The organism is Bradyrhizobium cedriense, from assembly GCF_054602315.1.
Genome location: NZ_JBTSWB010000002.1, coordinates 852588 through 963046 on the forward strand (window position 1 = coordinate 852588; position 110459 = coordinate 963046).

Below are 110459 nucleotides of genomic sequence, written 5' to 3' on the forward strand. Positions count from 1 at the left end.
TAGTCGAGCTTCCAGGAGGCATCCTCGCTCCAGCGCAGCGGCGACTGCATCGTCGTCTGCGGACCGCTTGCAGTCTCCAGCAGCCGCAGCGCCAGCTCCAGCGTCTGCGCCTGCGAGGCGACGTCGTGCGGTCTGCCGGCGGAATTGCCGAGCGGGAAGTCGCTGAACAAAAGGCGCGGCACGGCCGCGTGCTCGATGATGTCCTTGGCGCAGCCCATGATCACGGTCGGAATCCCGTTGCGCTCCAGATGCCGCGCCACCAGCGCCGTGGTCTGGTGGCAGACCGGGCAGTTCGGCACCAGCACGGCGACATCGACCGCATCAGTGCGGCAGCGCGCCAGGATCTCAGGCGCGTCGGTGTCGAGCGTGACACGATGGCTGCGGTTGGTCGGCGCGCCGAAGAAGCGCGGAGCGACCTCGCCGATGCGCCCGGCGGCGCTGGCCTTCAAGAGCTGCTGCAGCGGAAACCAGGTGCCGCTGTCGGTGGCGCTGGTGTGCTTGCGGTCGTAGCCGATGTGGGAGATGCGGAGGTCGTGCTCTTTCGACGTGTCGCCGTCATAGACCTCGTAGAATTTCGCGCTGCCATTATACGCCGCGCCCGGCCCCTGGTCCCCCTTGGCCGGATCGTAAGGCGCAGCCGTCGTGATGATGGTGACGCGCGCCTGCGACAGCGGCTTCTTCAGCGGCTGGAACGGCGCCTCGGTGTAGTGCGCCCAGCGATACGGCGTGGTGTAGCCGATCGCCGCGTAATAGTCGCGGGTGCGTTGCATGTAGGGGACGGGGGAGTCGTAGTCGGGCGCAAAGCCGAATTCGTCGTCGCGCGGAGCGGTCATGGGGCGCGTCTCCTGGTTCTTGGTTGGGGCCAGACTAGAGATAGTTTTCGCCATGCTCAACGGGGGGAGGGAGGACGCAGGTCAGAATTGCAGATGAGAATGGAGCGGCACGGACGGTGCCAACCCTCTCCCCTTGTGGGAGAGGGTGGCTTCGCGATAGCGAAGCCGGGTGAGGGGTCTCTATCCTCGCGAGCGGTCTCTCAAGTGGAGAGAACCCCTCATCCGGCGCCACAGCCGAAGCTTCGCTTCGGCGTTCTTAAGAACGGCGGCCGAAGGCCGCCTATGCCACCTTCTCCCACAAGGGGAGAAGGATTCGCACCGTACGCGCGGATAGATTCACCTACCTGAACAGATGCAGCGCCGCGTATTGCAGCAGCATGATCGCCTTGGCGTCGATGATGCGGCCGTCGGCGATCATCGCCAGCGCCTCGTCGATGGACAGCTCCAGCACCTCGATGTCCTCGCCCTCATGTTCGAGGCCGCCGCCGTCGCTGACGCGCATCTCGGGCTCGTACTCGGCGACGAAGAAATGCAGCTTCTCGGTGATCGCGCCCGGGCTCATGAAGGCCTCGAACACCTTGTGCACGTCGTGCAGGCGATAGCCGGTTTCCTCCTCGGCCTCGGCGCGGATGCGCGCCTCGGGCTCGGCATTGTCCAGCACGCCGGCGGCTGCCTCGATCAGGAGATCGTCGTGGCCGCGAATGAACGCCGGCAGGCGGAACTGGCGCACCAGGATCACGGTGCGCCGTGCGCGATTGTAGGGCAGCACGGCTGCGGCATTGTCGCGCTCATAGGTCTCGCGGTGCTGGGTCTGCCACTCGCCATTGGCGCGCCGGTATTCGAGGGTCGTGTTCTTCAGCGGCGTCCAATTGTCCGAGAGCAGGCGAACGTCCTTGATGCGGACGCGATCGGAAATGGTCATGGCTCGATCTCAATTGCTTGGCGTGGTGGTGCGGCCGTCGAGCCACTTCTGGAACATCACGGAAGTGGATAGCTCGAAGCCCAGCGAGTCGTAGAACGCATTGGCCTGCAGGTTCTCGCGGCGGACCAGGAGCTGCAGTTTTGGAATTCCGGCCGCGCGCAGCCAGTCCTCCGCGGCCGCCATGATGAGACGGCCATGGCCGCGCTTCTGGCAGTCAGGATCGACCGCGACGTAGTAGACCCAGCCCCGATGGCCGTCATGGCCGACCATGATCGTGGCGACGATCGCAGCGTTGTCGCGGCCGACCAGCACCGTGGAATTGTCGCGCCGCCGCGCCAGGGCAATGTCGGCATGCGGATCGTTCCAGGGCCGCGTCAGGCCGCAGCGCTGCCAGAGCGCGACGACCATCTCGACGTCGGTGTCCGCGATCGCGCTGATTTCGAGCGGAGCAGGGGGCACGCTCACAGCACCTTCCCCGGATTCATGATGCCGTGCGGATCGAGCATCGCCTTGATTGAGCGCATCAGCTCGATCGCGGTCTTGTCCTTCACCTCCGGCAGTTCGTCGCGCTTGAGCACGCCGATGCCGTGCTCGGCCGAGATCGAGCCGCCCATGCGCAGCACGATCTCGAACACCACCGCGTTCACATCGTGCCAGCGCGCCAGATAGTCGGCGGTGTCGGCCCCGATCGGCTGGCTGACATTGTAATGCAGATTGCCGTCGCCGAGATGGCCGAACGGCACCGGCCGCGCGCCGGGGATCAGCTTCACCACGGCGGCGTCGGCCTCGGCGATGAAGGCGGGCACGGCCGCGACGGGCACGGAGATGTCGTGCTTGATCGAGCCGCCCTCAGGCTTCTGCGCCGCCGACATCTCGTCGCGCAGCTTCCAGAAGCCGGCGCGCTGGGTGAGGTTGGCCGCGATCACCGCGTCGTCGACGATCTCCTCCTCCATGGCGCGGGCGAGGATCGTCTCCAGCGGCGTGCGGGCATCCTCGCCGGGCGAGGACAATTCCATCAGCACGTACCAGGGATGCTTCGCTTGAAGCGGATCGCGCACGTCGATGCCGTGCCGCACCGAGAAATCCACCGCCATCTCCGACAGCAGCTCGAAGCTCGTCAGCGCATTGGCGGCTTCGCCTTGCGCGATCGTCAGCAGCTCGAGCGCCGCCGCCGGCGATTTCAGCCCCACGAAGGCCGTCTCGATCGCCCGCGGCCTCGGAAACAGCTTCAGCGTCGCCGCCGTGATGATGCCGAGCGTGCCTTCGGCGCCGATGAAGAGATTGTGCAGATTGTAGCCGGTGTTGTCCTTCTTCAGCTTCGACAGCAAATTGAGCACGCGCCCGTCGGCCAGCACCACCTCGAGCCCCAGCGCCATCTCGCGTGCGACGCCATAGGCGAGCGCGGCGGTGCCGCCGGCATTGGTCGAGAGATTGCCGCCGATGGTGCAGCTGCCCTCGGCGCCGAGCGACAGCGGAAACAGCCGGTCCACCTCCGCCGCCTTCGCTTGCGCGATCTGCAGCACTACGCCGGCCTCGCAGGTCATGGTGTTGGAGGCGGTGTCGACCTCGCGGATCTTGTCGAGCCGGCGCAGCGACACCACCACCTCGCCATTGTGCGGCGTCTGCCCGCCGACGAGCCCGGTATTGCCGCCCTGCGGCACCAGCGCGATTCTGTGCGCGGAGGCGAGCTTGCAGATTTCCGAGACCTCCGCGGTCGAGCCCGGGCGCAGCACCAGCGGCGAGCGGCCGTGGAACAGGTTGCGCTCCTCGGTGACGTAAGGCTCGATGTCGGTCGCATCGGTGATGGCGTGGCGGTCGCCGACGATCTTGCGGAATTGCTCGATAAGCTCGAGCGCAAGCGGAGCGGGCGCGGATGTGTTGACGTTCATTCTGGTGTCTCTTCTCAAGCTTCTTATCGGGCAACCGCAGCCCGGCGCAGCCGGTCATTGATCGCTTCGCCCAGGCCTTGTTCGGGCACCGTCATCACCGCGATCGCCCGCGGGCTCTTCGCATCGAGGGCGCGCAGATGGCCGAACAGGTTGGCGGCGGCTTCATCGAGATCGCCGGTGGGGGACAAATTCATGACGGCGGCGGCGGCGTCAAGGCCGGGCAGGCGGGCCGGGCCGAACGCGAGCAACGCTTCGCCCGGTGCGACGTCACGCGCATTGAGCCGCACATGGGCGCGCGGCGCGTAATGCGAGGCCAGCATGCCCGGGGCCAGCGGCTGGCTATCGTCGCTTTCGGCCTCCGCGGGCGGCCGGGCCAGGGCCATGCCGAGCACCGCCTCGATCCGCTCGCGTGACAGCCCCCCGGGACGAAGCAGTATCGGCGCGTCAAGGCAGCCGACGATGGTCGATTCCACGCCGACCGAAACAGGTCCGCCGTCGACGATCAGGTCGATCCGCCCGGCAAGGTCGCCCTCGACATGGGCGGCGAGCGTCGGCGAGACGTGGCCGGAGATGTTGGCGGACGGCGCCACCACGGCGCCGCCGAAGGCGCGCAGAATCGCCTGCGCCACCGGATGGGCGGGGATGCGGATCGCCACGGTGTCGAGGCCGGCGGTGGCGAGATCCGCCACCGGGCAGCCCTCCGTCTTCGGCACGACCAGCGTCAGCGGCCCCGGCCAGAACGCCTCTGCGAGGTCCAGAGCGCGCGCGTCGAAGCGCCCGATCCGCCGCGCGGCCTTGAGGTCCGCGACATGGGCGATCAACGGATTAAACGCCGGCCGCCCCTTGGCGGCGTAGAGATGGGCGATCGCGGTGGCATTGGCGGCGTCGGCGCCGAGCCCGTAGACCGTCTCGGTCGGAAACGCGACCAGCCCGCCGGCGGCCAGGGTCCGGGCGGCGGCTTCCGCGCCGGCCGCGCCGGCCGGTAAAATCAGCGTCTCAACACCCGTTTTCACAGGGACAAAATTCCTCATCTCGGCCGCTTGCGGTGCGTCAAACCCGACGCTATAAGCCGCCTTCTTGTCGGAGTGTGGCTCAGCCCGGTAGAGCACTGCGTTCGGGACGCAGGGGTCGCAGGTTCGAATCCTGCCACTCCGACCATTATTTCAAAATCGACGTTGTGAGAGGCTTGGTTAAGCACACCTCGCCCTGCGGGGCCTTTTGGCACGGATACTGAAGTCCGGTCCACGGCGGATTTGGGGTGAGCAGAGCGGGCTGCTGGGGCGGCATGGCTGCGATGCCTGACGCCGGGGGTTGCTGAGATCGCCGGATTGCGCGGCATCCGAATTCCCTGGCCCTGATCGGTGTTCATTCTACGCAAACAGCGGCCGCGCTGCTCTGCCTTTTCGGGGAATGGGTATCGGCACTCGTGTGGCGAGTAGGCCGATGCGCCCCTGCCAGGCTCGTTATATCCGTGACTGGGGCTGGCCGTAGGTGTTGGTGTGGTGCCAACGCCGGTGCGAACGCATTGGCCGCCGCGCGTTCAACTGACCGCCGCTCATTGCCAGCCGCGGCGCCGACAGTCGATCAGTGCAGCCGCGCTCACGAGTTTCATACGTGTCATGGCTCTCCATGTCTCGGCTTCGCAGCGGACCAATCCCTGCTGCCGCCAAGGTTTCACGACCAACGAGGGCTTCTTCGGTTTCGCTGAACCACGATTCGCTCATGCGAGCTGGCGGATCTTTGAACAGGGCGGTGATCCATCGGTCGCGAGGCTTCGTTTCATTCAGGTCGATCGTAACTGATCGCACGATGGATGCGCCATGTCGGGTGCATCCATCGCGTCGACATGGATTGAATCACATTTTGGAGAATCTGATGACGCCCGCAATTCGTTCGTTCGTGGCCGGAGCGGCCATGGTCGCTGCCCTGCTTGGTCCATCCGTGGCGCGCGCTGCGGACATCGTCGACACCGCCGTTTCCGCGGGGTCGTTCACCACGCTGGTGACGGCCGTGAAAGCCGCCGGTCTGGTGAAGACGCTCAAGGGCAAGGGCCCGTTCACGGTGTTTGCGCCCAACGACGCGGCCTTTGCCAAGCTGCCGCCCGGCACGGTCGAATCGCTGTTGAAGAACAAGGCAAAGCTCGCGGCGGTCCTGAAGTATCACGTCATTCCGGGCCGCGTAAATGCTGCCGACGTCGCCGGCAAGTCGCTGCAGGTGGCAACTGTTCAGGGGCAGCCCATCAGCGTCGACGGACGCTTCGGGGTCCGCGTCAACGACGCCCATGTCGTCCAGCCGGACATCCAGGCGTCGAATGGCGTCATCCACGTCATCGATACGGTGCTGCTGCCGCCGGCCCGCGCAAAGAAGATGCACCACTGACACGGCAAGCTATCGAGTACCCGGCCGTTGCGACGGCCAGGTATTTTTTGGGATGGACTGGCTGCACTGAGAGAGCTTCGCTGGAGTTCGAAGAGGACTACCGCCGCGTCACCAATACGCCCACCAGAAACGCCACAATCAGCGACGGCAGCGGTGCTTCGCGCACCATGCCGCGCACGATGTCCGGCCAGCGCTGCTCCGGGACCAGTCTCGGCGATCGCACGTTGGGTGCCGGCTCGATGCCCCAGCTCGAGGCGAGCTCGGCGATCTCGCTCTGCGCCAAACGCACGCCGTCGCGGACGCGGAAGACGGCCGTCTCGGATCGCTCGCGCGGCGCAAGTCGCACCAGCGTCTCGATGGCAGTGCGCAGCGTCATCTCGCCGTAGCCTTGCAGCCTCACCGATTCCTCCGGATCGGTCGTCATGCGAAATCCCTCACGGGGCGAAGTGGCGGGTAGGCGACTTCCGCCGCAAACGGGACCTGCGGGGATACCGCGCTCGCCGCGCAGCGCGCGAGATGGGCCCGCGTCAGGTGTCTGCTCATGTTTGTGCTCCATGCTCTGCATGGAAATTGCGGCGGCGGAACTTGGTTCCTTGCGTGCGCTGCAAATCGGCGCGCCCGGCTACTTTCGCAGCAGCTCGCTCAAGGCCGCCGTCGCCTCGGCGCAGCGGATATCGTCGATCTCGCGCGACAGGCTGAGCGCGATCGCTCTCAGCTCTTCCAGAGTCCCGCTATCCGATTGCTGATTTTCAAGCTGCCCGAGACGCTTGTTCAGATCGTCCAGTCTCGATTGAAGCTGCCCGATGCTGGCGGCCCCGTTCACTTTCCAAACGCGTTGTGCACGCATCGTCTTCCCCTGATAGTCTCACGACCTTGTGAGAGAGGTTCGTGGCCGGAATGGGAGTTTGTTTTGACGGCCCTCAGACCACGGGGAACCGTTGCATATCGGCAACGAAATTCCCTGAGTCGCGCGCGCTCTTCCGCGCCCTCACGATGTTACCCGCTAATTAGGCACGGAACTTGATTGTGGCATTTGGACGGGGCCGAGGCGTCCTGTGCGCGTGGTCCATCGCTGGATAGGCTTCGGGCCCGGCGCATCAAAACGTGAGGAATGAGCGTGGCGAGATTTGTGACCATCGCGGCCGGCCAGCTCGGGCCGATTGCGAGGAGCGAGACCAGGACGGCCGTCGTTGCGCGGCTGATGGCGTTGATGCGCCAGGCTCGGGATTGCGGCTGCGACCTGATCGTCTATCCCGAGCTGGCGCTGACAACTTTCTTTCCGCGCTGGTACTTCGAGGACCAGGCCGAGATCGACAGCTTCTTCGAGCGCGAGATGCCGGGTCCTGAAACGCAGCCGCTGTTCGATCTGGCGCGCGAGCTCGGCATCGGCTTTTGCCTCGGCTATGCCGAGCTGACGGCCGAGGCGGGAATCGTCAGGCGCTACAACACCTCCATTCTGGTCGACAAGAGCGGCGCGATCGTCCTGAAGTACCGCAAGGTCCATCTGCCCGGCCATGCCGAGCACGAGCCGTGGCGCGAATTCCAGCATCTGGAAAAGCGCTATTTCGAGCCGGGCAGCGGCTTCGGCGTCGTCGATGCCTTCGGCGGCGTGATGGGCATGGCGATCTGCAACGACCGCCGCTGGAGCGAGACCTATCGCGTGATGGGCCTGCAGGGCGTCGAGATGGTCATGATCGGCTACAACACGCCGGTGCACAATCCGCCGGCGCCCGAGCACGACGATCTCTCGCTGTTCCACAATCGACTGGTGATGCAGGCCGGCGCCTATCAGAACGGCACCTTCGTGGTCGGCGTCGCCAAGGCCGGCGTCGAGGAAGGCGTCGACCACATCGGCGGCAGCTGCATCATCGGGCCCTCGGGCGAGATCGTGGCGGCCTGCACCAGCAAGGGCGACGAGATCGCGCTGGCGCGTTGCGATCTCGACCTCTGCAACTCCTACAAGCGCACCACCTTCAATTTCGACGTTCACCGCCAGCCGCGGGCCTACGGGATGATCGTGGAGCGGAAGGGCGTGACGACGATGGCGGATGGGACGCCGGTGCGCACGAAGGGGTGATCACTCTTCGTAGCCCGGGTGAGCGCAGCGATACCCGGGACGTCCCGCGCAGGGATCCCGGATGTCGCTTCGCTCATCCGGGCTACGGGACCGGGCTGTGTCGCCCCCTGTCAATCCGATATCGTGAAAATATTCCACTTTACCGAAATTCGGTTTTGCCGTATGTGTCGCCCATCCCGGCTCATCCTTGAGGGGCGATCGTGTGGTCGTCATGTTCGCGAGCCGGGCTTGCGGTGGACGCGGCAGCGTCGGGCGCGAAAGGCCGGGGCAGGGCGGATTGCTCTCCGTGAGCCCTGGGCATCGCGCGGACGAACGGCGCTGTCAGGCTTCGTCTCGCCTGCAAGTTTCCGGCTCCGTCGACAGGGCTGGAAAAACTGCGGCGAAATGGCGGGCCGTGCGTACGGCAAAACCGTGTGGTCCTGGCCGTCGTTGCTACGGTCAAGCCCTTGCGAATGCGGCAGTCGCGCCAACCGGCGCGGTGCCGGTGACTTTCGCGGGGTGAGGGAGGCCAGAGGGAACTCGGCTCCCGGGAGAGCGCGGCATAAGCCGTCCGACCATCGCGCAGGGAAGGCCGTGTGTTGGGCTTCACCTGTATGCCGCTGTGCAGTTCTTCTGCGTGTGCATTTCGCACAGCGGACCGTGGGTGCCAGCCGGCACCCGGCCTTCCCTGCGCCCTCTCGTCCGGAGAGGGTGGAGCGACGAAGCAAAAGCTCGGGCGAAACAAGCCGCGAGAGCGCGAAGGTGTGTCTGCAGCCAAACTCGGTGTCATAGATCGTCGATTTCCCTTCCTCGACCCGCTCACAACCACGTGTCTTTATTTGGAAACGAGCATTCCCTATTAACGTCCCATGCAAAAGACCGCCCGCCGCTCCCGGCCTGCCGCCCGTCCGCCCGGCCGCCCCCGTGAGTTCGACATGGACACCGCCCTCGACCGCGCCGTGCGCGTGTTTCGCGAGCGCGGTTATCATGCCACTTCGATCGGCGAGCTCACCGCCGCGATGCGGCTTGCCACCGGAAGCGTATACAAGGCGTTTCGCGACAAGCATGCGGTTTTCCTCGCCGCCTTCGAGCGCTACACGGCGCAGCGCCAGGAGCAGACCCGCAACGCGGCGGCGCGGGGCGCAAACGGCCGCGAGCAAATCCGCAACGTGCTGCTGTCCTATGTCGAGCACTCCCAGGGCATCGAGGGACGGCGCGGCTGCCTCGTAGTCGGCAGTGCGGTGGAACTGTCCGCGCGCGACCCCGTCGTCGGCTCCCGCGTCAGCGCGCAGCTTGCGGCCAACGAAAGCTTCATCGCCGGCCTCATTCGCGCCGGACAGGCCGACGGCTCGATTCCCCGCCATGTCGCCGTCGAAGACACCGCGCGGCTGATGATCTGCATCACGCAGGGCATGCGTGTCGTCGGCAAGGCGCGCCTGCGGCTCGACGGCGAGCGCCTGGCCGACGTCGCGATGAAGCTGCTCGCCTGAATTTTTTGTCATAATAGGGAATAGTCATTCCCTATACCTATCTGGAGTCCATGCGAATGACGATGAATGCCACCATCGAGACCGCGCCCGCACCGGATGCGGTGTCGCAGCGCCTGACCTTCGTGCTTGCCGCGGCCTGTGGCATGGTCGCCGCCAACATCTACTATGCGCAGCCCCTGATCGCCCCGATCAGCACCGCGCTCGGGCTCTCGCATGCAGCGAGCGGGCTGATCGTCACCATGACGCAGATCGGCTACGGCGTCGGGCTTCTCTTCATCGTGCCGCTCGGCGATCTCGTCGAGAACCGCACCCTGATCTGCTCGGTGATCACGCTCGGCGCCGCCGCACTGCTCGCCGCCGCGTTCGCCACGCATGCGCTGCCGTTCCTGATTGCCGCGCTGTTCATCGGGCTCGGCTCGGTCGCAGTGCAGATCATCATTCCCTATGCCGCGCATCTGGCACCCGAGGCCATCCGCGGCCGGGTCGTCGGCAACGTCTCGACCGGCCTGATGCTCGGCATCATGCTGGCGCGTCCGGTGTCGAGCTTCGTCACCGCAGCGCTGTCATGGCACGCGGTGTTCTTCTGCTCCGCCGCGCTGATGATCGTGCTCGCAGCCGTGCTCTGGATGACGCTGCCGAAGCGCAAGCCGGTCACGCGGATGCACTACGGCGAACTGTTGTTGTCGATGCCGCATCTGGTGCGAACCACGCCGCTGCTGCGGCGCCGCGCGCTCTATCAGGCGAGCCTGTTCGGCGCCTTCACCCTGTTCTGGACGGTGGCGCCGCTCCAGCTTGCCGGCGAATTCGGGTTCTCCCAGCGCGGCATCGCGCTGTTTGCGCTGGCCGGCGTCGCCGGCGTGTTCGCCGCGCCCATCGCGGGACGGCTCGCCGATCGCGGCCATAGCCGCAGTGCGACGCTGGTCGCCATGCTGCTCGCGGCCGCAGGCTTCCTCGTGACCTATCTCGGCACGCCCGGCTCGATGCTGAACCTCGCCTGTCTGGTGGCGGCCGCGATCGCCATCGACATCGGCGTTCAGGGCAACGTCGTGCTCGGCTTCCGCGCCATCTTCGCGCTGGGGCACGAGCACCGCAGCCGCCTCAATGGCCTCTACATGGCGACGTTCTTCGCAGCCGGCGCGGCCGGCTCCGCGGTTGGCGCCTTCGCCTTTGCGCAGGGCGGCTGGGCGCTCGCATCGGCCATTGGCCTCGCGCTGCCCGTCGCCGGCCTGCTCTATGCGGCGACCGAGTAGCCGGCGGCGTAGACGGAATCTTGCGACGCGTCCTGTTTACCCAACCTCGCCTGGATGCAATTTCCGCCTCGCGGTTTCCCTGCCGGTGTTGTACTTTGGTCGCAAGCGGACCCGGTTAACGGGCGGCAGGGGGAGGCTGATGAGGCGTACGGGGCTGTTTGGCGTACCGCGGGTACGGCCATGGTCGTGGCAGGCGTTTTTGCTCGGGCTGGGCGTCGTCGCAATGTCGGCCGTGCTGGAGGGCATCTGCGTCGCCCTCGGCGCAAAGCTCTATTTCGTGGCGTTCCTGCCCGGTCTGTTCGTGCTTGCGTACGTCGCGGGCGCACCGGCGGCGGCGTTCGCTGCGCTGCTCACCGTCCCGCTGGTGTGGTGGGCGTTCATGTCGCCCTTCTTCCAGTTCACTCCGCTGACCAGCGCGAATGCCGATTCCATCAACCTGTTCTGCCTCCTGGCCGTCCTCCTGATCGGCCTTGCCGATCTCTGCCGCGAGACGATGACGATCATCAGCCGTGGCGGGCTGAATCCGTCGGGCGAGAGCGCGGCAACGAATCCGCAATAATTCGGCCCGGCAAGACCGCGGGCGTTGCGCGCGTGCAACGGTCCGGCAACCATTCGCGAACGTGCCGCGCGCCGCTAACTTTTCGAAAAAGATTTGGCCGCAGTTTCTCCCGCGGGAATGACGAGGGAGTTTTCGGACATGAACGGTCACGCCATCTTGGAGAACGTGCGCCGCTACCGCAGCATCGCATCGCTCTATCGCCAGACCGCCGCATTCCGCCCGGGCCAGAGCTGGTCGCTGCTGGAGCAGGCGAGGGATTGGGAAGCGCGGGCGCTGTCGGAGCTGGAAGCCTATTTCGCGGCGCGCGCGGACTGCGCCGCCCCGCTCGCAGCCTGATCGCCAGCCATCGGTGCGGCCCTGAACCGGCTCGCCGAAGGCGCGATCGCCCACGGGGAAATTACGGAATTGTCTCGGCATCCTGCTGTGCTAGCAACGGGCCGATCTCCTTCACCTCGGCCGGGGCACGCAATGACCACCTTCAATCGGATCTTCACGACGGAGCGTCTGATCCAGATCATCGTGGTGCTGGCGGCGACCATCGCCATGAAGCTGATGAGCTGAGCGCCGGCCGGCTATCGCCCGCCGAGCTCGGGCAAATCAGGCAGATAATTCGACCCTTCCGAGCCCAGGAAATCGAACATCGCCTGTGCGGGCGGCAGCAGCACCTTGTCGCTGCGGCGGATCACGTACCATTGGCGGACGATCGGCAGGCCCGCGACGTCGAGCACGACGAGCCGGCCTTCGGCGAGCTCATGCGCCACGGTGTGGGCCGAGATGAAGGCGATGCCCAGCCCGGCGATCACGGCCTGCTTGATGGTTTCGTTGCTGCTCATTTCCATGCCGATGATGGGCTCAAGATCCGACTTCTGGAACAGACCCTCCATCAGAGTCCGCGTGCCTGAGCCCGGCTCGCGGGTGAGGAAGGTCTCGTGCACGAGATCCGTCAGGTTGAGGCCGGAATCCTTCTCCAGCCAGTGGCCCTTGCGCGCGACGATCACGTGCGGATTGCGCCCGAGCTGGCGGACGTCGACGGTGACGTCGGCCGGTGGCCGACCCATCACCGCGAAGTCGAGGTCGTAGCCGTGCATGGCTTCGCGGATCTCCTCGCGATTGCCGATGGTGAGCTTGATCTCGATCTTGGGATACCGCCTGGAGAATGCCGCGATCGCGTGCGGCACGAAATATTTCGCGGTCGAGACCGCGCCGAGACGCACCGTGCCGCCGGTGCGCCCCGCGAGCAAATCCAGCGCGCCCTGGCAATCCGTGATGGCGGCCTCGACCCGCTCCGCCAGCGCCAGCACCTCCTTGCCGGCCTCCGTCAGCAGCATGCCGTCGCCGGTCCGCTGCACCAGCGGCAGGCCGGCGAGGTCCTGCAACTGCCGCAGCTGCTGGGTCACGGCCGGCTGCGTCAGCCCGAGATGGCCGGATGCCGCCGTCACGCTGCCCTTGGCCGCGAGCGCCGCAAGCGAGCGCAGCTGCCGGATCGTCAGATGCCGGAGCTGGGCCGCAGCATGGCCGGGACCATTATAAGAAAATTCTTTGAGGCTCATTATGAATAGAAATTTTCCTTATTAAGCCGGCCCTGTCAATCTCCTGATGCCGGGACCGACCGCACCGACCTCCAGCCGGGAGGGAAACTGGATGCGGCGCCGATAGAGGGGATGGACGCAGATGACGGGGCAACTCAGGCTGGATGACCACCTTCAACGGTATTCCGAGACCGCGCCTCATGCGCTGGCGGTGGCCGGCGCCGTCGATGCCATCGCGGCCGCGGCGATCGAGATCGCCGATCTCATCGCCTCCGGCGATCTCGCCGACGCCTCGGGCCTGACCACGGGCCGCAACAGCGACGGCGATCTCCAGCGCGATCTCGACGTCCAGGCCGATGCGATCCTGCGCCGCTGCCTCAGCCGGCTGCCGATCGCGGCGCTGGCGTCGGAGGAGATGCGCGAGGCCCAGATCATCGACCGCGAAGGCCGCGTCTGCATCGCGATCGACCCGCTCGATGGCTCCTCCAATATCGACATCAACATGACCGTCGGCACGATCTTCTCGATCTTGCCGGCGCCCGACGATCTCTCGCTCGCCTTCCATCAGCGCGGCTCGGCGCAGCTCGCGGCGGGCTTTGTCACCTACGGTCCGCAGACCTCGCTGGTGCTGACGCTCGGCGAGGGCGTCGAGATCTTCACGCTCGACCGCAAGGCGGGCTGTTTCCGTCTCGCGCGCAGCGGCGTGCAGATCTCAGAGGCTTGCGACGAGTTCGCCATCAACGGATCGAATCGCCGGCACTGGGACCCGCCGATGCGTGCCTTCGTGGACGAATGCCTCGCCGGCGTCGAAGGACCCGCCAATCACGATTTCAACATGCGCTGGATCGGCTCGCTGGTCGCGGAGGCCTATCGCATTCTCACCCGCGGCGGCGTGTTCCTCTATCCCTCGGACGCGCGCCCGGGCTATGGCGATGGCCGACTGCGCCTCACCTACGAGGCGCATCCGATGGCGATGATCATCGAGCAGGCCGGCGGCTCGGCCTCGACAGGGCGCGAGCGCATCCTCGAACTGTCTGCGCAGAGCCTGCACCAGCGCGTGCCGCTGATCATGGGCTCGAGCAACGAGGTCCGGCGCGTCGAGGAGCTGCATTGCGATCCGCTGCTGGTTGCCAGCGTCGCAGCGCCGCTGTTCGCACGGCGCGGATTCTTCCGACTCTGAGCGAGGCGCGCCATGTCCAGGAAACACCCGATCATCTCCATCACCGGCTCATCCGGCGCCGGCACCACCTCGGTCAAGAAGACGTTCGAGCAGATATTTTTCCGCGAGAAGGTCAACGCCGCCTATATCGAAGGCGACGCCTTTCATCGCTACGATCGCGCCGAGATGCGTGCGCAAATGGCCAAGGAGGCCGAGCGCGGCAACAAGCATTTCAGCCATTTCAGCCCCGAGACGAACCTGTTCGAGGAGCTGGAGCGCGCATTCCGGGATTATGGCGAGACCGGCACCGCGACGACTCGGCACTACGTGCACGACGCGGAAGAATCGGCGCTGCACGGCGCGGCCCCCGGCACCTTCACCGAATGGAAGCGACTGCCGGAGAATTCGGACCTGCTGTTCTACGAGGGCCTGCACGGCGCCGTCGTCACCGATAAGGTGAATGTCGCGCGATACGCGGATCTCAAGATCGGCGTCGTGCCGGTGATCAACCTCGAATGGATCCAGAAGCTGCACCGCGACCGCAGCGCGCGCGGCTATTCGACCGAGGCCGTCACCGACACCGTCCTGCGGCGGATGCCTGACTACATCCATTACATCTGCCCGCAATTCAGCGAGACCGACATCAACTTCCAGCGCGTGCCGACGGTGGATACCTCCAATCCGTTCATCGCGCGCTGGATCCCCACGCCGGACGAATCGATGGTCGTGATCCGCTTCAAGAATCCCCGCGGTATCGACTTCCCCTATCTGCTCTCGATGCTGCCGCAGAGCTGGATGTCCCGCGCGAATTCGATCGTGTGTCCCGGCGCCAAGCTCGATCTCGCCATGCAGCTGATACTGACGCCGCTGATCATGCAGCTCATCGAACGCAAGCGGAACCTGAAGTGACGCACACCAACGACAACAACGAGAGGATCCGATGAACATCTCGGTTCATGCCGAAGCCGACCTCACGGCGGTCACGCACCACGATCTCGCCAACGCCGTCCGCTTCCTCGCGGTGGACGCCATCGAGACCTCGCAATCCGGACATCCCGGCCTGCCTATGGGCATGGCCGATGTCGCGACCGTGCTGTTCTCACGCTTCCTCAAATTCGACTCGGCGCATCCGAACTGGCCCGACCGCGACCGCTTCGTGCTGTCGGCGGGCCACGGATCGATGCTGCTCTATGCGCTGCTGCATCTGACCGGCGGCGATGTCAGCCTCGACGATGTCAAGGCCTTCAGGCAGTGGGGCTCGAAGACGCCGGGGCACCCGGAATATGGCCATACGCCTGGCGTCGAGACCACGACGGGACCGTTGGGGCAGGGCATCGCGACCGCTGTCGGCATGGCGCTCGCCGAGCGCATGGCCAACGCGCGGCATGGCGACGGCCTCGTCGACCACTTCACCTATGTCATCGCGGGCGACGGCTGCCTGATGGAGGGCATCAGCCAGGAGGCGATCTCGCTTGCCGGCCATCTCGGGCTCGGCCGCCTGATCGTGCTGTTCGACGACAACGGCATCTCCATCGACGGCCCGACCTCGCTTGCGACGTCCGATGACCAGCTCGCGCGCTTCGCCGCCTCCGGCTGGTCGGTGCGCCGCATCGACGGCCACGATCCCGAAGCCGTTGCGCAGGCAATCTCAGAAGAGCGTGAGACGACGAAACCGTCGCTGATCGCCTGCCGCACCATCATCGGCTATGGCGCGCCGGACCGGCAGGGCACCGAGAAGGCGCACGGTGCGCCGCTCGGCACCGACCAGACAGCAGCCGCGCGGCGGGCGCTCGGTTGGGACTATCAGCCCTTCGTCGTGCCGATCCCGATTCAGAAGGCTTGGCGGATGATCGGGCAGCGCGGACAGCTCGATCGTCTCGCCTGGCTCGATCGCTATGAAAGCGCAACGCCCGAGCAGCGCGATCTGTTCGTCGAGGGCAAGGCCGTGGCTCTGCCCGCCGCCTACGCGCTGGCCGCCGCGAAATTGCGCGAGCGTTTTGCCAGCGAGCGGCCCAAGCTCGCGACGCGGCAGGCTTCGCAGCAGGTGCTCGACGGCATCGCCGGGACGATCCCGGGCCTGATCGGCGGCTCGGCCGACTTGACGCATTCGAACCTCACACACGCCAAGGCGCAAACTGCCGTCACGCGAGAAACGTTCGCCGGCGACTACATTCATTACGGCATTCGCGAGCACGGCATGGCGGCCGCGATGAACGGTCTCGCGCTGCATGGCGGCTTCATCCCGTATGGCGGCACGTTCCTCGCGTTCTCCGACTACAGCAGGCCGGCGATCCGACTTTCGGCCTTGATGCGGCTGCGCGTGATCCATGTGATGACGCACGACTCGATCGGACTCGGAGAGGATGGCCCGACGCACCAGCCGGTCGAGCATCTCGCCGCGCTGCGCGTGATTCCGAACCTGCTCGTGTTCCGGCCGGCTGATGCCGTGGAGACGCTGGAGGCCTGGGACTGTGCGCTGGCGGCGGAGCATCGTCCGTCCGTGCTGTGCCTGTCGCGGCAAGCTTTACCGACGTTCCGCAGCGACGCGCGCGGCAAAAGCCGCGTTGCACGCGGCGCCTACCTGGTCGTCTCGCCGGACGGCGGCCGCGACTTGACATTGATGGCCACCGGCTCGGAAGTCTCAATTGCGCTGGAAGCTGCCCGCCTGCTCGCGACCGAGCACATCCGCGCGGCCGTTGTCTCTGCACCCTGTTTTGCGCTGTTCGAGGAACAGCCGGACGATTACCGCGCCTCCGTGCTCGGCACCGCGCCGCGTGTCGGAATCGAGGCGGCGGTGCTGGGCGATTGGCCGCGCTGGATCGGTGCTGATGGCGAGTTCGTCGGCATGCGCGGCTTCGGCGCCTCGGCGCCTGCGCCCGTGCTGTATCGCGAGTTCGGCATCACCCCGCAAAGCATTGCGGAAGCAGCGCGGCGAGCAATCGCCCGCAAGAGACAATAGGAGGACTTGTCGTGGCCCGTATCACCCTTCGCCAACTGCTCGATCATGCCGCCAACCACGGCTATGCCGTGCCGGCGTTCAACATCAACAACATGGAGCAGGGCATCGCGATCATGCAGGCAGCGGCCGAGGTCGACGCGCCCGTCATTATCCAGGCCTCGCGTGGCGCGCGCAGCTATGCCGGCGATCTCATGCTGTCGCACATGATCGACGCGCTGGAGCGGACCTATCCCGACATCCCGCTCTGCATGCACCAGGACCACGGCAATGACGAGGCGACCTGCGCCTCCGCCATCGCCCATGGCTTCACGTCCGTCATGATGGACGGCTCGCTCAAGGCGGATGCCAAGACGGCCGCCGACTATGACTACAACGTCGCGATCACCCGGCGCGTCGTCGATCTCGCCCACTGGGTCGGCGCCTCCGTCGAAGGCGAGCTCGGCGTGCTCGGCTCGTTGGAACATGGCGGCGGCGAGCAGGAGGACGGTCACGGCGTCGAGGGCAAGGTCAGCCACGATCAGCTCTTGACGGATCCCGACCAGGCCGTCGATTTCGTCCGCGCAACGAAGGTCGATGCCCTGGCGATCGCGATGGGCACCTCCCACGGCGCCTACAAGTTCAGCCGCAAGCCCGATGGTGACATCCTGGCGATGCGCGTGGTCGAGGAGATCCATCGCCGGCTGCCGAACACCCACCTGGTTATGCACGGCTCATCCTCGGTGCCGCAGTCGCTCCAGGACATGTTCAATCAGTTCGGTGGCGAGATGCCGCAGACCTGGGGCGTGCCGGTGGACGAGATCGTCCGCGGTATCAAGAGCGGCGTGCGCAAGGTCAATATCGACACTGATTGTCGGCTGGCGATGACTGCCGTGTTTCGCAAGGTGGCGGCTCAAAGCCGCAGTGAGTTCGACCCGCGCAAGTTCCTCAAGCCCGCGATGGACGCGATGCGCGAGCTTTGCCGCGAGCGCTTCGAGCAGTTCGGCACGGCGGGCCACGCCAGCAAGATCAAGGTCATTCCCTTGGGCGAGATGGCGCGGCGTTACCGCGCCGGCGAGCTCGATCCACGCGTCGACGCCCGCGAGCCGGTCGCGGCCTGATCAATCGGAAAGAGCAGAAAAGACAGCAGGAGAGAGACATGAACGCACATGCAGGCACGGTCCGCGGCAAAGAGCGCTATCGTTCGGGTGTGATGGAATACGCGCGCATGGGCTATTGGGAGCCCGACTACGTGCCAAAGGACACCGACGTCATCGCGCTGTTTCGCGTGACGCCCCAGGAAGGCGTCGATCCGATCGAGGCCTCTGCTGCGGTGGCCGGTGAATCCTCGACCGCGACCTGGACCGTGGTGTGGACCGATCGCCTCACGGCCGCGGAGAAATATCGTGCGAAATGCTACCGCGTCGATCCGGTGCCGGGCACGCCGGGCTCTTATTTCGCCTACATCGCCTATGACCTCGACCTGTTCGAGCCGGGCTCGATTGCAAACCTCTCGGCCTCGATCATCGGCAACGTGTTCGGCTTCAAGCCGCTCAAGGCCCTTCGCCTGGAGGACATGCGCTTCCCGGTCGCCTATGTGAAGACGTTCCAGGGGCCGGCGACCGGCATCGTGGTCGAGCGCGAGAGGCTGGACAAGTTCGGCCGACCGTTGCTCGGCGCGACGGTGAAGCCGAAGCTCGGGCTGTCGGGGCGCAACTATGGCCGCGTGGTCTACGAGGCGCTGAAGGGCGGACTCGACTTCACCAAGGATGACGAGAACATCAACTCGCAGCCCTTCATGCACTGGCGCGATCGCTTCCTCTACTGCATGGAGGCGGTGAACCGCGCGCAGGCCGCCTCGGGTGAGGCGAAAGGCACGTACCTGAACATCACCGCAGGCACGATGGAGGACATGTACGAGCGTGCCGAATTCGCCAAGGAACTCGGGTCCTGCATCGTGATGATCGACCTCGTGATCGGCTACACCGCGATCCAATCAATGGCCAAATGGGCGCGGCGCAACGACATGATCCTGCATCTGCATCGCGCCGGTCACTCGACCTATACGCGGCAGAAGAGCCACGGCGTGTCGTTCCGCGTCATTGCCAAGTGGATGCGGCTCGCGGGTGTCGACCACATCCACGCCGGCACGGTGGTCGGCAAGCTCGAAGGCGATCCCAACACCACGCGCGGCTATTACGATGTCTGCCGCGAGGATTTCAACCCGACCAAGCTCGAGCACGGCCTGTTCTTCGACCAGCACTGGGCGAGCCTGAACAAGATGATGCCGGTCGCCTCCGGCGGCATCCATGCCGGGCAGATGCACCAGCTGCTCGATCTGCTCGGCGAAGACGTCGTGCTGCAGTTCGGCGGCGGCACCATCGGCCATCCCATGGGCATTGCGGCCGGCGCGATCGCCAACCGCGTGGCGCTGGAAGCGATGATCCTCGCCCGTAACGAAGGGCGCGACTACGTCCACGAAGGTCCGGAGATCCTGGCCAGGGCGGCCGAGACCTGCACGCCGCTGAAGGCGGCGCTCGAGGTCTGGAAGGACGTGACGTTCAATTATCAATCCACCGACACGCCGGACTTCGTTCCGACCGTGCTCGAGACAGTTTGAGGAGATCAGCATGAAACTCACTCAGGGTTGCTTTTCGTTCCTACCCGATCTCACCGACGACCAGATCTATAAGCAGGTGCAGTATTGCCTTGGCAACGGCTGGGCGGTGAATATCGAGTTCACCGACGATCCCCATCCCCGCAACACTTATTGGGAGATGTGGGGCCTGCCGATGTTCGATCTGCAGGACGCCGCCGGCGTGATGATGGAGCTCGCCGAGTGCCGCAGGGTGTACGGCGACAGCTACATCCGCATCAGCGGCTTCGATTCCAGCCATGGCTGGGAGTCGGTGCGCATCTCCTTCCTCGTCAACCGGCCGAAGCAGGAGGCTGAGTTCGAGCTGGTGCGGCAGGAAGTGGGCGGCCGCGCGATCCGCTACACTACGGTACGAAAGCCCGCTGCCCACGTCTTTCAATAGCCATTCTCCTCCGCGCGGAGCTCTCCCTGCTCCGCATCCTTGGCGGACCAACTGCTTCGCCGCGTGCCTCGCGGCGAAGCCCTTTTCTTCGAGGTGCCGATGCTTGATGTGCCCCGCGCAACCACGACTGACAGTGAGACCCATTTCGATCTCCGAAGGGAGGCCGAAGCGGCCGGGATCACCGATACGCTGCAACAACTCGAGCAGGAGCTGATCGGGCTCAAGCCGGTGAAGAACCGCGTGCGCCAGATCGCCTCGCTGCTGCTCATCGAACGCATCCGGCAGCGGGCGGGACTCGCCTCAGCACCGCCTACACTGCACATGTCGTTCACCGGCAATCCCGGCACCGGAAAGACCACCGTGGCGCTCCGCATGGCCAGGATCCTGCATGGGCTCGGTTTCGTGCGGCGCGGGCAAGTGATCTCGGTGACGCGCGACGATCTGGTCGGCCAGTATATCGGCCACACCGCGCCGAAGACCAAGGAGATATTGAAGAAGGCGATGGGCGGCGTGCTGTTCATCGACGAGGCCTACTATCTGCATCGCCCCGACAACGAACGCGACTACGGCCAGGAGGCGATCGAGATCCTGCTCCAGGTGATGGAGAACCAGCGCGAAGACCTCGTCGTGATCCTCGCCGGCTATGGCGATCGCATGACGAGCTTCTTCGCATCCAATCCCGGCTTCCGCTCGCGCATCGCCCACCACATCGAGTTTCCGGACTATGCGGAGGACGAGCTGCTCGTGATCGCCGAGCTGATGCTGAAGGAACGCGGCTATCGGCTCTCGGCGGCGGCGCGCGAGGCGTTCGAGAAATACATCGCGCTGCGCCGGACCCAGCCGTTCTTCTCCAACGCGCGCTCGATCCGCAACGCCGTCGATCGCATCCGCCTGCGGCAGGCCGATCGCCTGGTATCCGATCTCAACCGCATGCTCGACATCGCCGACCTCGAAACGATCGATCCCATGGACGTCCTGGCGAGCCGCGTCTTCAGTGGCGGCGTAGACGTGCGGAGTGCGAAGCCATGACCAGAGAGATCATCATCGCTCCCTCGATCCTGGCGGCGGATTTTGCGCGCCTCGGCGAGGAGGTTGCGGCGATCGACGCGGCCGGCGCGGACTGGATCCATTGCGACGTGATGGACGGGCATTTCGTGCCGAACATCAGTTTTGGCGCCGATGTCATCAAGGCAATCCGGCCGGTGACGACGAAGGTCCTCGACGTGCATCTCATGATCGCGCCGGCCGATCCCTACCTCGAGACGTTCGCGAAGGCCGGGGCCGATGTCATTACCGTCCATGCGGAGGCCGGCCCGCATCTCGACCGTTCGCTCCAGGCGATCCGCGCGCTCGGCAAGAAGGCGGGCGTAAGCCTGTGTCCCGCGACGCCGGAGAGCGCGATCGAATATGTGCTCGATCGTCTCGATCTCGTGCTGGTAATGACGGTCAATCCCGGCTTCGGTGGCCAGTCCTTCATCGGGGCACAACTCGGGAAGATCAGACGAATTCGGGCCATGATCGGCGATCGGCCGATCCGGCTCGAGGTCGATGGCGGCGTCACGCGCGACAATGCGGCGGCCATTGCCGCGGCGGGTGCCGATACACTGGTGGCTGGCTCTGCGGTATTTCGCGGCAAGGGCGGAGCGGAATACGCGGCCAATATTGCGGCTATTCGCGCCGCCGGAGATGCCGGCCGGGTCGCAGAACTGCAAGATAATGCCGCGGAGCCGCAGCGCGGGGAAAGCGCGCGCGTCCGGTAGGCTACGGACGGATCAGCAGTCGATCCTTCAAGCGCGTCTGATCAACGGCGACCCAATCTCCAGATTGGAACTTTAACGTTCCGACGCGTTTCCTAGACTGGACAGACGTCTGGTACGGCGCGCAGCGAATTTTTTGCACAATCGCCATCGGCCTGACGTAAATCGGGGCAATAATCCCGGGGAATGCGAGGGAGGGTCTCATGGAGAACGTACGTCGCTACCGGGCGCTGGCGTCCCTCTGTCGTCAGCAGGCGGCCTACCGGCCGCTCCAGACCTGGGAACTTCTCGGCCAGGCCGAACATTTCGAACATCTCGCCGAAATCGAACTCGAGGCGCATTTCGACGCGTGCAATGTGCAACGCAACGAGGACGCCACCAAACCTCCGACATGGGAAGCTCCCGTCGCGGCGTGATGGCGCCAAGCCGGCTCGGCTCAATGCGACATCAGGGTCGGAACCGTCATGGCTTCCAGCATGGCGCGGGTGACGCCCCCGAGGACGCGCTCTTGCAACCGCGAATGGCCGTAGCCGCCCATCACCAGGAGATCGAGGCTCTCGTCCGCCGCCAGCGACAGGATGGTCGGTTGAATGTCGGCGCGCGTCGCCGACAGCCCGACCGTGCGCGTCGACAGTCCGCGCCGGCCGAGATGCCTTGCCAGACTGCTCGCTGAGGCTTCGCCGCGCGCGGCCTCTGCCTCGTTGATGGTGATGATCACGATCTCTGCGGCGCGCGCCAGGAACGTTGTTGCGTCGCGCACGGCGCGGGCAGCGAGTCGGCTGCCGTCCCAGCAGATGCCGATCCGGTTCGCCTTGAAGGCTCCACGGAAGGTGTAGGGCAGGAACAGCACTGGGCCGCCCGCCTGGAACAGGATATCGCCTGGTACGTCGTTGTCGAACGAGCCCTGCGCCGGATCCGGCTGGAGCACGATGCTGAGGTCGTGCAGTCGCGCCATCTCGCCGAGCGAGCCGGCCGCATCCGCCGGGATCGCGCCGAGTGCGTGGCAGGCGTAGGAGATGCCGGCGTTCGCCGCTTCGCTCTTGAACACCGCGAGCGCGGCCTCGGCCCGTTCCACCGCGCGCTCGCGTTCAAGTTCGAACACGGCTGCCACCGCGGCGCCGCCCTCCATCACGTAAGCTGTACTGGTTGCGACATAGCCGACCGCGACCGCATCGAGATGTGCGTTGAGATGCGCCGCGAGCGAGATCGAGCCCTCGATCGCGGAGCGCATGGGACGTTCGGTGGGAATGTGGACGAGAATGTCTTTGTACATGGCGCGCCTCCGCTGGACGTGGATATCATCCGATGGCCGCAGTTTTTCACTGCGCCAAGGACCCGTGTTGAGCTGCATCAAACGGGCGGCGACGATTTGCCGGCTGCGCCCGCTCGGCCATTCTTTGCCGAGATTTAATCGGATGGACGGGACGCCGTAAGGTGGCAGCGACCATGTTGATGGCAAGGCGACATCAGCTCAACATGGACATTTCGACATGAACGATCCCGTCAAATCCGACACCGCCACCTCTCGCAAGATCTTGCGTCCGCGCCGGCTCGCGCTGCTCGGCACCGTGGCCGCGCTGGGCGTGGCCGCCCTGTCAATTGCGCCAGGCTCGTTGCCGTTCGGCATGAACTCCTTCGTTGCGCCGGCTCAGGCCGCGGAAGCCGCCGCGACGCCGCCGGGCTTCGGCGATCTGGTCAGCAAGGTCAAACCCGCGGTGATCTCGGTGCGGGTGAAGATCGACCGGGACAACGACAAGAGCGCCATGTTGCAGCAGAACCGGATGGATTCGGACGAGGACACGCCGTTCGACCAGTTCTCGCGACAGTTCGGCTTCCGCTTCCCGGGCGGCATGAACGGCACGCCGCGCCAGCGCCATCAGATGATCACGGGCGAAGGCTCCGGCTTCTTCATTTCCGCCGACGGCTATGCCGTGACCAACAACCACGTCGTCGACCACGCCGAGTCCGTCCAGGTTACGATGGATGACGGTACGACCTACACTGCGAAGGTCGTGGGCACCGATCCGAAGACCGATCTCGCGCTGATCAAGGTCGATGGCAAGAGGGACTTTCCATTCGTCAAATTCTCCGACCAGAAGCCGCGCATCGGCGACTGGGTGGTCGCGGTCGGCAATCCCTTCGGTCTCGGCGGCACCGTGACCGCCGGCATCGTCTCGGCCAGCGGCCGGGACATCGGCAATGGCCCCTATGACGACTTCATCCAGATCGATGCGCCAATCAACAAGGGCAATTCCGGCGGCCCGGCCTTCGACATGAACGGCAACGTGATTGGCGTGAACACTGCGATCTTCTCGCCTTCGGGCGGCTCGGTCGGCATCGGCTTCGATATTCCGGCCTCGACCGCCAAGCTCGTCGTCGCGCAATTGAAGGACAAGGGCGCGGTCACCCGAGGCTGGCTTGGCGTGCAGGTGCAGCCCGTGACATCGGATATTGCCGACAGCCTCGGCCTCAAGGAGGCGCGCGGCGCGATCGTCGACGATCCGCAAGATGGCAGCCCGGCGGCGAAAGCCGGCATCGAGGCGGGGGACGTCATCACCGCCGTCAACGGCACCACGATCAAGGACTCCCGTGACCTCGCCCGCACCATCGCCACCTTGGCGCCGGGCACGTCCGTGAAGCTCGATGTCTTCCGCAAGGGCGACAGCAAAACGGTGACCCTGGCACTCGGCGAGCTGCCGAACGAGCGGCAAGCCAAAGGAAGCGGCAATGCCGAAGAGGGCAGGGGGCAGCCGAATGCCGGCACGCCGCGCCTCGGTCTGAGCCTGGCGCCGGCAGGTGACGTCCAGGGCGCGGGCCAGAAGGGCGTCGTCGTCACCGAAGTGGATCCGCAGGGGCCGGCGGCACAGCGCGGCATTCAGACCGGGGACGTCATCCTCAATGTCGGCGGCAAGGCGGTCGGCAATGTCGGCGACGTTCGTTCGGAGCTGGCGCAGGCCAAATCTTCGGGCAAGCGCACCGTGCTGTTGCAGGTCAGAAGCGCGGAGGCGACGCGTTTCGTCGCGGTGCCACTCGCCTGACGCGATCCTCGACCGAAACGATCTGAAAAGGCGGCTCATGGGCCGCCTTTTTTGTTTGCTCGAGATTCCCACAGGCGCCGATAACATTCTCGTTAACGGCAGTCATGATGACCCGGTGCGTCCGAAAAAGCCGTGTTCGTCGATCACGATCCTGACGTGCCTCCGTGCTCTGCGGCAACGTGGCCGTGGACTCGGGTTGCAAGCGTGGAACCCGAACTTCCCCGGCGCTTTGTGGAACTGGCCGGTGGTTCGCATTTGATCGGTGCCGCCATGGATCGATTGAAGCTCTCGCTGAGGTGCGCGCTGCTCGTGGCGCCATTGGTGCTCTGGGGCGCAAACGCGCTTGGGCGCGACGACGGCCGCTACGCGGATTCTCCCCTGAAGCCATGGTTCGACAGCTTGCGCAGCCACCTCGGTCCGTGCTGCTCGGACGCGGATGGTTTTGCCGTTGCCGATCCCGACTGGGAGTCTCACAACGGCCGTTACCGCGTGCGCATTGACGGGCAGTGGATCGAGGTGCCGGACGAAGCCGTCATCACTGAGCCGAACCGGGCCGGCCGCACCATGGTGTGGCCGGTGAAGACTGCGTTCGGGATTTCGATCCGCTGCTTCATGCCGGGGAGCATGATCTGAGACGGGTCAGCGCGACCGTGTGGAGGACTTGCGCTTCGATGATTTCTTGGACGTTTTCTTGGACGTCTTCTTGGCGCTCTTCCGCTTCGATGCCTTCTTCGGGACCTTCTTGCCCTTCTTGCGGGCCTTCGACAGTCCGATCGCGATCGCCTGCTTGCGGCTCTTCACGCGGCCGCCGCGTCCCCCGCGGCCGCTCTTGGCGGTCCCCTTCTTGTAGCGCCGCATCTCGCCTGCGACTTCGCTGCCGGAGCTGCGCGAGTAGCGGCGCTTCTTTGCCTTGCGTGCCATGCATGTTCTCCCTTGGCGTGGAGAACCATTCGGCACCGCCATGGTTCCGGCAGCGCGTATTCAACGTTTCCAGTGGCGCAATGCAGCCTAGAACGAATTCGCCAGCTCGATTTCCGCTTCCAGCGCCTGAATGCGCCGTGCGGCCTCGCCGAACGACAGATCGCGCGCGTATTGGGCGGGTTGATAGGCCTCGTCGCTCAATCGTTTCAGCCTAAGGCCCTGCGCCCGTGTCATCTGCTCACCAAGAAAAACCCTGGCGTCGAACTTACTTTGCATCTGCATCCGGCTTCTCCGTTCTGAAAATCGTGACTTGACTATATGTTCTTATTTTGTTCTAACAAGCCATGGACAACAGAATTAATGAAATTCGACGTAAAATCAGGGTCTTGAGGCTCGAAATGGCCGACGTCGAGGCGTCGGTGCGCGACCTCGTCGAGCGCGACTGCGACTGCACACAAAGGGCCCTGGCGCAGATGGATTTGCGCCGGAAAATCAACCTCCTGATCGGCGAATGGAAGGCGGCTGGCGGCAGCGACGTGCTGCCCGATGTCCGCGACCGGGTGCGCCTTCGTATGAAGGCAGTCGGCAATCCCGTGAGCGGGATCAGGCGCTGAGATCTTCGGGAGCGCGCGTGGAGAGGTTCTACCGGATCTCGAAGTTCCGCGCCGAGCTGCTCAGCTGAATGTGCGCGCGCCGCGAGCGCCGGAGCTCCTGGATGCCGCGTGCTGACAGGAAGCGCCGGGCACTAAGGTAGAGGGCTCCGCGGTGGCGGAGCCCTCCATGGATTCCAGGGAGTGCCTATTTGGTGTTGGTCATGCCGCCTTTGTTCGTCATGGTGCCGCCCTGATCGGAGCCGGGACCAGAGCCGCCTTGGCCGGACGGATCAGCGCCCCTGGAAGACTTGGTATTGGCGCCGGTCGTCTGCGACGATGACATCGAAGATCCATGCTTGGCCTTATGCGATTTGGCCTGGGCTGCGAACGGCGCGGCGGCAAGGCCGGTTGCCAACATTACGGCGAGAGCAAGCTTGGTCGTCTGCATGCGGGAAACTCCCTGAGTCAAAGTGACGCAGGCGGCCAACCGAGATTCGCCGCAGGAGTTCCCAACAACGCACCGCCTCGCGGTCACCAACGCTTCAAGATTGCTTGTCTTCTTCAAGGATGAACACGACGCCGGTGAGCGTCGCGCCGATCGCGAAAGTCGTCACCAAGGTGAGGGTGAAGATCAAAGCGGCCTGGCTTCCGCCGTTGTTCAGCAGGTTGGCCACGGCTGGATTGGATAGGACGAGCGTGAGGCTGAAGACGAGGCCGAGGGCTGCACCCATCATCGCATGCGTCATCAGCTTGATGAGGCCGCTGGCGGAGATCAGCTCGGACGATTTCTTGGTGCGCATGGGCTGCATCCCGAACTGGCATGCAAACGCGCGCGTGATTTCCTGGTTCCCGTGAATGGCAGGAATTGTCATTGCCCGGCTTCATCCGGCGTTCATGCCGGGCTTGCGACAATGAACGCCATCAAAACGGGAACATCGATATGGGTAAGGTAGTCTTTCTTTACCGCTCGCTGGCCTATCGCAATGCGGCCGCGGACATCCTGCGCAAGGCGCGCAAGCTCCCGTGCGGTGCGGAACGGAGCGCGGCTCGTCGCTACGCCAGGGCACTGCGCGATCTCGCCCGAACGGAAGCCTGGCTGGAAGGACGGATCGCTCGCGAACCGCGGATGGCCGAACGCATGACGAGCGCAGCGTCCGGCTAACCGGAAGCGCGTTGCAATTCGGTGGCGGCGGCGGTGTCGAACTTGCCAAGTGCGGCCGTCTTGCGCGTCAACGGCACCTCCAGACGGCACAACAAGCCCTCCGCGCGCCAATCGAATTGCGCCTGTCCGCCAAGCTGGGACTCGACGCTCGCAAGCAGGCTTCGCGTGCCGAACCCGCGAGATTTCGGTGCCATGACCAGCGGCCCGCCGGATTCTTCCCACCTCAGCGTGAGCACCTCGTCCTCGACCTGCCAATCGATGGCGAGCCGTCCCGACCGTGTCGAAAGCGCGCCATACTTTGCCGAGTTGGTGAAGAGCTCGTGCAGCGCGAGTGCCAGCGTCTGGGCCGTTGCCGGCAGCAACTGAACTTCGGGACCTGCCAATCGGATCTGGCCGCCGAGCGAATAGGGCGCGAGTTCCTCCTCGATCAACCTGGAGAGTTCGGCGCCCTGCCAGCTCGACAGCGAGAGGATGGTGTGCACGCGCGCCAGTGCGTTGATGCGTCCCTCGACGGCGTTGACATAGGCCTTGACCTCATCAGCCCGGGTCAGGCGCACGATCGACTGCGCCAGCGCCAGCGCGTTCTTTGCGCGATGATCGACTTCCCGGGCCAGGAGATTCTGCCGCTCCTCGGCGCGCTTTCGCTCGGTGATATCGACGGTGACGCCGCTCACTCGAACCACGCGCCCGCTCTCGTCGACCGTCGCGGCCGCCGTGCCGACGCACCAGCGCACCTCGCCGTCGGGCCGCACGATGCGGAACTCGGTCTCGTAGGAGCGCGTGCCCTTGTTGAACTCGGCGATCGCCTTGCGCAACTGATCGACATCATCGGGGTGCAACAGCGCCTGAACGTTGGCGGGATTGACCGCGAAGATCTCCGCGCTGACGCCGAAGATGCGGTATTGCCCCTCGTCCCACATCCAATCGCCGCTGATCCAGTCCCAGTCCCATGATCCCATCTTGCCCGCGGCGATCGCCATGCTGCGGCGTTGCTCGCTCTCGCGCAGCTTCGCGGTGGAGCTTTCCAGTTCCGCGGTGCGTGCGCGGACGCGGTCCTCGAGTTCGTGGTTCAGCCGTTCGAGTTCGCGCGTCTTGCGGTAAAGCTCGGCAAACACCTTGATCTTGGCGCGCAGCACCTCCGGCACAACCGGCACAGGCACGTAGTCGACCGCGCCCATCTCGTAGCCGCGCAGCCGGTCGATGTCGCTGACCTGGATGGCCGAGATGAAGATCATCGCGGTCTTCTGGAAGCGCGGATGCTCGCGGATCATCGCGGCGAGCTCGAAACCGTCGAGTTCGGGCATGCAGACGTCGACCAGGATCACCGCGATCTCGGTCTTGAGCAGCACCTCCAGCGCCTCGCGCCCCGAGGAGGCGATCACGAGGTTCTCGCCGAGATCCTTCAAGATCACCTCATAGGCGAGCAGCTTGGCCGGCTGGTCGTCGACGAGGAGGATGTTGACCTTTTCGTGGTCCATTCGCGGATCCAACTCAGCGGTGCAGCCACATGCGGATCGCAAGCAGCAATTGGTCGGTATTGACGGGCTTGGCGAGGTAATCGGACGCGCCGGCTTCGAGGCATTTCTCACGATCGCCCTTCATCGCCTTGGCGGTCAGCGCGATGATCGGAAGACGGGCGAAGGCCGGGTTCTCGCGGATCACGCCGATGGTCTGATAGCCATCCATCTGCGGCATCATGATGTCCATCAGCACGATGGCGATTTCCGGATTGGATTCGACCAGTGTCACCGCCTCGCTGCCGGTCGTGGCCGTCAGCACTTTCATGCCGCGCCGTTCCAGCACGCTAGACAGTGCGAAGATGTTGCGGGCATCGTCGTCGACGAGCAGGGCGGTCTTGCCGATCAGGTCTTCGTCGGAACTGTTCAGCTTCTCAAGCATGCGCTGCTTCTCGACCGGAAGTTCCGTGATCACGCGATGCAGGAACAGCGCCGTCTCGTCGAGCAGGCGCTCCGGCGACTCCACGCCCTTGACCACGATGCTGCGCGCCATGGTGTGAAGCTCGGCATCCTCCTCCGCTGAAAGCTCGCGGCCGGTGAATACGACGACCGGGATGTTCGACAGGGTCTCGTCGTTGCGGATCTGGTCGAGCACCTCGAAGCCGCTCATGTCGGGCAGCCGCAAGTCGAGCACCACGCAATCGCAGGGCTGCTCACGCAAGGTCGAGAGCGCCCCGGCGCCGGTGTCCGTCGCCAAGATCTCGATGTCGTCGTGGTGCAGCAGCTCGCGGATCGACAGCCGCTCGGCCTCGTCGTCCTCGACGATCAGAAGTCGCTTGCGCCGTGGCCGCGCATATTCCTTTATCTGCGTCAGCGCGGCCGATACGCCCTCGGTCGTCGTCGGCTTGTTGACGAACGAGAACGCGCCGCGCGCCAGCGCATGCTGGCGGTCCTCGTCGAGGGTGATGATCTGAACCGGGATGTGGCGGGTCAGCGGATTGTGCTTGAGCTGGCTCAGCACCGCCCAGCCCAGCATGTCCGGAAGGAATACGTCGAGGGAGACCGCCGTCGGCTGGTACTGTTTGGCGAGCTCCAGCGCTTCGGCGCCGCGGGCGGCAACCAGCACCTTGAAACCCTTGTCGCGGGCCAGATCGATGAGCACGCGCGCATAATGCGGATCATCCTCGACGATCAGGAGGATGGTGTCGCCAGGCTCGAGGTTGAGCCGGTCGTCGGGAAGCTGCTCGATGGCCCGCTGCTCCGGGGCGCTCGGTTGTAGCGCCGGCGGCTGGCTGAACTGCTGCGGCGCGGGCGCGCGCGGCGCGAGGGTGGGGCCGGAATATTTCAAGGGCAGATAGAGCGTGAAGGACGAGCCCTTGCCCGGCAAGCTGCGCAGGTGGATCTCGCCGCCGAGCAGGCTAGCGAGCTCGCGGCTGATCGCAAGCCCGAGGCCGGTGCCGCCGTATTTGCGGCTGGTGCCGGCATCCGCCTGCTGGAACGCCTCGAAGATCAGTTTCTGCTTCTCCAGGGGAATGCCGATGCCGGTATCGGATACTTCGAACGCGATCACGGCCGGCGCCGAATTCAGCACCGGGTGATCGGTGCCCCAGCCGCCGATCGCGCCCGCGACCTTGAGGCGCACTTCGCCTTCCGCTGTGAACTTGAAGGCGTTGGAGAGCAGGTTCTTCAGGACCTGTTGCAGCCGCTTGGAGTCGGTGACGATGCTGCGAGGCAGGTTCGGATCGACGTCGATCTTGAACGACAAATTGCGGTTGTCCGCCTCGTGCCGGAACGGCCGGCCCACGGTCTCGAGCAGGTTCGCGGTCAGTATCTCCTCAGCATCGACCGTCACCGTGCCCGACTCGATCTTGGAGAGATCGAGAATGTCGCTGATGAGGTTGAGCAGGTCGGTGCCGGCGCCGTGGATGGTGCGGGCGAACTCGACCTGCTTGGCGGAGAGGTTGCCATCCGGGTTGTCGCTGAGCTGTTGTCCGAGGATCAGGATCGAATTCAGCGGCGTGCGCAGCTCGTGGCTCATGTTGGCGAGGAACTCGGACTTGTATTTCGAGGTCAGCGCAAGCTCGGTCGCCTTTTCCTCCAGTGCGCGGCGGGCCTGCTCGATCTCCTGGTTCTTGCGCTCGACCTCGACGTTGCGTTCGGCGAGTTGCTGCGCCTTCTGCTCGAGCTGATCGTTGGTCTGTTGCAATTCGCGCTGCTGGGTCTGGAGCTCGCCCGCGAGCTGCTGAGATTGCTTGAGCAGGCCTTCGGTCTGCATCGTCGCCTCGATTGAGTTGAGCACGATGCCGATGGAGTCGGTGAGCTGCTCCAGGAATGTCATCTGCGAGGTCGTGAACGAGACCAGCGAGGCGAGCTCGATCACGGCCTTGACCTCGCCCTCGAACAGGACCGGCAGCACCACGAGGTTCTTCGGCGCGACGCGGAACAGCGCTGAGTTGATCGGCACCACGTCCGACGGAATGTCGGAGACCATGCGCGGACGCTTGTCGAAGGCGCACTGGCCGATCAGGCCTTCGCCGAACTGCAGCACGCGCTGATAGGGATAGATCCCGTCGCTGGCATAGGACGCCAGCAGCAGCAGCTGGGAATTGTCCTCGTTCTCGACCTGGTAGATCACGCCAGTATGGGCATTCACCAGTGGCGACAGCTCGGTGAGCAGCAGCCGGCCGACGGTGGTGAGATCACGCTGCCCCTGGAGCATGTTGGTGAATTTGGCGAGGTTGGTCTTCAGCCAGTCCTGCTCGGTGTTCACGTCCGTCGTCAGACGGAGATTCGTGATCATCGTATTGATATTGTCCTTCAGCTCCGCGACTTCACCGCGGGCGTCGACCTGGATCGACCGCGTCAGGTCACCCTTGGTCACGGCGGTCGCGACTTCCGCGATCGCGCGCACCTGCGAGGTGAGGTTGGCAGCCAGAAGGTTCACGTTGCCGGTGAGATCTTTCCAGGTGCCGGCAGCACCCGGGACGTTGGCCTGGCCACCGAGCCGGCCTTCAACGCCGACCTCACGTGCCACCGACGTCACCTGATCGGCGAAGGTCGCGAGCGTCTCGGTCATGTTGTTGATGGTGTCGGCGAGAGCGGCGACCTCGCCACGCGATTTCATCGTCAGGTTCTGCTTGAGATCGCCGTTGGCGACCGCCGTCACCACCTTGACAATGCCGCGCACCTGCTCGGTCAGATTCGCCGCCATCAGGTTCACGGTGTCGGTGAGGTCCTTCCATGTGCCGGCAACGCCGGGCACCTGCGCCTGGCCGCCGAGCTTGCCTTCGGTGCCGACCTCGCGCGCCACGCGCGTGACTTCGCCGGCGAAGGCGTTGAGCTGGTCCACCATGGTGTTGATGGTGTTCTTGAGCTCGAGGATTTCGCCCTTCACGTCGACCGTGATCTTGCGCGACAAGTCGCCGCGCGCCACGGCGGTGGTGACTTCGGCGATGTTGCGGACCTGCGTGGTGAGGTTCGCGGCGAGCAGGTTGACGTTATCGGTGAGATCCTTCCAGGTGCCGCCGACGCCGGGCACGACGGCCTGACCGCCGAGCCGACCTTCGGTGCCAACCTCGCGCGCCACGCGCGTCACTTCGGCGGCGAAGGAACGCAGCTGCTCGACCATGGTGTTCAGCGTGTCCTTCAAGAGAAGGATCTCGCCGCGCACGTCCACCGTGATCTTCTTGGAGAGGTCGCCGCCGGCGATCGCGGTCGCGACCTCGGCGATGTTGCGGACCTGGGCCGTCAGGTTCGAGGCCATGAAGTTGACGTTGTCGGTGAGGTCTTTCCAGGTGCCTGCGACGCCGGGCACTTCGGCCTGGCCGCCGAGCTTGCCTTCGGTGCCGACCTCGCGCGCGACGCGCGTGACTTCGCCGGCGAAGGCGTTGAGCTGGTCCACCATGGTGTTGATGGTGTTCTTGAGCTCGAGGATCTCGCCCTTCACGTCGACCGTGATCTTGCGCGACAGGTCGCCGCGCGCCACGGCGGTCGTCACTTCGGCGATGTTGCGCACCTGGGCCGTGAGGTTGCCCGCCATCGAGTTCACGGAGTCCGTCAAGTCCTTCCAGGTGCCGGCGACGCCGGGCACGTTGGCTTGGCCGCCCAGCCTGCCTTCGGTGCCGACCTCGCGCGCGACGCGCGTCACCTCGCCCGCGAAGCGGTTGAGCTGGTCGACCATCGTGTTCAGCGTGTCCTTGAGCTGAAGGATCTCGCCGCGCACGTCCACGGTGATTTTGCGCGACAAGTCGCCCCCGGCGATCGCAGTCGCGACCTCCGCGATGTTGCGGACCTGGGCGGTCAGATTGCCCGCCATCGAGTTCACCGAGTCTGTCAAATCCTTCCAGGTGCCGGCGACGCCGGGCACGTCGGCCTGTCCGCCGAGCTTGCCGTCGGTGCCGACCTCGCGCGCGACGCGCGTCACCTCGCCGGCAAAGGCGTTGAGCTGGTCGACCATGGTGTTGAGCGTTTCCTTCAGCTGAAGGATCTCGCCCGACACGTTCACGGTGATTTTCTTGGACAGGTCGCCCTTCGCCACCGCGGTCGCGACTTCGGCGATGTTGCGGACCTGGCCGGTGAGGTTCGAGGCCATCGAGTTGACGCTGTCGGTGAGGTCCTTCCAGGTGCCGCCGACGCCGCGCACGACGGCCTGGCCGCCGAGCTTGCCTTCAGTGCCGACCTCGCGCGCAACGCGCGTGACTTCGCCGGCGAAGGCGTTGAGCTGGTCAACCATCGTATTGATGGTGTCCTTCAGCTCCAAGATCTCGCCGCGCACGTCCACGGTAATCTTCTTCGACAGGTCGCCGCCCGCGACGGCCGTCGTCACCTCCGCGATGTTGCGGACCTGCGCCGTCAGGTTCGAGGCCATGGAGTTGACGCTCTCGGTCAGGTCCTTCCAGGTGCCGGCGACGCCGAGCACGTTGGCCTGGCCGCCGAGCCGTCCTTCGGTACCAACCTCGCGCGCGACGCGCGTGACCTCGCCGGCGAAGGCGTTGAGCTGGTCGACCATGGTGTTGAGCGTTTCCTTCAGCTGAAGGATCTCGCCCGACACGTTCACCGTGATCTTCTTCGACAGGTCGCCGCTCGCGATCGCGGTTGCGACGTCGGCGATGTTGCGGACCTGAGCGGTGAGGTTCGAGGCCATGAAGTTGACGTTGTCGGTGAGGTCCTTCCAGGTGCCGGCCACGCCCGGCACCTGCGCCTGGCCGCCGAGCTTTCCTTCGGTGCCGACCTCGCGCGCGACGCGCGTTACTTCCGAGGCGAACGAGTTGAGCTGGTCCACCATGGTGTTGATGGTGTCCTTCAGCTCCAGGATCTCGCCGCGCACGTCCACCGTGATCTTGCGCGACAAGTCGCCGCGCGCCACGGCGGTCGTCACGTTGGCGATGTTGCGCACCTGTGCGGTCAGGTTGCCGCACATCGCGTTGACGCTATCAGTGAGGTCCTTCCAGGTGCCGGCGACGCCGGGCACGATCGCCTGGCCGCCGAGCTTGCCGTCGGTGCCGACCTCGCGCGCGACGCGCGTTACTTCGGAGGCGAAGGAGCGAAGCTGGTCCACCATCGTGTTGATGGCTTCCTTGAGCTGAAGGATCTCGCCGCGGACGTCGACCGTAATCTTCTTCGACAAGTCGCCATTGGCGACCGCGATCGTCACCTCGGCGATGTTGCGAACCTGGTTGGTCAGGTTGTTCGCCATCGAGTTGACGCTCTCGGTCAGGTCCTTCCAGACCCCGGTCACCTCGGGCACCTGGGCCTGGCCGCCGAGCTTGCCCTCGGTGCCGACTTCGCGCGCGACGCGCGTCACCTCGGAGGTGAACACGCCGAGCTGCTTGATCATTGTGTTGACGATGTTAGCCGATTGCAGGAATTCGCCCCGCAGCGGCCGGCCGTCGACGTCGAGCTTGACGGTCTGGAGCAGATCGCCTTGCGCCACCGCCGCGACCGCGCGGGTCACCTCGCGGGTCGGCCAGAGGAGGTCGTCGATCAGCGTGTTGACGGACCCTTCCATGTCGGCCCAGGAGCCCGAGGCGAGGCCGAACTTCACGCGTTGCCGGGTCTTGCCCTCGCGTCCCACCACCTGGCCAACCAGCTCGAGCTGCTGCGCCATGCGCTGGTTGGCCGCGATGATCTCGTTGAAGGTGTCGGCGATCTTTCCGTCGATGCCGAGATAGTCAGCGCTCATCCGCACCGAGAAGTCGCCGCTGCGCATCGCCTGCAGGGCGAGCAGCAATTCCGCTCGGGAATCCTGGTCCGACATATCGTTGGATTTTGGTTTTGGAACGCGACGACCGGAGCGTGATGCAGTTCCGGGATCGAGGTCGCTCATACTGATTCCCCCGAAGGCGTCGGCCGAATCCAAGGCGTGACGCGTTTGGTCAAAATAGAGCGTCAGCGAAATTCGAAATCAAGCGCCAAGGGGCGGCGCACCGAAATGGAACCTGCTTTGCTCAGCCCGGCTCAACCAACGATTATTGGCCGATTTGGTTCCACGCAATTTAGAAAGAAATGCCATGGGGTTCCCCAGGCTTTGCTCCTCCGTCCGGGGCCAATCTTCGGAACGGGGGACGATCCCGACGGTTAGCCCGCAAACAGGAGAACGAACATGAAGGCAGGATTTGCCGCAATGGTTGTCATGGTGTTCGCCGTCGGATCGGCCTTGGCGGAGGGCGGTGCACCCAGTGGCCGCGGTGCTGTGACCGGAGACCCGGCCGCGAGCTCAGCCACGCCGCGGGCGGATACACCGACCACTGGCGCGGCGCCCCGCTCGAATCCGAGCGGTAGTGGGACCTCCTCTTCAGGCGGCAAGGACGACAACGGCGATGCGGGCCGGGACAAGATGCTGCCGGACGATCCCACGGGGCGATCGCAGAGTGGACAACGTCATCCGTACGGGAAGTAGAGGCGGCTATTTGTCCGCCATGGTGCGCTCAGCGTCCCTGACCTGCGCGCGCAGCATCGGGAGTTGCTCGCGCGCGAACGCCGCGAGGGCGACGTTGTCGGGCCTCTTCAGATAGCGCTCAAGCAGGCCGATGATCGCTTCATACTCGGGGATCTGCGCGGCATAGAAGCTTCGGACATAGGCCGGACCATCCGACATCTCGGGCTCGACGAGGCTTGCGGTGGATGAGGGCTTGCCGACGCGCAGTTCCGCGCCGATTGCTTCCTGGACCTCCTTCAGACTCTTGTCGCGCTTGGCCGCTTCCTCGGCCCGCAGGGCGGCGAGATTCCTGACCTCCGCATTGCCCTTGAGGTCGGTGTTCTCAAGAAGATTCTGTTGAAAGCGGCTGAAATCGTAGACGCCACCGATGACCTCGGTCGCGGTCGGCGGCCGCTCGCCAGGCGTTCTCTCGCCGCGGCTATCGGCAAGCGCCTCCGTGCCGATGAACAATGCCAAGATGATCGCGGCAAGAACTCGCATCGATATTCAATGCCGGTCGATTTGTGAAGTTCCCCGAATATTACGATCCGGTAAGCGGGTTGCGACGGGAGAGTTCCGGCCCCACGTCTTCTTCATGAAACAGTCCGACATCTTCAGGGATAACGCCGACAACTGTCTTCAACTCGCCGAGCGAGCCGATGGACAACCCGCCCACAAGCGCTATTCGCGCATGGCCGACGCCTGGACGGCGCTCGCCAACGAGCAGGATTGGCTCGATGGCGAAATCCCGCCCGTTCCGGCCCACGCTGCCGCTCGGAAGCGGAACGCGTGAGACCGCTCACGGAAAGGCAAGCAACTGATCTGGGATCATCCGGGAATCTCGATCACGTCGATTTCCGTTTTCAGAAGGAGATTTTGGCCATGGCTCCACGTCTGGCTCTTCTTTCCCTCATTCTCGCCTTTGGCGCCTCGGTGGCGTTCGCGACGGTGACGACGGTGCGGCAGGTGCATCTCGAAAGCGCGTCCGCCTCCGGACACGCCGCGCGCAGTTAGGCCTCGGGAACATTCGTCGCCGCGGTGCGTAAGCGCTCCAGACATCAGGAGAGCGAGCGTCCATCATGGCCCATTCCGACCAAGGCATCGTCAAGGACAAGCGCGCCGAAGAACAGCCGCGCGACAAGGAGCGTGCACAGTCCGTGCACACGACGGACAAGCAAGGCTCGCCATCGCGTGAAGCGACGCGCGATCCCAAGCTGAGCGACAACAGCAAGACGCCAGGCTCCGGCGCGATGCCGGACGGCTCCAGCGACGCGACGGGCTAAAGCATGATCCGGCGAACTGCGCAGCGGTTCTCCGAGACGACCATGCTTGGATAAGACCTCGAGCGCGATGACGCTTCATCCTGACCGCATCGCGCTTTCTCACGAGGAACGAATTCCCGCGGGAAGAGTCGACGGATTGCTTCCGGTTGTCATGCCCCCGGTGCGCCGGAAGCAATCTCCAAGGGCGGCCCCGGCACCCACCGTGCCGGGGCCGTTCTGCTTATGGATGAGTCTTTGCGTCAGCGGCCGGTGCCGCTCTCTGGATCCCCCTGAGCATGTCCGTCGGAATCTCGGCCCAACACGCCAAAGCTGCTTGACTTCACGCCAGCGGTGGCATCGACGCCCACGGCGGTCAGTCCGAACCTGAGGAGTTCGCGAACTGCTGCCGCTCGTGTCGGCATTCGGTGTTTGAACCGGAAATCGTCGATGGCGGCCAACTCTTCCGGCGAGAGCATGACCTGTAAGCGCTCGGCGCGAAGGTCGTTCATGGCAATCACGCAAATTGAGTAGGTTGAGTAGTTTACTCAACGAGCTGACCGGCCGAGAGTTCCGCCGGAATTGACGTGATCGCTGGGTTGAAGAGAGAACGCGTACTTTCAGTACGTTTGGCGCCCATGGCGCCCCTGGGCTGGGCGAAAAACGAGCTAAGGCTTCGCGAAGCGAGAGCCTCTTGCGGGTGACGAATGAGCCGATCGGCGCGATGCGTGCGTGACGATGCGCAGCTTGCGGCGGAGCCACCAGGCCGACACGGAAACGATGGCCCAGACCGTCAACGCGGCGATGAAAGCGAACGCGATGCCTGACTCGACGGTGGCATGGAAAATGGCGGCGAACGCCGCCAAGCCGATGCTGCCGAGGGCTGCACCTGCGGCGTCGAGCGCCGCAGCCTTCTGTCCGCGGCGGCGTCCGCTCAGGCCGGCCTTCTCCTTGGCGTGACGCTCATGGCTCTCGATCAGCGTCGCGCTCGCACAGAAGACGGCTGGAAGTGCAAGAAAGAGCCCGCCGGCGGAAGCGCCGAAATGCGAGCCGATGACTCCGGCCAGCACCGTCGCGCAACCGCCGAGCACGAAGCGAACGGCGTATTCGTACCAACGCGTCTGCCTCAGCGCCGAGGGTGACAGCTTCACCAGCATCAGGCAGCACCTCCCAAACCCGCGAACAGACCGAAGGCGACCACGAGCCATACGGCAAAGGCGAGGATCGTGGCGGCGAGCGCGCCGAGACGGAACCTCATCAGGAGCTGGCAGACGACGAGGCTGTAGCAGGCGAGCGCGATGGCGCCATAGATCATCGTCCAGCTTGAGGCCGCAGCATATTGCGGGCCGTGCTGGATCACAGCGATGCCGAGAGTAGCCAGTGCGACCGATGGCGCCGCTGCGAGAAGTCCGGCAAAGCTCTTTGGCCGCAGCATGTCACCGAAGATCGCGAACACGGATACGATCAAGCCCCCGGCGACGAAGCGGACGAGATATTCCGTCATGGCCGTATCCGCGAGGCTTCGGGCTGCCGCCGCCGCGACGTCCCAAGCGTGAACGGCCTGAACAGTCGCTCGACGGCGATGCCCAGCGTGAAGCCTGCCGCCACGTCGCTGGCCCAGTGCGCCAGCAGCGCCACCCGCGTCAGCGACAACGCCACTGCAAGCGAGCGCGCCAGACGGCGCGAGGCCGGCCGCAACAGGCCGGCGGCCGACGCAAGGGCGCCCATATGCACGGCGTGACCTGAGGGGAATGCGTCGCGGGGGCGCCCTGAATAAGGAATGCCGCGCCGGTGGCCGCCAGCCGTCAGCCGATCCGGTCTCGTCTGATCAAACATGGATTTGAGGACATGCGGCAATACGGCCGTGGCCAGCGATACAATCAGGACGTGATCGGCAAGGGGACGCCGCTCCGGATGCCGGAGGCGAGTGTCGAGCCATCCCGCGGCAGCGAGCGCGAGCAGCACATGCTCGTCGGCACCCCAGGTGATTGCCTGGGCGGCATGCTCGAACCCGGAGTTGGCGTCGTGGGCGATCTCGTTCGCGATCGCCGTATCGATCCGGGTTGGTTTGATTGTTGCGAGCGCCATCGGTCCGCCGGCGAAAGTTCCTCCATGACGGTTTTGTAAAGCCCGGAGACAAAGAAGGTTCCTGAGTTCTCCCAAGCGTCCGGGCGGCGGGCGCCCGGCTACGGCTGACCAGACCCGCCAGCCGAGCCATAGACCTGGCCCGTCGCATAGCTCGCGTCGGCGGCGGCAAGCTGCACGTAGATCGAGGCGAGCTCGACGGGCTGGCCGGGGCGGCCGAGCGGCGTCATGCCACCGAATTTTTCGAGCTTGTCCATCGTCGCGCCGCCGGAGACCTGGAGCGGCGTCCAGATCGGTCCCGGCGCCACGCCATTGACACGGATACCCTTGGGGGCGAGCTGCTTGGCCAGCGACTTCACATAGTTCATCGTCGCTGCCTTGGTCTGCGCATAGTCATAGAGATCCGGCGATGGATCGTAAGCCTGCTCGGACGTCGTGCCGATAATGCAGGCGCCGGGCTTGAGATGCGGCAGCGCCGCCTTGATGGTCCAGAACGGCGCGTAGATGTTGGTCTTCATCGTTGCATCGAAATCCTCTGACGAAACGTCGAGGATGGACGCGCGCGCTTGTTGTCGTGCGGCGTTGCAGACCAGGATGTCGAGCCCGCCGAGGCCCTGCACCGCCTGTTCAACCAATTGCTTGCAGAAGGCTTCGTCCTTGAGATCGCCGGGGACCGCGAGTCCGGTGCGTCCCTCCTTCTTGATCAGCGCGATCACCTCCTGCGCATCGGGCTCTTCCGCCGGCAGGTAGTTGATGGCGACGTCGGCGCCTTCGCGCGCATAGGCGATAGCGGCGGCGCGGCCCATGCCGGAATCGCCGCCGGTGATCAACGCCTTGCGGCCGGCGAGACGGCCGGAGCCCTTGTAGCTGGTCTCGCCATGGTCGGGCCGCGGCTCCATCTTGCCAGCCAGGCCCGGCCAGGGTTGAGATTGTTTCTTGAAAGGCGGCTTCGGATAGTGGCTGACCGGATCGATCAAGGCCATGGACGTATCTCCCTTCGCTGTAGATGCCAGCGAAGCCGCCGCGAGCGTCGCGCTCGCGGCGTGGACGACGTGCCGGCGGGACAGTGAGGTTTTGCTGGTATTCGACATCATGCTCTCCGCGATAGTCGAGGCTCAACACGCGGAGACGGCTGACGTTGCTATGCGAAGGACGCCGGCTGGGCCGGCGTCCTTCAGCAATGCGCCTACTTGGTCTGGCCCACGCTCGGAGCCTTGCCGAGCTCCTTGGCCATGTCGAGGTGGTGCTTCAGTGCCGGCAGCGTCTTGCCGGCCCAGTCCTTCAGCGCGGCATTGTCGCCGCCCTTGGCGTAGCGGTCGAACAGCGAGACCGCGTCCTCATGGGCGCTGACCTGGTAGGAATTGTAGTCCGAGCTGAAATCCTTGCCGGTCGCGTTCTTGAGCTTGTCGAGCTTGCTCTGGTGCGAGCTGTCGAGCGCCGTCGGTAGCGTCGCCTGCACCTTGCCGTCGCTGACCAGCCCCTTGAGCTCGGTGCTGGTCTTGGTGTGATCGGTCACCATCTGCTGGGCGAAGCTCTTCTCCTGCGCATTGCCCTTCTGCTGGGCGAGCTTGCTCGATTCGATCTCGAACATGTCGCTGATGGCCACCTGCTTGACGAAGTCGGCCGTCGACGGCGCGACGCCGAGTGCCGAATTGACGCCGGTCTTTTCGCCCAAGGATTGTGCCAATGCGGGGCCTGCGAGAAGCATGCAAGCGATGGCGATGATGGTTCGTTTCATGGTCCGGTCCCTCAAATTGATCGCGCGGCCGTTTGCCGCGCCATGTTGCGCCGATCAACCCTCTGCAAAGGCCGAGGTTCCTAACGACTAATCCGTGGGATTGCGCCCCGTTCGCGGATTGATAGGATCGGTCGGCTTGCGTCGCAGTCGCTCGGGCAGGAACGGCTCGGCCGGCGTAGCGGTGGCGTCGGCGCGCACGTCTGCATGATGCTGCGCCCGTTCGTGCGGCGTGCGGTTGTCGTTGATCTGACGTTTGACGTCGAGGCCTCCGACCGGATCGTTCACGCCGTGCTGGATATCGCGGAAGTCACTCATGGTTCACCTCATTGTTTTCCGGGCATGATCGATTCGAGCACCTGGCGCGCTGCTCCCTTGATCATCCCGCTTTCGCTCGGATCACCCTTCATCAGGGCAAGCGAGAAGTTCTTCGCCTGCTGGAGTGTGATATGCGGCGGCAGAGGCGGCACCTCGGGATCGGTCTTCACTTCCAAGACGACAGGCGACTTGCTTGCCAGAGCCTGCTCCCAGGCTGGGCCGAGCTGCTGTGGGCTGTCGACGAATATGCCTGTGAGGCCGATCAACTCGGCGAAGCGCGAATACGAGACGTCGGGTATGCTCTGCGAGGCTTCGAATTTGGGATCGCCGTTGACGACGCGCTGCTCCCAGGTGACCTGGTTGAGGTCTTCATTGTTGAAGACGCAGACGATGAAGCGCGGATCCTGCCAGGAGCGCCAGTACTTCGCGGCCGTGATCAGCTCGGCCATGTTGTTCATCTGCATGGCACCGTCGCCGACCAGCGCGATCACCGGCCGATCCGGATGGGCATATTTGGCGGCGAGGGCGTAAGGCACTGCAGCCCCCATCGAGGCGAGGCCGCCGGAGAGCGAGGCCGTCATCCCGCGGCGCATCTTCAGGTCGCGCGCGAACCAGTTGGCGCAGGAGCCGGAATCGCTGGTGATGATGGCGCGGTCCGGCAGGCGCGGCGACAGTTCCCAGGCAACGAGCTGCGGATTGACGGGCGCGGCGGGCTGATGCGCGCGGTCGTCCAGCGTCTTCCACCATGTCGCGACGTCGTCTTCGATGCCCTTGCGCCAGGCGCCGTCGCTCTTCGGCGCAAGTCGCGGCAAGAGCGCGCGCAGCGTCTCGGCGGCGTCGCCGACGAGGCCGACCTCCATGGGAAAGCGGATCGACATCATGCTGGCATCAATGTCGATCTGCACTCCGCGGGCCGCTCCTTCCTTGGGCAGGAATTCGGCGTACGGAAACGCCGAGCCGACCATCAGCAGCGTGTCGCATTCCATCATCATGTTGTAGCTGGGTTCGGTGCCGAGCAGGCCGATCGAGCCGGTCACCCAGGGCAGGTCGTCGGGCAGCGCGGCCTTGCCGAGCAGCGCCTTGGCGCAGCCGGCCGACAGCCGGTCGGCGACGGCTATGACCTCGTCGGTGGCGCCAAGTGCGCCGGCGCCGACGAGCACCGCAACCTTCTTGCCGGCATTGAGCACCTCCGCGGCGCGGTCGAGATCGGCGTCGTGCGGCATGATCCGTGGAGCGCTATAGCCGATGCCGGAGTGCAGCGTGCCGTGAGCGCGCGGCGGGTCCTCGTAAGTCTCCTCCTGGATGTCGTTGGGCAGGATGATCGCGGTCGGAACCCGTCTTGCCAGTGCGATCCGCACCGAACGGTCGATCAGATGGCGCACTTGCGCAGGCGAGGTGGCCTGCATGACGTAAGCGCCAGCGACGTCCTTGAACATCGAGACCAGATCGACTTCCTGCTGGTAATGTCCGCCCAACGCACTACGCGCCTGCTGGCCGACGATGGCGAGCACCGGCTGGTGGTCCAGCAGCGCGTCGTACAACCCGGTGATGAGGTGGGAGGCGCCGGGGCCAGAGGTTGCGATGCAGACGCCGAGCTGTCCCGAGAACTTTGCGTAAGCGGTCGCCATGAAAGCCGCCATCTCCTCATGGCGAGCCTGCACAAAGCCGATCTTTCCATCGGCACGGTTGAGCGCACCGAATACGCCGTTGATGCCATCGCCGGGATAGCCGAACAGGTGGCGCACGCCCCATTGATGCAGGCGATGCACGATGAAGTCGGAGACGGTCTGGGACATCAAGTTCGCTCTCGAGCTGAGTTCGTCAGCCTCAGAGAACCTCTCGTTTTCGGCGATGTTCCTCGGCCCAAGCGCCGGAACGATCGCTTGCCCCTTGCAGTTGACTCACAAATGGCTGAGCGGAGAACGAAGATGTTGAACCAGGGCGAACTGGACCGGAACGAGATGGGCAGGCTGATCGGAAGCGACAAGGTAGAGGGAACATCGGTCTACGGGGCCGATCGGAACAGGATTGGCTCCATCGAGCGTGTGATGATCGACAAGATCAGTGGCAAGGTCTCTTATGCAGTGCTCGGCTTCGGCGGGTTTCTCGGCATCGGCAACGATCACTATCCGCTGCCCTGGCAGTCGCTGAAATACGACACCGAGCTTGGCGGCTATGTGACCGCGATTACCGCGAAGGATCTGGAAGGCGCTCCAAAATACGGCGAGAAGACCGAGTGGAACTGGGGCGACGACGCGGCCGTGCGCGGCATCAACGCCCATTACGGCGTCCCCTTCGCGTAGCGAAGGGACGATGCGATGAGGCAGGAGCGGCCCACCGACAATTCCCAGGGATGAGAGTGACTGCGACCCGCAAGGGCTCTTGGGAATGCAAGGACTTTTGGGAATGACGGTGTCGGGGCGTGCCCGCCTACTCACACCACCGCCTCCTCCCGGCCCGGCCCGGCATGCACATGCACCTGCTTGGCGTGCAGCGGCTCGCCGCATTCCGAGCACACCATCACGGGATCGAACAGCTTGCCGCAGATCTTGTGCTCGTGCAGCAGCGGGCGGCCGCGCTCGTCGCCCATATGGGTGTCGCCCCAATGCACCATCGCCATGATGATCGGATAGAGGTCGAGCCCCTTCTGAGTGAGGATGTATTCGTAGCGCTTCGGTGCATCGGAATAGGGGACGCGGCGCAAGATGCCGAAGCGAACCAGCTTTTTCAGCCGCTCGGACAGCAGATGACGCGTGATCTGGAGTGAGGACTGGAACGCCTCGAACCGGCGCACCCGCAAGAAGCACTCGCGCAGGATCAGCAGCGTCCAGCGGTCGCCGACAACGGCGATGGTGCGGGAGAGCGAGCAGGGCTCTTCGTCCAGCGTGTCCCATTTCATGATACGGTCTCCAGCGACAGTCAGTCTGTAAAAGGAACTAATATGAATAGTCTGCGCAATTTCGCAGCAAAGCTAGCATTCGTCTCTTGAGTTTGACAGTTCTATTTTGGAACTATAGTCTCCGGCGCACTGCCGTCGCACGCCTATAGCGGCTCACCGGAGGAGGCGATCTTGCCCAAGCGAAACGCGACCGCGGCCGTCATCGGGGCCGGGGATTTCATCGGCTCCGAGATCGCGAAGAAGTTTGCCGCCGAGGGGTTCTCGATCTTCGCCGGCCGCCGCAATGGCGATAAGCTCGCGCCGTTGGTGCAAGATATCGAAGCTGCCGGCGGCGACATCCATGCGCGCTCGCTCGATGCGCGGAAGGAGGATGAAATCCTCGCCTTCCTCAATGACGCCGACAAGCACGCGCCGCTGGAAGTCTGCATCTTCAATGTCGGCGCCAACGTCAATTTCCCGATCCTCGACACTACCGAGCGCGTGTTCCGGAAAGTGTGGGAGATGGCCTGCTATTCCGGCTTCCTTGCGGGGCGCGAGGCGGCGCGGCTGATGCTGCCGCGTGGCGGCGGCAACATCTTCTTCACCGGCGCAACGGCCTCCTTGCGCGGCGGCAGCGGCTTTGCCGCCTTCGCCAGTGCCAAGTTCGGCCTGCGCGCCGTGGCGCAGGCAATGGCGCGCGAGCTCGGGCCGAAGAACATTCACGTCGCCCATCTCATCATCGATTCCGGGGTCGACACCGAATGGGTGCGGCAGCGCAGGCTCGAAGCGCTTGGGCCGAATGCGCTCGACAATCCCGATCTGCTGATGCCGCCGTCGTCGGTCGCCAACGCCTATTGGCAGCTCTACCAGCAGCCGAAGAGCGCCTGGACCTTCGAGATGGAGATCCGTCCCTTCGGAGAGAAATGGTGACCGCGGCACGCAACTGCGGCTAGACTGATCCCCAAGACGAAACAAATTTCCGGGAGGAGAACCAAGTGAAGACCGCGATCACCGAACTGTTCGGCATCGAGCACCCGATCATTCAGGGCGGAATGCATTTCGTCGGCTTTGCCGAGCTGGCCGCCGCCGTCTCCAATGCCGGCGGGCTCGGCATCATCACGGGTCTCACGCAGAAGACGCCGGAATTGCTCGCCAAGGAGATCGCGCGCTGCCGCGACATGACCGACAAGCCGTTCGGCGTGAACCTCACCTTCCTGCCGACCTTCTCGGCGCCGCCCTATCCCGAATACATTGCGGCCATCGTCGAAGGGGGCATCAAGGCGGTGGAGACCGCGGGCCGCAGTCCGGAAGCCTACATGCCGGCGCTGAAGTCGGCCGGCATCAAGGTCATTCACAAATGCACCTCGGTGCGCCACTCGCTGAAGGCGGAGCGCATCGGCTGCGACGCCGTCAGCGTCGACGGTTTCGAATGCGGCGGTCATCCCGGCGAGGACGACATTCCCAACATGATCCTGCTGCCGCGCGCGGCGGAGGAGTTGAAGATCCCGTTCGTCGCCTCCGGCGGCATGGCCGACGGACGCAGCCTGGTCGCGGCGCTGTCGCTGGGCGCGGCGGGCATGAACATGGGCACGCGCTTCATCGCCACCAAGGAGGCGCCGGTGCATCAGAACGTGAAGAATGCACTCGTTGCTGCGACCGAGCTCGACACCCGCCTGATTATGCGGAGCTTGCGCAACACCGAGCGCGTCCTGAAGAATGCCAATGTCGATCGTCTGCTCGAGATCGAGCGCGAGAAGGGCGCCAAGCTCACGATCGACGACATCCACGACCAGGTCGCTGGCGTCTATCCCAGGATCATGCTGGACGGTCAGATGGATGCCGGCGCCTGGAGCTGCGGCATGGTCGCCGGCCTGATCCACGACATCCCGTCCTGCAAGGAGCTGATCGATCGCATCATGGCAGAGGCGGAGACCATCATCCGCAACCGCCTGATCGGGTTCCTGGACGGAACGGGGGCGACGCGAAAGGTCGCCTGACACCGTCAAACTTCTTAACCACGGCAGCATTTGACCGCTGGAATTGCGCGCGACGCCTCCTAAATAGGGATAAATTGCCCTTTAATAGTTTCAGGAGGCGTCCGTGGTCCTGAAAGACGTTGCCTTCGCAGTTGCCTTTGCCCTCGTGATCGCGGGGGGCGGCATGGCGCGCGCTGACGACTACAAGCCCGGCGAATATCTCGGCCTCGATCTCTCCAAGGCCGTTCTGTCGCCGAAACGTCTTGGGCCGGCGACGCAGTTCGCGCCGGTCGCACTCGAAGCGCGCGGCGGTAACGAGGCGCAGGCTCGTGCTGAGCCCATCGACGTGCCGAAGAAGGTGATCGCCGAGCGCGTCCGTGTGGCCGAGCCGAAGGCCGTGCACACGAAGAGTACTCAGCCGCGTGGCGCAGCACGCACCAGGCTCTCGCATCGCCATGGCAATCCGCTCGATGCACAGGCGATGGATACGCGCATCCAGACCTGGCCGTGTCGCTCCGGCGGCATCTGCAACTGGAAACGCTAGTTCACAGGCGTCATCCCTGCGTCGCAAAACCGTAGGCGCGGGGTCAAGAAACCGTAAGCTGGAAGTCAAGGAGCGCAGGCACCTTCCGTCGCGATTCGACGAAGGTTTCCTGAATGGCATCTCTCCGCGCCCCGCGCGCATGGACCCGGAGGCAGTTCCTGGTCCGCTCCGCCTCCAGCCTCGCCATCGCCTCGCTTGCGAAGCCCTCGATCAGCCGTGCCGCCGATCGCCCGCAGATCGCAGGCGGGATCCAATCCGGCGACGTCTCTCACGGCTCAGCCGTGATCTGGGCCCGCGCCGACCGGCCTGCGCGGATGCGGGTGGAGTGCTCCACCGTCGAGAGCTTCAAGACGATCATCGCGTCGGCTTCCGGCGATGCGGTGCCGGACGCTGATTTCACCTCGAAACTGCTGCTGACGAATCTGCCACCGGGCCAGGATATCTTCTATCGCGTGCGCTTCGACGACATTGCCACCGGCCTCGCCGGCGAAAGCCGCCTCGGTCATTTCCGTACCGCGCCGGCAGCTGGCCAGTCGATCTCGTTCTTGTGGTCCGGCGATACCGCGGGGCAGGGCTGGGGCATCGACGTCTCGCGCGGCGGCTATCGCAGCTATCGGACCATGCTGGACAACCACCCGGATTTCTTCATCCACTCCGGCGATCACATCTACGCCGACTGCACGATTCCCGCCGAGCAGAAGCTGCCGAACGGCGAGATCTGGCGCAACCTGGTGACCGAGGAAAAGTCCGAGGTCGCGCATACGCTTGCGCAGTTCCGCGGCAACTACAAATACAACCATCTCGACGAGCACTTCCGCGCCTTCCACGCGGAGGTGCCGATGTTCGCGCAATGGGACGATCACGAGGTGACCAATGACTGGTCACCGACCGGCAGCTACGACCAGACCGGTCGTGAGGAGGACGGCACGCCCCGCCTGATCGCGCGTGCCCGCCGCGCCTTCTTCGACTTCATGCCGATTCGCGACATCGGCGCGCGGCAGGGCCGGGTCTATCGCAAGATCGCCTACGGCCCGCTGCTCGATGTGTTCATGATCGACATGCGCAGTTTTCGCGATGAGACCTGGAACAGGGGCGACGACCATCGCGGCTGGATCCTCGGCGCCGAGCAGCTCGCCTGGCTCAAACGCGAGTTCGCCGCCTCGCGTGCGACGTGGAAGGTGATCGCGGCCGACTTGCCGATCGGCCTGATCAGCCTGGACGCCGTTGCGCTCGGCAACGGGCCCCCCGACCGGCGCGAGCATGAGATCGCCGATCTGCTCTCCTTCATCAAGCGCACCGGTATCCGCAACGTGGTCTGGCTCACTGCCGACATGCACTACACCGCCGCGCATTACTACAATCCGAACAATGGGCAATTCCAGGATTTCGAGCCGTTCTGGGAGTTCGTCTCCGGTCCGCTGCATGCCGGCAGCTGGGCGCCGGGCGAGCTCGACGACACCTTCGGCCCCGTTGCGATGTACCAGCACGGATGTAGCGCTGCGCAGGGCGACAATCTTGCGCCCTGTTTCGGCTTGCAATTCTTCGGCCGTGTCGACATCGATGGCGCGACCGGCGTGATGACGGTGACCCTGAAGGACGTCGACAATCGCGACCTCTGGTCGGTCAATATCGCGCCGCAGCCGCAGCCGCAGCCGCAGCCGCGACCGGCCGTGGTGGCACAGCATTCGTAGGTGCTAACCCGATCTTGATTGGCAGCCCCGCGCTTCCGGCGCTAAGCTGGTCATCCCCGCCCGCCACCTCTTTTCCCTCACCGAAAAGTCTGCTCACGCGGCGTTGGCGCGCGTCGCTGTCGGAACGACCACGCAAGGAGCCTTTTCATGGATCATCTGAAGACACAGGGCATCAGCATGCCCAAGCTGGGCCTCGGTACCTTCCGCATGCAGGGCGATGCCTGCCGCGCCGCGGTCGAGAGCGCGCTGTCGATCGGCTACCGCCACATCGATACTGCCGAGATGTACGCCAATGAGGAGCCGATCGGCTTGGCCATCGCGTCGTCCGGCGTGCCGCGCGGCGAGCTGCACGTCACCACGAAGGTCTGGCACGAGAACCTCGCCCCGGACGCGATCCGCCGCGCTTTCGACGCCAGCCTGAAGAAGTTGCGGCTCGACCATGTCGACCTCTATCTCGTGCACTGGCCGTCGAAGGCTGCGAACTGGGGCGCGGTATTCGAGACGCTGATGAAGCTCAAGGAGGAGGGGCGCACGCGGGCGATCGGCGTTGCCAATTTCACCACTGCGCTGCTTAAGGTCGCGATCGAGGACATCGAGGCGCCGATCGCCTGCAACCAGGTCGAATATCACGCCATGCTCGATCAATCGAAGGTGCTGGCCTATCTCCGCGCCAAGTCGATCCCGCTGGTTGCCTATTGTCCGCTGGCGCAAGGACGTGTCGCGACCGATCCGGTGCTGGCCGAAATCGGCGCCCGGCACGACGCGACAGCCGCGCAGGTCGCGCTGAAATGGCTGCTCGACCAGGACGGCGTCGCCGCGATCCCGAAGGCCTCGCGCCGTGAGAGCCAACAGGCCAATCTCGACGCGCTGAAGATCACGCTCGACGATGCCGATCGCAAGAAGATCGCCGCGCTGCCGAAGGACAGGCGTTGCGTCAATCCAAGCTTTGCCCCCGCGTGGGATTAGCCTGTCGCGGCGTTTCAGATCCGCAAAAGAAAATGGCCCCCGTGAGGGGCCATTTCCATATCGCGTTGCGCGTTAGTCCCAGTGGTGATGGCGGTGGCTGCGCTTGATCACGACCACTCGGTCCCCGCGATGATGACGATGCCAGCTGCGATCATGATGGTGCATGCGATATTCGGCGCGGGCGCCGTGCGGGCCATGATGATGATGACCGCGCTTGATCACCACAGTCTCGGCGCTCGCCACCGTTGGCGCCGCGATCACGAGCGCACCCAGAGCCGCAACCACAAAACCAAGCTTCTTCATTTCGTACTCCTCCAATCGAATGCACATCTAAACCGCGCATGCATGCGAACGTTCCGGGGGAACGGGAAGAGAATTCTGAACGGCTGTTCAGGTGATCAATCGCAGCGTTGCTGCGCCGGCGTCGGTGCGCCGGTGGTGACGTATTTGCCGTCCCTGATCGTGTACTCGCCACGGTCGCTGCGATTGTAGATCGCGCGCAGACTGCCGTCCTTCTGCAGCACGAGTCCAAATTCGCGCGTCTGATGCAGCGCCGGGAAGAACACCATCACGTCGAGCAGGCCATCGGCATTGACTGTGGCCGATACCACCTCGTTCTCGTCTTTGGCTTCGCCGAAGTTACGCCGGTACATCACCCGGCCGTCCTTCCGGATTTCGTAAGTCAACAGCGCACCCTTGTTGCGGTCGGGCCGAGCGGCGCAGTCGACCGCCCATGAGCCGAGCAGGCCCCATTGCTGGACGGTCGCGGCCAGCGTCTCGGCACCGGCCGTGCAGGTGAACGCAACCCACAGCATCGCAGCCGCGATCCAGTGGCTCGAACAACGCATCATGTCCTGAAAAACCCCGCCTCGAAGACTTCCAAAGTGTAGCATCGCGCTCGCGGCCGTTCCACGCCGGCCGCCGATCGCTCGCGAATTTGATCCGCGTCAATGAGGCAGGCCAATTCGCGGGTAGGATGGCATTCCCGAAGGCGAACGTGGATAGACCAATGCTGAATCAAGTCGTGGATTTTGCGGGCGAAGTGCTGCCGGGGAGCTGTGCCGTACCGCCTTATTCCGAGGCGGCGTTTCTGACCGAGCTGGGCGATCGCTTACGGTCCTCGCGCATGCGCTGCGACCTGTCGCGCCGCGAACTGGCCCGCCGTTCCGGGATTTCCGAGCGCTATATCGCCCAGATCGAGGCCGGCAAGGGCAACGTCTCCATCGTCCTGTTGCTGAGGCTCGCCTCCGCGATCCACAGCAGTCAGCCACAGGCGGCCTGACGCTTCGAGGTGACGGCCATGGGGCAACTCGTACTTGCGGCCAAGGTCACCCATGTTCCATCATTGATGCTGTCGGAGCAGCCCGGCAGCTCGCTCCGTGTCGCGCGCGAGCCGGCGGTCAGCTCCTTGCGGGAGCTCGGCCGGCGGGCGAAAGAGCGTGGCGTCACCAGCTTCGTGGTGTTCGACACCCACTGGCTCTCCAATTTCGGCTACCACGTCAACGCCAATGCGCGGCATCGCGGCTCGTTCACGAGCCACGAAGCGCCGCACATGATCCAGGATCTGCGCTACGACCTGCCGGGTGATACGCCCCTGGCCGAGGCCATCGCTGCCAGGGCCGGGGATGCCGGCCTGAACGTGATCGCCCATCAGGTGGCCAGCCTCGGGCTCGAATACGGCACCGTCGTGCCGATACACTACATGAACCCGGACGGCTTTGCGAAGGTGGTTTCGGTCGCCTCGCCGCTTTTCACCTCGTTCGAGGAGAGCCGCATCCTCGGCGAAGCGACCCGCCGTGCCATCGATGAATCCGGCGAGCGGGTCGCCGTCCTCGCCAGCGGTTCGCTCTCGCATCGGCTCTGGCCGAACAAGAAGCTGGGCCCCGAGGCGTGGACGTCGGTCGCCAGCGAGTTCAACCGTCAGGTCGACTTGCGCGTGCTCGAGCTGTGGCAGAGCCGCCGCTATCGCGAATTCCTCGACATGCTTCCGGACTACGCCACCAAGTGCAACGGCGAAGGGGGCATGGCCGATACGATCATGCTGTTCGCCGCGCTTGGCTGGTACGACTACCGCGGCGCGGCCGAGCAACTGTGCGACTATTTTCCGTCCTCCGGGAGCGGCCAGGTCAACGTGGAGTTTCACGTCGAGGCGTGAGGAAGCGGCTCAGGCTCGCCTCTCCACATTGGCACTCCGGGCCGGCACGCCGAATTCCTTGCGGCACACTTCGGCCAGCACGGCGACGCCCTCGCGGATCTGCTGATGCGTGGGGCTCGCAAAGCACAACCTGAGGCGCGAGCTGGAGTGCTTCTTGTTGGTCGACCATTCCGGCCCCGGATTGATCGAGACGCCGGCCGCGAGCGCGGCCTGATAGAGCTTCAGCGTATCGACCTGGTCGGGCAGCTTCACCCACAGGAAGATGCCGCCCTTGGGCTCCTCGAACTCAGCCGCGGTCCCGAACTGCTCGTTGAGCGCTTCCATCAGCGTGTCGAGCTTGGTGCGCAGCGCCTTCGTCAGGGCCGGCACATGGCTTGCGAAATGCGGCTTGCAATAGGCGGCGAGCACCATCTGCTCCAGCGCGCCGGAGCCGGCATCCGTCTTCAGCGCCAGCATCCGCGACATCACTCCCCAGGGCGCCACGACGAAGCCGACGCGTAGCGCCGGCGCGATCGACTTGGAGAACGAGCCGATGTGGATCACGCCGCCGTTCGGGCTCATCGCATGGATCGCCGGCGGCCGGTGCCCTGACCAGACGAGATCGGCATAGCAATCGTCCTCGAAGATCGGCACGCCGTATTCGGTCGCGAGCCGCACCAGCTCTGCGCGGCGGCTCTCGGGCATGATGCTGCCGGTCGGGTTCTGCACCGTCGGAATGGTGTAGATGTATTTCGGGCGGATGCCGCGGCTCTTCAGGTCCGCCAGCGTCGCGGCCAGCGCGTCCATGCGCATGCCGTCCGCATCGAGCGGAATGCCCGCCACATTGACGCCGAGCCGCGCCAGACGGTTCAGCGAGCCCTGATAGCTCTCCTGCTCGAAAATCACGGTGTCGCCGCGCGCCAGCAGCGTGGCGTTGATGAGATCGAGGGCCTGGAGCGAGCCCGAGACGATCAACAGATCGTCCACCGTGCAGGTGATGCCGGCATCGCGCTTGAGTTTCGTCACTAGGAATTCGCGCAAGGGCAGGTAGCCCTGCGGCCCATGGGCCAGACTGTAAGTGGCGAGCGAGCGGCCCTCGCGCCGCAGCACCGCGTTGGTCGCTTCGATCAGCTCGTCGAGCGGTACCTGTTCGGAATCATTGTTGCCGCCGACAAAGCTGTACTTGGCAAGTCCCGTCCAGCGCGCAGACGGGGCCGGCAACCCTGCGGGAAACAGGGGCGCGAAATCGAAGCTGGATGTCATGGGAGCGTTCCTCGTTTTGTTCTTGTTGAGCGGCGGCTTTGCACCGGCCGCGTTACTTATTGCCAGCCATGCGGGTCGGACGGCCCAGGCTGATGAAAGCGTAATGCGCGTTGGCGATGCCGCCAACCATCAGCGCTTCGACCACCGGCTCGGCGATCTCGCCAGTGGCGGCCCAATCGACGAGAAAATTGGCCCCGGTCCCGCCGCGCACGTCGTCGGTCGGAATGAAAATCGAGACGGTGGCGAGCGGCCTCAACGCCACCGGCGTCTTCAAATAGCTGTCGACCTGCTTGCCTGCGGTGTCGAAATAGGCGATGCGTTTGAGGACCAGCGGCTGGGTCTCGGAGGCGTTGTGCACACTCAACGTCACCGAGAAGTCGACACGCAGCTTGCCCTGGCTCATCGCGACGCTGGAATAGGCGGGCACGTAGAACCCGCCAGACACGGCGAGGTCCTCCTTCGGCAGCGTGGTGAGCGAATCGGCAAAGTTTTGTTCGACATTGACCTTGGATTGCGCGGCGGTGGGCACGGCAAAGGCGAGGGGGCCGAGCAGCATGGCTGCGAAGAGCCCTTTCCGCATGTGACGAATTGCTCGCTTGCCGCACCGCACTCCATCTCTAGGGTGCGGCAAAACGGACCAATTTGGCATGCACGAGCTCATTCGCGACATCACTCTCTGTATCCTGTTTGCCTGGATGCTGGGCCTGCTCGCCCATTTCTCCCGGCAACCGCTGATCCTGGCCTATCTTATCGCCGGCTTCTGCATAGGTCCATTCGGCGCCGGCTGGGTCCATTCGCAGGAATCGATCAGCGTCATCTCCGAGCTCGGCCTGATCTTCATGCTGTTCATGATCGGGCTCGAGATCGACCTGAAGAAGATCGTGCGGGCGGGCAAGGTGATCCTGTTCGCCGCCGGCGGCCAGCTCATCGGAGGCTGCCTGCTCGGGGTCCTGTTCTTCATCGGAATCGGCCTGTCGCTCGGGGGCGGGCATTTCGATGCGGTCTATCTCTGCGTCGCCTGCGCGCTGTCCAGCACCGTCATCATCGTCAAGGTGCTCTATGAGAAGCGCGAGCTCGATACGCTGCCGGGCCGCATCACGCTCGGCGTGCTGGTGCTCCAGGACATCTTCGCCATCCTGTTCCTGGCGGTGCAGCCGAGCCTGGCCAATCTGCAGGTCAGCGTCATCCTGCTCTCAATCGGCCGCGTCGCGGTGCTGGTCACGGCCGCACTCCTCGTCAGCCGCTACGTGCTGCCGCGGCTGTTCCACCAGATTGCACGGCGGCCCGAGCTGATCCTGCTCGGCGCGTTGGCCTGGTGCTTCCTCGTCGCCGACACGGCGGAGCGGCTGTCGCTGTCGCGCGAGATGGGCGCGCTGATCGCCGGGGTCTCGCTCTCCACCTTCCCTTACGCGCTCGACGTGACTGCCAAGGTCACCACGCTTCGCGACTTCTTCATCACGCTGTTCTTCGTCGCGCTCGGCATGACCATTCCCGTGCCCGGTCTCTCGGTGATTGGCCTCGCCTTGATGATCGCGGCGTTCACGGTGGTGAGCCGTGTCGTCACCACCTTCATGCCGCTCTACCTGATGAAGCAGGGCCTGCGCGCCAGCCTGTTGCCGGCCCTCAACCTCGCCCAGATCTCCGAGTTCTCGCTGGTCGTGATCCAGACCGGCGTCGCCGACCGCCACATCGCAGCCGAGACGGCGAACGCGGTCTCGTTCGCTTTCGTGGTGCTGGCGGTGCTCTCCACCTTCGTGATGACCCGCAGCGACGAGATCACCCGCTGGGCGATCGGCCCCCTGAAGCGGATCGGCCTGCGCGATCTCGATCACGGCAGCGGCCATGCCGAGGACGGGCACGAGGGCGGCCATGGCGAGGCCCGCCGTATCGTCATCCTCGGCTTTTTTCGTGCCGCGAGCGCGCTGCTGGCCGAGATCGAGCGGCAGGCGCCAGTGCTGCTGGAGCAGATCACGGTGGTCGATTTCAACCCCAATGTGTACCAGACCCTGCTATCGCGCGGCCTGCACGTGATCTATGGCGACATCAGTAATGTCGACACGCTGCTCCATGCCGGCATTGGCAAGTCCGAGATGATCATCCTCAGCGTCCCGGATTCGCTGCTGAAGGGGGCCACCAATGAAAAGCTGGTCCGCCACGTCCGCGCGCTCAATCCGACCGCCCTGATCGTTGCCACGGCCGACCTCTTGGCCGACGTCGGTGCGCTCTACGAGGCCGGCGCCAGCTACGTCACCGTGACCCGGCTCAGCGATGCCCACGAGTTGTTCACGGTGATCGAAGCCGCCCAGGCCGGCCTGCTCGCCGATAAGCGCGCCGAGCTGGATCAGCGCCTCGGCGAACGCCGCGAGGTGCTGCCCTGACGGTGACCGGTCGCCTCTCCTCCGGGGCAATCTGCGCCTATATCGTTGGTATGCCCGGTGCAAGCCTGAAACCCCTTGGCAGGCCTGTCGTCCGGCATATGTGGTTGCGCCGGGAAGACTAGCGCCCCGGCCCAAGTCCGGCTAAGCCTCCGGGCCATAACCGATAGAGATTGGGACATGCCGGATAGCGTTCAGGAAGTCTTGCAGGCCTTTGCCCGGGGTGAGCTCGTGGTCGTCACCGACGACGAGGACCGCGAGGGCGAGGGCGATCTGATCGTCGCCGCTTCGCTCTGCACGGCCGAGAAGATGGCGTTCATCATCCGCCATACCTCCGGCATCGTCTGCGCGCCCGTGACCACCGAGGACGCGCGCCGCCTGCGGCTCGATCCGATGGTCGCCCACAACGATTCCGCGCACACCACTGCGTTCACGGTCTCGATCGACTACAAGCCCGATGGCGGCACCGGCATCTCCGCCGAGGAGCGCGCTTCGTGCTGCCGCGCGCTGTCAAATCCCAATGTCGGAGCCAACGATTTTGCCCGGCCCGGCCATATCTTCCCGCTGATCGCCAAGGACGGCGGCGTGCTGCTGCGCTCCGGCCACACCGAGGCTGCCGTGGACCTCTGCAAGCTCTCGGGCCTGCCGCCGGTCGGCGTCATCAGCGAACTCATGAACGACGACGGCAGCGTCATGAAGGGGGAGCAGGTCGCCCGCTTCGCCGCCGCGCACCAGCTCAAGCACGTCACCATCGCGGACATGATCGCCTACCGCCAGGCGCGCGAAAAGCTGATCGAGCGGGTCTCGACCTTCGTCACCGAGAGCCCGATCGGCCCCTTGCAGGGCTATGCCTATCGCTCGCCGTTCGATTCCATCGCTCACGTCGCCTTCGTCTACAACGGCATCGGCGACGGCAAGAACGTGCTGACCCGCTTCCACAAGCCGAACATCGTGAAGGATACTTTCACCGGCCACAAGCGCATGGCGGCCGTGCTCGAGCATTTCAAGAAATCGGGCCGCGGCGTGCTCATTTACTTGCGAGATGGCGCGGCTGGCGTCCCCGTGGCGCCGTTGCCGGACGAGTCGTCGACGGAAGCCGACCGCAACCGCCAGTGGCGTGAGGTCGGCGTCGGCGCGCAGATCCTGCGCGACCTCGGCGTCACCTCGATCCGGCATCTCACCTCCTCGGTACACGACTACAAGGGCCTCTCGGGCTTCGGCATCGAGATCGTGGCCAACGAGCAGCTCGAAAGCTGACCGCGTCGTTTCCAGGTCGCGCCGTTGTGCGAACCGGAATGACCGAAGCCAGGATGCAATTGAACTTGTTGCCGCGGCGCTTTAACTTGTCGGGCAACTATTGACGGAACCAGACGCGAAAGGACGTTTCATGAGCGTGCGCCCTCAGGCCAAGGACAAGCCGGCTGCGGCTTCATTCCAGTGGGACGATCCATTCCTGCTCGACGAGCAGCTCACCGAAGACGAACGCATGGTGCGTGACACCGCTCGCGCCTACGCCCAGGACAAGCTGCTGCCGCGTGTCGCCAAGGCCTATCTCGAAGAGAAGACCGACCGCGAGATCTTCAACGAGATGGGCGAGCTCGGCCTGATCGGCATCACGCTGCCGGAGGAGTATGGCTGTGCGAATGCGAGCTATGTCGCCTATGGCCTCGTCGCGCGCGAGATCGAGCGGGTCGATTCCGGCTATCGCTCGATGAACTCGGTGCAGTCCTCGCTGGTGATGTATCCGATCTACGCCTATGGCGACGAGAACCAGCGCAAGAAGTACCTGCCGAAGCTCGCCAGCGGCGAGTGGGTTGGCTGCTTCGGCCTGACTGAGCCCGATGCCGGCTCCGATCCGGCTGGGATGAAGACCCGCGCCGAGAAGGTGTCGGACGGCTATCGCCTCACCGGCAGCAAGATGTGGATCTCGAACGCGCCGATCGCCGACGTGTTCGTGGTCTGGGCCAAGTCGGCCGCTCACGACAACCAGATCCGCGGCTTTGTGCTGGAGAAGGGCATGAAGGGCCTTTCCGCGCCGAAGATCGGCGGAAAGCTGTCCTTGCGTGCCTCCATCACCGGCGAGGTCGTGATGGACGGTGTCGTGGTTCCGGAAGACGCCCTGCTGCCCAACGTCTCCGGCCTGAAGGGCCCGTTCGGCTGCCTCAACCGCGCCCGTTACGGCATCTCCTGGGGTGCGTTGGGGGCCGCTGAGGACTGCATGCATCGCGCCCGCCAGTACACGCTCGACCGCAAGCAGTTCGGCAAGCCGCTCGCCGCGACCCAGCTGGTGCAGAAGAAGCTCGCCGACATGGAGACCGAGATCGCGCTGGGCCTGCAAGCCTCCTTGCGCGTCGGCCGCCTGATGGACGAGGGCAAGTTCGCCCCCGAGATGATCTCGATCGTCAAGCGCAACAATTGCGGGAAGGCCCTGGACATCGCCCGCACCGCCCGTGACATGCACGGCGGCAACGGCATCTCGATCGAGTACCACGTGATGCGGCACGTCCATAACCTCGAGACGGTCAACACCTATGAGGGCACCCACGACGTCCACGCCCTGATCCTGGGCCGCGCGATCACGGGCATCCAGGCGTTTTTCTGATTGGTTCTCCGTCATTCCGGGGCGCGCGAAGCGCGAGCCCGGAATCTCGGGCCGCATCGCTCCTGTTCATCGAAATTCCCCGGTGCGCAATTGCGCACCTGTGGTCTGGCTCTCGCGGGCCATCCCGGAATGACGCCAAAGAACAAAGAAGAAGCCATGTCCGACAATGACGACGTCCCGTTCAACCGCAACTTTCCGCTGAAGCCTGGCCTCGTCGAGGAGGTCCGCCCCGGCGTGCGGCGCGTCCTCTGCAACAATCCGAGCCCGTTCACCTTCACCGGCACGGTCAGCTACATCGTCGGCAAGGGCAATGTCGCGATCATTGATCCCGGCCCGGACGACGAAGCGCATGCGGCCGCGCTGCTCGATGCGGTGCGCGGCGAGACGGTGACGCACATCTTCGTCACCCACACCCATCGCGACCATTCGCCGAACACTGCGCGGATCAAGCGGGCGACAGGTGCGCCGGTTTACGCCGAAGGACCGCATCGCGCCTCGCGCCCGCGCTTCGAGAGCGAGAAGCACAATCCGGAATCCGGCGCCGACCGCGATTTTGCGCCGGACGTTAACCTGGCAGACGGCGACGTGGTGGAAGGCGCCGGCTGGCGGCTCGAGGCCGTGGCGACGCCCGGCCACACGGCCAATCATCTGGCGTTCGCCTGGCCCGAGCGTAAATTCAACTTCGTCGGCGATCACGTGATGGGCTGGTCGACCTCGATCGTGGCGCCCCCCGACGGCTCGATGATCGACTACATGGACTCGCTGGACCGGCTCGCGGCGCGCGAGGAGGATCTCTATTTCTCGGGCCACGGCCCCGAGATCCCCGACGGCCAGCGCTTCGTGCGTTTCCTGATCCGTCATCGCAAGGCGCGCGAGGCCTCGATCCTGCATCGGCTTGCCAAGGGCGAGGCCGACATCCCGACAATGGTCCGTGCGATCTATATCGGCATTGATCCCAGGCTGACGACCGCCGCCGGCTACTCCGTGCTGGCGCACCTGGAAGATCTGGTTGCGCGAGGAGTGGTCGCTACCGATGGCGATCCCGTGATCGGCGGGACGTACAGGATGGCTTGAGAGCGAATACTGAATGGCGGAGTAGCGAATGGTGTGCCTTCCATTCGCCATTCGCTACTCCCTATTCGCCATTTTCACTTCTTCACCGTCTTCGCCGGTGCCTTGGGCGGCACGATCGGCGTCTTCTTGACCGGCTTGAGCGCGTCGGCATCGGCGGCGGTGTTGAGATCGTCAATGAACTTCTTGATGCGCGCGGCGTTGCTGCCGAGATCGCTGTCGAAATTGCGCGAAGCAGAGCGCATGTCGACCCGGGAATCGTCCCCATCCGGCACGACCCTTATCGAAACGTCCTCGCGAAAACCCATGATTGGCGTACGGGCGACCGCTTCGATGCGGCCGATACGGCGCGGCGGCTGCGGTGCGCGCTCGTCGATCACGATCCATTTGCGCTTGTGGACGAGCTGGAGCGCAATCGCATAGGCACGGTCGGCCGAAATCTCGAGCTCGACGGGCTCGATTTCGGGATAGAAGCGGCGCTGCTGCTCCGCCGAATAGAGGCCTGCATAGACCGCGGTGTTGGTGCCCTCGCCGGTGCGCAGCCGCGCGAGCGCGTCGAAGCGCGGCGGATCGATCGGGTCGGTGGTGATGTCGTAGATCGACGGCATCTTGCGATATTGCAGGCCGAGATAGGTGGGGTAGGCGAGGATCGCCCCGTCGATCAGAAAGGCGAGCAGGATGCGCGCCATGCCACGCGAGCCGTTCTGCCAGATCGCGGCAAAGCCCGCGAGCCCGAACAAGATCGAGAGGCCGGCGATCGCGAGTCCGCCGAGGAACGTTGCAAGCGCCGGCTTGGGCTCGAGGAAATCGAAGCGGACGATAATGACCGACACCACCACCGCCACCACTGCGAACACGGCGAGATTGCGCGCCCAGCTCGCGAGGCTGGACACGGGCTCCGACTGATAGGGAGCGGAAAACCTGCGGGCCATCGGGTGAGCTCTGCCGGGTGTTGAGGCGACGCCGGCCGATTTGGCGCGACGATGCCCCGTTGAGACCACGGCCCGGGAGCAAATTCAAGGGAGACCGGACTGTTACTGGCTCGTCATTCCGGGGCGATGCCAACGGCATCGAACCCGGAATCTCGAAATTCCGGGGGCTGCTCTTTCGGCCATCCCAGAATGACAGTGCGTGGCCTAGCGCGTTACGCCGCCGCGTTCGGGAAGCGGTAATCCTTGAACTGGTCGCGCAGCGCCGTCTTCAGGATCTTGCCCGTCGCTGTATGCGGGATACCTTCGACGAAGACGACGTCGTCGGGCATCCACCACTTTGCGATCTTGCCATCCATGAACTTCAGGATGTCCTCGCGTGTGGCCTGCTGGCCCTGCTTGAGCTGCACGATCAAAAGCGGCCGCTCGTCCCATTTCGGGTGGAATACGCCGATCACGGCGGCTTCCGCCACGGCCGGATGGCCGATCGCGAGGTTTTCGAGGTCGATCGAGGAGATCCATTCGCCGCCGGACTTGATCACGTCCTTGGAGCGGTCGGTGATCCGCATGTAGCCGTCCTCGTCGATGGTCGAGACGTCGCCGGTGTCGAAGAAGCCGTCCTCGTCGAGGATGTCAGTGTCGACGCGGTAATAGGCCTTGGCGACGGCGGGGCCGGACACCTTGAGGCGGCCGAAGGTCTTGCCGTCCCAGGGCAGCTCCTTGCCGGCATCGTCGGTGATCTTCATCTGCACCGCGAAGGGCGCATAGCCCTGCATCTGGAGCACGTCGAGCCGTGCCTCGCCCGTGGCATTCTGGAACGGCGGCTTCAGCGCCGCGACGCTGCCGATCGGGCTCATCTCGGTCATGCCCCAGGCGTGACGGACGTTCGCGCCCATTTCGAGGAAGGCCTTGATCATCGAGCGCGGCATCGCCGAGCCGCCGCAGATCACCATCTTCAGGTCCGGCAGCTTGAGATTATTGGCGGCCATGTGCTGGAGCAGCATCAGCCACACCGTCGGTACGCCGGCCGTGTGCGTCACCTTCTCGGTCGAGAGCAGCTCATAGACCGACGCGCCGTCGAGCTTGGCGCCGGGCATGACCAGCTTGGTGCCCTGCGAAGGCGCGGAAAAGGCGATGCCCCAGCTGTTGGCATGGAACAGCGGAACCACCGGCAGCATTGTCTCGGACGCACTGGTGCCGAGCGCATCGACATTGTTGGCCATCAGCGCGTGCAACACGTTGGAGCGATGCGAATACAGCACACCCTTGGGATCGCCGGTCGTGCCGGAGGTGTAACACATCGCGGCAGCCGTGTTTTCGTCAAACTCCTTCCATTTGAATTTGCCGTCGGCCTCGGCGATCCAATCCTCGTAGGCCACAACGTTCTTCAGCGTGGTCTCGGGCATATGCGCCTTGTCGGTGAGCACGACGTAGCGCTCCACGCTTGGCAGCTTGTCGGCGATCTTCTCCAGGATCGGAACGAAGGTGATGTCGGTCATCACGATGCGGTCCTGCGCATGATTGATGATCCAGGCGATCTGCTCCGGGAAAAGGCGGGGGTTGACGGTATGGCAGATGGCCCCGATCCCCATGATGCCGTACCAGACCTCGAGATGGCGCCAGGTGTTCCAGGCGATCGTTGCGACACGGTCCCCGAGCTTGATGCCGTCGCGTTCCAGCATCTGCGAGACCTTGAGCGCGCGCTTGTGGATCTCGGCGTAATTGGTGCGATGGATCGGTCCTTCGACCGAGCGTGTGACTACCTCCTGCTTGCCATGGATCCTGGCGGCGTGTTCGATGATCCGGTGGCAGAGCAGGGGCCAATCTTGCATCAAACCAAGCATTCCGACGTTCCTCCGAAAAGTCGCTGGGCGCGTTGTCGCTCTCAGCGTTGGGCCAAAGAATTGAAATGACTTTTAGCCTGACGGACTTACGCCGCAAATGGTCTTGTCGCGGCTTTATGTCCGCTGGCGCGGCAATGGTTACCGCTGCGCTCGGGTTATCGCTTGGGCCGATCGAGAGGGCAGAGGCCCGGAAATATCCTGCGCCACTCGATATCTTCGGCCTTGGTACACCACGGCCGCGCCCGGCCGTTCATGCCGCTAGGATTCCGCTGCCAAGACCCCGGCCCGAGCAGGCCCCCAGGGCGGCGGACAAGCCACCTGGCGAGGCACCGCCGCAGGCAGAGGGAAAGCCGTCCCGCGACCAGCCGGGCGCCGAGAAGCCTGCCGAGGCTGCGTTGCCAACCCAGAAACCGGCCTCGGCCTGCCGCCTCGCGCTGACGGAGGACATTGCGATTGCGCCCTCAATCCCGGATATCCGCGGCCCCGGCGCCTGCGGCGGCGAGGATCTTGTGCGGCTGGAGGCCATCGTGCTGCCGGACAAGCGCAAGGTAGCGGTCAAGCCGGCGGCGATCCTTCGCTGCACCATGGCGTCGGCGATCGCCGATTGGCTGCGTAAGGACATCGTGCCGTTGGCGGCCAGCCTCGGCTCATCCGTCAGCGACCTCGACAATTTCGATTCCTTCGAGTGCCGCGGCCGTAACCGCGTCGCTGGCGCGCTGCTGTCCGAGCATGGCAAGGCCAATGCCATCGATATCCGCGCCATCAAGCTCGCCAATGGCCAGTCGATCGGCCTCACCGACCGCAGCATGTCGCGCGACGTGCGCGAGCGCGTGCTGCACTCGGTCTGCGCGCGCTTTTCCACCGTGCTCGGTCCGGGCTCGGACTGGTACCATGAGGACCACATCCATCTCGATCTGGCGCAGCGGCGCAACGACTACCGGATCTGTCAGTGGAACGTGTGGGATCCCCTGCCACAGGTCGCCCCGCTGCTGCCGGCGGAACGGCCCGACGAGGCGCCGCCGCGTGCGGTCGCGGCCAAGCCCGAGGCGAAGGAAGGCGCTGACGACGAGGCGGAGAAATCCTCATCAGCCGGGGGCAAGTCGGAACCTGAAAAGAAGGCTCAGCCCTCTAAGGCGGCAACAAAAAAGCGCCGGTAAAACCGGCGCTTTTGACGTCACAGATCGCAGGCAATCAATAGCTGCCAGCCTGGCCGGTCTGGCTGCTGCCGAGCGCGAGCCGCGAGTTGTACGGCGAGTCGCCGTGCTTGGGCTCGAGCACCACGACGAGGGTGCCGACCTTCACGCGATCATAGAGATCGATCGCGTCCTCGTTGGTCAGGCGGATACAGCCCGACGAGATCGAGGCGCCGATATATTCCGGCTGGTTGGTGCCGTGAATGCGGAACAGCGTGTCCTTGCCCCCCGAATAGAGGTAGAGCGCGCGGGAGCCCATCGGATTGTCCGGGCCGGGTGCGACATAGGTCGGCACGCCCAGGCGCGAAATTTCGCCGGGGGTGGGGTGCCAGGCCGGCCATTCGGTCTTGCTGCCCACCTTGGCAATGCCCGACCACGCCATGGCCTCTTCGCCAACGGTGATGCCGTAGCGGATCGCCTTGCCGCCCTCCAGCACGTAATAGAGATAATGATTGTCGGAATCGACCACGATCGAGCCCGGCGTTTCCTTGCGGTGGTACTGGACGATGGCGCGGCGGAACGGCTCTGCCACCGGGGTATTCTCGTACTTGACCTTGGCGAGCAGATCCTTGTCCTTCGGCTTGAAGGCCTTGGTGTCGGTCGCCTCGTAATGAGTGGCCTGCATACAGCCCGACAGCATCAGGCCAGCGGCCAAAATCCCCAACATAACTTTCAGCGACGACATGGTTTGGTTCCAATCAAAACAATACCGTGCGGATGGCTTGGGCTTGGCGCCCAAGTTCCTCGACTCCGTTAATCCCATTATCGTTGAAATCTGCCACAATTCCAGCTCTGAAGGGCTTTTCCCGCGCTACGAGAGCCCGGCTGTGGCTTTTCTGCCGCAAATTTGGGGGTGTTGTGGAAGATTCTGGGCTTCACGCGCCAGACTGTCGATTTCGTGCCACAGTTGAGGCCCGCGACCGTCATGAATGCAAACGCTCCGTTAATGTTGTTGTCATCGTGAACCTGTCAGAATCGCGCTAAGGGCTGTCGTTCTGTCGCAGGATCTCTGGAGCTTTCATGTTTTCGGTCTTTGTTCCCTCCGAGTCCGCCCTCAAGAAGGCTGTCATCGAGGATCTTACGGCGGTGCCGGACAACGCCGTCTGGATCGACCTCGTCAATCCGAGTGCGGCCGAGGACAAGGCGGTGGAGCGGCTGGCGGGCATCGCCATCCCGACCCGGGAAGACATGCAGGAAATCGAGATCTCCAGCCGCCTCTATATGGAGAACGGCGCACGCTACATGACTGCGACGCTGATGTGCCACTCCGATACCGATATGCCCCGGACCACGGCAGTGACCTTCATCCTCGGCGACCACCGGCTGGTGACGGTGCGCTACGACCTGCCGAAGCCGTTCGCCCTGGTCGAAGCCAAGCTCGCCCGCTCTTGCACGCCGTCCGTCACCGGCGAGATGGTGCTGATGGAACTGCTGGACGCGGTGATCGACCGCTGCGCCGACATTCTGGAGCGGTGCGGCACCGAGATCGACCAGGTCTCGCACGACATCTTCGAGCCTGAGAGCGAGCGCCACGGGCAGGCGAAGAGATATTCCCAGATCTTGATCTCGATCGGACGTAAGGGCGATCTGACGTCGAAGGTTCGCGAAAGCCTGGTGTCGATCGGTCGCGTCGTGACGTTCCTGTCCGCGGTGGTCGAGGGCGTGAAATGGTCGAAGGACATGCGCGAGCAGCTCAAGACCATGCAGCGCGACGTCGCCTCACTGACCGACCACGCCTCCTATCTCTCCAGCAAGATCACCTTCGTGCTCGACGCGATGCTCGGCGTCGTCAATCTCGAGCAGAACAACATCATCAAGCTGTTCTCCGTCATGGCCGTCGTCCTGATGCCGCCGACGCTGATCGCCTCGGTCTACGGCATGAATTTCAAGGTGATGCCGGAACTCGAATGGGTGCACGGCTATCCGATGGCGCTGGTGATGATGCTGATCGCCGCGATCGTCCCGTACTGGATCTTCAAGTGGAAGAAGTGGCTCTAGCACTCGCCCGAGCAAAGATACCTACCGGGACCTTACGCCGCTCGCAGAGACACGGTGGATCGTGTCGCAGAATAGATCGGGATTGAGGCGATGCGGTGATCGAGGCGCCGTGCCGCAATTCCTCCGGTAAAATTTGAGCGGTGGGCTGAACGTTTGCGCGAAACTTGTCTGCGATAAGCAGCGTGTTAGCCGCGAGGAACAGCCATGGTTGAAAAACACATAACGACGGCCCGCAACGTCATCGATCTGGCGAACTATCGTCAGGCCGTGACGAGCGGCAAGGCGCCGTCGATGTCGGCACGCATGTGCCGGCACTGTGGTGCTCCGCTGCTCGATGGTGAGAACGACGACGACTGCTCGACTGCATTCAGCACGGCCGCTCTGCGGCCGCGCGAGAGGTCGCGTCGGATTCGACTCGATTGAGGAACGGAAGAACAGGGGCGATCCAGTCTTGCGGCGGCGTTGTCTGGATCGCCCTGCTTCCCGAAGCAGCTAACAGCCCTGCCATTACGAGGAGCCCGCGACAAGATTGCGAAGCAATTTTGCGCTGAAGCTAGGAAGAAAAAACTACACGTGCTGGCCGCCGTTGATGTGGATTTCGGCGCCGTTGACGTAAGAGCTGGTCTCCGTGCACAGCACGTAGATGATCTTGGCCACCTCGTCGGGCGTGCCGAGGCGATGCATCGGGATCTGCTGCTCGACGATCTTCTCGGTGCCCGGGGACAGGATCGAGGTGTCGATCTCGCCAGGGGCGATCGCGTTGACGCGCACGCCGACGCGGCCGAAGTCGGAGGCCATCTCGCGCGTCAGCGAGGCTAGGGCGGCTTTCGAGGTCGCGTAGGCGGCGCCCGCGAAGGGGTGCACGCGCGAGCCCGCGATCGAGGTGACGTTCACGACCGAGCCCTTGGCCGCCTTCAATTCCTCGATCAGTCCGCGTGCGATCATGATCGGCGCGAAGAAGTTGACATGGAAGACGTGAGTCCAGGTGTCGAGATCGGTGTCGACCGAGCCGAGCCGGGAGCCGCCCGGGCCCTTCGGCGAGATCGCGGCGTTGTTGACCAGCGCATGCAGCGTGCCGCCCTCCAACCGGTTGCGAATATCGGAGATCGCGCGCGTTGTGTCGGCGGGGTTGCCGAGGTCGACCTGGATGTGGTCTTCAGGGCCGGCGTCCCACGGGCAGTCCTCCGGGAAGGGATGCCGCGAGCAGGTGATGACCCGCCAGCCCGCGGAAGAGAAGCGGATCACCGTGGCGTGGCCGATACCGCGGCTTGCTCCGGTCAAGAGCAGCGTGCGGCGCGGCGCATTGGACGAATGCGGCATTGACATCTTTCGGGTCGGCCCAAGGCTAAAGATCAAGGCTAAAGATCAAGGCTAAAGATCAAGGCTAAAGATCAAGGCTAAAGGTCAAGGCTAAAGATCAAGGCTCAAGGATACATCCGCGTCTTGGACCACTTCTGGCCGGCGGCGTCACGGCGAAATTCGATGCGGTCGTGCAGGCGGAATGGGCGGTCGTGCCAGAACTCGATACGCAAGGGCGTGATGCGCCAGCCGCTCCAGCCCGACGGCCGCGGCACGTCGCCGATGACGTATTTCGCCGCAACCTTGGCGAGGGCTTGTTCGAAAGCGAAGCGGCTCTCCAGCTCTTGCGACTGCTTGCTCGCCCAGGCGCCGACCTGGGCCTGCTTGGGACGGGTGGCGAAATAGGCGTCGGCCTCGGCGTCGGTCACCGGCGTCACGTTGCCGCGGATGCGGACCTGACGGCGCAGCGACTTCCAGTGAAAAAGTAAGGCCGCCTTAGGATTTGCGGCGAGTTCGCGGCCCTTCTGGCTGGCGATGTGGCTGTAGAAGACGAAACCTTCGGCATCGAAGCCCTTCATGAGCACCATGCGCACATCAGGCAGCCCGTCGGGGTCGACGGTTGCGAGCGCCATGGCGTTCGGATCGTTCGGCTCGCTCTTGATCGCCTCGTTCAGCCAGGTCTCGAACAGCGCAAATGGCTCATCGGCAGCGGTGAAATCACCGGATGTTAAGGGTGTCTGGTGTTTCATCGAGGTCGTGTCGGTCATGTCCGGAGTCCGAGTTGCGTCCCGCGGCCCAAAACGCGTTGTTGTCCGCTACCGCTCTATATAGAGCATGGGGACGCGTTGGCCTATCAGCGATCCGGCCGTGCGGCTTTGTCATGACGGTCATTCTCCTCGGGCTCGGTTCCGGGGGGTGCAGCTTTTCCCGCAATGACCAGAAGGCCTACGCCAAGGCGGACGACAGCGACCTCACCGGCTCGATCGCGCGCCCGGCAAAGGACGCCCCGCCGACCGAGACTGATCTTGCCTTCACCCGCAACGCCGCCACCGACGTCCTCAGCAAGGGCGACAGGGATTCCAGCCAGCATTGGGAGAATCCCGAGACCGGGGCGCGCGGCTCGGTGACGCCGATCGCCCAGTCCTATGCCGCCGACGATGGACGCAAATGCCGCGACTTCCTGGCGAGCTACGTCAACGGCAGCACCGAAAGCTGGATCCAGGGCGCCGGCTGCCAAAGCAGCCGTGGCCGTTGGGAGATTCATACGCTAAAGCCGTGGCGGAGCTAGGTTCAGCGCGCGCTCCTAGTTGCAAAAATGCCACTCTCTTCCCACATGACACGCAGGTGGGGCGGGGAGCCCTTTGAACAATTCGATTTTTTGAAGGAGACGTGACGAATGCGCGACCCCTATGAGGTCTTGGGGGTGCCGCGGAGCGCCAGCGCTGCCGCGATCAAAAGCGCCTATCGCAAGCTGGCCAAGAAGCACCATCCCGACAGCAACAAGGGTGACCCGAAGGCGGCCGAGCGCTTCGCCGAGATCAACTCGGCGAACGAGATCCTTGGCGACGAGGACAAGCGCAAGCAGTTTGACCGCGGAGAGATTGATGCCGAGGGCAAACCGCGCTTCCAGGGTTTTCCGGGCGGCGGGGGGCCGCGCGGCCGCGCGGGTCCCGGCGGGTTCGAAAGCTATACGTTCCGCAGCGGCGGTGCAGGTGGCGGTCCGGGCGGTGGCGCGTTCGAGGATATCCTCAACAGCATGTTCGGCGGCGGGATGCGCGGCGCCCGGCCTGGAGCTGGCGGCGGAGCCCAGTTCGAGTTCGATACCGGCGGCATCGGGCTCGATCTCGATGTGAATGTTGCGATGTCGATCTCGCTTGAGGAGTCGGTCAAGGGTGGCGAGAAGCGCGTCCGGCTGCCGACGGGCAAGGAGCTCAACGTCAAAATTCCGGCTGGCGTCACCGAGGGCCAGCAGATTCGGGTGCGCGGGCAGGGCGAGAGTGCGCAGGGCCATCCGCCCGGCGATCTCCTGATCACCATCAACATCGCACCGCACCCGTTCTTCAAGGTCGAGGGCGCCGACCTCCGGATCGACCTGCCGGTCACGCTCTACGAGGCGGTGCTCGGCGGCAAGGTTCGCGTGCCCACTCTCGGCAATGCCGTGGAGCTTTCAATCCCGAAAAACACCTCCAGCGGCCGGACCTTCCGCCTGAAGGGCAAGGGTCTGCCGAAAGCGGGTGGAAGTGGGGATCTCTTCGTTACCGTCAGGATTATGCTACCGGACGGGAACGACGCAGAGCTTGAGGCATTGATGGAGAAATGGCGGGACCAACATCCCTATAATCCGCGCAGCGGACTCGGCTAGGGCGCTATCCGAGGCCCGCTCTACGATCGGAGCATTCTCTTCCCGAACGGATGATGCTCAGCTGAAGTGCGCATAGCGCTTCGACGTCGACGTGTAAGACGCGTCGGCTGTCCGGCGGGGCAGCCGATAAGAGGTGCGGCCTCGAGAGGGGGACCAGCGCGGTACCAAAAACCCCAATCGAGGCCGCCCGCGTCGATCGGCGGATCGAACGCTGCTCATTTTCGCGTGATCATCCGGTGCGATAATGAGACGCGCCGATGTCCTGATTCCAAATTTTCAATGACGGAATCTGGGCACGGTCCTTTCGGCGCGCGAAAGCGTTGCTTCGGTTGTGCCACGGTAGCTCAGGTGCCGTTCTTCTCTGCCTGGTCGTAGACGGCCTGCGCCACCTTGGTCAGCCGGTCGCGATCGCTGCTGCCGCTGACGACGTAGCCCACGCCGCGCTCGGCCCAGAACAGCGCACCATCCTTGTCCGTCTTCGCGTAGCGCATCTGTGTTGCGCCGCTCTCGGTCTTGGCGCTGTAGATCGTGTAACGTTCGCCCGAGGCTCCCTCATACATCAGGAACGACGCGGGACCGTTCGGCCCCGGCAGAAGCCGTCCGCCGACGAGCTTCAGCCCGCTGGCTTCCAGGTTCGGCGCGAACACGGTCCAGCCGCAGCGCCGGGTCAGCCAGGCCTGGAGATGATCACGCTCATTGCCGCCGACTTCGACGGGGTGGCGGACCTCGACGACATAGAGGCGGTGGGCATCGAGCGCGTCCGCGGTAAAGTTCTGGAAGGTCGAGGGCGCGTTGGCGGTGCCATGTGCGACCCAGCCGGCCGCGCCGCCGGCGACGAAAGCAACCAGCACGGCCGCGGCGGCGCGATAGAGCCATTGCCGCGGGCGGCGCTCGAGCCGCTCCAACTCCAGCCGTGCCGGTACCGGCTCCTGGGCGACGGCGTCGTAGCGGACGTGCAGCATCTCGGCCATGGCGCGCCAGGACTGCACGCGCTCGGCCTCGTCGGGATGGGCGGCAAGCCAGGCCTCGACGTTGGCGCGGCGCTCGACCGGCAATTCGCCGTCGACATAGGCGTGCAATTCGTCCTCGGTCACTGGGATGTTGCGGTCGTTCATATCCGTCGTCTCTGGCTCTGCGGCCCAAAAAATCGTTCGTGACTCAACTTCGCTCGCGCCCTCGGCTGGTTGCGGGCGCAGCAGACGCGATGCATCACCCTGTCCTCATTTCACCCGCCTGAGCGCCGGGCGCTCACCCTCCAGCGAGGCTTTGACGTGGGCGCGGGCACGGGCCAGGCGCGACATCACGGTGCCGATCGGCACGCCCTGGATGTCGGCGACCTCGCGGTAGCTCATGCCTTCCAGCATCACCAGCAGCAGCACCGAACGTTGTTCCTCGACGAGGGTGGCCAGCGCCTTCTCGATGTCGCGTCCCTCGGCCTCCGTCCCGCTGGCATCCGGGTTGTTCTCCGTCAGCGGCATGAATTGCGGCCGCCTTGCCAGCGAGCGTCGCCGGTTCTTGTTGAGGTTGGTCAGGATCGTATAGAGCCAGCTCCTGACGTCGCCTCCGAGAAACAGCCGCTCCGAGCGCAGCGCGCGTACCAATGTATCCTGGACCAGATCGTCGGCCGAATCCGCATCGCGCGTGAGCGCGCGGGCGTAGCGCCGCAACGCCGGGATCATGGCTTCCACACTCTGGCGAAACGCATTCATTGCGGTCTTGACGTCCCGGTGTTCGGCGCGAGCGCCTCAATCATCATAACACCCGAGCGGAACAGCTATTCCGGCGCTCGAAACAGCGTTAACGCCGCGTATTAGGACTGTACCGCGGGGGAGGGCTGGTGTACCTCCAAACCTCAACGAGCTCGACGGGACGTTCACAAATGGCGCAGAATTCAGGTCTGATGCAAGGCAAGCGCGGGGTGATCCTCGGCGTTGCCAACAACCGCTCGATCGCCTGGGGCATTGCCAAGGCATGTCACGCAGCCGGCGCCGAGCTCGCCTTCACCTATCAGGGCGACGCTCTGAAGAAGCGGGTCGAGCCGCTCGCCGCCGAGGTCGGCGGCCTGGTGCTCGGCCATTGCGACGTCACCGACGCTGCAACCATCGACGCGGCCTTCGCGGTGCTGAAGGAGAAGTGGGGCAAGATCGATTTCCTGGTGCACGCAATCGCCTATGGCGAGCAGCTCGACGGCCGCTACGTCGACACCACGCAGGAGAATTTCTCGAAATCGATGCTGATCTCCTGCTATTCGTTCACCGCCGTGGCGCAGCGCGCGGAGAAGCTGATGACCGATGGCGGGTCGCTCATCACGCTCAGCTATTACGGTGCCGAGAAGTGGATGCCGCACTACAACGTGATGGGCGTGGCCAAGGCGGCGCTCGAAGCGAGCGTGCGCTATCTCGCCGCCGACCTCGGCGAGAAGAACATCCGCGTCAACGCCATCTCGGCAGGTCCGATTAAGACACTGGCCGCCTCCGGCATCGGTGACTTCCGCTATATCCTGAAATGGAACGAGTACAACGCGCCGATGCGGCGCAACGTCTCGACCGAAGACGTCGGTGGCAGCGCATTGTATTTCCTCTCCGACCTCTCGCGCGGCGTCACCGGCGAGGTGCATCACGTCGATTCCGGCTATCACGTGCTCGGCATGAAGCGGCCGGATGCGCCGGATATATCGCTGGGCGGAAAGGACTAGCCATAAGCTGGAATGCCCGTGCCCACGATCTACTTCCTTCGCCACGGCGAAACAGAATGGAATGCGCTCGGGCGGCTCCAGGGCACCAAGGACGTCCCGCTGAACGCACGTGGCCGCAGCCAGGCCGTGCACGCGGCTGATGTTCTCGCCGATCTGTTCAGGCGCGACCGCAAGGACAAGGCGGCACTGCCTTATGTGTCCAGTCCGCTCGGGCGCGCGCGGCAGACCATGGAAGTCGTCCGCGGCAAGCTCGCATTGCCGCTTGCCGATTATTCGCTCGACGACCGCCTGCGCGAGATCGGTTACGGCACCTGGGAGGGGCTGACGCTGGCCGAAAGCGAGGCCTCCGATCCAGATGTCTATACGAGACGCCTTGCCGACAAATGGACGGTCGCGCCCGCGGGCGGGGAGACCTACGCGGCGGTGCAACTGCGCATGCTCGACTGGTACGAGTCGCTTCTGGTCGACACCGTCGCGGTCGCCCATGGCGGCACCTGCCGGGCCCTGATGGTGGCCTTGGGGATCGAGTCCCCCCTCAGTGCTGCCGAACTCTTTATCGAGCAGGGCGCCGTTTACGTGTTCCGCGATGGCCGGCTGGAGAAGCATAGCTAAAGCGGTTCGCCGTCTTTAGGCGGCTGCGGGTTTGACCCCCGGCCCCCCGCGCGTTACCACACGCCGGAACCGAGCCAGCGAGCAGCGATGTCGTTCAACACCTTCGGCCATATGTTCCGCGTCACCACCTTCGGCGAAAGCCACGGGGTGGCGATCGGCTGCGTGGTCGACGGCTGTCCGCCCATGATCCCGCTCACCGAGGCCGACATCCAGCGGGACCTCGACCGCCGCCGTCCCGGCCAGTCGCGTTTCACCACCCAGCGCCAGGAGCCGGACCAGGTGAAGATCCTGTCCGGCGTGATGGCGCATCCGGAAACGGGCGTGCAGGTGACGACGGGCACGCCGATCGGGCTCCTGATCGAGAACACCGACCAGCGCTCGAAGGACTATTCAGAGATCAAGGACAAGTTTCGGCCCGGTCATGCCGACTTCACCTATGAGGCGAAGTATGGCCTGCGCGACTATCGCGGCGGCGGTCGCTCCTCGGCGCGCGAGACCGCGACGCGGGTGGCCGCCGGGGCCATCGCGCGAAAGGTGTTGCCCGACGTCAGGGTGCGGGGCGCGCTGGTGCAGATGGGCCCGCACAAGATCGATCGCGCCAAGTGGGACTGGGACGAGATCGCCAGCAATCCGTTCTTCTGTCCGGACAAGGACAAGGCCGCATTCTTCGAGACTTATCTCGACGGCATCCGCAAGAGCGGCTCCTCGATCGGCGCGGTGATCGAAATCGTCGCCGAAGGGGTGCCGGCGGGCCTCGGTGCGCCGATCTACGCCAAGCTCGACTCCGATCTCGCGGCCGCGATGATGACCATCAACGCGGTGAAGGGCGTCGAGATCGGCGCCGGGTTCGGCGCAGCCGAACTCACCGGCGAGGAGAACGCCGACGAGATGCGTACCGGCAATGACGGCACGCGCTTTCTGTCCAACCACGCCGGTGGCGTGCTGGGCGGCATCTCCACCGGACAGCCAGTTGTGGTGCGCTTCGCCGTGAAGCCGACCTCGTCGATCCTTCAGCCGCGCCGCACCGTCGATCGGCAGGGCAGTGACACCGAGATATTCACCAAGGGCCGTCACGACCCATGCGTCGGCATTCGCGCCGTTCCGGTCGGCGAGGCCATGATGGCCTGCGTGCTGGCCGATCACTTTCTGCGCGATCGCGGGCAGGTGGGACGTTGATGTTGCGGTACTAGCCCACCGCGCAGCTTGACGGGCCCACCACTTCATCCGCAAATGGGCTATGAACACCTCCGAGCTCCAGCGCGTCTGCAACTGGCTAATCGATGGCGCTGGGTCGGTTGATCCGGCCGAGATGATCGCCGATTTCTGCGAACGTCTGATCGCGGCCGGCCTGCCGGTGTGGCGGTTCGGCCTCTTCATCCGCACGCTGCATCCCGAAGTCTTCGGCCGCAACTTCATCTGGCGGCAGGGGCAGGAGGTCGAAATCGGCAGCGTCGACTTCGAGATCCTGGAGACACCCGAATTCGCCCGCAGCCCCCTCCGCATCGTGTTCGAGCAGGGTGTTGAGGTCAGGGGGCGCGCGAACGATCTCGACGGTCAGCGCTTTCCGTTTCTCGACGACATGCGCGCTGAGGGTGCGACCGACTATATCGCGGTGCCGGTGCCATTTCTCGATGGCTCCCTCCATGCGACGAGCTGGATCACGCGGCGTCCCGGCGGCTTCAGCGACGACGACATCGCGTCGATCCGGGCCATCATCGCGCCGCTCGCACGCGTTAGCGAGATCGTCAGCCTGCGCCGCACCGCGGAGATGCTGCTCGACACCTATGTCGGCAACCGCGCCGGCGCACGCATCCTCGGCGGCCAGATCCGCCGTGGCCATACCGACACCATGCAGGCGGCGATCTGGCTCTCGGACCTGCGCGGTTTCACCGCGCTGTCGGACCGGCTGCCAGCCGAGACCGTGGTCGAGATCCTCAATGGTTATTTCGACTGTCAGGTCAGCGCGATCCGCGCCCATGGCGGTGAGGTCCTGAAGTTCATGGGCGATGGCCTGCTCGCGGTGTTTCCGATCGACGAATATGTCGGCGACGTCACGCATGTCTGTGGGCAGGTGCTGAAGGCGGCGCGCGAATCCCGCGCCAGCGTCGAGGCGCTGGCGCACCCGGTCGGCGACGCCGTCGAGCGCTTCCGCTTCGGCGTCGCGCTGCATGTGGGCAGCATCCTGTACGGCAATATCGGCGGCGGCAACCGGCTGGACTTCACCTGCATCGGCCCCGCCGTCAATCTCGCCGCAAGGCTCGAGAAGATCACGGGCCGCTTGGGGCGCACGGTCGTCGCCTCGGAAAGTTTCGCCAATGTCAGCCGCGAAGGCTGGCACGAACTCGGCGAATTTCCGATCGCAGGGCTTTCGAAATCCCAGCGGGTCTACGGGCTGACCGAGGAAACGCCCGTCGCGATGGCCTAAGTCGCCATGACAGATCTCAGCGGGACGTCCAACCGGTAGGCAAATCCGGACGGTTCATAGGCCAAGTGCACCAGGCCGTTCAGTTGCTGGCCGAGCGCCTCGATCATCCGGGTTCCGTAGCTCCGCCGGGTCGGCGGCACTACCAAAGGGCCGTCACTTTCGCTCCAAGTCAGCCGCAGTCTCTGGTCGTCTACGGTCCAGGCGATTTCGACATGACCGAAGGAATTGGAAAGTGCGCCGAATTTCGTCGTGTTGGTGCAGAGTTCATTGAACGTCATCGCCAGCGCGATGACAGCACCGGAAGTGATCCTGATGTCGGGCCCATTGAAATGGAATCGTCTGCTTCCCTGAACGTCATACGGGTCGGTGGCGCCGCTCAGCGTGTGAGTCAGACTGGCATTCGCCCAGCTGACCTGCATCAGCAGGTCGTGGGCTCGTCCCAATGCCAGCAATCGACCATCCATGGCCTTCTGCCCCTGTTCCAGATTGATCGCTGCCCGGAAGCTCTGCGCCGCAATTGCGCTCACCGTTGCGAGCGTGTTCTTGACGCGATGATGCAGCTCCCCGAGGATGAGCCTCTGAAGCTTGTCGGCGGCCTCGCGTTCTTGCGCCTGGATGCCGGCTTGGGCAAGCAAGACCTTGGCGTCGGTGCCGGCCTGCTCCAGCAGCAGCCGCAGGTTCTCGTTCTCCACAGCCAGAAGCGCCTCTTGCGGCGAGCGAGGCATCTGAACGTTGTCCTCGGCGGAGGCCGTGACCGGAACGATCTCCAGCGCCCCGACCCCGATCATTGCCTGCAGCTGAAGGATCATCTCTTCGACGCTGAGCGGCTTCCGGAAGAAGCGGCTGTTCGCGGGCGTGTCAGCTTCAGCCGGCCTTACCTGACCGGAGACCAATACGATCTTGATGCCAGGCCAGCGATCGTGCACCGCGTGGGCCAGCTTCAGGCCGTCCATGGTTCCGGGCATCTGGATGTCGCTGAACAGGAGCGATATGTCCGAGCGCGACTCGAGAATCGAGATCGCTTCGTCGGCGTTGACGGCCTCGACGGAGCGGAATCCTGCATCCTCCACGATGTCGACGGCTCGCATGCGCAATATCATCTCGTCTTCCACGACGAGAACGTTCGGCAATGACGTTGAAGTTGTTGACATCCGAGCACGACGCTTCCTGCATCAGCCGACAAGTCGGGCGCTGCTTCTGGGATTGTTGGTCTAACGGCTGGCAGTCACCAAACGGGCTTCTCGAACTCTGACGTCCGACTCACCGCGGTTCAGGCAGCGCGCCTCGAAATTCGGCCAGGTCTGGCTCCCGCAATCCCGGTCAGCGGCATGCCGTGGCAGCCGGTCCGCCTTCGCCAAGGCAGTGGTTTCCCCCGCCTTCACTTGAGGAATCATACTGGGCACTACGATTGCGCAGACTCCCAGGAGCACGAAGATCGACAAGGCTGTAAGCGATTTCATCATCGGGTGCTGCGCTCCTGCTTGGCCGCTCCCGCTGCGTTCGGGGGACTCTTAGTTCAACAATCAGGACGTGATATTGTTCAATAGATACAACTTATATTCGAGTCGTGGTCGGCGCGTGTGCCGCGCTTGCGCTCGAGCGACGTCACGGCAGTGCGCCTAAAATGCACTTCGTCGCAAAGAGGCCAAACCAGCGGGGCTGGTTTGCCACTTGCTCGGACCTTTCAGGCTCGAAGAGCTCAGCCGCGCTGATGGTGGCTCACGATGCGCTTCTTGGCGGCCAATAGATACGAAATTCGGCAGAGCGGTTCGAAGCGCAGCATCCTGGGCAAACGGGCCGATCACACGGCCGAACTGGCATCCGACGGATTTCGAGGCGGGCATCCTGAAGCAATACGCGCGGAGAGCCTGGTACGACGAGCCCTATTCTTCCGGCTCGGTCGTGAACAGCAGCGGATAGCCCTTGGCGCGTCCGGCGTCGGTGGCGCGCGTCGCCTTGGTTTCGGCGACGTCCTTGGTGAACACGGCGACGACGCAGGCCCCGAGCTTGTGGGCGGTGATCATCACTTTGTGGGCCTGATCCTCGGTCATGCGGAACTCGGCCTTCAGAACCCTGGTGACGAACTCCCGCGGTGTGTAGTCGTCGTTGACCAGAATGACCTTGTGCAGCTTGGGCCGCTCGACCTTGGTCCTGGTCCGCGTTTTCGGCGTGGTGACAGTGTCGGCCATCGTTCCCTGAAACGCTCCAGTGCTGATGAGCTTCCAGCCCGCTCATCATATTGTAGAACGCGCCGCTTCTCCAAGCTGGCGGACGCGCTCGTCATATGCCGGCGAGGATGGGCAGGAATGCGCCGCTTAGGGAAGAGCTCGAATGAGCTGCATCGCAGCGATGAGGGCACCCACGGACAGCACCACCGATGCGATCATATAGGCGGCCGAGGCCAAGGTCTGACCGCGCTCGATCAGGTACCAGGCATCCAGCGAGAAGGTCGAGAAGGTCGTATATCCGCCACAAATCCCGACGGTCAGAAATATCCGGGCGGCCTGCGGCAGGTTCCATCTGGTCGCGAACATCGCGGTGAAAATTCCGATCAGGAACGACCCCGTCGCGTTGATGATCAGTGTGCCCCAGGGAAAATCGGTGCCGAACAGCCGGCCCGAGCCGATCGCAACGAGGTAGCGCACGACCGCGCCGAGCGCCCCGCCGGCGGCGACCGCCAGAATGAATTGAGTGTTCAACGTCCCGTCCCCCACTTTGCGACGCGCATGATCATTTGTCTTCCATTGCCAGGCCGTTGCCGACGGTGAGCAGCCCCACGAGGGCGACAAGTGCGAAGCCAAGTCCTGCGAGGAATGTGCCAGCCGGACCATAGGCGTCCCATAGCGCGCCGGCGATCACGCTCGCGGCCAGCAAGGCGAGTCCCGTGAACAGATTGAAATAGCCGAACGCGGTGCCGCGCAGGCTCGGTGGCGCTGCGTCGGCGACGAGGGCCGACAGCAGCCCTTGTGTCAATCCCATATGCAGCCCCCACAGCGCGACCCCGAGCGCGAGCCCGGCTAGATTAGGCAGCAGCGCCAGCGCGAGGTCGGCGCCGGCGAGGAAGACGAGGCCGAGCGCGAGCAGGCCGGTGCGGTTGATCCGGTCCGACAGCACGCCGGCCGGATAGGCCGACAGGGCATAGACGACGTTCATCAGCACCAGCACCGCCGGCACCCACATCGCATTGAGCCCGATGTTCTGCGCGCGCAAGATCAGGAACGCCTCGCTGAAGCGCGCGAGCGTGAAGACGATTCCGACGGCTACGACTCGCCAATAGACCGCGCCGAGCTGCCGCATCGCGGCGGTGTTCAACGGATTCTTCGCAGGCTCCCGGCCCGGGTCCGGCTCGGGCTCGCTCACCGCAAACGTGATGAGGCCGAAGGACAGGAACGCCGGCAAAACCGCCACCCAGAACACGAGAGTAAAATTGTCAGCCGTCCACCACATCAGGGCGATCGCCGCGAGCGGGCCGACGAAAGCGCCGATAGTGTCGAGCGATTGCCGCAGGCCAAAGCTCGCGCCGCGCAGGCCGACTGGGGCGATATCGGCGATCAGCGCATCGCGCGGCGCGCCGCGAATGCCCTTGCCGACGCGATCGATGAAGCGCGCAGCCACCAGCCATCCGACGCTGGGCGCCAGCGGGAACAGCGGCTTGGTGAAGGCGGCAAGCCCGTAACCGAGCGCGGCGAGCAGCTTGCGGCGGCCGAGCCAGTCCGACAGTGCGCCGGAAAAGATCTTCGTGATCGAGGCCGTCGCCTCGGCAATGCCCTCGATGAAACCGACGGTGAGCGTGGAGGCGCCGAGCACGGTGACGAGATAGATCGGCAGCAATGCATGGATCATCTCGGAGGAGATATCCATCAGCATCGAGACGAAGCCGAGCACCCAGATTCCCCTGGGTAGCGAGGCGCGTGCAGCATTCGGTGTCGTCCTGGTCACGCCTTCGCGTTCTCCTCGGCCATTCTTCAGGCAACAAAAAACCCGCCGTCGGCGGGCTTGTCCACGCTCCCGCCAAAGGCAGAGGCTCAACGATTGCCTCACCTCAAGCAGGAGTCATCAGCCCACTGGTCACGGACCGCCGGGCGGTTGTCGGGGGACTCCATCCCCATCCATGCGGCAGCCTAGCATGGAAATTGTGCCGGACAAGTGGGTGGCCTGCGTGTCCCTACATCGCACCGTCATTCCGGGGCTCGCGAAGCGAGAGCCCGGAATCTCGGTGCCTGTCATCGCGCGTGTTCCGGTGACGCAAGCACGGCAACAGGGCGGCAGCTTTGCGCAGCGCTTGCAAATTCCTAACCCGAATGTGATGCGCAAGCGATCTTCGCACTTTGCGGCAAGGCAATTGCATGTCACCATCGCGTCATACGACGGGAGACTGCGAATGCGCATGCTGTTCTCGATCGGGGCTGTGCTGGTGGCCGGCATGTTTGCCGGAGGGGACGTCGCGGGCATCGCGGCACCAGGACCCAAATTCGAATCGCCCAAGAATCAATCGCAACGGCTTGCGGCCGACAAGGACGCGCAGACGGTCGATGTCGAGCTGATCCTCGCGGTCGACGTGTCCTACTCCATGGACATGGACGAGCTCGCGATCCAGCGCGAGGGTTATGCGCAGGCGATCCAATCGAAGGAGTTCCTGCAGGCGCTGAAGTTGGGCCCGAACGGCCGCATCGCGGTGACCTATTTCGAGTGGGCCGCCTCAAGCGACCAGAAGATCATCATTCCCTGGCGGCTGGTCGACGGACCGGAGACGGCGGATGCCGTCGCCGCCGAGATCATGAAGACGCCGATCCGGCGCGCTTCGCGCACCTCGATCTCCGGCGCGATCACGTTTGCGATGCCGCTGTTCGACGAGGATCCGTATCGGGGCTTGCGTCGCGTCATCGACATTTCAGGCGACGGTCCCAACAACAATGGCGGCCCGGTCACGGTGGCGCGAGATGCCGCGCTCGAGAAGGGCATCGTCATCAACGGTCTGCCGATCATGGTGAAGGAGCCGTCCTATTCGACCATGGATATCGACGATCTCGATCACTACTACGAGGATTGCGTCATCGGCGGCCCCGGCTCCTTCGTCATCACAATCAAGGAGCGGGACAAGTTCAAGGAAGCGATCCGCACCAAGCTGCTGATGGAGGTCGCCGGCCGCACGCCGGAGCGCCCCGTGATGCGCGTTGCCGACAAGGAGCCGCGCGTCAACTGCCTGATCGGCGAAAAGATCTGGTCCGATCGCTGGGGACGCTGAAGCTCCGGCTGAGACCTTTTGCCCATCCCATCGGCAGTTAACTTAACTGCTCGTTAACCGGTGCATGGCCCTAATCAGACGGTTTCCGTCGGTTTCCAGCGAGCATCCCGACATTGCTGGAACGAAGCGAAAAGCGGGTTCGTCGAACCCGTCTCCGAGCAATCCAATGGCCATCGTCACATCGAGCACCAACCAGATATCGCCCGCCAACGAGCGAATGTATCGCCAGAGTGCTCTGGTCGGTGACTGGAAGGGCAATTGGGTGGGCAACAACCAGCCCGTAAGCTTCAAGGTCGTGAACATCCGCGGTGCCAGGGCGCAGGTCGAGTACACCCATAACGGCCGCACCGAGCGCGGCTTTGGCGAGGTCAAGGGCACGCTCATCACCTTCGGCGGAGTTACGGTCGGCACCAAGGACGGCAAGAATATGGTGCTGCTGTTCTCGGTCGGCGGCGTTGGCAAGCAGACCGCGAATCTGGAGAAGCAGGAACCGCCGGCTTCCGATAGCCGTCTCATGGGAAGCTGGGGCGGCTATTCCAGCGACAACGGCAAGAGCGCGAGCTTCAAGGTGCTCTCCGTCAACGGCAAGGAAGCGCAGGTCAGCGTCACCACCGATGGCATCACCCGCCAGGGCACCGGCACCGTCTACAAGAACGTCATCATGTTCGGGCAGGCGCAGATCGCGACCGACGACGGGCAGAATGGCAAGATCATCTACCAGGTCGGCACGAAATCCTTTATGGTGCCGGTGACGAAATATCCGCCGGCGGATTCGTCGTCTTCCGTCGACAAGACGGCATAGCCGTTCACGGCGCTGTCCCGCAGCGTTGCGTCAGCGCCTTCAGTTCTTGATCGACTTGCCGCAGGATCGCGCTGGCCCGTGCGAAACCGCCGTCACCGACCAGTTGCCAGATCTGGTCGGACCGCTCCACCAATCGTGGGACCGCCAGTGGTAAGCCGGCTGCCTCCTGCAGCGCCCCCTTCTCGTTGATCAAATAGCGCTCGTTCAGAGCGAACAGCACCTGCGCGACGCAGGCGAGCGACCTGTAGAGGCACCCCGCGATGTGGCTCCGCTCGTTGCGTGCGGCTGCAAGCTCCGCATTCTCGATGCTGAACAAGACTTCCCACTGGAAGCGACGGATCAGGGCACAACGCAGCGCCTGCGGATAGGGAAGTGCGATTGTTTTGAGCCGCGCGATCAAGCCCTTCGGATCGTGCAGTTGCTGACAATACGCGATCTCGCCCATCCAGATCGCCGAGCAGAAGCCATGTGGATGACCGGGCTGGTAGTCCATGGTGACCACGCCGGCGCGGCAGGATTGCATCACCGCCTCGACCGCGTCGGCGTTGCGGTAGAGCAGGTCCACCTTGCGGCCTTCCACCGAAAGCCAGGCGCCGCCGACGATCCACGGGCCCCATTCTCCGACCGGCGTCACGGCCGTAGCGGCGGGATCGTCGGCGATGTCCTTCGCGGCGGCCAGCAAGCGTTCGGTATCCAGAGGAATCGCCGTCTTGAAATAGAGGCCGATATCGTAATCCGACGCAGCGTGCTCGCTGCCCCGCGCACGCGAGCCGCCGAGCACGACCGTCTCGACGCCCGGTACGCCGGCAAAGGCGGATGTCAGGCGCGTGAGCAGCGGATCGTGCGGCATGAACGGTGCGGCGCTACGACTTCGACGCCAGCGGCGGCGCGCTGTCGTTCGGCGCTTCCGCCTGCTGTGCCACGCCTGGACGTTTCATCGTTATCCTCCCGTTCCGGCAGACTCGTGCGGCCGTGCGATGGCCAGCTTATGTTGCGGCCCGGCACGTGCAAGACCTCGGCGCGCATGCCGGGCTGCGTGCAGGGGACCGCTCTCGCTTTCGAATACGGCTCGCCCCCGGGCTATGTCTGCCTCTGTCGAGAGGAGGTGTCCCTGCTTCTGCTGGCGGTGGCGAGCGCAGGATCGCCATTACGGCATGCGCGACTTCGACGCGGACGATGCCGACGGCAACCAGATGACTTTCGGGATGAACGTGGACGCCGCGGCCTGACAACATCGGCCGCGGCGTCCCTGCCGGGTCAGATCCGCGCCTCCAGAATCAGATTGAACGGGGTCTCGGCGGCGCGGCGGAAGCGCGAGAGGCCGCCTTCGCGTGCGACCTTGCGCAGCCTTGCCTCGCCAGCTTGTGCGCCAAGCGCGAGACCGACCTCCTGGTCGAGCGAGGCCGGCGTGCAGATCATGGTCGAGGCCGCATAATAAACGCGACCGACCGGATTGAGATTGTCTTCGAGGCGGTCGCCTGCGAACGGCTCGACCAGCATGCATGTGCCGTCCTTGGCCATGGTCTTTCGCACGTGGCTGATGGCGCCTACGGGGTCGCCCATGTCGTGCAAGCAGTCGAAGAAGCAGACGAGATCGTAGTTCTCGGCGGGATAAGTCTTGGCCGAGTGAACGGCGAAGCTGACCCGGTCGCCGAGCCTGGCCTCTGTCACGGCCTTTCGTGCCGCCTCGATCGAGCCCTCGTGATAGTCGAAGCCGTAGAAGCGCGAGTTCGGGAAAGCCTCCGCCATCAGCCGTGTTGAGACGCCGTGGCCGCAGCCGACATCGGCAACCTTGGCACCGCGCTTCAGCTTGTCCACGACACCGTCGAGCGCAGGCAGCCACTCCTGCACCAGATGATGCATGTAGCCGGTGCGGAAGAATCGGGCGGTGCCGCAGAATAGGCACTCGCTGCGCCGGTTCCAACCGACACCCTTGCCGGTCTTGAACGCGTCGGTGATCTTCGGCTCGTCGATAAAGGCAGCGGCAATGACATTACCGACCGCACCGAGGAACACCGGGCTGTCTTGGTCGGCAAGCGCCATTGCCTGCTCCGGCAGCATCGAGAATTCTCCGGATGCAGGATCATATTCGACGTAGCCGGATGCCGCCTGGCTCGCCAGCCATTCGCGGACATAGCGTTCCGTCGTGCCGGTGGCGCTTGCGAGCTCGGCGGAGCTCATTGGTCCCTTGGCGGCGAGGGCGCGGTACAGGCCGAGCTTGTCGCCCAACAGGACCAGCGATGCGTTCATCGCGGCCCCGACGTCGGTGATCATCTTGCCCATAAAGGCATTCAACTTATCGGTATTGACCTCCATGACAGCCTCCGTGCGTTGGCATTTTCAAGGGTCTGATAGGGGCGCGCGCGTGCGCGTCCCTCAAGTGGGTCCATCCGTCATGGGGCAGGTTCAATGCGTCAGAAAAGGTGATCCGGAACTCGGGGTGGCCACTGACATCGCGTCGCTGGCAATCTTGGCGGCCCGCGGGTATGATTTGGGGAGGTTCTGACGGTTCCCCGAATGCCAGGCTTTGCTGCTTCACGCGCGCTCGCAACCCTCTTCGCCGCGCTCTGCGTCGGCGGAGCCCCCGTTCATGCGCAAGTCGCACCCCTGAGATATTGGATCCCGGGCGGGCCTTTCGGCTTTGGCGACAGCGATGGCCGGGGCGCCGACACCTACGGCAATTTCCAGAGCTTCAATGCCGGCGATGGAGGGGCCGCCGCCAATTCTGCGAGCGGCTTCTTCGTCGGCAGCCAACGGGGCAACCTTAATTGGAGCGGACTCAGCCAGACTGGCCTGGCCGGGAATTTCAGCGCGCTCTCCTACGACAGCACGCAGTTCGGCTACAATACCAAGACGGCAGGCGGCTTGCCGGTCACATTCTTTGCCGGTTTCGAGACGCTGAAATTCGGCAACGGCATCGGCAGCTCGCTGGCGCCGCTGACCTCCAGCGCCGCGCCCGGTTATAGCGCCTTCGCGGGTGTCGAGTTCAAGCCGACCTCCAACCTCAGCTTCTCCTTCGGCGCCGGTTTCACCCAGCAGGACCCGGGCCGCATGGACAGCGATATCAGATCGAACATGCTGCCCGGCGAGTCGCCGGCGCTGAGCGGGCTTCGGCGCTAAAGCGTGATCTGGAAAAGCGTAGCAGTTTCCGAAAGGATCATGCTCAACAACAACCGAAGCGCGATGACGATTCATCCTAATCGCATCGCGCTTTAGCGCTTGAATTTCGCCACCAGCTCCACATGCGGCGTGTGCCGGAACTGATCGACCGGCACCACCGCCTCCAGCCGATAGCCACCGTCGATCAGCAGCCGCGCATCGCGGGAGAAGGTCGCGACGTTGCAGGACACTGCGACCACGACGGGTACCTTGCTTGCGGCGAGCTTCAGCGCCTGGGCCTGCGCGCCCTGGCGCGGCGGGTCGAACACCACGGCGTCGAAGTCGCGCAGCTCCTGCGGCACCATGGGACGGCGGAACAGGTCGCGCGGCTCGGACCTGATCGGCTTCAGACCCGGTGTGCGCGCGGCCTTCGCGAGGGCCGCGATGGCGCCGGCGTCGCTGTCATGGGCGGTGACTCGGGCCTTCTCGGCTAGCCTCAACGCGAACGGGCCGACGCCGCAGAAGAGATCGGCGATCTCCCTGGCCTTGCCGACGCGCTCGGCGACGAGGGCGGCAAGCGTCTCTTCGCCCGCCACGGTCGCCTGCAGGAACGAGCCTGGCGGCAGCGTCACATCCGCGCGGCCCATCTTCACCGTCGGCGGCAGGCGTTGCAGCACCAGCTCGCCGTGCCGCGTCAGCCGCGCCAGGCGGTGCTGCTCGGCGACGTGCGACAGCGCCGTCACCAGCGGCGTCGGCAGCGGACCGGTGCCGCGCACGTCGACGTCGAGGCCGTTGGCGGTGGCCGTGACCTGGATGTCGAGCGGCTTCGTCACCGGCATCTTGGACGTCAGCGGCTCTGCCAGGGCCCAGGCCGCGTCGAGCGCGCCATCGAGACCGGGATCGAGGATGGGGCAGCGATGAATCGGGATGACGTCGTGCGAGCTCGTGGCGGAGAAACCGACCTTGAGGATGTCATGCGTGCCGAACCGGCCGTGCAGCGTGATGCGTCTGCGCCCGGCCCCATGGGCGTCGACCAGCGGCGCCACCTCGCAATCAATGCCGGCCTGCGCCAGCGTTTCCACCACGATGTTGCGTTTCCAGGCGCGATACGGCTCAGTCGCCCAATGCTGAATGGCGCAGCCGCCACAGACGCCGAAATGCGGACAGAACGGCGCGATGCGTTCGGGGCTTGCGACGTCCACCGCGAGCAGCTTGCGGCGGTCGGGATGATGGCCCAAGACATGATCGACCTCGACGGTCTCACCGCCGAGCGTGTAGGGCACGTAGATGGCGTCGCCGGCACCGAGGCAGACGCCGTCGCCGCGATGGCCGACATGGTCGATCTTGACGCGTTCAACCACGGCGCGCCCCAAGGAAGAATTCGACATTGCCGTCGCCGCCGGTGATGGGCGAGGGGAATACTTCGATGTCGGTGCACCCGAGCGAAGCGGCAAAGGCCGTGATGTCGTCGCAGATCTCCCGGTGCACGGCGGCGTCGCGGATGATGCCCTTCTTGTTGTGCTTCCGGTCCGCCTCGAATTGCGGCTTGATCAGCGCCAGCAGGCTCATCGGCGCGGCCGCCAGCGACAGCCCCACCGGCAGCACCGTCTTCAGCGAGATGAAGCTGACGTCGATCACGACGACATCGGGCCGAGACGGCAGGCGCTTGCCCTCGTAGCTGCGGATGTCGGTCTCTTCCATCGACACGATCCGGGGATGATCGCGCAGCGAGCGATGCAGCTGGCTGCTGCCGACATCGATCGCGAACACCAGGCTCGCACCGTTCGCCAGCAGCACCTCGGTGAAGCCGCCGGTGGAGGCGCCGACGTCGAGGCAGACATGGTCCTCGATCTCGATCGGGTAGCGTTCCAGCGCGCCCGCGAGCTTGACGCCGCCGCGCGAGACGTAGGGGTGCGCGGGCTCGGCCTGAATCACCGCGTCCTCGGCGATCGTCTCCGATGGTTTCGCCACCTGCTTGTCATCGGCGGTGACGAGGCCGGCCTCGATCGCCGCGCGCGCCCGCGCCCGGCTTTCGAACAGGCCGCGCTCGACCAGCAATACATCCGCGCGCTTGCGGGCAGGGGACATCAGGCTCTCATGGGCACGATTGACATGCTTATGTAGCGATCAATCGCGCGGCCGCCATCCGGACGCAAGCCTCGAACGCGGCGAGATCGTGCCAGACGTCGATCGGCATCGCGGCCGGGGTCACCAGCGGGCAGCCGTGCAACTCCAGCGCATGGATCATCATGAGGTTGTCGACGAGGCCGAAATCCTCGACCGTCAGCCCCTGTGCATCGACCAGCCGGCCGTCCTCGGTGGTGACGTCCATGAAACGGCCGACGCGGTCGGCATAGGCTGCTCCGTCATTGGAATAGGCGAGACAGAATTTGCCGCGGCCGGCCATGTAGCCGAGCTCGTAGACGGTACCCGGATCGGCGCCGGCGCCGCGGAACGGGGTGAGGTTGGCAAGGATGGCAACCGCCTCGTCCATCATCGCCTCGTTGCCGCAGAAGATCTGCCGCGAGGCGTCGGGCGCGGCGAGGTCGATGGCGTTGTCGAGCGGATAGAGGCCGGTCAAGCCGTGAGCCGCGCAGATATCGACCTTGTGCCGACCTATCTCGAATGCGTCCGGCAGGAAAACGTCAGGGCCTGCCAGGTAGATTTTCATGGGCTCGTTGATCGACGACGCAATGCTCTGTCGCGGCATCGCCGGTGCAAAACCTCTCCCGCAGGGAGAGGTCGCGCCGGAGGCGCGGATGAGGGGTTACGCTCTCACGCGGGACCTGAACCCCTCACACGGATCGCTTGCGCGATCCAGCCTCTCCCTGCGGAACCCTGCGGGAGAGGTGGAGTTCAGTGCCAGCATGACAACTAGGCCAGCTTGACCGTCTCGGTCTTCACATCCTTGCCGAGCGCCTCGAACACCTTGGCGACGATGCCCTTGGCGTCGAGGCCGGCGCGGGCGTACATCGCGGCCGGGGTGTCGTGGTCCTGGAACACGTCGGGCAGCACCATCGAGCGGAACTTGACCATGCCGGTGTCGAGCACGCCCTGGTCGGTCAGGTACTGCGCGACATGCGAGCCGAAGCCGCCGATCGAGCCTTCCTCGATCGTGATCAGGATTTCGTGGTCGCGGGCCAGCTTGAGCACCAGCTCGGTATCCAGCGGCTTCATGAAGCGCGCGTCCGCGATCGTGGTCGACAGGCCGTGGGCGGCGAGCTCGTCGGCGGCCTTCTCGCATTCGGCGAGGCGCGTGCCGAAGGAGAGCAGGGCGATCTTGCTGCCCTGGCGGATCACGCGGCCCTTGCCGATCTCGAGCGGAATACCGACTTCGGGCATCTCGATGCCGCGGCCTTCGCCGCGCGGATAGCGCAGCGAACTCGGACGGTCGTCGATCGCGACCTGGGTCGCCACCATGTGCACGAGCTCGGCTTCGTCGGCCGCCGCCATGATCACCATGTTTGGCAGGCAGCCGAGATAGGCATTGTCGAACGAGCCGGCATGGGTCGCACCGTCGGCACCGACGAGGCCGGCGCGGTCGATGGCGAAGCGGACCGGCAGACTCTGGATCGCGACGTCATGCACGATCTGGTCATAGCCGCGCTGCAGGAAGGTCGAGTAGATCGCGCAGAACGGCTTGTAGCCTTCGGTCGCAAGACCGGCGGCGAAGGTCACCGCGTGCTGCTCGGCGATGCCGACGTCGAAGGTGCGGTCGGGGAACGCCTTGTTGAAGATGTCGACGCCGGTGCCCGAAGGCATGGCCGCGGTGATGGCGACGATCTTGTCGTCCTTCTGCGCTTCCTTGACGAGGCTCTGGCCGAACACGTTCTGGTAGGCGGGCGCGTTCGGCTTGGCCTTGGCCTGGGTGCCGGTCGCGACGTCGAACTTGACGACCGCGTGGTACTTGTCGGCGGAGGCTTCCGCCGGGCCGTAGCCCTTGCCCTTCTGGGTCACGACGTGGACCAGGATCGGGCCTTCCTCCATGTCGCGCACGTTCTTCAGCACGGGCAGGAGATGGTCGAGATTGTGGCCGTCGATCGGGCCGACATAGTAGAAGCCGAGCTCCTCGAACAGCGTGCCGCCGTCCATCATGAAGCCGCGGGAATATTCCTCGACGCGGTTGGCGCGGTTGGCGAGGATCTTGGGCAGCCGCTTGTTGATCTGCTTGGCCGCATCGCGCAGCGTGCGATACGTCTTGCCGGAGTAGAGACGCGACAGATAGGCGCTCATGGCGCCGACCGGCGGCGCGATCGACATGTCATTGTCGTTGAGGATGACGATCAGGCGCGAGTTCATGGCGCCCGCGTTGTTCATGGCCTCATAGGCCATGCCCGCCGACATCGCACCGTCACCGATCACGGCGATAACGTTGTTCTTGCCGCCGGAGAGGTCGCGGGCGACTGCCATGCCGAGGCCGGCGGAGATCGAGGTCGAGGAATGCGCCGCGCCGAACGGATCGTAGTCGCTCTCGCTGCGCTTGGTGAAGCCGGACAGGCCGCCGCCGGTGCGCAACGTGCGGATGCGGTCGCGCCGGCCGGTGAGGATCTTGTGCGGATAGGCCTGGTGGCCGACGTCCCAGATCAGCCGGTCGCGCGGCGTATCGAACACGTAGTGGATCGCGGTGGTGAGCTCGACGACGCCGAGGCCCGCGCCGAAATGACCCCCGGTCACCGAGACGGCATCGATCGTCTCCTGCCGCAGTTCGTCGGCGACCTGGCGAACCTGCTCGACCTTGAGCTTGCGCAGGTCTTCCGGCGTCCGGATGGTGTCGAGAAGCGGCGTCTTACTGTATGCGTTCACGGCGATTTCCAATTTGTCAGCGCCGGAAGGTCATTCCGGTGCGCGATGGGTTTGCACAATATCGGCGCAGCGCGAGTCCTCAAACCGTCGGAGCCACCTGCATGGGGCAAGGCCCCGTCTTCAAGCTTAGGTAAGCTTAGGTGCGCTCCGGTTCAGTCTCTGTGATCCCTGTCACTTAGATCGGCTTCGTCCGTCCCAGCCAATTTCATCAGCAGTTTGAAGCGCTTGTTGTTGGTACTCGGTGCCCACGCAGCGCTTGCAAAAAGCCACACTCCGCGCAGCTTTACACCAAAGCTTGGGCCAAAGCCAACCCGCCGGACCGATCAGGGGTATGCAGGTGCAACCAGCGGGCCAGATTGGTTAACCTAGGTCGGCGAGGACGGGTTCCGGGTTTGCCCGGTTCCGTCGCAGGCTTTCTCGGCGGAATTGGATCTTTTCGTGCCACGGATGGCCGGATTCCGCCGCGTGGCTGCAACAGCAAAGCTGATGGAACCTGCGGCGCGTCAGTATGGGTGCCGCGTCATCATGCAAAAATGCAAGCCGGCCACGCCGGGCTGCGCATTACAGCGCACGCGCGGCGTGGGATCGGGAACCTTCCCTTACTGCACGTCGAGCGGTGCAGTGCCTGTGGGCTGACCACTGGCATCGGTGGTGATCTTGTCGACGCGCGCCTCGGCCTGACGCAGGAGCTCCTCGCAGCGGCGCTTGAGGGCTTCACCGCGCTCGTAGATCGTCACGGATTCCTCGAGCGGCACCTTGCCGTCTTCGAGCCGCTTCACGATCGTCTCGAGTTCCTCGATCGCGCGCTCGAAGGTGAGCCTGGAGACGTCGACTTGGGTATTTTCGGCCATATCCGTTTCCGATTGCCCGACTCGCTTTCCTTGCAGTGAAGGCGGGTTTTGCGGGCTTAATGTGGCGGGCGTCGTCAGGCACCCATCAAGGCGCCGACATGCGCCGTAACAGATTCTTTCAGTCCTTGCAGGTCATAGCCCCCCTCGAGCACCGAAACAACGCGGCCGCCTGCGGTCTTGTCGGCGAGGTCCATCAGCTTGCGCGTCACCCAGGCATAGTCCTCGGCGCGCAGGTTCAGCGAGGCGAGGGGGTCGCGGTAGTGCGCGTCGAAGCCGGCGGAGATGACGATCAGCTCGGGGCTGAATTTTTCGAGCTGCGGCAGGATCAGATGCTCGAATGCGGAGCGGAATTCGGGGCCTCCGTCTTCGGAAGCGAGAGGCGCGTTGACGATGGTGTCGTGATCGCCACGCTCGCTCTTGGCGCCGGTGCCTGGAAACAGCGGCATCTGGTGCGTCGAGCAGTACATCACGGTCGGATCCGACCAGAAGATGTCCTGCGTGCCGTTGCCATGATGCACGTCGAAATCGACGATGGCCGCGCGCTTGATGCCGAATTTGCGCTGCGCGTGGCGCGCGGCGATGGCGACATTGTCGAAGAAGCAGAAGCCCATCGGCTTGCCGATCTCGGCGTGATGCCCGGGCGGGCGTATCGCGACGAAGGCGTTGCGATGCTCGCCATTCATCACGGCTTCGGTCGCCGCGACAGCTCCGCCGACGCCGCGCATCACCGCTTCCCACGTGCCCGGCGACATCGAGGTGTCGCCGTCGATATAAACCTGCCCGCTGGTCGGGGCGATGTGGCGCAACTCGGTGACGTAATGTTCGTTGTGACAGAGCGTGACGAGATCGAGATCGCCCTCCGGCGCCTCGTCGCGCGCCAGGAACTGGAAGCGCTCCTGCGACAGGGCTTCTTCCACCGCGCGCAGACGGTCTGGTCTCTCGGGGTGTCCCGGCGGCGTGACATGGTCGAGGCAGGCCTTGTGGGAAAGGAGAAGCGTGCTCATCAGGTCGGCCTCATGGGATCCGGGCTTTTGACGTCGTTGGCGTACCCGGCGCCAAAACGCAATGCAATTCCCAATCTAAGCGCTCGGTCGGGAATGGCAAAGGGCCGCCCGTTTGATCCGGATCAATTCACGCGCAGGATGCGGGTGAGCGGGAGCGGGCCGATCGGCCCGTGCGCCCTGAAGAACGCGAACAGCGCATCCGCGTCGTAGCCGCCATATTGCAGCGCCGTGCCCTGTTTGGCGACGGTGAAACCGTCTCCGCCGACGGCGAGGTAATCGTTGAGCGTGACGCGGTACCCGCTTCCAGGTTCGATCGGCCTGCCGTTGAGCGTCATCTTCTCGGGAACGACGTGCTCGCCGAATGGCCTTGATGCATCCCAAGTATAGCTGAATCCGTTCGAGACCTGGAGAATCCGCGGCCGCTTCGGATCGAGCCATTGCTGCTCGAGCATGTCCTTGAGCTGGCCGCCAGTCAGCGTCAAGGTGACGAGCCGGTTGCGGAACGGCTGGCTGGCGAAGACATCGCCGAACGTTATCAAGCCATTCTCCTTCGGAACGATGTCGGTGCGGATGCCGCCGGGATTGGTGAGCGCGATGACAGCGCTGCCGTTCTTCGGGTCGCGGGTCGCGAGCAATTGCGCGTCGGCAATGATATCGCCAAGCGCGCTTTCGCCGGCCTCGTTCGGCACCCGCGACAGCGTCTGCGTCACCGACCCGGCCGGCCGGTTGGCGATCGGCGCCGAGAGCTTGTCGTAGGCGTCGATCAATGCGGTCTGCTCGGGGTCCTTGGCCAGTGAAGCATTGGCGACGATGACATTCTCGGCTTTGGCGCTGACGATGTCGCGCGTCGCCGGATCGAGCCTGAGGTCGATGGCGGTGACCAGCGTTCCGTATTTGTCGCCGCTGGTGACGAGCCGCCCGTCGATGTCGCAGACATAGGCACGGTGCGTGTGGCCGCTGACGACGACGTCCACGGCACGATCGAATTTCTTGACGATGTCGACGATCGGCCCCGCAAGCCCCGGGCATTCATTGTAGTCGCCGGCGGGCTCGCCGCCCTGGTGGATCAACACCACGATCGCTTCGACGCCAGCCGCCTTCAGTTGCGGCACGAGCGCGTTCACCGTCTCGGCCTCGTCGCGGAATTCGAGCCCGGCAATGCCCGATGGCGAGACGATGCCGGCGGTCTCCTTCAAGGTCAGTCCGATGAAGGCGACGGGAATGCCTTCGAATTCCCGGATCTCGTAGGGCGGCAGCACGCTCCTGCCTGTCGAGGTCTCGATGGTGGAGGCCGCGAGATAGCGAAATTTGGCGCCCGTGAAGGGATGCGGTCCCTGGCAGCCGTCGACCGGATGGCAGCCGCCGTTCTGCATCCGCAAGAGCTCGGTCCTGCCCTCGTCGAATTCGTGATTGCCGACCGAGCTGATCGCAAGGCCCATCATCGAGAGCGACTCGATCGAGGGCTCGTCGTGGAACATCGCCGACAGGAACGGGCTCGCGCCGATCAGGTCGCCGGCCGCGACGAAGATGGTGTTCTTGCGCCCCTCCCGCAGCTGCTTCACCAGCGTCGCCATGTATTCTGCGCCGCCGGCCGCCACCATGACCTTCTTGGCCTTGTCTTCGGGGTCTTCGATGCGGATGCCGCCCGGCGGCGGACGCAGATTGCCATGAAAATCGTTGATCGCGAGGACGCGCAGCTCGACCGTGGCCGCGGTCTGGGCGGAGGCGGGGAGGGCGGCGAGGACGGCGAGGACGGCCAGGATCGGAAAGACGTATCGCATGGGACAAGATTAGACGTAGCGCGCGAAGATTTCACGATGCTTTGTCGTGAACGCGCGTGTCGGCACACATGAAATCCTCGATGTCCGCGGCAACGAGGGCGGAGCCGCCGGCGACGATCATGTGACGGATATCGGCGTTGCTCCGCGCGGTGTCGATCGCGCGGCTCATTTCCCGATACATGTCCCGGTGATGGCGCTTTTCCTGCCGGGGCGGCGCAGGGTGATCATGCGCGTTCCCCGCTCTTCGGTGACGACGATATTGCCGTCCGGCATGAGCCTCCTGCGTGCACCGCGACGCTTGCCGCTCGCAGGCCTTGCGAAGCATCAGCCTCTATCATCTCGCAGGCGTACCCAAGCGCCCGCTCATCTTTTCGGCGCCGCATTGCCCAAGGGTTCGGCGCACGACACCGGCTGATGGCGCGTGGCGCAACAAATGGCTACAATGTTTCATTTGAAAAACCGGTGGTTGTGGGGCACGATCTGGCGCCCGCTCCATTTGGCCGACTGCTCGATCGATGATTGCCGCAACCCGGATTGACGAATCCTCGCCGCACTATCGCGGCTGGCGTGTCGTGCTGGCCTGCTTCATGATGGCCTTCTTCATGTTCGGGTTCGGTCTTTACGGCCAGGGTGTCTATCTTGCCGAGCTCCAGCGCGCCCATGGCTGGCCGGGCACGCTGATTTCCGCGGCCAGCACCTTCTCGTTCGTCCTGACGTCCGTGCTCGTCATCTTCACCGACGATCTGCTCGAGCGCATCGGGCTGCGCTGGCTGATCCTGTGCGGCCTGTCGGCGCTCGGCGCTTCGACCGCGCTGCTGGCGCTGATGCAGACGCCCTGGCAGCTCTATCTTGCTTACGCGCTGATGTCCGTCGGCTGGACCGGCATGGGCACCGTGGTGATCGCGACCCTGCTGAATTCCTGGTTCGAGCGGCGCCGCGGGCTCGCGCTCAGCCTTGCCTTCAATGGCGCGACCTGCGGCGGTATCATCCTCGTCCCGCTGCTGCTGTCGCTGAGCGGTAGCATCGGCTTCCGTTCCGCGATGCTGGCGGCCACGCTCGCGATGATGGTTCTGGTGCTGCCGGTGGTCGTGATCTTCATCGGCTGGCCTGACGGGATCTCGCTCAAATCGGGCGGACGTCCGATCGCCGGCGGCGCGGCCGCACCAGGCCATTCGCGCAAGGCGCTGCTCGCCAACGCTGCGTTCTGGACCATGGTGCTGCCGATCGCGATGGCGCTGCTGGCGCAGATGGGATTCATCATTCACCAGGTGACCTTTCTCGAGCCGCTGATCGGCCGCTCCGCGGCAGGGCTCGCGGTCACCATCATGGCGGCGATGGCGGTGGTCGGGCGCCTCTCGCTTGGCCTGTTCGTCGACCGGCTCGATCCGCGCCTCGCCTGCGCTGCGTCGATGACGAGCCAGGCGGCGGCTTTGTTCGTGCTTCTCCAAGGCACGAGTCCGACGGTACTGCTGGCCTGCTGCGCCGTCTACGGCTTCTCGATCGGCAACATGATCACGTTCCCGCCCTTGATCATCCAGCGCGAGATCGGCTCTACCGCCTTCGCTGCCGCGATGGGATTGGGCACATCGATCAGCGGCGTCGTCAGCGCCTTCGGCCCGGGCATCGTCGGTCTCGTGCGGAGCTTTACGGGCAATTACACCACGGCGTTCGCGCTGTGCGTCGTGCTCGATCTCGTCGCGGCGGGCATCGTGCTGTGGAGGCCGGGGAAGAGCTTAGCCCGAATCTCCGCAAGCTAAGGAGAAGGCTCGTGCAAGACATTCGATGTCGTGGCGAGCAGCTCCGACTTACCCCAGCAGCACCGCATCCGCGGCCGCGACCGACTCCGCGCTCTCCGTCACGGTGCGTTCGAGCGCGGGTGCCTGCACCGTGATGTTCTCGGCAAAGAAGCGCGCGAGCGTGACGTAACGTGCAGCGTCCGCATTGCCGTCGGCCTTGGCGGCGAGCGCCTCGGCGGCGAGCAGGCAGCCGCCGAGCGTCGAGCCGAACTGCTGCAGATAGGGCGTCGCTCCCGCGAGCGCCTCGTTCGGGGCGGCGGCAACGCGCTCCAGGAGCCATTTGCTGGTGCGCGTGAGCGCCTCGATCGCCTCGCGCAGCTTCGCGCCCGTGGTGCCAAAACCGGGATCGTTGGAGGCCTCGACCTGGCTGACGGTTGCCGAGAGCTCGTCGAGCAGCGCCCACACAGACGCGCCGCCATTGGCCGCCAGCTTGCGCGTGACGAGGTCGATCGCCTGGATGCCGTTGGTGCCCTCGTAGATCGCGGTGATGCGGGCGTCGCGATAGTGCTGGGCCGCGCCGGTCTCCTCGATGAAGCCCATGCCGCCATGCACCTGCACGCCGAGATAGGCGACCTCGTTGCCGATGTCGGTGGAATAGGCCTTGGCCATCGGCGTGAGCAGTGCCGCGCGTGCTGCCGCATCTGCGCGCACCTTCGGGTCCTTGGCGCGCGTCGAGACGTCGATCGCAACCGCGGTCGCATAGCAGATGGTGCGCGCGGCCGCGGTCTGCGCCCGCATCCGCATCAGCATGCGCTTGACGTCGGGATGCACGAAGATCGCGTCCGAGCCGTCGCCCTTCTTGCCGACGGCGCGGCCCTGCTTGCGCTCCTGCGCATACGACAAGGCCTGCTGATAGGCGCGGTCGGCAACGCCGACGCCCTCCAGGCCGACGCCGAGGCGGGCCTGGTTCATCATCGTGAACATGCAGCGCATGCCCTGGTTCTCTTCGCCGATGAGAAAGCCGATCGCGCCGCCATGATCGCCCATGGTCATGGTGCAGGTCGGGGACGCATGCATGCCGAGCTTGTGCTCGACGCCGGAGGCGAAGATGTCGTTGCGCTGTCCGAGCGAGCCGTCTGCATTGACCATGAACTTCGGCACGAGGAACAGCGAGATGCCCTTGGTGCCGGCGGGCGCGTCGGGCAGGCGTGCCAGCACGAAATGCACGATGTTGTCGGTCATGTCGTGCTCGCCATAGGTGATGAAGATCTTCGTCCCCTTGATGCGATAGGTGCCGTCGGCCTGCTTCTCGGCGCGGGTGCGTAGCGCGCCGACATCGGAGCCGGCCTGCGGCTCGGTCAGCTGCATCGTGCCGGTCCATTCGCCGGAGACGAGCTTTTCGAGATAGATCTTTTTCAGCTCGTCGCTGCCATGCGCGTCCAGCGCCTCGATCGCCGAGGCCGTCAGCAGCGGGCAGAGGCCGAAGGCGACGTTGGCGGCGCTCCAGATCTCGGTGCAGGCTGCATTGATCGCGATCGGCAGGCCCTGGCCGCCGAAATCCTCAGGCCCGGATACCGCGTTCCAGCCGCCCTCGGTCCAGCGCTTGTAGGCGTCCGGCCAGCCCGGCGCGGTCGTGACCTTGCCGTCGCTGAGCTTGATGCCGTGCTCGTCGCCCACCTTGTTGAGCGGTGCCAGCACGTCCGAAGCGAACTTACCGGCTTCCTCCAGGACGGCGGCGGCGAGGTCGGCGTCGAAATCGCCATAGTGCCCGGCCTCCACCGCGGCCTTGAGGCCCGCGCCATGGTTGAGCGACAGCAGCATGTCAGAAATTGGCGCGCGGTAGGTCATGGCTCACTCCCCGAGAACGGATATTGCCGCCGTATTCTCACGAAACGGGGGCGGTCTCAATGGCCGGAGGCGGGGCGGGGCCGGGAACGACCTCGCTGCGGGGCGATGTGATAAGAGTGAAGCGTGGCCGATCCCGGGCCTGCGGTATTTTGCCCCTCCGGGCGGTTGAAATGCCGCGTCTCTCCCTATAGACCGGCTGCGACTGGACAGAATCCGCGGTAGCCCGATCTTCCGCCATTCCGTCGGTCGCCTGATGGGGCGTAGCCAAGCGGTAAGGCAGCGGATTTTGATTCCGCCATTCGGAGGTTCGATCCCTCCCGCCCCAGCCAGATTGGCCGCCCAGCCTGAAATCACTCACGAAACCGGCCTGGCCGGGGAGCTGCTGCACGGCTCTGCGACACATCACTGCTGCACAGGGTGTGTTTTGCGATGGCGGCCCACATCTTCCGCCGGGAAGCCGTGTATTGCTGACGGCGCCGACCCCCCAACGCGACCAGCTCCGTGGTCGCGTCTCGCGTGCTTTCACATCCGGGCGGCCAGAATGGCATAGCCATGATCGTTCCGCTCATGCATTCGGCAACGAGCAGCAGCCGTCAGCGCTTCTTTCCCGAGATCGCCAGGGGACGCATGCTTGCGGCGGTGCGATTACCGAGCCGCAATCCGGCTCGGATGTCGGCAGCATGAAAACTCGGGCGGTGAGGGACGGAGGCTGCTACGTTCTAAACTGCGAGACATGTTTTACTACTTTAGCTCCGGTTGCTGACTGGCATTCGCACGCGTCGGCGATATCTCGGGCGGCATGCGCAACATCAGCGCTTTCATCCTGGACGCCAGGTCGCCCGGGCTCACCTTCGGCAAGAACGAGCGACAGCTTGGGCTAAATGGCATGCCGAATGCTCCCGTGCATTTGGAGGCAGTCCCCATCAGCAGGCCCGCGGGTCGGCCGCGCACTTAATCCGGCTTCCTAGGAACGAGCGTCGCTCCCGCGGCTTGAGCAAAGGTCTCGTGATGGAAACCGCTCATGCAAAGTCTCGATAGCGCTTCGTCGGTCGCCGGCCTCGCTCGGGTGACAGATGACGTCTGGATCGTCGATGACAAGCCAATCAATGCCGCCGGTCTGGAATTGCCCATCCGCATGGTCGTCGTGCGGCTGTCCAATGGTGATCTGGTGCTGCATTCGCCGGTGCGATATTCCCCGGCGCTGCGTCACGAACTGGAGCGGTTGGGGACGATAAAATTCTTGTTGGCGCCGAATATCGCCCACTGGATGTTCCTCGCCGACTGGCAACGGGAACTGCCGCAAGCGAGGACGTTCGTCGCCCGCGGCCTCTCGCAGCGCAGGCAGGTTCGCGCGGCAGGGATTCGCATCGACCGCGAGCTGGGAGACGTCACGCCCGAGGAATGGAGCACCGATCTCGAAACCGTTTCGGTGAATGCACCGATGTTCTGCGAGATCGAGCTGTTCGACAAGCGCAGCCGAACGCTGATCCTGACGGATCTCGTACAGAACCTCGACTCCGATCATCTCAGCGCCCCCAACGAGGCTGCGGCGAACCTGCTCGGGGTTGCCAAGCCGGACGGCAAGGCGCCCGTGTACCTTCGTCTTCTGCTGCGCCTCGGCGGCCGCTCGGTCCGTTCCGCCGCCGAGCGGCTCGTGAGCTTCGCCCCGCAGCGTGTGATCTTCGCGCATGGCGACTGGTTCCAAACCGATGGCACCGAGCGCCTGCGGCGATCGTTGTGCTGGCTTGTTCCTGCAGATGTTGCGCGACGTGAGCAGGGCCAGATGGCCGGCACGCGTGTCGTTGTCACCGGCGCTTCCAGCGGCATCGGCCGGGCAACGGCGCTGGCGTTTGCCCGCAAAGGTGCAAGCGTGATCCTGGCAGCGCGCCGTGATGAGATCCTGACGCGCCTTTCGGCAGAATGCGAGGCCTCGGGCGGCCGGGCGTTGGCCATCCCGACCGATGTCACCGATGCCGCGGCCGTGCAGCGATTGGCGAAGCAGGCCGAAGCTGCCTTCGGCGGCATCGACGTCTGGATCAACAATGCCGGCACCGGCGTTTTCGGGGCCTATCAAGACGCGGATATCGCCCTTCATCGCCAGACGATCGAGGTCAATCTCCTCGGCACCATGCATGGCGCCTACGCGGTGCTGCCGATTTTCCTGCGCCAGAAGCGCGGCGTCCTGATCAACAACATCTCGCTGGGAGGCTGGGCGCCGACGCCGTTCGCCGCGGCCTATACTGCGAGCAAGTTCGGTCTGCGCGGTTTCACTGCAAGCCTGCGCCAGGAACTCCGCGCGCATCCCGGCATCCACGTCTGCGGTGTCTTTCCGGCGATGGTCGATACGCCGGGTTTTGTCCATGGCGCCAACATGTCCGGTCGCACGCTCGATCCGGGGCCGCTGCTCTATCAGTCGGAGGACGTCGCCGAAACATTCGTTCGCCTCGTCCGCGCCCCTCGCGATGAGATCGCAGTCGGCTGGCCTGCGCGCGCAGGTCAGGCCGCTTACGCGATGGCTCCGCAGCTCACCGAGAATGTCTTGGGGGCGGCCTTCCAGTTCCTGCTGTCGCGTGCGCGGCCTGCACAGAGCAGCGAGGGCACCATGATCGAAGCCGGTCCGCAGGGCAGATCGGTCGACGGCGGTTGGCTGGCACGGAAGCAACTTCCACCGGCCGGCGTGATCAGCGCGGGCCTCGCAACGTTCGGGATTGCGGCTTGCGTCGCCGTGGCTGCTTCGCAGGCTCTTCGCACCCCCCGCAGGCCGGCGCGAGGGAGAGGGCGCCGCGCGGCATAGTTCGCTCCTGCTATTGTGTGCGGTCCGGCAGTGCATAGGCGCGAACGCAATCGCCGAGCCCGGTGCCGAACGAGTCGTGACCGCCGTCCACGGTGACGACGTATTGCTTGCCGCCGGCCTCGTACGTCACCGGCGTCGACTGGCTGCCGGCAGGGAGGCGATCCTCCCGATGCCGACCTTGCCACGAAGCTGCGACAGCGAGCGTTCCTGACCGGAAACTCGACGGGGAACGTGCCGCGCTATCATTTCGATTTGGTGGATTCCAAGACAGTGACCGACGAGGGTGGCGCCGAGCTGGCCGACGACATTCAGGCGCTGGATGTTGCTGAAGAGATTGCACGACGCCTTTCGAAAGAGCGGCCCGAACTTCGAGGGCGTCACTTCGCCATCCTCGTGACCAACCAGGATGGCGAGGTCGTCGGCCGGGTGCCTTCGGATCTTCTGCACTGAGGTTTGATCCGGTAGAGCTCTCCGAAGAGGTTGATGTGCGATGTCGATGACCATCGGCGTGATCTCCGACACGCACGGACTGCTGAGGCCGGAGGTGGAACGCTGCTTCGCCGGCGTGTCCCATATCATTCATGCCGGTGACATCGGCGCTCCAGAGGTCATTGAGGGGCTTCGCCGAATAGCGCCGGTCACTGCGATCAGGGGGAATGTCGACCAAGGTGCATGGGCAAGATCTTATCCTGAGACTGAAATCTTGCACCTGGGCGGCCACGGCTTTTACATCTTGCATGACCTCAACGCACTGAGGGGTGTCCCCGCTGATCTCGGCATCGACATCGTGGTATCGGGACATTCCCATCGCGCGCAGATCAGCACCCGGGACGGTGTGCTCTACCTCAATCCGGGAAGTGCAGGGCGGCGGCGATTCAAGCTGCCGATCACATTGGCAACGCTCGCATTGGACAAGGACGGCCCTCTTCGTCCTGTCATCCACGACCTCGACCGGGCCTGACTGGGCCAGATCAGGCTTCGGCAAGGTTGAAGTAGCGAGCGAGATCATGCTCCTGTGTTGCCCGGCACCACAAGCAGACTTCGTAATCCGGAAATTGTGACGGCCCTCAAGTCATTGAGTTTGCTGATCCGTTCTACTGTGCATGGGGTTGTTTTCGAGTCTTGTCAGACTTCATCACGTGCGCTCCGCAAGGGTCAGTCGTCCGCGTGGCGTACGGCCAGTCCTGCCCGCGGCTATCGCCGGAGCATCTGTCGCAATACGAAGCGCAAAATAGGCGATCGTCGCCTGCAGACCGTCTTTCAGCGGCACGCGCGGACGCCATCCCAGCGATCGCTCGGCGACATCGATGACGGGCTTGCGACGCTTGGGATCGTCCTTGGGCAGCGCTTCGAAGCGGAGCGGAGACGCCGAACGGGTGTACGACAGAACTTCGCGGGCGATCGCTTCGATCGTGACCTCATGCGGGTTTCCCAGGTTGCAGGGACCGGTGACCGTCGCCGGGCTCTCCATCAGAAGCTGCAATCCGCGCACGAGGTCGTCGACGAAGCAGAAGCTCCGCGTCTGCGTCCCGCGGCCGTAGATCGTGATCGGTTCGCCCCGGAGGGCCTGCACGATGAAGTTCGAGACGACCCGCCCGTCGTTTTCGAGCATGCGGGGGCCATAGGTGTTGAAAATGCGCGCGACCTTGATCTCGACCCCGTGCTGCCGGTGATAGTCGAACATCAATGTCTCCGCGGCGCGCTTGCCCTCGTCGTAACAGGCGCGTGGTCCAATCGGATTGACGTTGCCGAGATAAGATTCCGGTTGGGGGTGAATTTCGGGGTCGCCATACACCTCGCTGGTGGACGCCTGGAGCACGCGCGCCGATTTACGCCGGGCTAGCTCGAGCATGTTCATCGTCCCGATCACGCATGTGTTCATCGTGCCGATCGGATCCTTCTGGTAATGGCGCGGCGAGGCGGGGCAGGCGAGGCTGTAGATCCGATCCACGGCCTCGTCGATCTCCAGGGGCTCACGCACGTCGTGCTCGATGAAGCGAAAATTCGGATGGTTGAGCAGGGGCCGAATGTTCGCAATCGTGCCGGTGAACAAATTGTCGACACAAATAACCCTGTGACCGCGCTGCAGGAGCGCGTCACATAGATGCGAGCCGATAAAGCCGGCGCCGCCGGCGATCAACGCGGTCGAGACCGGGCGTGCGGCACGAAAGCGAGTCTGAAACGTCATGGTCCTCTCCCTTCAGAGCTCGGCGACCTGCATCGGCCGGATTTCAGGTAGCCTCTTGGATTTCCGACGACGGCGCGCGGAAGCCTCGAGATAGTATGTCTCCAACTGCTGCGCCCGATGCTCGGACGTGTGATCTGCAAGAACTCGCCGCCTTGCGTTCTCGGCAATCGTGCGCCGGCGTTCCTCCGGCATGTCGCGCAGTATCTCGAGCACCTCCTTTGGCTCGGAGGCGATGAGAATTTCGGACGACGGCTCGAATATCGTCTCGATACCGGGCCATCGGTCCGAGATGATCGGGGTGCCACAGGCCGCGGCTTCGAACAGGCGAACGCTCGGGGAGAAGCCCAGGGCGCGCATATCGCTTCGGGTCGCATTGAGGGTGAAGCGTTGTTCGGAATAGAACGTCGGATGCTGCTGCGGCGTGAGATGCTCGATCCGGCTCACATTGTCGGGCCAGCTGACGTCTTCGGGGTATTGTGCGCCCGCGACCACGAACTGCTCGGCCGGTAGAGCTCGGGCAGGAGCCAGGAGCAATTGCTCGAGCACGGGCTGCCTGTCGTCGCTGTAGGTTCCGAGGTAGCCCAGCGACCATTTCCGCATTGCCTGCCTGGGAGCATAGAGCCTGGTGTCGGCGCTGCAGTAGAGGGTTCGCGCCAACGGGCTGCCGTAGTTCTCCTCGATCATCTGCGGGACCGGGCCGCCGGTAAACGAGAGATACAGGTCGAAGCGTGGGATCATTGCCGCCGAAAGGTAGTCCAGCCCCTGCTCGAGGCGAGACAACGTGACCGGCGTATCGATGTCGTAGAAGGCGGTAATTCCCTGAGCCTCGCTCGTCACCCATTCGGCAATCGCGATTCCATCAGGCACGTACGAGCCGATGATCACAAGATCGGCGGTGCGGATAAGCGGTCCGAAGCGGGATGGAATGTCGCTGAGCGATTGATAGAGGTGGACGTTCCACGCCGAGGGGCTGACCAGATCGCGATGAGTCCGGTACCAGGCGACGTCGCGCTCCAGGAAGCTGACGCGATGGCCCCGCTGTGCCAGGGCTTCGATCAGGGCACGGTAGGTCGTGGCGTGACCATTGCCCCATGACGATGTGACCGAAAGACCGATGACGACGATGTTGAGGTTCATTCTGCTGCCTCGATGCGTGAGCTGCTTCCGACGAAGAGTTCATTGAACTGGCGCGCACGATGCCGGTAAGTATGGTGAGCGAGGATGCGCGCGCGTGCGCGGCCGGCGATCGCCCGGGCGCGATCCGGGGTCAAAGCGCCGATATGGTCCGCCACTTCTGCCGCGTCCGCAGCGACCAGAACCTCGTTGTCCGGTTCCAGAAAATAATCGATGCCGCCCCATTGGTCGGTGATGAGGCAAGCGCCGGCACCGATCGCTTCAAACACGCGTGTCGGTGGTGAGAAACCGTAGCGTGCCATGCTGTCTCGATTGACGTTGAGCGTGGCAAGCGCCGAGCCGAAGAAGCCGTTGTGATCGGCGGTGCCGACGTGTCCGACTTTGCGCAGATTGGCCGGCGTCTCCTTGGTCTCCCAACCGGAGCCGCCGAGCACAAAAGACCGGTCCGGTAGATGACGCGCGACGTCGATGAAGAAGTGTTCGACGCGCTGCTCGCGATCCGGAAGCCGGTTCGCCAGCAGGCTGAGATCGCTGGCGTAACGCTCAATCCGCGGTGCAGGGAAGTGCGTTGCCGGATCGAGCGCATTGTAGATCGGCACGCAATCGCGCGCGCCCATGGCGCGGTATGCGGACACGACGGGCTCGCCACCGCCATAGGTCAGCACCAGTTCGTATGAGGGAATGGCCCGGCGCAGATGATGCCTGGGGTTCTGCTCCATCGCGTCGAGCGTGGCCGGCGCGTCCACATCCCAGTAGATGCGCATCGCTTTCGACGGAATGGCCGCGGCCGCGGTTTCGAGCTCCTCATCGAACACGCCGACGCCGCTGGCCTTGATCAGCATGTCCGCGGATTTGGCGGCGGCCTCGAGGCTGATTCGCCAGCCGTCCGGCGTCGCCGGATAGACGACCACGCGCGCCCAGCGGGGATCGTCGATATCGCGATGCGCCTGCCGATCGAATGCGTCCGGCTCGAAAAACGTGACGTCGTGGCCAAGCGCCGCGATTTCCTTCAGCATGCCGCGATAGTAAGTCGCGGCGCCGTTCCAGTAGGACGATACGAGGCTCGATCCGAAGAAGCAGATCTTCATGCGACGGCTCCGATGGTTGGCTTGCGCCGCGGCTGGGCCGAGGCCTGTATGCCCTCGACGATGTCAAGCAGTTGTTGCGCGCGATGGCGGCAGGTGTGCCTTTCGCTGATCACACGGAGCCCGGTTTGCATCATCGCGGATGACATCTCGTGGTCATCCAAGAGGGTCCGCAATGCCCGTTTCATCTGTGGTCCATCGCCAACGCTGAGGTAGGCGCCCTCGGGGAATAGCCCCTCTGCATCGGACCACGGCGCAGAGACCAAGGGGATGCCGCACGCCATCGCTTCGAACACGCGGATGGTGGGTATGCCCGGAAGAGAATGGACATAGGGCCCCCGTGGCACATGCACCGTCGCGCGTGCGCTGGCAAAGGCCGCGGGAGCCCAATGTGCCGGCAGCCAGCCGCCATATCGGATGCCGGCCGCCCGGATCGTCTCGAGAGCAGCGTCCGAGTAGCGAACACCATAGATGCTCGCCCGGAGTTTCAATGCCGCCACCGGTTCGACCAGGAACTCGTTGAGCTCGGCGCCGCGCTCGCCATCGCCCCAATTGCCGATCCAGATCAGATCGTCGGTGCGCGCGATGTCCGGCAGCGGATGGTACAGAGCGGTATCCGCCGCCTCGTGCCAGGTAAAGACGCGCCCCGCCCATCCGAGCTTCAGGTAGATCTGCCGAAGCACCTCACCGAAGGCAAGCACGCCATCGAACCCGTCGAGGTTGAACTGCGCAAGTTCGTGGGGCGCGCTGACCGCGCGATGGTGGGTATCGTGAAATAGAAGCGTGTAGGGAGCCCCTTGCGCCCGCCTGCGCCCGAGCTGCGCGATAAGATCGGGGGAATTCCACTCGTGAACGATCACAAGATCGGCGCCGTCGGTGGCCTCATCGAGGTCGAGGAAGGCGTCATAGCGGCGGATATCGATCCCGGGTAGCAGCGCCGGGATGTCGTCCAGGGCGTGCAGACCGCCTTCTCGTATGGCATTCAATCGGCTCCAGCCGTCGATCGGCTCGAATACGACGACCTCATGACCCAGCGCGTGCAGCTCGCGCGCGTAGCCGCGGAGAAAGTGTGCGTTGCCATTGTTCCAGCACGAGGTGAACGCATGATAGAACAGGGTGCATCTCATGCCCGCACCTCAATCTGGTCTTCTCGGGTCATGGCGCTATGCGATGAGAGCAGACCCTCATAAAGCTTCATATATGCGCTGGTCATTCGCGCCTGCGAATAGGTCAGGGAATGCTCATAGGCGGCACGCTGCAGCCGCGAGCGCTCGCGCGCGTCGGCGCAGAGGCCGGCGAGCGCTCGATGCAGCGCATCGGCGTCGGCCGGATCGACGAATAAGGCGGCTCCGTTCCAAAGCTCCCTGAACGTCGGGATGTCCGACAGGACGAGCGCGCAGCCGGCTGCCGCGGCCTCCAGGACAGACAGGCCGAACGGCTCGTAGAGCGCCGGGCTGACGAAAATTGCAGTATGCCGCAGGCGGGAGTGAATGGCCTCGGACGGCAAGTGCCCAAGCCACCTAATAGAGACGGACGGGCTTGCATCGGCGTCGCCCGCGACCTCTACCGGCCAGGCCAGTCCATGCGCCGCTGCCGCGAGAGATTGGATATTCTTGGCGCGGTCCCAGAGCCGTCCGGCCGACAGGATCACGTCCTGTTTTCGTCCGACGAAATCGCCCGGTGCAATCCCGTTCCAGATCACCGTGCCTCTGGAGCGAGGACGGTATATCTCGCTCATCACGTCGTGGAAGGCTTGACTGGGGCACACCCAGGCCTGCGCCTCCTCGAGAGCCGCAGCAACTCGCTCGGTGTAGAGGCGCCACCGCGGCTCCTCAAGCCACGCCGTGTCCCGGCAGGCTCGCGCCCAGGAATTGACGCAGGAATGCGCGACGAGCACCGTTGGCGCGCGCCAGCCGAATGACGCTTCGCGGAAGCTATTGAGGTGAACGACGTTCGGCCTGAGCTCGGCTTCGAGGCTCGCCAGCAGGCGGCTCGCGTCAGCAACATTCCGGCCTTCTGGATCCTGCCACTCGAGTGCGAGATCCGTCTCGATCAGGCGCACGCGGGACCGCTGCAGCCGGTCCCGCTCGCCTGTCCGCGCGCGTGGACCCATCGTCACCAAGGCGACGTCGACACCAGCGTTTGCGAGGTCGGAGGCGAGACCGCAGGAATAGGTCCACACGCCTCCCACCGTGTCGGTAGTCATCAGGAGCCTGATGTTCGAACGGAGGCTCATGGCGCCACCTGGAGTTCGAGCGCATCGAGCGGGACCGGGCGATCGTTCTGGACGTCGCTGAACCGGTCGAACATCGCAAGGTAGTGTTGATGCGCGCGCTCCCAGGCAAAGTCGTCAGGCTCGCCCCACAATTTGCGGTAGTCCGGAGATCCCGGATAGGGATAGAGCGGCACGGGGTCGTTGGCCCAGACCCCCGCGTCCTGCATCTGGCGGCGCCAGCGCTGCACGACCGGATCGTCGTCCTCGGGCATTTCAATCAGGTTGGCCTGCACGAAGGGAACGTGACGGCGCGCCTCGGACAGCCGCTCGGCCAGCTGATCGGTACTCATCCTGCAATTCTTGGCGAGGGCGGCGCGTCCTTCGACGGTGAGGCTCTCGATCCCGGCTTCGATCGACACGCAGCCGGCGCGGCCGAGCAGGGCGAGCATATCAGGCTTCCAGAGGTCGATCCGCGTCTGCACGCCGAACTTCAGCCCACGCGTCGTCAGCTCCTGCAGCAGCTCGGCGTTCGGCAGAAAGATCTCGTCGATGAAATAGACATACTCGACGCCTTGACGGCGGAGATTGTCAATCTCATCGAGAATGACGGCGGGCGGGCGCTTGCGATAGGCGTTGCGGAAGTTGTCCTTGGCGCAGAAGGTGCAGCTATAGGGGCAGCCTCTGGATGCCTCAACCTCGGCACCGGGAGCCAGCGGCTCGGCTTCAAATCGGTGATGGTGGTGATGATGTCGGCGGATCATCTCGTCCGGCCAGCGTAGCGGCGGCTGTTCCGTAAAGCGGGCAGCCTGCGGGCCACCATTGACCCGGATGGAAGCTCCGTCTGCAAAGCAAAGGCCGCCAAAGTCGCGTTCGCCGCTGGCCAGGCGGAGCAACGAGATCTCGCATTCGCCCATGACCACAATGTCGACGCCGAGTTTCTTCAACGCCGCCTTTGGTGTGGTCGAGCCGTGAGGGCCGACCGCAACCAGGACCGGTGCGAGGTCTCGAACCGCGAGCGCGAGCTGCTGTGGCACGCGAAGCTCAGGGGGTGCGCAACGCCAGAACAGATAGGTTGGGGCTGTGGTAATCACGACCAGATCTGGACCGAACGCGCGCAGCTCGGCTTTGATGTCGGTGAGCGCCAGATCGAACATGTGCGCGTCGATCAGCAGCGTCTCATGGCCGGCCGCCTTCAAGTGATGCTCGGAAATACCAAGCTCGAGCGGCAAGTGAGGCGATCGGCAGCCGAAATAAATGCTGCCGCCGAACTCCCAGTTGGGATTGATGAGGGCGACCCGCGTCATGCCAGGGCCTCGCGGCTGCTGTCCGACGATCCGAATCGGCTGTGCAGCCAGGTGTGGAGCGAGCGGAGGCCTTCGGCGATCTCAACCTGCGGCACCCAACCAACAGCAGTGGACAAGGCGGTTGTATCCGTGACGTACCAGGGTTGATCACCGGGACGCCAATCGGCAAAATCATAGGCAACGCCTCGGCCTGTCAGGTCGCCGATCTGGTCGATCAATTCCAGCAGGCTGATCGCATTGCGCGGACCCCCGCCGAGATTGAACACGCGTCCGCGGACCAACTCCATGCGGTCGAGCGCCGTAAGCCAGGCGCTGACAGCATCCGAGACATGGAGCGCGTCGCGAACTTGCTTGCCGTCACCATAAATCGTGAGCGGATTGCCGCGAAGCGCGCTCAGCAGAAAGTGCGCAATCCAGCCTTGATCCTCGGTGCCGAACTGACGCGGGCCGTAGATGCAGCTCATGCGCATCACGACGGTGCGAAGGCCGAACACGCGGGCGTAATCGTGAACGTACTGGTCCGCCGTCCCTTTGGAGCAACCATAGGGGCTATAGAAATCGAGCGGCGTGCCTTCGGAAACGCCGCTAGCCAAGCCATCATCCGTAGGCATATAGCGCCGACCGGTCAACGTGATCGCGTTGTCGTCGATCAGGCGGCCGTACACCTTGTTGGTCGATGCGAAGATGACCGGCGCCGGCCGATTGTGCAGGCGAACGGCTTCGAGCACATTCAGGGTACCGCGCGCATTGATCTCGAAATCGGAAGCGGGATCGCTCACGCTGTCGGTGACGGCGACCTGCGCAGCCAAGTGCAGAACCGCACGGGCTTCGCGCACGGCGTCGATGACGGGAATCGGCTCGCGGACGTCGGCGATGGTCACCGTCACCCGGTCACCGTGCCTCGACTTCAACCATTGAGCATTCTCACGCACCCCAGCGCGGGCAAGATTGTCGAGTACCAGCACGTTATCGCCTCGTTCGGCGAGCCGGTCGGCAAGATTGCAGCCGATGAAGCCGCAGCCTCCGGTGATCAGGACAGGTCTGTTGTCAGTCATCACGCAACCAATCCTCGTTGCAGCAACTCGCTGGTTGCTCGCTCGGCCTGATCGTCGGCGATCTGGTCGGCGAGGTATTTCGCAAGCTCCTCAAGGCCGTCCTTGAATGCGACATGCGGCACGAACCCGAGCACGTCGCGAGATTTTCCGATGTCGGCGAAGCAGTGCCGGATGTCACCTGCGCGGTATTTCCGGGTGATCTCGGGTTGGATGTCGGGCCGCCCCATGACGTCGGCGAGATCCTGCGCGACCGAAAGAATGTCGCGGCTCTGGCCCGAACCGACGTTGAAGACGTCCTGAGCGTGATCAACCTCGAGCGCCATTCGGCACGCACGCGCCACATCATGCACATGAACGAAATCGCGGCGCTGAAGGCCGTCTTCGAACACAAGTGGCGGTCGACCATTGAGCAGCCGGGCGGCGAAGATCGCGAGCACGCCGGTGTAGGGGTTCGACAGGGCCTGGCGAGGTCCGAACACGTTGAAGAAGCGCAGCGCCAAGGTCGCAATGCCGTAAGCCTTGCCCGTGATCAGGCACATGCGTTCCTGAGCGAATTTGTTCAGCGCATAGATCGAGCTCAGCGAAGGCTGCTTGGTCTCGGGAGTCGGGACGGGTTCGAGAGCATTGCCTGCCTTGTCTCGCAATTCCCAGTCGCCGCGGCGGAGCTGTTCAATCGGCCGCTCCTCGCAAGCGATCACGCTCTGGTCGGCGCTGCGATAAAGGCCTTCGCCATAGATGCTCATCGAGGAAGCCACCACCAGCCGCTCGACGGGACGCTTTGATAGCGCCTGCAGCAGCACGGCAGTGCCGACCTCGTTGGTCCTGACATACGGTTCGATGTCGTACATGCTCTGGCCGACTCCGACCGCGGAGGCAAGATGCAGGACCATATCGGTCCCTCGCAGAGCGCGTTCGACAGCGTTGGCGTCGGTCACGTCTCCAACGACGAGCTCCGCGTCGGCGGCGAGATAGGAGGGGCGCTGACGGTTGCCGCCGTGAACCTGCGGCGAAAGATTGTCGAGCAGTCTGACCTCATAGCCGGCGGCTAGAAGGCTATCGGCCGCATGCGATCCGATGAACCCCGCCCCACCCGTGATCAATACTCGCGTCATTCACCGCTCCGTGCGCAGGGAGACCGATCCTGCGGGATCGACCTGGATGAGTGTGGAAGCGCGCTCTGCTTTCGGTCGGACGACCCGCGCGCCGGTCACGTTCGAAGTTAGAAGCGGTGCAAGGAATGTTGGTTCCTGCAAAATGTACAAACGAAAATTTCTCTAACCTGGATCAATAATCTGAGTGAATCGTCGAGAGCGTTCAAAAACTGGCGCCGTGGAGCGGGGCCGGCAGCTCAAGATGTCTCGCGACAGTTGCTCCAATATCTGCAAATCCAGTTCGCCGACCGATGCGATAAGAGCGATCAGCATTCGCCACGAGAATGGGCACCTGTTCGCGCGTGTGATCAGTGCCGCCCCAGGTGGGATCGCAGCCGTGATCCGCGGTGATGATCAGGAGATCATCGCTTCGCAGCCGATCGAGTAGTTGCGGCAATCTTGCGTCGAACGCTTCGAGGGCCGCGGCATATCCGGCGACGTCCCTGCGGTGACCGTAGGTCGTATCGAAATCAACGAAGTTGGCAAACAACAGGCCGCCCTCCGCCAGGCCGTCCAGTCCATCAAGGGTGGCATCGAAGAGCGCGTCATTGCCGTCGCCTCGCAAATTCCGCCCGGTTCCACGGTGCGCGAAGATGTCGTCGATCTTGCCGATCGAGACGATGTCGCGGCCATCGCTCTCGGCGATGTCCAGAATCGTGCGTTCCGGGGGCGGGACGGAGAAATCGCGACGGTGCGCGGTCCGCCTGAATCCCGTATCGGGAGTGCCGACGAATGGCCGCGCAATGACGCGCCCGATATTCAGGGGATCGACCAGCCTGCGCGCAACCAGGCAGACGTCGTAGAGGCGTTCCAGCCCGAAACTGTCCTCATCGGCTGCGATCTGAAACACACTGTCGGCGGAAGTGTAGCAGATTGGCTCGCCGCCCAGCATGTGGCGTTCGCCAAGCTCGGCGATGATCTGCGTCCCCGAAGCATGGCAGTTTCCGAGAATCCCGGGCAGACCTGCCTCCGCGCACAGGCGCAGCACCAGATCGCGGGGAAAGCAAGGTATGGTTCTCGGAAAATATCCCCAATCGAACGGGACAGGCACGCCGGCGATTTCCCAATGCCCTGAAGGGGTGTCCTTGCCTTTCGATATCTCGCTCGCGCATCCGGATTGCGCGGTCCTGGTCCGAGCCTCGAGGCCCGCCGGCGTGCGCCCGGTGGCGAGCAGGCAAGCCTCGCCGAGGCCGAGCGCAACCAAATTGGGTACGCGGAGGGGCCCCTCCCGGCTCGCATTGTCGGCTGCGCCGGCAAGGCAGGCTTCAGCGATGTGGCCCACCGTATCCGCGCCCTCGTCACCATAACGCGCAGCGTCGGGCGCTGCGCCGATGCCGACGGAATCCATCACCAGGATCAGGGCACGCATGTCGACTCCGTCGTGACCGGTTGCGGCGAAGGCGGGGGTGCCAGCCCTGTCCTCGTGCAATAGCGTTCGACCATCTGGGCGCAAAAATCGGCGAACTCGTTCGCGTCCTTTGGCGGGCTGGTATGATGAGGCGCGAGCCCGCGATGTTCCGGCGTGAAGCAGAACGTCACGGTAACCTGGAATTCGGCAAGAGCGTCCATCTGACGGTCGAACCAATCAAGGGCGTTGGGACGGAAACTGTCGGCCCAGGAGAGTCCCGTCCGCAGATGGATCACGCCGAGGCGGCGCATCCATGTGACAGCCTCGTGCAGGCGATGATCCTCGAAGTGAAACCACTGGCAGAGGCCGAGCTCGCGCGCGTATCGGCCGAACTTGTCCAAGGCGAGCTTTGGCGTACCATCTTCCCGCAGCAGGCCCATGTGGAAATGCCGGTAGTAGGAGGATCCTTCGGCTTCCTTGTGCCGGGTCGTGGCCTCCCAGGCAGCAGGCAGGTCGTAAAGGCTATACCAGTGGATCCGCGGCGCGCGGCCGATCAGGAGCTCCGCGGTGCGCGACAGGCCCCAGGCCTGGACCTCTTCCGCACCGAACGATGACACGCCGACTTCGGTGACCCAGACCGGCAGCGACGTCGTCGCTTTGATTTCGTCGAGCTTGCTCGGCCATTCCCCGATCTTCCACAAGTTCCAGTCGAGCGGAAAACCGTGCACCGCCACCGCATCGACGTGATCGAGAACGCCGTGTGCCTGCATGTTGCGGATGAAGGACGGATCGATCGGCGATATGCCGCCAAGCACGCGCGGCAGGCTCGGATGCGCCGAGCGGATGGCCTTGCCGGCGGCGATGGCGGTATCGGCAAAC

The 110459-nt window shown here is 64.5% G+C and carries 112 protein-coding genes, 2 tRNA genes and 1 riboswitch (2 of these 115 cut by a window edge); of the genes, 53 read left to right on the forward strand and 61 right to left on the reverse strand.

What is annotated here, in order from left to right:
• The 5 genes from ACYCVF_RS10215 to ACYCVF_RS10235 all read right to left on the reverse strand — a co-directional run.
• A protein-coding gene (locus tag ACYCVF_RS10215) for a glycine/sarcosine/betaine reductase selenoprotein B family protein (protein ID WP_459602190.1) crosses the window boundary here: on the reverse strand, window positions 1-833 show its 5' portion. Its footprint begins 97 nt before the window's first position; only the first 833 of its 930 coding nucleotides appear in the window; the start codon lies at window positions 831-833; its stop codon lies beyond the left edge, outside the window.
• Between the two features lie 340 nt (window positions 834-1173).
• Window positions 1174-1755, reverse strand: coding sequence for an NUDIX domain-containing protein (locus ACYCVF_RS10220; RefSeq protein ID WP_459602192.1), 582 nt, complete (start codon window positions 1753-1755; stop codon window positions 1174-1176).
• A gap of 9 nt (window positions 1756-1764) precedes the next feature.
• Window positions 1765-2220 (reverse strand): GNAT family acetyltransferase, encoded by a 456-nt coding sequence (locus ACYCVF_RS10225; RefSeq protein WP_459602194.1) that lies wholly within the window; start codon window positions 2218-2220, stop codon window positions 1765-1767.
• Complete coding sequence (locus ACYCVF_RS10230; protein WP_459602196.1) at window positions 2217-3644, reverse strand: FAD-binding oxidoreductase; 1428 nt, start codon at window positions 3642-3644, stop codon at window positions 2217-2219. The genes ACYCVF_RS10225 and ACYCVF_RS10230 overlap by 4 nt, the downstream gene beginning before the upstream one ends.
• A gap of 23 nt (window positions 3645-3667) precedes the next feature.
• The gene (locus ACYCVF_RS10235; RefSeq protein WP_459602198.1) at window positions 3668-4675 is read right to left on the reverse strand and encodes an L-threonylcarbamoyladenylate synthase; all 1008 of its coding nucleotides are present in this window, start codon (window positions 4673-4675) and stop codon (window positions 3668-3670) included.
• A gap of 50 nt (window positions 4676-4725) precedes the next feature.
• Between ACYCVF_RS10235 and ACYCVF_RS10240 the strand changes: the two genes are divergently transcribed.
• Window positions 4726-4802, forward strand: a tRNA-Pro gene (locus ACYCVF_RS10240).
• A 756-nt stretch (window positions 4803-5558) separates the two neighbouring features.
• Window positions 5559-6023, forward strand: coding sequence for a fasciclin domain-containing protein (locus ACYCVF_RS10245; RefSeq protein WP_459602743.1), 465 nt, complete (start codon window positions 5559-5561; stop codon window positions 6021-6023).
• A 97-nt stretch (window positions 6024-6120) separates the two neighbouring features.
• Here the strand turns inward: ACYCVF_RS10245 and ACYCVF_RS10250 are convergent, their stop codons facing one another.
• Together ACYCVF_RS10250 and ACYCVF_RS10255 are read right to left on the reverse strand one after the other, a co-directional pair.
• Window positions 6121-6447, reverse strand: coding sequence for a hypothetical protein (locus tag ACYCVF_RS10250; RefSeq protein ID WP_459602200.1), 327 nt, complete (start codon window positions 6445-6447; stop codon window positions 6121-6123).
• A gap of 198 nt (window positions 6448-6645) precedes the next feature.
• On the reverse strand, window positions 6646-6870 hold the full coding sequence (locus ACYCVF_RS10255; RefSeq protein ID WP_459602202.1) for a hypothetical protein: 225 nt from the start codon (window positions 6868-6870) through the stop codon (window positions 6646-6648).
• Window positions 6871-7140: 270 nt separating this feature from the next.
• Between ACYCVF_RS10255 and ACYCVF_RS10260 the strand changes: the two genes are divergently transcribed.
• From ACYCVF_RS10260 to ACYCVF_RS10280, 5 genes are all read left to right on the forward strand, one after another.
• Entirely contained in the window at window positions 7141-8100 is a 960-nt protein-coding gene (locus ACYCVF_RS10260) for an N-carbamoyl-D-amino-acid hydrolase (RefSeq protein WP_459602204.1), read from the forward strand.
• A gap of 914 nt (window positions 8101-9014) precedes the next feature.
• Window positions 9015-9569, forward strand: coding sequence for a TetR/AcrR family transcriptional regulator (locus tag ACYCVF_RS10265; RefSeq protein WP_459602206.1), 555 nt, complete (start codon window positions 9015-9017; stop codon window positions 9567-9569).
• A 56-nt stretch (window positions 9570-9625) separates the two neighbouring features.
• Window positions 9626-10819 (forward strand): MFS transporter, encoded by a 1194-nt coding sequence (locus tag ACYCVF_RS10270; RefSeq protein WP_459602208.1) that lies wholly within the window; start codon window positions 9626-9628, stop codon window positions 10817-10819.
• A gap of 139 nt (window positions 10820-10958) precedes the next feature.
• A complete protein-coding gene (locus tag ACYCVF_RS10275) occupies window positions 10959-11378 on the forward strand; it encodes a DUF4118 domain-containing protein (RefSeq protein ID WP_459602210.1) in 420 nt (139 codons plus the stop codon).
• A 138-nt stretch (window positions 11379-11516) separates the two neighbouring features.
• A complete protein-coding gene (locus ACYCVF_RS10280) occupies window positions 11517-11714 on the forward strand; it encodes a hypothetical protein (protein WP_459602212.1) in 198 nt (65 codons plus the stop codon).
• Between the two features lie 236 nt (window positions 11715-11950).
• Here ACYCVF_RS10280 and ACYCVF_RS10285 read toward each other — a convergent pair whose 3' ends face one another.
• Window positions 11951-12928, reverse strand: a complete 978-nt coding sequence (locus tag ACYCVF_RS10285; protein ID WP_459602214.1) for a LysR family transcriptional regulator — start codon at window positions 12926-12928, stop codon at window positions 11951-11953.
• A gap of 121 nt (window positions 12929-13049) precedes the next feature.
• Between ACYCVF_RS10285 and ACYCVF_RS10290 the strand changes: the two genes are divergently transcribed.
• The 9 genes from ACYCVF_RS10290 (at window position 13050) to ACYCVF_RS10330 (ending at window position 22212) form a co-directional block, all read left to right on the forward strand.
• Window positions 13050-14087, forward strand: a complete 1038-nt coding sequence (locus ACYCVF_RS10290) for a class 1 fructose-bisphosphatase (protein ID WP_459602216.1) — start codon at window positions 13050-13052, stop codon at window positions 14085-14087.
• 12 nt (window positions 14088-14099) lie between these two features.
• Complete coding sequence (locus ACYCVF_RS10295; protein ID WP_459602218.1) at window positions 14100-14975, forward strand: phosphoribulokinase; 876 nt, start codon at window positions 14100-14102, stop codon at window positions 14973-14975.
• Between the two features lie 31 nt (window positions 14976-15006).
• The gene (gene tkt / locus ACYCVF_RS10300; protein WP_459606547.1) at window positions 15007-17025 is read left to right on the forward strand and encodes a transketolase; all 2019 of its coding nucleotides are present in this window, start codon (window positions 15007-15009) and stop codon (window positions 17023-17025) included.
• Between the two features lie 11 nt (window positions 17026-17036).
• Window positions 17037-18122, forward strand: a complete 1086-nt coding sequence (gene fba / locus ACYCVF_RS10305) for a class II fructose-bisphosphate aldolase (RefSeq protein ID WP_459602222.1) — start codon at window positions 17037-17039, stop codon at window positions 18120-18122.
• Between the two features lie 38 nt (window positions 18123-18160).
• Complete coding sequence (locus ACYCVF_RS10310) at window positions 18161-19621, forward strand: form I ribulose bisphosphate carboxylase large subunit (protein WP_459602224.1); 1461 nt, start codon at window positions 18161-18163, stop codon at window positions 19619-19621.
• A 10-nt stretch (window positions 19622-19631) separates the two neighbouring features.
• Entirely contained in the window at window positions 19632-20039 is a 408-nt protein-coding gene (locus ACYCVF_RS10315; RefSeq protein WP_459602226.1) for a ribulose bisphosphate carboxylase small subunit, read from the forward strand.
• A gap of 99 nt (window positions 20040-20138) precedes the next feature.
• Window positions 20139-21068, forward strand: a complete 930-nt coding sequence (gene cbbX, locus ACYCVF_RS10320; protein ID WP_459602228.1) for a CbbX protein — start codon at window positions 20139-20141, stop codon at window positions 21066-21068.
• Window positions 21065-21799, forward strand: coding sequence for a ribulose-phosphate 3-epimerase (gene rpe, locus ACYCVF_RS10325; RefSeq protein WP_459602230.1), 735 nt, complete (start codon window positions 21065-21067; stop codon window positions 21797-21799). The genes cbbX and rpe overlap by 4 nt, the downstream gene beginning before the upstream one ends.
• A gap of 200 nt (window positions 21800-21999) precedes the next feature.
• Window positions 22000-22212: a hypothetical protein gene (locus ACYCVF_RS10330; RefSeq protein WP_459602232.1), complete on the forward strand. Its 213-nt coding sequence runs from the start codon at window positions 22000-22002 to the stop codon at window positions 22210-22212.
• 20 nt (window positions 22213-22232) lie between these two features.
• Here the strand turns inward: ACYCVF_RS10330 and ACYCVF_RS10335 are convergent, their stop codons facing one another.
• Window positions 22233-23069: a universal stress protein gene (locus tag ACYCVF_RS10335; RefSeq protein WP_459602234.1), complete on the reverse strand. Its 837-nt coding sequence runs from the start codon at window positions 23067-23069 to the stop codon at window positions 22233-22235.
• 217 nt (window positions 23070-23286) lie between these two features.
• Here ACYCVF_RS10335 and ACYCVF_RS10340 point away from each other — a divergent pair, with 217 nt between their 5' ends.
• Window positions 23287-24834, forward strand: a complete 1548-nt coding sequence (locus tag ACYCVF_RS10340) for a Do family serine endopeptidase (protein WP_459602236.1) — start codon at window positions 23287-23289, stop codon at window positions 24832-24834.
• A 270-nt stretch (window positions 24835-25104) separates the two neighbouring features.
• On the forward strand, window positions 25105-25467 hold the full coding sequence (locus ACYCVF_RS10345) for a hypothetical protein (RefSeq protein WP_459602745.1): 363 nt from the start codon (window positions 25105-25107) through the stop codon (window positions 25465-25467).
• A 6-nt stretch (window positions 25468-25473) separates the two neighbouring features.
• Here the strand turns inward: ACYCVF_RS10345 and ACYCVF_RS10350 are convergent, their stop codons facing one another.
• Window positions 25474-25755: a DUF6496 domain-containing protein gene (locus ACYCVF_RS10350; RefSeq protein WP_459602238.1), complete on the reverse strand. Its 282-nt coding sequence runs from the start codon at window positions 25753-25755 to the stop codon at window positions 25474-25476.
• A gap of 87 nt (window positions 25756-25842) precedes the next feature.
• Window positions 25843-26037 carry a DUF3072 domain-containing protein gene (locus ACYCVF_RS10355; RefSeq protein ID WP_459602240.1) on the reverse strand — a complete coding sequence of 65 codons (195 nt, stop codon included), beginning with the start codon at window positions 26035-26037 and terminating at the stop codon, window positions 25843-25845.
• Window positions 26038-26153: 116 nt separating this feature from the next.
• On the opposite strand from ACYCVF_RS10355, the gene ACYCVF_RS10360 reads away from it, so the two are divergent.
• Window positions 26154-26369 carry a hypothetical protein gene (locus ACYCVF_RS10360; protein ID WP_459602242.1) on the forward strand — a complete coding sequence of 72 codons (216 nt, stop codon included), beginning with the start codon at window positions 26154-26156 and terminating at the stop codon, window positions 26367-26369.
• Between the two features lie 184 nt (window positions 26370-26553).
• Here the strand turns inward: ACYCVF_RS10360 and ACYCVF_RS10365 are convergent, their stop codons facing one another.
• Together ACYCVF_RS10365 and ACYCVF_RS10370 are read right to left on the reverse strand one after the other, a co-directional pair.
• Window positions 26554-26796, reverse strand: coding sequence for a hypothetical protein (locus ACYCVF_RS10365; RefSeq protein ID WP_459602244.1), 243 nt, complete (start codon window positions 26794-26796; stop codon window positions 26554-26556).
• Window positions 26797-26890: 94 nt separating this feature from the next.
• Window positions 26891-27148 (reverse strand): hypothetical protein, encoded by a 258-nt coding sequence (locus ACYCVF_RS10370; protein ID WP_459602246.1) that lies wholly within the window; start codon window positions 27146-27148, stop codon window positions 26891-26893.
• 71 nt (window positions 27149-27219) lie between these two features.
• Here ACYCVF_RS10370 and ACYCVF_RS10375 point away from each other — a divergent pair, with 71 nt between their 5' ends.
• Window positions 27220-27510 carry a hypothetical protein gene (locus ACYCVF_RS10375; RefSeq protein WP_459602248.1) on the forward strand — a complete coding sequence of 97 codons (291 nt, stop codon included), beginning with the start codon at window positions 27220-27222 and terminating at the stop codon, window positions 27508-27510.
• Here ACYCVF_RS10375 and ACYCVF_RS10380 read toward each other — a convergent pair.
• The 3 genes from ACYCVF_RS10380 to ACYCVF_RS10390 all read right to left on the reverse strand — a co-directional run bounded on the left by ACYCVF_RS10380 (window position 27507) and on the right by ACYCVF_RS10390 (window position 36384).
• Window positions 27507-28988 carry an HWE histidine kinase domain-containing protein gene (locus ACYCVF_RS10380; protein ID WP_459602250.1) on the reverse strand — a complete coding sequence of 494 codons (1482 nt, stop codon included), beginning with the start codon at window positions 28986-28988 and terminating at the stop codon, window positions 27507-27509. The two genes, ACYCVF_RS10375 and ACYCVF_RS10380, sit on opposite strands and share 4 nt — an antisense overlap.
• Before the next feature lie 13 nt (window positions 28989-29001).
• Window positions 29002-35292: a HAMP domain-containing protein gene (locus ACYCVF_RS10385; protein ID WP_459606548.1), complete on the reverse strand. Its 6291-nt coding sequence runs from the start codon at window positions 35290-35292 to the stop codon at window positions 29002-29004.
• Window positions 35293-35871: 579 nt separating this feature from the next.
• Entirely contained in the window at window positions 35872-36384 is a 513-nt protein-coding gene (locus tag ACYCVF_RS10390) for a DUF4142 domain-containing protein (protein WP_459602252.1), read from the reverse strand.
• A gap of 94 nt (window positions 36385-36478) precedes the next feature.
• Between ACYCVF_RS10390 and ACYCVF_RS10395 the strand changes: the two genes are divergently transcribed.
• From ACYCVF_RS10395 to ACYCVF_RS10405, 3 genes are all read left to right on the forward strand, one after another.
• The gene (locus ACYCVF_RS10395) at window positions 36479-36676 is read left to right on the forward strand and encodes a hypothetical protein (protein WP_459602254.1); all 198 of its coding nucleotides are present in this window, start codon (window positions 36479-36481) and stop codon (window positions 36674-36676) included.
• A gap of 89 nt (window positions 36677-36765) precedes the next feature.
• Complete coding sequence (locus ACYCVF_RS10400) at window positions 36766-36897, forward strand: hypothetical protein (protein WP_459602256.1); 132 nt, start codon at window positions 36766-36768, stop codon at window positions 36895-36897.
• Window positions 36898-36962: 65 nt separating this feature from the next.
• Window positions 36963-37166, forward strand: coding sequence for a hypothetical protein (locus ACYCVF_RS10405; protein WP_459602258.1), 204 nt, complete (start codon window positions 36963-36965; stop codon window positions 37164-37166).
• Between the two features lie 239 nt (window positions 37167-37405).
• Here the strand turns inward: ACYCVF_RS10405 and ACYCVF_RS10410 are convergent, their stop codons facing one another.
• The 8 genes from ACYCVF_RS10410 to ACYCVF_RS10445 all read right to left on the reverse strand — a co-directional run bounded on the left by ACYCVF_RS10410 (window position 37406) and on the right by ACYCVF_RS10445 (window position 43076).
• A complete protein-coding gene (locus ACYCVF_RS10410; protein WP_459602260.1) occupies window positions 37406-37654 on the reverse strand; it encodes a hypothetical protein in 249 nt (82 codons plus the stop codon).
• A gap of 156 nt (window positions 37655-37810) precedes the next feature.
• Complete coding sequence (locus ACYCVF_RS10415) at window positions 37811-38299, reverse strand: DUF3147 family protein (RefSeq protein WP_459602262.1); 489 nt, start codon at window positions 38297-38299, stop codon at window positions 37811-37813.
• Window positions 38299-38646: a DUF3147 family protein gene (locus ACYCVF_RS10420; protein ID WP_459602264.1), complete on the reverse strand. Its 348-nt coding sequence runs from the start codon at window positions 38644-38646 to the stop codon at window positions 38299-38301. The genes ACYCVF_RS10415 and ACYCVF_RS10420 overlap by 1 nt, the downstream gene beginning before the upstream one ends.
• On the reverse strand, window positions 38643-39230 hold the full coding sequence (locus tag ACYCVF_RS10425; RefSeq protein ID WP_459602266.1) for a phosphatase PAP2 family protein: 588 nt from the start codon (window positions 39228-39230) through the stop codon (window positions 38643-38645). Before ACYCVF_RS10425 ends, ACYCVF_RS10420 begins: the two co-directional genes overlap by 4 nt.
• 98 nt (window positions 39231-39328) lie before the next feature.
• Window positions 39329-40210, reverse strand: coding sequence for an SDR family oxidoreductase (locus ACYCVF_RS10430; protein WP_459602268.1), 882 nt, complete (start codon window positions 40208-40210; stop codon window positions 39329-39331).
• A 203-nt stretch (window positions 40211-40413) separates the two neighbouring features.
• Complete coding sequence (locus ACYCVF_RS10435; RefSeq protein ID WP_459602270.1) at window positions 40414-40965, reverse strand: DUF4142 domain-containing protein; 552 nt, start codon at window positions 40963-40965, stop codon at window positions 40414-40416.
• Window positions 40966-41052: 87 nt separating this feature from the next.
• On the reverse strand, window positions 41053-41280 hold the full coding sequence (locus ACYCVF_RS10440; protein WP_459602272.1) for a hypothetical protein: 228 nt from the start codon (window positions 41278-41280) through the stop codon (window positions 41053-41055).
• 8 nt (window positions 41281-41288) lie between these two features.
• Window positions 41289-43076, reverse strand: a complete 1788-nt coding sequence (locus tag ACYCVF_RS10445) for a thiamine pyrophosphate-requiring protein (RefSeq protein WP_459602274.1) — start codon at window positions 43074-43076, stop codon at window positions 41289-41291.
• Between the two features lie 132 nt (window positions 43077-43208).
• Between ACYCVF_RS10445 and ACYCVF_RS10450 the strand changes: the two genes are divergently transcribed.
• Window positions 43209-43583 carry a PRC-barrel domain-containing protein gene (locus ACYCVF_RS10450; RefSeq protein WP_459602276.1) on the forward strand — a complete coding sequence of 125 codons (375 nt, stop codon included), beginning with the start codon at window positions 43209-43211 and terminating at the stop codon, window positions 43581-43583.
• A 131-nt stretch (window positions 43584-43714) separates the two neighbouring features.
• On the opposite strand, the gene ACYCVF_RS10455 is transcribed toward ACYCVF_RS10450, so the two are convergent.
• Entirely contained in the window at window positions 43715-44179 is a 465-nt protein-coding gene (locus ACYCVF_RS10455) for a winged helix-turn-helix transcriptional regulator (protein WP_459602278.1), read from the reverse strand.
• Window positions 44180-44350: 171 nt separating this feature from the next.
• Here ACYCVF_RS10455 and ACYCVF_RS10460 point away from each other — a divergent pair, with 171 nt between their 5' ends.
• The 5 genes from ACYCVF_RS10460 (at window position 44351) to ACYCVF_RS10480 (ending at window position 49335) form a co-directional block, all read left to right on the forward strand.
• The gene (locus tag ACYCVF_RS10460; protein ID WP_459602280.1) at window positions 44351-45088 is read left to right on the forward strand and encodes an SDR family oxidoreductase; all 738 of its coding nucleotides are present in this window, start codon (window positions 44351-44353) and stop codon (window positions 45086-45088) included.
• 65 nt (window positions 45089-45153) lie between these two features.
• Entirely contained in the window at window positions 45154-46155 is a 1002-nt protein-coding gene (locus tag ACYCVF_RS10465; RefSeq protein WP_459606549.1) for an NAD(P)H-dependent flavin oxidoreductase, read from the forward strand.
• 103 nt (window positions 46156-46258) lie between these two features.
• Entirely contained in the window at window positions 46259-46678 is a 420-nt protein-coding gene (locus ACYCVF_RS10470) for a hypothetical protein (protein ID WP_459602284.1), read from the forward strand.
• Window positions 46679-46791: 113 nt separating this feature from the next.
• The gene (locus ACYCVF_RS10475) at window positions 46792-48369 is read left to right on the forward strand and encodes an alkaline phosphatase D family protein (protein WP_459602286.1); all 1578 of its coding nucleotides are present in this window, start codon (window positions 46792-46794) and stop codon (window positions 48367-48369) included.
• 147 nt (window positions 48370-48516) lie between these two features.
• Window positions 48517-49335 (forward strand): aldo/keto reductase, encoded by an 819-nt coding sequence (locus ACYCVF_RS10480; RefSeq protein WP_459602288.1) that lies wholly within the window; start codon window positions 48517-48519, stop codon window positions 49333-49335.
• A 72-nt stretch (window positions 49336-49407) separates the two neighbouring features.
• Here the strand turns inward: ACYCVF_RS10480 and ACYCVF_RS10485 are convergent, their stop codons facing one another.
• Together ACYCVF_RS10485 and ACYCVF_RS10490 are read right to left on the reverse strand one after the other, a co-directional pair.
• Entirely contained in the window at window positions 49408-49638 is a 231-nt protein-coding gene (locus ACYCVF_RS10485; protein ID WP_370115150.1) for a hypothetical protein, read from the reverse strand.
• Window positions 49639-49733: 95 nt separating this feature from the next.
• Window positions 49734-50186, reverse strand: coding sequence for a hypothetical protein (locus tag ACYCVF_RS10490; RefSeq protein ID WP_459602290.1), 453 nt, complete (start codon window positions 50184-50186; stop codon window positions 49734-49736).
• Between the two features lie 158 nt (window positions 50187-50344).
• Here ACYCVF_RS10490 and ACYCVF_RS10495 point away from each other — a divergent pair, with 158 nt between their 5' ends.
• Both ACYCVF_RS10495 and hpaD read left to right on the forward strand, forming a co-directional pair.
• A complete protein-coding gene (locus ACYCVF_RS10495; RefSeq protein ID WP_239621971.1) occupies window positions 50345-50617 on the forward strand; it encodes a helix-turn-helix domain-containing protein in 273 nt (90 codons plus the stop codon).
• Window positions 50618-50635: 18 nt separating this feature from the next.
• On the forward strand, window positions 50636-51490 hold the full coding sequence (gene hpaD, locus ACYCVF_RS10500) for a 3,4-dihydroxyphenylacetate 2,3-dioxygenase (RefSeq protein ID WP_459602293.1): 855 nt from the start codon (window positions 50636-50638) through the stop codon (window positions 51488-51490).
• A gap of 9 nt (window positions 51491-51499) precedes the next feature.
• On the opposite strand, the gene ACYCVF_RS10505 is transcribed toward hpaD, so the two are convergent.
• On the reverse strand, window positions 51500-52732 hold the full coding sequence (locus ACYCVF_RS10505) for an aminotransferase-like domain-containing protein (protein WP_459602295.1): 1233 nt from the start codon (window positions 52730-52732) through the stop codon (window positions 51500-51502).
• A 52-nt stretch (window positions 52733-52784) separates the two neighbouring features.
• The gene (locus ACYCVF_RS10510) at window positions 52785-53312 is read right to left on the reverse strand and encodes a DUF3124 domain-containing protein (protein ID WP_459602297.1); all 528 of its coding nucleotides are present in this window, start codon (window positions 53310-53312) and stop codon (window positions 52785-52787) included.
• Window positions 53313-53379: 67 nt separating this feature from the next.
• Between ACYCVF_RS10510 and ACYCVF_RS10515 the strand changes: the two genes are divergently transcribed.
• The 4 genes from ACYCVF_RS10515 to ACYCVF_RS10530 all read left to right on the forward strand — a co-directional run bounded on the left by ACYCVF_RS10515 (window position 53380) and on the right by ACYCVF_RS10530 (window position 58783).
• Window positions 53380-55110, forward strand: a complete 1731-nt coding sequence (locus tag ACYCVF_RS10515) for a cation:proton antiporter (protein WP_459602299.1) — start codon at window positions 53380-53382, stop codon at window positions 55108-55110.
• A 177-nt stretch (window positions 55111-55287) separates the two neighbouring features.
• Window positions 55288-56364, forward strand: a complete 1077-nt coding sequence (gene ribB / locus ACYCVF_RS10520) for a 3,4-dihydroxy-2-butanone-4-phosphate synthase (protein ID WP_459602301.1) — start codon at window positions 55288-55290, stop codon at window positions 56362-56364.
• A 130-nt stretch (window positions 56365-56494) separates the two neighbouring features.
• Window positions 56495-57709, forward strand: a complete 1215-nt coding sequence (locus ACYCVF_RS10525; protein WP_239621976.1) for an acyl-CoA dehydrogenase — start codon at window positions 56495-56497, stop codon at window positions 57707-57709.
• A gap of 156 nt (window positions 57710-57865) precedes the next feature.
• Window positions 57866-58783 carry an MBL fold metallo-hydrolase gene (locus ACYCVF_RS10530; protein ID WP_459602304.1) on the forward strand — a complete coding sequence of 306 codons (918 nt, stop codon included), beginning with the start codon at window positions 57866-57868 and terminating at the stop codon, window positions 58781-58783.
• A 74-nt stretch (window positions 58784-58857) separates the two neighbouring features.
• Here ACYCVF_RS10530 and ACYCVF_RS10535 read toward each other — a convergent pair whose 3' ends face one another.
• Window positions 58858-59712: a DUF1499 domain-containing protein gene (locus ACYCVF_RS10535; RefSeq protein ID WP_459602306.1), complete on the reverse strand. Its 855-nt coding sequence runs from the start codon at window positions 59710-59712 to the stop codon at window positions 58858-58860.
• A 212-nt stretch (window positions 59713-59924) separates the two neighbouring features.
• Window positions 59925-61553 carry a fatty-acid--CoA ligase gene (locus ACYCVF_RS10540; protein ID WP_459602308.1) on the reverse strand — a complete coding sequence of 543 codons (1629 nt, stop codon included), beginning with the start codon at window positions 61551-61553 and terminating at the stop codon, window positions 59925-59927.
• 65 nt (window positions 61554-61618) lie between these two features.
• On the opposite strand from ACYCVF_RS10540, the gene ACYCVF_RS10545 reads away from it, so the two are divergent.
• Entirely contained in the window at window positions 61619-62710 is a 1092-nt protein-coding gene (locus tag ACYCVF_RS10545; RefSeq protein ID WP_459602310.1) for an extensin family protein, read from the forward strand.
• Between the two features lie 34 nt (window positions 62711-62744).
• Here ACYCVF_RS10545 and ACYCVF_RS10550 read toward each other — a convergent pair whose 3' ends face one another.
• Entirely contained in the window at window positions 62745-63431 is a 687-nt protein-coding gene (locus tag ACYCVF_RS10550) for a L,D-transpeptidase (protein WP_459602312.1), read from the reverse strand.
• Between the two features lie 335 nt (window positions 63432-63766).
• On the opposite strand from ACYCVF_RS10550, the gene ACYCVF_RS10555 reads away from it, so the two are divergent.
• Window positions 63767-64744 (forward strand): magnesium transporter CorA family protein, encoded by a 978-nt coding sequence (locus ACYCVF_RS10555; protein WP_459602314.1) that lies wholly within the window; start codon window positions 63767-63769, stop codon window positions 64742-64744.
• 204 nt (window positions 64745-64948) lie between these two features.
• The gene (locus ACYCVF_RS10560; RefSeq protein ID WP_459602316.1) at window positions 64949-65167 is read left to right on the forward strand and encodes a hypothetical protein; all 219 of its coding nucleotides are present in this window, start codon (window positions 64949-64951) and stop codon (window positions 65165-65167) included.
• Window positions 65168-65311: 144 nt separating this feature from the next.
• Here ACYCVF_RS10560 and ACYCVF_RS10565 read toward each other — a convergent pair whose 3' ends face one another.
• On the reverse strand, window positions 65312-66064 hold the full coding sequence (locus ACYCVF_RS10565) for an SDR family NAD(P)-dependent oxidoreductase (protein WP_459602318.1): 753 nt from the start codon (window positions 66062-66064) through the stop codon (window positions 65312-65314).
• 104 nt (window positions 66065-66168) lie between these two features.
• Window positions 66169-66810: a pyridoxamine 5'-phosphate oxidase gene (gene pdxH / locus ACYCVF_RS10570; protein ID WP_459602320.1), complete on the reverse strand. Its 642-nt coding sequence runs from the start codon at window positions 66808-66810 to the stop codon at window positions 66169-66171.
• Window positions 66811-66923: 113 nt separating this feature from the next.
• Between pdxH and ACYCVF_RS10575 the strand changes: the two genes are divergently transcribed.
• Both ACYCVF_RS10575 and ACYCVF_RS10580 read left to right on the forward strand, forming a co-directional pair.
• The gene (locus ACYCVF_RS10575) at window positions 66924-67331 is read left to right on the forward strand and encodes an RT0821/Lpp0805 family surface protein (protein ID WP_459606550.1); all 408 of its coding nucleotides are present in this window, start codon (window positions 66924-66926) and stop codon (window positions 67329-67331) included.
• Between the two features lie 108 nt (window positions 67332-67439).
• Window positions 67440-68405: a DnaJ C-terminal domain-containing protein gene (locus tag ACYCVF_RS10580; RefSeq protein WP_459602324.1), complete on the forward strand. Its 966-nt coding sequence runs from the start codon at window positions 67440-67442 to the stop codon at window positions 68403-68405.
• Between the two features lie 344 nt (window positions 68406-68749).
• On the opposite strand, the gene ACYCVF_RS10585 is transcribed toward ACYCVF_RS10580, so the two are convergent.
• Together ACYCVF_RS10585 and ACYCVF_RS10590 are read right to left on the reverse strand one after the other, a co-directional pair.
• Window positions 68750-69520 (reverse strand): anti-sigma factor family protein, encoded by a 771-nt coding sequence (locus ACYCVF_RS10585; protein WP_459602326.1) that lies wholly within the window; start codon window positions 69518-69520, stop codon window positions 68750-68752.
• A 105-nt stretch (window positions 69521-69625) separates the two neighbouring features.
• Complete coding sequence (locus ACYCVF_RS10590) at window positions 69626-70114, reverse strand: sigma-70 family RNA polymerase sigma factor (RefSeq protein WP_061027364.1); 489 nt, start codon at window positions 70112-70114, stop codon at window positions 69626-69628.
• Window positions 70115-70284: 170 nt separating this feature from the next.
• Between ACYCVF_RS10590 and fabI the strand changes: the two genes are divergently transcribed.
• The 4 genes from fabI to ACYCVF_RS10610 all read left to right on the forward strand — a co-directional run bounded on the left by fabI (window position 70285) and on the right by ACYCVF_RS10610 (window position 74137).
• Entirely contained in the window at window positions 70285-71100 is an 816-nt protein-coding gene (gene fabI, locus ACYCVF_RS10595; RefSeq protein ID WP_459602328.1) for an enoyl-ACP reductase FabI, read from the forward strand.
• Between the two features lie 12 nt (window positions 71101-71112).
• On the forward strand, window positions 71113-71712 hold the full coding sequence (locus ACYCVF_RS10600; RefSeq protein WP_459602330.1) for a histidine phosphatase family protein: 600 nt from the start codon (window positions 71113-71115) through the stop codon (window positions 71710-71712).
• Between the two features lie 87 nt (window positions 71713-71799).
• Window positions 71800-72888 (forward strand): chorismate synthase, encoded by a 1089-nt coding sequence (gene aroC, locus ACYCVF_RS10605; RefSeq protein WP_459602332.1) that lies wholly within the window; start codon window positions 71800-71802, stop codon window positions 72886-72888.
• A gap of 61 nt (window positions 72889-72949) precedes the next feature.
• A complete protein-coding gene (locus ACYCVF_RS10610; RefSeq protein ID WP_459602333.1) occupies window positions 72950-74137 on the forward strand; it encodes an adenylate/guanylate cyclase domain-containing protein in 1188 nt (395 codons plus the stop codon).
• Here the strand turns inward: ACYCVF_RS10610 and ACYCVF_RS10615 are convergent.
• The 4 genes from ACYCVF_RS10615 to ACYCVF_RS10630 all read right to left on the reverse strand — a co-directional run bounded on the left by ACYCVF_RS10615 (window position 74134) and on the right by ACYCVF_RS10630 (window position 78076).
• On the reverse strand, window positions 74134-75288 hold the full coding sequence (locus ACYCVF_RS10615) for a sensor histidine kinase (RefSeq protein ID WP_459606551.1): 1155 nt from the start codon (window positions 75286-75288) through the stop codon (window positions 74134-74136). The genes ACYCVF_RS10610 and ACYCVF_RS10615 overlap by 4 nt on opposite strands.
• A 732-nt stretch (window positions 75289-76020) precedes the next feature.
• On the reverse strand, window positions 76021-76326 hold the full coding sequence (gene clpS, locus ACYCVF_RS10620) for an ATP-dependent Clp protease adapter ClpS (RefSeq protein ID WP_459602337.1): 306 nt from the start codon (window positions 76324-76326) through the stop codon (window positions 76021-76023).
• A gap of 126 nt (window positions 76327-76452) precedes the next feature.
• A complete protein-coding gene (gene crcB, locus ACYCVF_RS10625) occupies window positions 76453-76836 on the reverse strand; it encodes a fluoride efflux transporter CrcB (protein WP_459602339.1) in 384 nt (127 codons plus the stop codon).
• Between the two features lie 31 nt (window positions 76837-76867).
• Window positions 76868-78076: an MFS transporter gene (locus tag ACYCVF_RS10630; RefSeq protein WP_459602341.1), complete on the reverse strand. Its 1209-nt coding sequence runs from the start codon at window positions 78074-78076 to the stop codon at window positions 76868-76870.
• Between the two features lie 101 nt (window positions 78077-78177).
• Window positions 78178-78253, reverse strand: a riboswitch (Fluoride riboswitch).
• Window positions 78254-78518: 265 nt separating this feature from the next.
• Here ACYCVF_RS10630 and ACYCVF_RS10635 point away from each other — a divergent pair.
• Both ACYCVF_RS10635 and ACYCVF_RS10640 read left to right on the forward strand, forming a co-directional pair.
• Window positions 78519-79382 (forward strand): DUF1194 domain-containing protein, encoded by an 864-nt coding sequence (locus ACYCVF_RS10635; RefSeq protein ID WP_459602343.1) that lies wholly within the window; start codon window positions 78519-78521, stop codon window positions 79380-79382.
• Window positions 79383-79548: 166 nt separating this feature from the next.
• Window positions 79549-80184: a hypothetical protein gene (locus ACYCVF_RS10640; protein WP_459602345.1), complete on the forward strand. Its 636-nt coding sequence runs from the start codon at window positions 79549-79551 to the stop codon at window positions 80182-80184.
• Between the two features lie 4 nt (window positions 80185-80188).
• On the opposite strand, the gene ACYCVF_RS10645 is transcribed toward ACYCVF_RS10640, so the two are convergent.
• Both ACYCVF_RS10645 and ACYCVF_RS10650 read right to left on the reverse strand, forming a co-directional pair.
• Complete coding sequence (locus ACYCVF_RS10645; protein WP_459602347.1) at window positions 80189-81034, reverse strand: nucleotidyltransferase domain-containing protein; 846 nt, start codon at window positions 81032-81034, stop codon at window positions 80189-80191.
• A gap of 407 nt (window positions 81035-81441) precedes the next feature.
• On the reverse strand, window positions 81442-82500 hold the full coding sequence (locus tag ACYCVF_RS10650; protein ID WP_459602349.1) for a class I SAM-dependent methyltransferase: 1059 nt from the start codon (window positions 82498-82500) through the stop codon (window positions 81442-81444).
• 201 nt (window positions 82501-82701) lie between these two features.
• Between ACYCVF_RS10650 and ACYCVF_RS10655 the strand changes: the two genes are divergently transcribed.
• Window positions 82702-83304: a hypothetical protein gene (locus tag ACYCVF_RS10655; RefSeq protein ID WP_459602351.1), complete on the forward strand. Its 603-nt coding sequence runs from the start codon at window positions 82702-82704 to the stop codon at window positions 83302-83304.
• 92 nt (window positions 83305-83396) lie between these two features.
• Here ACYCVF_RS10655 and ACYCVF_RS10660 read toward each other — a convergent pair whose 3' ends face one another.
• The 8 genes from ACYCVF_RS10660 to ACYCVF_RS10695 form a co-directional block, all read right to left on the reverse strand.
• On the reverse strand, window positions 83397-84644 hold the full coding sequence (locus ACYCVF_RS10660; protein WP_459602747.1) for a class I SAM-dependent RNA methyltransferase: 1248 nt from the start codon (window positions 84642-84644) through the stop codon (window positions 83397-83399).
• A complete protein-coding gene (locus tag ACYCVF_RS10665) occupies window positions 84637-85371 on the reverse strand; it encodes a TlyA family RNA methyltransferase (protein ID WP_459602353.1) in 735 nt (244 codons plus the stop codon). Before ACYCVF_RS10665 ends, ACYCVF_RS10660 begins: the two co-directional genes overlap by 8 nt.
• A gap of 28 nt (window positions 85372-85399) precedes the next feature.
• Window positions 85400-85954, reverse strand: a complete 555-nt coding sequence (locus ACYCVF_RS10670) for a nucleoside 2-deoxyribosyltransferase (protein ID WP_459602355.1) — start codon at window positions 85952-85954, stop codon at window positions 85400-85402.
• A 203-nt stretch (window positions 85955-86157) separates the two neighbouring features.
• On the reverse strand, window positions 86158-88086 hold the full coding sequence (dxs, locus tag ACYCVF_RS10675) for a 1-deoxy-D-xylulose-5-phosphate synthase (RefSeq protein ID WP_459602357.1): 1929 nt from the start codon (window positions 88084-88086) through the stop codon (window positions 86158-86160).
• 599 nt (window positions 88087-88685) lie between these two features.
• Window positions 88686-88937: an exodeoxyribonuclease VII small subunit gene (locus ACYCVF_RS10680; protein WP_061021206.1), complete on the reverse strand. Its 252-nt coding sequence runs from the start codon at window positions 88935-88937 to the stop codon at window positions 88686-88688.
• A 74-nt stretch (window positions 88938-89011) separates the two neighbouring features.
• Window positions 89012-89941 (reverse strand): histone deacetylase family protein, encoded by a 930-nt coding sequence (locus tag ACYCVF_RS10685; protein ID WP_459602360.1) that lies wholly within the window; start codon window positions 89939-89941, stop codon window positions 89012-89014.
• Between the two features lie 122 nt (window positions 89942-90063).
• On the reverse strand, window positions 90064-91722 hold the full coding sequence (locus tag ACYCVF_RS10690; protein WP_459602362.1) for a bifunctional metallophosphatase/5'-nucleotidase: 1659 nt from the start codon (window positions 91720-91722) through the stop codon (window positions 90064-90066).
• A gap of 31 nt (window positions 91723-91753) precedes the next feature.
• Window positions 91754-91891, reverse strand: coding sequence for a hypothetical protein (locus ACYCVF_RS10695; protein WP_459606552.1), 138 nt, complete (start codon window positions 91889-91891; stop codon window positions 91754-91756).
• A 346-nt stretch (window positions 91892-92237) separates the two neighbouring features.
• Between ACYCVF_RS10695 and ACYCVF_RS10700 the strand changes: the two genes are divergently transcribed.
• A complete protein-coding gene (locus ACYCVF_RS10700; protein ID WP_459602366.1) occupies window positions 92238-93479 on the forward strand; it encodes an MFS transporter in 1242 nt (413 codons plus the stop codon).
• A 48-nt stretch (window positions 93480-93527) separates the two neighbouring features.
• Here ACYCVF_RS10700 and ACYCVF_RS10705 read toward each other — a convergent pair whose 3' ends face one another.
• The gene (locus ACYCVF_RS10705; protein ID WP_459602368.1) at window positions 93528-95306 is read right to left on the reverse strand and encodes an acyl-CoA dehydrogenase; all 1779 of its coding nucleotides are present in this window, start codon (window positions 95304-95306) and stop codon (window positions 93528-93530) included.
• A 254-nt stretch (window positions 95307-95560) separates the two neighbouring features.
• Here ACYCVF_RS10705 and ACYCVF_RS10710 point away from each other — a divergent pair.
• The 5 genes from ACYCVF_RS10710 (at window position 95561) to ACYCVF_RS10730 (ending at window position 99061) form a co-directional block, all read left to right on the forward strand.
• Window positions 95561-95635 (forward strand) — tRNA-Gln (locus tag ACYCVF_RS10710).
• A gap of 90 nt (window positions 95636-95725) precedes the next feature.
• The gene (locus tag ACYCVF_RS10715) at window positions 95726-96187 is read left to right on the forward strand and encodes an acyl-CoA dehydrogenase family protein (RefSeq protein WP_459602370.1); all 462 of its coding nucleotides are present in this window, start codon (window positions 95726-95728) and stop codon (window positions 96185-96187) included.
• A 140-nt stretch (window positions 96188-96327) separates the two neighbouring features.
• Complete coding sequence (locus tag ACYCVF_RS10720; protein WP_459602372.1) at window positions 96328-98100, forward strand: SDR family oxidoreductase; 1773 nt, start codon at window positions 96328-96330, stop codon at window positions 98098-98100.
• Window positions 98101-98331: 231 nt separating this feature from the next.
• On the forward strand, window positions 98332-98550 hold the full coding sequence (locus ACYCVF_RS10725; protein WP_459602374.1) for a DUF6894 family protein: 219 nt from the start codon (window positions 98332-98334) through the stop codon (window positions 98548-98550).
• Between the two features lie 40 nt (window positions 98551-98590).
• Window positions 98591-99061, forward strand: a complete 471-nt coding sequence (locus tag ACYCVF_RS10730) for a metallophosphoesterase family protein (protein WP_459602376.1) — start codon at window positions 98591-98593, stop codon at window positions 99059-99061.
• A gap of 174 nt (window positions 99062-99235) precedes the next feature.
• On the opposite strand, the gene ACYCVF_RS10735 is transcribed toward ACYCVF_RS10730, so the two are convergent.
• The 10 genes from ACYCVF_RS10735 to ACYCVF_RS10780 all read right to left on the reverse strand — a co-directional run.
• Complete coding sequence (locus ACYCVF_RS10735; RefSeq protein ID WP_459602378.1) at window positions 99236-100288, reverse strand: UDP-glucuronic acid decarboxylase family protein; 1053 nt, start codon at window positions 100286-100288, stop codon at window positions 99236-99238.
• Window positions 100289-100300: 12 nt separating this feature from the next.
• Window positions 100301-101425 carry a CgeB family protein gene (locus ACYCVF_RS10740; RefSeq protein WP_459602380.1) on the reverse strand — a complete coding sequence of 375 codons (1125 nt, stop codon included), beginning with the start codon at window positions 101423-101425 and terminating at the stop codon, window positions 100301-100303.
• Entirely contained in the window at window positions 101422-102510 is a 1089-nt protein-coding gene (locus ACYCVF_RS10745) for a CgeB family protein (protein ID WP_459602382.1), read from the reverse strand. The genes ACYCVF_RS10740 and ACYCVF_RS10745 overlap by 4 nt, the downstream gene beginning before the upstream one ends.
• Window positions 102507-103634, reverse strand: a complete 1128-nt coding sequence (locus ACYCVF_RS10750) for a CgeB family protein (protein WP_459606553.1) — start codon at window positions 103632-103634, stop codon at window positions 102507-102509. Before ACYCVF_RS10750 ends, ACYCVF_RS10745 begins: the two co-directional genes overlap by 4 nt.
• A complete protein-coding gene (locus ACYCVF_RS10755) occupies window positions 103631-104743 on the reverse strand; it encodes a glycosyltransferase family 4 protein (RefSeq protein WP_459602386.1) in 1113 nt (370 codons plus the stop codon). Before ACYCVF_RS10755 ends, ACYCVF_RS10750 begins: the two co-directional genes overlap by 4 nt.
• Window positions 104740-106026 (reverse strand): TIGR04295 family B12-binding domain-containing radical SAM protein, encoded by a 1287-nt coding sequence (locus ACYCVF_RS10760; RefSeq protein ID WP_459602388.1) that lies wholly within the window; start codon window positions 106024-106026, stop codon window positions 104740-104742. Before ACYCVF_RS10760 ends, ACYCVF_RS10755 begins: the two co-directional genes overlap by 4 nt.
• Complete coding sequence (locus ACYCVF_RS10765; protein ID WP_459602390.1) at window positions 106023-107081, reverse strand: NAD-dependent epimerase/dehydratase family protein; 1059 nt, start codon at window positions 107079-107081, stop codon at window positions 106023-106025. Before ACYCVF_RS10765 ends, ACYCVF_RS10760 begins: the two co-directional genes overlap by 4 nt.
• On the reverse strand, window positions 107081-108193 hold the full coding sequence (locus ACYCVF_RS10770; protein WP_459602392.1) for an NAD-dependent epimerase/dehydratase family protein: 1113 nt from the start codon (window positions 108191-108193) through the stop codon (window positions 107081-107083). The genes ACYCVF_RS10765 and ACYCVF_RS10770 overlap by 1 nt, the downstream gene beginning before the upstream one ends.
• 202 nt (window positions 108194-108395) lie before the next feature.
• Window positions 108396-109601, reverse strand: coding sequence for a phosphopentomutase (locus tag ACYCVF_RS10775; protein ID WP_459602394.1), 1206 nt, complete (start codon window positions 109599-109601; stop codon window positions 108396-108398).
• Window positions 109589-110459 carry the 3' portion of a glycoside hydrolase 5 family protein gene (locus ACYCVF_RS10780; protein ID WP_459602396.1) on the reverse strand. Its footprint extends 80 nt past the window's final position, so the window shows 871 of its 951 coding nt (coding positions 81-951); the start codon falls outside the window, past its right edge; it ends in the stop codon at window positions 109589-109591. The genes ACYCVF_RS10775 and ACYCVF_RS10780 overlap by 13 nt, the downstream gene beginning before the upstream one ends.

Coding starts and splice junctions, on each gene's coding strand:
- ACYCVF_RS10290 (WP_459602216.1), top strand. CDS start 13,050: ATGACGGGGCAACTCAGGCTGGATGACCACCTTCAACGGTATTCCGAG.
- ACYCVF_RS10495 (WP_239621971.1), top strand. CDS start 50,345: ATGCTGAATCAAGTCGTGGATTTTGCGGGCGAAGTGCTGCCGGGGAGC.
- ACYCVF_RS10540 (WP_459602308.1), bottom strand. CDS start 61,553: ATGCTTGGTTTGATGCAAGATTGGCCCCTGCTCTGCCACCGGATCATC.
- ACYCVF_RS10740 (WP_459602380.1), bottom strand. CDS start 101,425: ATGAACCTCAACATCGTCGTCATCGGTCTTTCGGTCACATCGTCATGG.
- ACYCVF_RS10250 (WP_459602200.1), bottom strand. CDS start 6,447: ATGACGACCGATCCGGAGGAATCGGTGAGGCTGCAAGGCTACGGCGAG.
- ACYCVF_RS10235 (WP_459602198.1), bottom strand. CDS start 4,675: ATGAGGAATTTTGTCCCTGTGAAAACGGGTGTTGAGACGCTGATTTTA.
- clpS (WP_459602337.1), bottom strand. CDS start 76,326: ATGGCCGACACTGTCACCACGCCGAAAACGCGGACCAGGACCAAGGTC.
- ACYCVF_RS10615 (WP_459606551.1), bottom strand. CDS start 75,288: ATGTCAACAACTTCAACGTCATTGCCGAACGTTCTCGTCGTGGAAGAC.
- ACYCVF_RS10685 (WP_459602360.1), bottom strand. CDS start 89,941: ATGAGCACGCTTCTCCTTTCCCACAAGGCCTGCCTCGACCATGTCACG.
- hpaD (WP_459602293.1), top strand. CDS start 50,636: ATGGGGCAACTCGTACTTGCGGCCAAGGTCACCCATGTTCCATCATTG.
- ACYCVF_RS10405 (WP_459602258.1), top strand. CDS start 36,963: ATGGCCCATTCCGACCAAGGCATCGTCAAGGACAAGCGCGCCGAAGAA.
- ACYCVF_RS10650 (WP_459602349.1), bottom strand. CDS start 82,500: ATGGAGGTCAATACCGATAAGTTGAATGCCTTTATGGGCAAGATGATC.
- ACYCVF_RS10590 (WP_061027364.1), bottom strand. CDS start 70,114: ATGAATGCGTTTCGCCAGAGTGTGGAAGCCATGATCCCGGCGTTGCGG.
- ACYCVF_RS10270 (WP_459602208.1), top strand. CDS start 9,626: ATGACGATGAATGCCACCATCGAGACCGCGCCCGCACCGGATGCGGTG.
- rpe (WP_459602230.1), top strand. CDS start 21,065: ATGACCAGAGAGATCATCATCGCTCCCTCGATCCTGGCGGCGGATTTT.
- ACYCVF_RS10360 (WP_459602242.1), top strand. CDS start 26,154: ATGGCCGACGTCGAGGCGTCGGTGCGCGACCTCGTCGAGCGCGACTGC.
- ACYCVF_RS10530 (WP_459602304.1), top strand. CDS start 57,866: ATGTCCGACAATGACGACGTCCCGTTCAACCGCAACTTTCCGCTGAAG.
- ACYCVF_RS10770 (WP_459602392.1), bottom strand. CDS start 108,193: ATGACGCGAGTATTGATCACGGGTGGGGCGGGGTTCATCGGATCGCAT.
- ACYCVF_RS10480 (WP_459602288.1), top strand. CDS start 48,517: ATGGATCATCTGAAGACACAGGGCATCAGCATGCCCAAGCTGGGCCTC.
- ACYCVF_RS10645 (WP_459602347.1), bottom strand. CDS start 81,034: ATGCCGCACGATCCGCTGCTCACGCGCCTGACATCCGCCTTTGCCGGC.
- ACYCVF_RS10755 (WP_459602386.1), bottom strand. CDS start 104,743: ATGAGCCTCCGTTCGAACATCAGGCTCCTGATGACTACCGACACGGTG.
- aroC (WP_459602332.1), top strand. CDS start 71,800: ATGTCGTTCAACACCTTCGGCCATATGTTCCGCGTCACCACCTTCGGC.
- ACYCVF_RS10705 (WP_459602368.1), bottom strand. CDS start 95,306: ATGACCTACCGCGCGCCAATTTCTGACATGCTGCTGTCGCTCAACCAT.
- ACYCVF_RS10435 (WP_459602270.1), bottom strand. CDS start 40,965: ATGAAACGAACCATCATCGCCATCGCTTGCATGCTTCTCGCAGGCCCC.
- ACYCVF_RS10560 (WP_459602316.1), top strand. CDS start 64,949: ATGGTTGAAAAACACATAACGACGGCCCGCAACGTCATCGATCTGGCG.
- ACYCVF_RS10735 (WP_459602378.1), bottom strand. CDS start 100,288: ATGACGTTTCAGACTCGCTTTCGTGCCGCACGCCCGGTCTCGACCGCG.
- ACYCVF_RS10745 (WP_459602382.1), bottom strand. CDS start 102,510: ATGAAGATCTGCTTCTTCGGATCGAGCCTCGTATCGTCCTACTGGAAC.
- ACYCVF_RS10600 (WP_459602330.1), top strand. CDS start 71,113: ATGCCCGTGCCCACGATCTACTTCCTTCGCCACGGCGAAACAGAATGG.
- ACYCVF_RS10720 (WP_459602372.1), top strand. CDS start 96,328: ATGCAAAGTCTCGATAGCGCTTCGTCGGTCGCCGGCCTCGCTCGGGTG.
- ACYCVF_RS10535 (WP_459602306.1), bottom strand. CDS start 59,712: ATGGCCCGCAGGTTTTCCGCTCCCTATCAGTCGGAGCCCGTGTCCAGC.
- fabI (WP_459602328.1), top strand. CDS start 70,285: ATGGCGCAGAATTCAGGTCTGATGCAAGGCAAGCGCGGGGTGATCCTC.
- ACYCVF_RS10730 (WP_459602376.1), top strand. CDS start 98,591: ATGTCGATGACCATCGGCGTGATCTCCGACACGCACGGACTGCTGAGG.
- ACYCVF_RS10485 (WP_370115150.1), bottom strand. CDS start 49,638: ATGAAGAAGCTTGGTTTTGTGGTTGCGGCTCTGGGTGCGCTCGTGATC.
- ACYCVF_RS10390 (WP_459602252.1), bottom strand. CDS start 36,384: ATGCGAGTTCTTGCCGCGATCATCTTGGCATTGTTCATCGGCACGGAG.
- ACYCVF_RS10580 (WP_459602324.1), top strand. CDS start 67,440: ATGCGCGACCCCTATGAGGTCTTGGGGGTGCCGCGGAGCGCCAGCGCT.
- ACYCVF_RS10410 (WP_459602260.1), bottom strand. CDS start 37,654: ATGAACGACCTTCGCGCCGAGCGCTTACAGGTCATGCTCTCGCCGGAA.
- ACYCVF_RS10490 (WP_459602290.1), bottom strand. CDS start 50,186: ATGATGCGTTGTTCGAGCCACTGGATCGCGGCTGCGATGCTGTGGGTT.
- ACYCVF_RS10665 (WP_459602353.1), bottom strand. CDS start 85,371: ATGTCCCCTGCCCGCAAGCGCGCGGATGTATTGCTGGTCGAGCGCGGC.
- ACYCVF_RS10420 (WP_459602264.1), bottom strand. CDS start 38,646: ATGACGGAATATCTCGTCCGCTTCGTCGCCGGGGGCTTGATCGTATCC.
- ACYCVF_RS10700 (WP_459602366.1), top strand. CDS start 92,238: ATGATTGCCGCAACCCGGATTGACGAATCCTCGCCGCACTATCGCGGC.
- ACYCVF_RS10670 (WP_459602355.1), bottom strand. CDS start 85,954: ATGAAAATCTACCTGGCAGGCCCTGACGTTTTCCTGCCGGACGCATTC.
- ACYCVF_RS10585 (WP_459602326.1), bottom strand. CDS start 69,520: ATGAACGACCGCAACATCCCAGTGACCGAGGACGAATTGCACGCCTAT.
- ACYCVF_RS10430 (WP_459602268.1), bottom strand. CDS start 40,210: ATGGCCTTGATCGATCCGGTCAGCCACTATCCGAAGCCGCCTTTCAAG.
- ribB (WP_459602301.1), top strand. CDS start 55,288: ATGCCGGATAGCGTTCAGGAAGTCTTGCAGGCCTTTGCCCGGGGTGAG.
- ACYCVF_RS10350 (WP_459602238.1), bottom strand. CDS start 25,755: ATGGCACGCAAGGCAAAGAAGCGCCGCTACTCGCGCAGCTCCGGCAGC.
- ACYCVF_RS10355 (WP_459602240.1), bottom strand. CDS start 26,037: ATGCAGATGCAAAGTAAGTTCGACGCCAGGGTTTTTCTTGGTGAGCAG.
- ACYCVF_RS10635 (WP_459602343.1), top strand. CDS start 78,519: ATGCGCATGCTGTTCTCGATCGGGGCTGTGCTGGTGGCCGGCATGTTT.
- cbbX (WP_459602228.1), top strand. CDS start 20,139: ATGCTTGATGTGCCCCGCGCAACCACGACTGACAGTGAGACCCATTTC.
- ACYCVF_RS10285 (WP_459602214.1), bottom strand. CDS start 12,928: ATGAGCCTCAAAGAATTTTCTTATAATGGTCCCGGCCATGCTGCGGCC.
- ACYCVF_RS10400 (WP_459602256.1), top strand. CDS start 36,766: ATGGCTCCACGTCTGGCTCTTCTTTCCCTCATTCTCGCCTTTGGCGCC.
- ACYCVF_RS10640 (WP_459602345.1), top strand. CDS start 79,549: ATGGCCATCGTCACATCGAGCACCAACCAGATATCGCCCGCCAACGAG.
- ACYCVF_RS10695 (WP_459606552.1), bottom strand. CDS start 91,891: ATGAGCCGCGCGATCGACACCGCGCGGAGCAACGCCGATATCCGTCAC.
- ACYCVF_RS10295 (WP_459602218.1), top strand. CDS start 14,100: ATGTCCAGGAAACACCCGATCATCTCCATCACCGGCTCATCCGGCGCC.
- ACYCVF_RS10760 (WP_459602388.1), bottom strand. CDS start 106,026: ATGACGCGGGTCGCCCTCATCAATCCCAACTGGGAGTTCGGCGGCAGC.
- ACYCVF_RS10255 (WP_459602202.1), bottom strand. CDS start 6,870: ATGCGTGCACAACGCGTTTGGAAAGTGAACGGGGCCGCCAGCATCGGG.
- ACYCVF_RS10280 (WP_459602212.1), top strand. CDS start 11,517: ATGAACGGTCACGCCATCTTGGAGAACGTGCGCCGCTACCGCAGCATC.
- ACYCVF_RS10555 (WP_459602314.1), top strand. CDS start 63,767: ATGTTTTCGGTCTTTGTTCCCTCCGAGTCCGCCCTCAAGAAGGCTGTC.
- ACYCVF_RS10425 (WP_459602266.1), bottom strand. CDS start 39,230: ATGGCGCTCGCAACAATCAAACCAACCCGGATCGATACGGCGATCGCG.
- ACYCVF_RS10345 (WP_459602745.1), top strand. CDS start 25,105: ATGGATCGATTGAAGCTCTCGCTGAGGTGCGCGCTGCTCGTGGCGCCA.
- ACYCVF_RS10765 (WP_459602390.1), bottom strand. CDS start 107,081: ATGACTGACAACAGACCTGTCCTGATCACCGGAGGCTGCGGCTTCATC.
- ACYCVF_RS10315 (WP_459602226.1), top strand. CDS start 19,632: ATGAAACTCACTCAGGGTTGCTTTTCGTTCCTACCCGATCTCACCGAC.
- ACYCVF_RS10365 (WP_459602244.1), bottom strand. CDS start 26,796: ATGCAGACGACCAAGCTTGCTCTCGCCGTAATGTTGGCAACCGGCCTT.
- ACYCVF_RS10370 (WP_459602246.1), bottom strand. CDS start 27,148: ATGCGCACCAAGAAATCGTCCGAGCTGATCTCCGCCAGCGGCCTCATC.
- ACYCVF_RS10440 (WP_459602272.1), bottom strand. CDS start 41,280: ATGAGTGACTTCCGCGATATCCAGCACGGCGTGAACGATCCGGTCGGA.
- ACYCVF_RS10380 (WP_459602250.1), bottom strand. CDS start 28,988: ATGGACCACGAAAAGGTCAACATCCTCCTCGTCGACGACCAGCCGGCC.
- ACYCVF_RS10335 (WP_459602234.1), bottom strand. CDS start 23,069: ATGTACAAAGACATTCTCGTCCACATTCCCACCGAACGTCCCATGCGC.
- ACYCVF_RS10415 (WP_459602262.1), bottom strand. CDS start 38,299: ATGCTGGTGAAGCTGTCACCCTCGGCGCTGAGGCAGACGCGTTGGTAC.
- ACYCVF_RS10550 (WP_459602312.1), bottom strand. CDS start 63,431: ATGTCGTCGCTGAAAGTTATGTTGGGGATTTTGGCCGCTGGCCTGATG.
- ACYCVF_RS10680 (WP_061021206.1), bottom strand. CDS start 88,937: ATGGCCGAAAATACCCAAGTCGACGTCTCCAGGCTCACCTTCGAGCGC.
- ACYCVF_RS10690 (WP_459602362.1), bottom strand. CDS start 91,722: ATGCGATACGTCTTTCCGATCCTGGCCGTCCTCGCCGTCCTCGCCGCC.
- tkt (WP_459606547.1), top strand. CDS start 15,007: ATGAACATCTCGGTTCATGCCGAAGCCGACCTCACGGCGGTCACGCAC.
- ACYCVF_RS10245 (WP_459602743.1), top strand. CDS start 5,559: ATGGTCGCTGCCCTGCTTGGTCCATCCGTGGCGCGCGCTGCGGACATC.
- ACYCVF_RS10265 (WP_459602206.1), top strand. CDS start 9,015: ATGGACACCGCCCTCGACCGCGCCGTGCGCGTGTTTCGCGAGCGCGGT.
- ACYCVF_RS10545 (WP_459602310.1), top strand. CDS start 61,619: ATGACTTTTAGCCTGACGGACTTACGCCGCAAATGGTCTTGTCGCGGC.
- ACYCVF_RS10475 (WP_459602286.1), top strand. CDS start 46,792: ATGGCATCTCTCCGCGCCCCGCGCGCATGGACCCGGAGGCAGTTCCTG.
- ACYCVF_RS10330 (WP_459602232.1), top strand. CDS start 22,000: ATGGAGAACGTACGTCGCTACCGGGCGCTGGCGTCCCTCTGTCGTCAG.
- ACYCVF_RS10655 (WP_459602351.1), top strand. CDS start 82,702: ATGCCAGGCTTTGCTGCTTCACGCGCGCTCGCAACCCTCTTCGCCGCG.
- ACYCVF_RS10340 (WP_459602236.1), top strand. CDS start 23,287: ATGAACGATCCCGTCAAATCCGACACCGCCACCTCTCGCAAGATCTTG.
- pdxH (WP_459602320.1), bottom strand. CDS start 66,810: ATGACCGACACGACCTCGATGAAACACCAGACACCCTTAACATCCGGT.
- ACYCVF_RS10450 (WP_459602276.1), top strand. CDS start 43,209: ATGTTGAACCAGGGCGAACTGGACCGGAACGAGATGGGCAGGCTGATC.
- ACYCVF_RS10610 (WP_459602333.1), top strand. CDS start 72,950: ATGAACACCTCCGAGCTCCAGCGCGTCTGCAACTGGCTAATCGATGGC.
- ACYCVF_RS10275 (WP_459602210.1), top strand. CDS start 10,959: ATGAGGCGTACGGGGCTGTTTGGCGTACCGCGGGTACGGCCATGGTCG.
- ACYCVF_RS10510 (WP_459602297.1), bottom strand. CDS start 53,312: ATGCGGAAAGGGCTCTTCGCAGCCATGCTGCTCGGCCCCCTCGCCTTT.
- ACYCVF_RS10750 (WP_459606553.1), bottom strand. CDS start 103,634: ATGAGATGCACCCTGTTCTATCATGCGTTCACCTCGTGCTGGAACAAT.
- ACYCVF_RS10505 (WP_459602295.1), bottom strand. CDS start 52,732: ATGACATCCAGCTTCGATTTCGCGCCCCTGTTTCCCGCAGGGTTGCCG.
- ACYCVF_RS10310 (WP_459602224.1), top strand. CDS start 18,161: ATGAACGCACATGCAGGCACGGTCCGCGGCAAAGAGCGCTATCGTTCG.
- ACYCVF_RS10385 (WP_459606548.1), bottom strand. CDS start 35,292: ATGAGCGACCTCGATCCCGGAACTGCATCACGCTCCGGTCGTCGCGTT.
- ACYCVF_RS10775 (WP_459602394.1), bottom strand. CDS start 109,601: ATGCGTGCCCTGATCCTGGTGATGGATTCCGTCGGCATCGGCGCAGCG.
- ACYCVF_RS10220 (WP_459602192.1), bottom strand. CDS start 1,755: ATGACCATTTCCGATCGCGTCCGCATCAAGGACGTTCGCCTGCTCTCG.
- ACYCVF_RS10395 (WP_459602254.1), top strand. CDS start 36,479: ATGAAACAGTCCGACATCTTCAGGGATAACGCCGACAACTGTCTTCAA.
- ACYCVF_RS10515 (WP_459602299.1), top strand. CDS start 53,380: ATGCACGAGCTCATTCGCGACATCACTCTCTGTATCCTGTTTGCCTGG.
- ACYCVF_RS10525 (WP_239621976.1), top strand. CDS start 56,495: ATGAGCGTGCGCCCTCAGGCCAAGGACAAGCCGGCTGCGGCTTCATTC.
- ACYCVF_RS10575 (WP_459606550.1), top strand. CDS start 66,924: ATGACGGTCATTCTCCTCGGGCTCGGTTCCGGGGGGTGCAGCTTTTCC.
- ACYCVF_RS10565 (WP_459602318.1), bottom strand. CDS start 66,064: ATGCCGCATTCGTCCAATGCGCCGCGCCGCACGCTGCTCTTGACCGGA.
- ACYCVF_RS10230 (WP_459602196.1), bottom strand. CDS start 3,644: ATGAACGTCAACACATCCGCGCCCGCTCCGCTTGCGCTCGAGCTTATC.
- ACYCVF_RS10455 (WP_459602278.1), bottom strand. CDS start 44,179: ATGAAATGGGACACGCTGGACGAAGAGCCCTGCTCGCTCTCCCGCACC.
- ACYCVF_RS10445 (WP_459602274.1), bottom strand. CDS start 43,076: ATGTCCCAGACCGTCTCCGACTTCATCGTGCATCGCCTGCATCAATGG.